Here is a 115,343-nt window from a genome sequence, read left to right on the forward strand (position 1 = left end):
ACTGAAACTAAAGCTCGTTTACGTCCTATTATGATGCACTTAGGCCTTGATTTTAGAGAGCAGAAAGAGTTTAGGGAGATTGGTATGCAAATGGCCGAAGCTATGAAAGGTAAGAGTTGGCTAGAAGTTATGAACATCATAATTGACGCAGTAAAACCCGCTGTAGAACAATACAAAGCTATTGCCTCTATAGCTCCTCAAAAATATCTGCAACTTGCTGAGTCTATGGTTATTCATGAACAATCTATTGTAGATTTTGCTGAATTAGAGATAGCTGGCGAACACTCAAAATCGATAGATGTAATAATCCAGCAACTACATAACAAGCCACTTTCAGCGCAATAAATTAACTATTAGTGACAAAAATAAGACATCAAAATTTTAAACTCCTTATTTTAACATTAACAAAGATTATGAGTTATTAAGTTCTCCAGCCATTGATACTTAGATGACTGCCAATATTGATGACCATAATAAATGCCGACTTTAACTTCTAATAAATGCTTAGGATCTTTTACTGTATTAAGTTGAAAAAGAGTAGGGTCGAGTTTATAAAAAATTTCGTTTGGTACAAGCATGACTGCATTGGAGTTCTTTATGACTTCTAATAAAGGATTGATATTTTGACTTCTTAATAAAGGCTGCTTAGCCCACTTACTTTCAAGTAATACTCGCATTGACAAAGAGTTAAATTCAGGAGCAATTAAGCCGACAGTTTTATTTTCTACTATTTGTTTTAAGCTGACTTTCTCATCTCGCTTAAAATTTCCATATCTTGATAAAGCGGAGAACTGACTTACTGCAATCTGTTTCTGATAAATACTCTTGCTAACATCTAGCGGATAATAATTAATGGCCAAATCAATATCTCCATTAATGAGTTGACTGCTAGATAGGGAATTATAGTTGTGAATCTCAATTTCTAGCGCTGGACTGTGTTTATTAATTTGTTCAAAAATTTTATGGCCATGAGTTTCAATAAGAAAACCGTTCATCGCTATTATAAATTTTCCTTTTAAACTCGCAGGGTTAAATAATTCATCCTCAAGCACTAATTGCAAATTAGTGAGAGCTTGCGGTAAAGAATTAGCTAACTTTTCACCACGCGGAGTTAAACTGAGTCCGCGGCTATGTCTTATAAATAATGGGTCATCAAACAAGTTTCTTATTTTTGCCAGTGATCGGCTGATAGCAGGTTGGCTAGCATTGAGCTTTTCTGCGGCAAGCTTAGTGTTTTTTTCTTGTAGCAGCATTGATAAGACTTTTAGCAAATTCAAATCATCGTGGTTAATATTCATATAACTCTTTCGCACTTTTATTTTAGCTATTAGTAAATATAACAAAATAAAAGTGATATATCTAAATTGATATATCTAGTATTAATCTGAGCCATTGGAATACTACTTTCAAGCAGGTAAACTGATAACAATTGAAGATAAATAACATTTGATGTATTTATAATTAGTTGCTTATTTATTGATTTTATTGATTTAATCGACTATTAAATTAATTAACTTACCAATTTATTAACCCATAGGATTATTTTATGAAAAAGTTAAGATTGTTATCTGCTGTTGTATTAGGTTTAGGTATCTCTAGCGTAGTGGCAGCTGCTGAATATGAAGCAAAAGTTCCTAAACAAATTACGACGCCTGACATTGTTGAAACACAAACGTTAGGTAAATTAACTTTTACTGACGGTATTCCTGATAAAGAAACTCAGATAAAAGCTCGTGAAGATTTATTTATGACACGTGCTAAAACGGCTTTTTTGAACGGTATTCCTGCTGCATCTACAGAAGCTATTTTTGAAGGGCTTCAAAATGCAGGGGTTAAAACCAACGCCATTGGGATCACAGAAAATAACTTAGATGCTCGCCAGCTTTGGTTGACACCTAACACTACTTCATATTACGCCTTTTCGCCGTTACTTGTAGAAGAGCCCACATTTATCGAAGTTCCTGCCGGTGTGCTTGGCTTTATTGATGATGCGTATATGCAATATGTTACTGATGTAGGCGCACTTGGCGAAGAACAAGGTAAAGGTGCAACCTATCTTATTGTACCCAAAGGTTGGAAGGGTAAGCTGCCAAAAGGTGATCACTTTATCCGTTACGCTAAAACAAAAACGAATTGGTTCCTTATTCGAGGTTTATCGATTAAAGGCATGACACCTGAGCAAGTTATCGCCAACATGAAAAAAACTAATATTTACACAGTGTCAGAAGGTAAAAATAAAGAAACTTTTACCAACTTGTCTGGTAAAGATATGAATACGATTCATGCTAATAATTACGAGTTCTATGAAGAAATGAATCGTCTGGTGCAGCGTGAAGATGTTGGCGCATTAGGAGATGACTTAACGGGGACATTGGCATCAATTGGCATTGTAAAAGGTAAAGAGTTCAGCCCAACTAATCGTGAAAAAGAGCTATTAGCTGAGTCTGCGGCAATAGCGAATGCGCAGGCTAGAACATTAGCTTTTTTTCCTACAGATCAAGGCATCTATAAATGGGGTGGAGATAATTTATGGGACTTCCCGTTTGGCCATAAAAATCATGACTTTAAAGTGAATGGCACTGTTATACAAGATGATCGTACTCGTTTCCATTACATTGCAACAGGTATTACACCTGCAATGGTAAACAAAGGTGGTATTGTTAAAACCGCTGCAGGTGATATTGATATGCTTGGCAAGGGCTCCGATTATATCCACACAGCACGTGATGAAAATGGCGATGCATTAACAGGTGACCATGTTTATGAGATTACCGTTCCAGCAGGTGAATTCTCTGGTGCTTTTTGGTCATTCATGCCTTACTCCGGACAAACTCGTTCAGGCTTAGAAACCGATAGTAAAAAGATAGGTATAAACAGCTTAAAAGAAGGGCTTGAAATAAATAAAGATGGATCAGTAACAATTATATTTAGTGCTATAAAACCCAAGCATACGGACAACTGGGTACAAACTGTGAAAGGTAAGTCTTTTAATATTTTGTTTCGTAATTATTCACCTCTTAAGTCTTGGTTTGATGGCTCTTGGGAATTAGGTAATTTTAAAAAGATTAACTAATAGCTCTTCATAAATAAAATCGTGACTTTCAATTTAAATGTCTGCTTTTACTAAGCAGACATTTTTTTGTGCACCGAATATGAATACTAGATGGTACACAGCAATTTTAATATTTTGACAGTATTTTTGCTGGCTATAGCATAGAAGTAAATTCCAAGATCGTAAATGTTTTTGATAAAATTCGGAGGTATTAGAAACAAGTCAGTAACAGACTATTTCTATATTTCTTTTAGCAAACCTAATTATAGGAACTGCTTAATAATTTTTTGTTTCATCCATTGATGTGCCAAGCTATTCGTCACCCGTTTATGTTCGATTAAATAAGTGCGATCTTTTCTAGATTTTTCAATAGCTTTCTACTACTTTTAAAGTAATTAAAAATTTTAATAATATTAATCTCTTTTCATGTTACAGGGAATTTATGATGAACGTTACTTCAAAACTAGCTATAGGAATGGGTTTTGTTTTTTGCAGTGCAGTAATGGCGGAAGAAAATGTTGCAAAAGGCGATAAGGATCTTGCTCAAGAAATTGCTAATCCTTTAACCACAATGATCATGGTACCCGTACAATTTGAATACAATGAAAATATTGGACCTGATGATGATGGCACGCGCAGCACAATATTCGTGCAACCGATTATCCCGTTTGAATTAACTGAAGATTGGAATTTAATCACCCGTACTATTGTGCCATTTATCCAGCAGGACGATATTTTTCCTGGAGCTGGCTCGCAAAGTGGTATTGGTGATATCTCTGAAAGTTTGTTTTTTTCACCTACAAAACCAACAGACAATGGTTGGATCACAGGTTACGGTCCTTATATTCAACTTGATAGTGCCACCGATGACTACCTTGGTTATGAAGAACATGGTCTTGGAGGATCATTTATCGCCTTAAAAGTTGATGGCTCTATAACTTACGGATTTTTAGCCAACCAAGTATATTCGGTAGAAGGGCATGTAGGCGGCACCTATAGTAATACTTTTATTCAACCATTCTTTGATTACACCACTGAAGGGGCAATGACGATAGAGCTCACCTCTGAAACCAATTACAACTGGAATAATGATGAATGGTCAATCCCGGTAACATTAACAGCATCGCAATTCTTTATGGTTGGCGACCAACCAATTCTAGTTGGTGGCGGCTTTAAATATTGGGTGGAATCAACAGCAGCCGATCCCGAAGGCTTATCGTTGAATCTAAACTTATACTTGTTGTTTCCAAAGTAGCACTTAAATAAAAGCTATTTATTAACCAATCAATAGTTCTGGTTTTATCCTTTCTTTCACCCGTTCGGGTGTGTATTAATTTTTATAATGCTATTACATTGGTGTAATAGCATTAGTATCAATTACCAAGAGATCAATATGAGAAGTGAATTACAAGAAGAGTTAAACATATTCCGAGAAACCGTTATTCGTTTTATTGAAAACGAAGTTGCACCCAACTATGAAGCTTGGGAAGAAGCAAAACAAATTCCAAAAGAGTTTTACCTAAAAATGGGTGAAGAAGGTTTACTTTGTTGTGATATCCCTGAAGAAGATGGCGGCTTTGGTGTGAGTGTTGATTTTAACATGCTGGTTGTTGAAGAAATTGCCAAAGCTGGTTATTTCTCATTAGCATGTAACTTAATTGTTCATTCAGATATTGCCGCGCACTATGTACTAAACCTAGGCACACAAGCACAAAAACAAAAATATTTATCGGGTATGATTTCTGGTGAATGCATTGGTGCTATCTGTATGACCGAGCCTGGTGTTGGTAGTGATTTACAGGCGATGAAAACCACAGCAACAAAAACTGCAACAGGTTGGAGCTTAAGTGGCTCAAAAACCTTTATAACTAATGGTCAAAATGCATCTTTATATATTGTTGCTGCGAAAACTAATTTAACTGTACCAGGTTCAAAAGGAACATCTTTATTTTTAGTTGATGGCGATAAAACTGGCTTTGAACGTGGTCAGAACCTTGACAAAATGGGCCAAGCCGCAGCAGATACTTCAGAATTGTTTTTTGATAACATAGAGCTTACTCAAGATGATTTACTTGGTGAACTAGATCGAGGTTTCTTAGGCTTAATGCATGAATTACCGCGTGAGCGTTTGGCTTGTGCTTGTATTGGTACTGCTCACGCCGAAGGCGCACTTGAGCTTGCTCTTGAGTATATAAAAGAGCGCCAAGCATTTGGTGCACCTTTAGCTAAACTGCAAGATATCCGTCAAAAAATTGCTGAAATGGCAACACAAACAGAATTGCATCGCATAATGATGGAGCATTATAAAGAGTTGTTAATTGACAAAAAACTAAGCACTGAAAAAGCCAGTATGGCCAAGTATTCGGCTTGTGAAATGGAAGGTAAAGTGATTGATATGGCGCTGCAAATGTTTGGTGGTTACGGCTATATGAAAGAATATCCAATTTCACGTTTTTACGTAGATGCACGTGTACAACGCATTTATGGCGGAACGTCTGAAATCATGAAAGAAATCATCGGTAAAGGTGTGATCGGAAAAATTTAAACTAATAACAAGATTATTAATAGAAAACCTCCCCATGAAAAAAGGCTGGCTAATTAAATTAGCCAGCCTTTTTTTACTTCATGGAAGAAGGAATGCAAACTTAACATGGATATTATAAAGTTGGCTCAACTATGAATTAAATTAGAATTTGTACGTAGCGCCAATACCTGGGCCGGTAACTTCCATATCGTAAACAAAACCATTGTCTTTATAATCAATATTCATCATTCGGTAAAAGTATTTTAGTGACCAGTTATCACTTAAATTATGATCAAGTGTGACAGAAACTAACGTATTCTCGCTAGGTTGGTCAGCAAAGCCGCCCACTTCTAATCGACCTTGCAAGGCAAACGTGTTATTTATTTTCCATTTTGCATGTACGCCAACAAAGGGGTCAATAAAATCATCACCAGTATTAATATTTCGTTTGACCACTTCATTATTGAGTTTAGTGCGTTTTGTCTTAAGTGTTACGTCTAAATTAAAGTAACGAGCACCTATATAACCATAAAGATCAAAATTGCTGCGTTCCATTAATCTATAACCAGCGGCTATATCGATAATTTCACCGCTAATATCAGTTTTAATCGAGGCTGATGACGCGTCTGCTGGAGGTGGTACAGCAACTTCTGCATTTTCAATGCTAAGTACTGTGACCTCACTGTACATAAACCAATTGTTTTTCTTTGCTGAAAAATTAAACATAGTGCCAAAGTCTAGCTCTTCAGCAAGATCAGAAAAACTTATGTCTATAGGTGATATAGACTCGAAAGGTACACCATTTAAATCTCCGTAAGCTCCCGATTTCCCTTCATTGGCCGCAGCCCAAATATATGGTGTAAATTCAAATTTCCAATCTTCAGCATAAGCGGTAAAAGGAGTCGAAAGAGCAATAGCCGTTAACATGGCTTTAGACATTTTAATCATTGAAAATCCCTGTTTATTCAATTTGTAAATTTCTTTTCTTAAAGGATACATCAAGTTAACAGATTTACCACTGTTGACAGCTTGATAACTGTATATAACTGCTAAGCCTCTAATAAATCATAAAACGGGCTTCTAAAATACGGCCAATCTCTCAATCATCCAGATTGTTGCTATACTGCCACATGCATAACTCACCGGTAATCTCAGTTGCTCTACCGTCAATGATTGATAAATTATTGATACCAACTTGAATCCGATAAACAGCGCAAAAACGAACAGTATTTGACCAACTTCAACGCCAATATTAAAGCTAAGTAATGCCAATGATTTTTCTGCGACAGGCAAGCCAATTTCACTAAGCACAGCGGCAAAACCAAAACCATGTAGCAAGCCAAAACTCGATGAAACAAGTACTGGGAAGCGTAGACTTAAGCTTTGTGTTCTATTTTTTGCGATCTCCCAAGCTAAAAATACAATGCTCAACGCTATTACAGCTTCAACTGGCTGAATAGGGATCACAAACAGGCCGGTAGCTGAAAGAAATAATGTAGCTGAATGAGCCACAGTAAATCCGGTAATGGTATACAGTAATTTTTTTCGTGTACCTGAAATGTAAACCAGACAAGCAACAAACAATAAATGATCTAAACCAATCAGTATATGTTCGATGCCTAATTCAATGTACGTTAAAGCGGTTTTAAATGCGGTTGTTGCAACTAAAGTATTGATTACAAAATTAGGCTTTTCAATATTAAGTATGGTTGTAATGGTTTGTTGCTGGCTATCGCTCACTCTTAATAATACATCACCAGTAGATCGCTCTATGCCATCAATGCGTAGCTCTAAGCCAACAACTCCTGATTGCCTTTGAAAACTAGCGTATTCAATATAGGCATTGTTGATAATGTGAGTTCTTTTCGGCGCTAATAATTTTGTATCGTCGGGGAAAGTCACAGCTAACACTTCTCGAACGCCATTTCGAATTGGAATTTTCCAAACCAGATCAAATTCAGTATCGTTGATTATGTTGATATTAACTGACGCAGGGCGCATGTCATCAGCAAAGATATTAAACGAAATTAATATCAACAAAGATAAAAGAACTCGTTTCATTCGGATTCCTTTTCGCTTGCACGCTCAATGGTATATCTTTGCATAAGTTTTTGTTCAAAGCTGGCTTTTGCTTCTTGCAAGTTTTGATATTGCCAGTCTTTTAAAACACTTTGTTTAACAGATTCAAAGGGTTTATCTGTAGCAAGTTGTTTTTGTTCAATAAATACAAAGTGCTGCCCTACAGTAGAAATAATAGGTCCAGACCATTTAGATAATGGGTAATCGTTAAGTTTTTCGCTGAAGCCATCACCAAATAATCGGTCTATTTGCACGGAATATTTTTGATTAATTTGCGCGGGTAGTAATGTAATTTCACTTTGTGGTGAAAGCCCTTGGTTAATCAATTTAAGTTGTTGATCTAGTTTTTTCTTTAGTTGTTCAGGTGTTCTATCAATTGATATGTGTACTTGCTGCAAACTATAAGTAGGTATGGTTCGATAGTTCGCTATATTTTGTTGATAGTAGGACTGTAATTCTTCCGTAGTAGGCTCTTTGGTTGTAACTAAATCTTCAATTAAAAAGTCCATTTTTTGGCGAAGGCGTCTATCAATAACTTTATCACCAATATCTAGACTCAGTGCACGAGCTTCACGCAAGTACATCTCATTTATGGCAAAGTGTTGAGCAGCATTTTCAAGTTCTTTTGGTTGAGGCTCTCTGTTCCAACGAGTTAAAAAGCTTTGCCTGATTTGTTCAATTCTTGCTTCGCTGACTTTGATGATATTTTCAGTCGTTGTATTACTATTTAAACGATCAAAAATAATAAAAAATACTATGGCGATAAACAGAAAGTGAATAAGCGGTTCAGTGATGATTTTTTTTAGCATATTGAAATTATTAGATTTATTATTATTTGAAGATAACAGGGTAATTAATTATTTAACAGAACAAGTGCTGTTGTTTCAAGAAAAACCTTGCTGATTATTAATCTGCAAGGCTTTTATACCCGTTTCATTAAGTTTGTGATCTTGTTGTGCGCAGGAAAAATACATCAGGGCAAGGCTCTCGATTGACCAATAGCTGGCTATTGGGATTGAGAGCAACGCCGTCTTGGAGTATTTTAACCAACACAAGTAGCAATAACTTGCTAAATTGGTATACCATTATTTAGGCGAATACCAAATAGGTGAGCTGTAGGCGCGCTCCTGGCCAACTAGTTCAGCCTCTTTTGGAATTTCAGCACCCATTCTTACTTTATCGTATACCACCCACCGCGGGGTTGGTATTTCGATCACTCTGGCATAATAAAATGCCGACTCATTTTTATCAAAATCAGGGTCAACCCATACGCTTGATAATTGGCTGTCACCGATGCTGTTACTCCAAGTTGCAGTTTCAAGATCTACTGTGTTACCAACAGGCTGTTTAGCCCGACCTGAGCTATCAATTTTACGGCCATCAGATACGGCAACGTCGTATACTTTTTCATGCAGTTCGCCTTTTGCATCCATCCAACCTTTGACGATCTGAATTCGATCAAGGTAAGCACTTTTAGGATCTCGCATCGCATAAAGCATAAACGATGGCGCCTTGTCTGATTTTTGTTTAACTAAGTCGCCACCCATAGGTACGCCTTTGGCATAACCAATTTTTGCAGGATCGCTGGCTTGTAAATCTTCTTGGTTATAATCCCAACCACCGAAAAACCGTACCGTCATGCGCGGACCAGTGGTACCGTAAGTTTCTTTACGCTCAATGGCATCAAATAGTGCTGCTCGGGTATTCTCGTGCGCCCATACGCCGGTGTAGCCTGAGGCAACCAGCATATAACCTTCTATTCGACCTAAGTCAGACGCGATAAACGGATGCGATATCCTATCTTTAGACGGCTCAACACTGGTTGATTTACCAAAGAAATTATCCTCATCTGCTGTTGCAAGGGAAGTATGGCTGTCTGTTGCGCCACCAAAACCAAACTTATACGGGTTGTAGCCTAGTTTTTTCTCTAATGCTAAACCCTGCTTTAATGCTTCACGAGCATATTCGCCCTTAAGCATCTCAGGTTTTTTCAACTGACTAATATCTAAATTACCAACATCCCAATTTTCATAGTCAGAAAACTCATCATCTGGTGATAAATAAGGGTGCGCTTCGCCATCGCCTTTAATTTGGGTAATTTCATAATGTGGTTCCCATTTAGCTCTTAGTTTTACGTATTCCTCGTCAACCGTGCCGCCAGCATAGGTTTTATCTGTGGGAAACATCCAACCATTAGATAAGTTACCATTATGAGAAAACGCAAACGCTCGACCGCCATGCTTGCTTTCGTATTCCTCTAACCATTTATATAAATCAAGTGGGTCAGTACTACCGGTTGGTGGTTGTGTTGTTGGTGGTTGCACTTTTAATGCTATATCGGCATTATCACGAATAATAACATTACGATGTAAATTGAATCCTTTTGGCACAGATGTCCACTCAAACCCAATAAACGCGGTAAATAATCCTGGTTCATTATGTTGCTCGGATGCATCAACAATGGTTTTCCATATATTACCGAATACTTCAGAACCCGGACTATAATCTTTAACCATTTGCTCAGGTATGGTCATTTGAGAAAAATTTTGAATCAAGTCAAATGCTGCTTCACCGGCGGCTTTACCGCCTTTTTTAAAACCCTCATGCCATTCTTTGCCTTTTGGAATTGCAACAATGTTTTCTGCACCATTTTGAATATCCGTGGCAATGCCCATTAAATCAGTATGATCAGTAACAATTAACCAATCCAGTGGCCTGGCGAGTTTTAATGGAATGCCCTTGGCAGAATTAATTTGCTCACCACGCGCTAAGCGATAGGCATCATCAATAGTTACAGTATTACCAAATAAACCAGCATCAAGTGACAATCCTGTATGCAAGTGAGAATCGCCCCAGTAAACGTTGTTTGGCTGGGTATTATTCGCACGAGGTGAAAATTTCATTACATCCTCTTCAGGAACTGCAGACTTTGTATCTGATGCCAATGCCATGCTCCCATTGAGGAGCAAACCTATTAAGGTAGTAAGCTTAATTACTTTGTTATATTTCATACTATTATCCCTGCTTTATATAAACTATTAAATTAAGGCTAGAACAATAATTTATTATTGCCAATTTTCACGGTTAATAAATAAAAATTACTGCAAAAAAATCATATGCTTACTGTGACTGTTTGATTAAGTGGGTTTAGTTAACCGCAATTATTACCGTTGGTAATAATAATCTTGCTTTAAAATCATTAGCAAAGAGGATCTGCTCCTAATTAAAATAGCGGCAATTGATGATTTATAAGAAGCTCCTGATATGAAAGAAGTGAAAACAATAACTAGTTCAATGTTGGCAGTACTTGCACTAACAAATGTAGCATTAAGTAGTTCTGCTAAAGCCGATGAATGGCAATTTGAAGCAACGCCGTATGTATGGGCTGCAGCGAATGAGGGATCTGCCGGCGCTTATGGCTTAGGTCCTAATGGTGATATTAATCCTCCACCTACAGATATCGATATAAATTTTCAAGATCTAATCGACAGTACTGATTTAGGTACCATGCTGAATTTTGCAGCTAAAAAAGATAGATGGCTGCTATTTACTGAGTTTACTTACCTTGAAGTCTCTGATCAGGCGACAAAGTCTTTCACTGGCCCTACGGGTAGCAGTAGTGCAGAAATTGACTTGGAAATAAGTGGTACCGTGTTAGACGTGGCTGGTGGCTACCAGTTCGTTGAACAAGATAGGTTTCAAATGTATGGCTATGCCGGGGTACGGTATATGGACCTAGATACTGATATTAGCATTGATGCACCTGGCGGTGTATTACCAAGTGAAATTACCATGGGTGATAGCTGGACAGATGGATTTGTTGGCGTTCATACGGCTTGGCAATTCAGTGATAACTTTAGTTTTAATACTCGTTTAGAGGTTGGCGGGTTAGGGGATGTTGACGAAGCTTATATGGCGCATATTGCGATTAATCATCAAGTCTCTGAAAACTGGCAAATAAAATACTTCTACCGTTATCAGAAAGTTGATTATAAAGGTGATGGTTTTATTTATGATATGGAAATTACTGGACCTGGTGTCGGTGTTACTTATACTTTTTAGACTTCAATTGTTTTACAGTAAAGCTTAAATAAAGCAGATTTTTCTGCTTTATTTAAGTTTGTGTTTGCACTTGTTGATTAAAAATTTCACCTATTGATAATTTTACCAGCGGAGCATTGCTAATCTCTTTAATAAATTCTTCTGAATAAATCATTTGTTTACTTTCTTCCTGCCACCACACCGCCCAAAACGGTAATGCCAAAAAACTGTGACAAAAGCTTATTGTATGATGCCACGATTCATTGTCTAAAATATCGGCCTTGTATTGGAAGTAGCCAGCCATAAATCGTTGTAGTGCGGCTCGACCAAAGAAATCTAATACGACAATTTCATCATGATTAAAGTGTTCTAACTGGTTATTTGGATTGAATGAACGAGTTATTAGCTCCTTGTCTGGGTGAACGCTCATTCGTTCATTCCATCGTGACCAACCAAGAAATGTTGCCGTGGTCGCTTTGGCTTTTAGCAATCTTGAATTTTCTTTTAATTCCACAACTAAGTAAATTAACGTTGCCAATACGGCAAAGCCGCCACAAATTTCTGCAATAGCGACCATTTCTTCTAAGTTCATATTTGAGCCTAATTGTGTGAATGTACAATAAGATTAGTTTAGTCGCTAAATAACAATATTGAAAAATGTTTTAATTAGACATTCACCATTATGCTTGAGGTGCATATTGCGTCATCAGGTTTTGTTATTGGAGTTATTAGTATTAAGGCTTTATTCTTGATTTTGTAAAATACATTGATAAACGAGGTTTTTATGAAAGCAATAAAACTAGTGATTATACCTTTGCTGGTACTACTGTCGGCTTGTAGCACAACCTATGAGGCTGACAGCGATTACAATAGTGCCTATAACTTTAAAGCAGTTGATAGCTTTTATGTTGTTGGTGATGAACAGTATAAAAATCCATATTTAAGTGATATGAATAGAGATCGCATTAACGACTCAATTTCAGCAGAACTGTCAAAACTTCATTTAGACGTACAAAATAAAACTTCGGCAGATGTTTTAATTAGTTATTTCGTGGTAACTAAAGAAAAAATTAAAGTCACTTCAACTCCGGTTACCTACAGCAGATATGGTACCTATGGACAATCACATATTAATACTCGCGATTATGTTGAAGGCACGATAATTATAGATGTGGTTGACAACAAATCTCAAAAGTCTATATGGCGAAGCTCAATTCAAAAATCTGTTAAAGAACTTGATACACCAGAAGAGCGTAGTCAAGAAATAGCAAAAGTGGTTAAAGCGTTGTTTGCAGGGTTTCCAACTCAGCAAATATAGAACTATCGATCACATTTAACATCTTCAAGCGCATTTATTGCGCTTGAAGTCGTTCTATTAGGGATTGCAAAAAATTCGAATCTTTGTGGCCAGAACACAATAGATTTTGTTTTTCACCTTTTCGGGCGATGGTTAATTGCTTCGAGATCTTTAGTATAAATAAAACAAGCAATTGAAATTACAAGAGTTATTTTAAATTGATTGTTGCTAATAAAATAAGCTGTACTATTCTAAAGTTAATAATAAGAAAATTAACCTTTGCATCCCTTTTCTTTTAATTTTTTTTCATTATTTCAGCAAAAGAGTTAAATTTGGAGCTTCAATGTTTAAGCTAGTACATATTAAAATTTACTGCATTTTTGTATCAATCTTTTTACTATCGTCATGTCATGACAACTCTGCAACAATAAGTGAAATCAACCCAATGAAGGCTGAAACTAAAGTTATTGTAACTAACGATAACTTTGTAACGGCAAAAACCGATAGGCAAATGCAAAAATACGTAAAGAGATTTTCTGCCTTTGGTAAATTTTTTCATAGCAGATGGATGTATGATTTAAACAATCAAGATACTAAGCATGTAAATTTAGATACGCTTTATTCCTATGCTATCGTTGATTTAACTACTCCCCTTGATATAACCATGCCAGAAACTCACGGAAAGTATCAATCATTAATGGTTGTTAATCAGAGTCATTCAATTACAGCTTATTATGCAGGTAAATACACCTTAACTAAAAGTGAAGTTGGTAGCCGATATGCTTTTCTTGTCATTCGAACTTTTATTGACCATACAGATAAAGAAAGTTTATTAATAGCTCATAAATTGCAAGATTCCGTGCTGTTGAAGCAAGAAAGTATCGGTGAATTTTCTGTGCCTGAATATGACGAGGAGAGCTTTGCAAAAGTTAATGAAAAAATACTACTAACAGAGCTGGATAAAGATCAATTACTAGAAGGTTATGGTCAAGCTAGTAAGGTTGACCCTGAAAAAAATAGATATTCTGCAGCTTTTTCTTGGGGAGGTTTACCACAAAAATATGCTATGTATATCTTCGGGAATATTAAAAATGATGATGGAGTAACCCCGCACTCTTTAACGGTAAATGATGTGCCTGTTGATGCCTTTTGGTCTATCAGTATATACAATAAACGCGGTTATTATGAAATAAGCGATAAGGCAGTTTACAGCATAAATAGTACAAGATTGAAAAAAAACGTCGATGGCAGTATTACTATAAACTTTGGTAACTCAGGAGCAATAAATAACTTAAACATTTTTAAAAAATGGCATTATGTCGTTAGATTATATAAACCCCAAGCGTCTCTGATAGATAAACAATGGCACTTTCCCTCAGCTGAAGAAATTAACTGAAATGAAAACGTATTAGAGATACAGCATCATGATTAAATTAACTTTTGCAAAATACAAAATTGATAGGTTTACCATTAATTGTCATGAATTAACGGTAGCAAGTGATGAAAAGTCGATAAAGTTGCCCGTTAAGGTATTTGAATTATTAAAACTGTTTATTTTAAATGCGGACAGTTTCGTACAAAGAAGCCACGCCATAGACGTTATTTGGGAAGGGAATGAAGGTGTTGGCAAACGAGGTTATACCAATGCTATGTGGCAGTTGCGTAAAGCCTTTGGCGACTTAGGCGCTGAAAATGAAGAGGTTTTCAAAACTTTACATAAAGTTGGGTATTTTTTAGTTATAACGCCAAAGCCTATCGCTTCAGACGCTGAGGTAGAAGCAGCACAACAACCAAATGCTAGTTTAAAGCCTTGGCAAAAAGGCTGGATGATAGCGTCGGTTGCCTCTTTACTTTTAATAGTAATTGCTGGTCTTAGTTATCTTTTATACACCCAAGAGGATAAATATCAATTTGCAGATCATGTGGCTTTACAAGTGACAGAGTTGCAGGGGATTGAAGAGCAGCCTGCGGTTTCTTACAACGAACGGTATCTAGCCTTTCGCTGGCAAGAGGACGAAAACGAATCTCAACTATATATTCAAGACTTATTTGATAATCATAAACCAATAAGAGCGTTGACTGGTGGTCAGGCTAAAAAATCGTCGCCAGTTTGGTCGGTCACTGGTGACACGGTTGCGTTTTTACTCTTGACCAAAAAAGGGGAATGTCAGGTACGTACGAAGCATATCTTTACCGAAAAAATTAAAATTTTAGATACCGGTTGCTTTTATCAACACCAACAAAGTGGCTTATCATGGTCTGACGATGGTCAGTTTCTCATTTATCCAAAAGTAATTAATGGTGAGGCACAGTTATTCAGCTTAAAATTAGTTAGTAATAAGTCTAAAAAACAAGCAAAGCCAGTTAGTTTTCCTAAAGCCAGTGAACAAGATGTTATGGGGTTATATTCTCAAGATAACAGCCAACTTGTATTTGTAAGAATTAAAGATAATAAAACCAGTCTAGTTAAATCAGAGGTGAACAAAAAAGATAAAATTCTTATTAGTGACCTTGAAGGTATTCTAGGTCTTGATTGGCATTACAGTACAAATTCTATTTATATGACCATTTTCAACAATGGTAATTATTCTACACAAAGGTATGGCTTAAAAGATCAGACGTTAGAAGAAATTGATTATATCGATTCATCCTCGGGCTTGAGCATTAGTCAATCGAATAATAAAGTATATTTTTCCAGGCATTTAGATCATGAATTTATAATCCAGGACTCATTATTGCAAGATAACCGAGAAGTAAGTCGGGTAAAATCTATCTATCGTAATTATTTTGGTCGTTATGTCCCCAACACTGGTGCCGTTCTGTTTGTTTCAGACCGCTCAGGAGAAATCGATTTATGGATAAAGTCTGTAAAAGGTAAAAAAAACTTAACCAACGGTATTGGTGAAGTGTTGAACTCAGCAGTGTCACCCAAAAGTGATAAGTTTGTAGTCAGTTTAAAAGCAGACGAAACTAATGAGTATCAACTTTACTTAGGCGACTTGCCCAACGGAATATTAACCCCGCTGAATACCGGCGAATTAGAGCCAAAAAATCCAACCTGGAATCGTAGCGGTGATGCAATTTATTTTTCGTCAAAAACAAAAGCTGGCTCTGGAATATTCACCATGAATATCTATAATTCAACGATCACCCAAGTTACCTTTGAAAATGATATATACGCAATTGAGGGCGATGATAATATGCTGTATATAACGAAAGAAGGTGAGGATGGAATTTGGCAGTTTAACCCTGAAACACAAAATTCAATTCGGATTATTGAAGGGTTACAGCAAGGCGATTTTGGAAACTTCTTTTGGGAAAATAACAGTATCTATTTTATCTACCGTGATGATGAAAGTGATATCTTATTGAATTATTTAGGTGAGGATACATTTAAAATCACTACCAAATTTCCCTCAGATACCATCCATAAAGGCTTTGGCATATCAACTGCAGATCAGCAAACATTTTTGCTAACACGTAACCGCGTATATGATGCAAATATCTATTCAACTGAAATTATAAAGCAGTAATTATATAAACCTATTTAGTTTCTTGTACATCATATGACTAAATATGTAGCTTTTCTTCTGAATAAAGGCCCTTTTTTATAGTATTTATGCTTTAACTACACGCATAGCTGAATGTTGTTTCTGGCTTTAAGTTATTGATGTGTATCGTATAAATAATAAAAGATAATTTAAAGATGAATAAAAGGTGAAAAAAAAAGATTTCGCAGATTAGCTCAGCTTAACTAATACCACAATTAAAGATAGCATCCATGGCGCTAAATTAGCTTTATAGCAATTTAGCGTTTTTTATTATTAAACACATGGTTTTTATGACGCTATCTAAATTACTTAAAAATGTCGCTCTACTATTTACCTACTTGCTCTATGCTTGTGTAGGTGTTGCATATGCGAGCCAGTCAATATGGCAAGACGTTTCGTCTTCACCAATTGAGCAAGATAACTTTGCCAGCAAGAAAGTATCGGTAAATCAGTCTCGCCTTCTTGAACTCAATATCAGCTTAATAAAAAACAAACTGCAACAAGCTCAGAAAAACATTACCCTGCCAATGCCTGATGGCAGCATGGTTGAATTTAGATTTACTGAATCTGATGTTTTACCAGTTTCGTTAGCCGCCAAATACCCTAATATAAAAACCTACCAGGGTGTGCAAGTTGACAATAAAAATAATTACGGCCGCTTTGATTATACTGAACAGGGCTTTCATGGCGTAATCAACTACAACAATAAAACCATTTATATCGACCCTGAACAAAATTTCAGACAAAACCTAAATAGCATAGAAAATGACAACAGCGTTACTAACCTAGAAAGCAAAAGAAAGGTTAACAAGCAGTATAAAAGTTACTATAAAAAAGATGTTGTATCGACAACGTCCGCTATTGAATCACAAGTATTGAAGGTCGCTAAAGCGCAACCTTTAATGGCGCAAAAGTCAAATGCCACGCAAGCGATAAACAAAGTATATCGCATTGCGTTTGCTGCTACCGGTGAGTACAGCCAGTTTCATGGAGGCAGTAAAGCCACGGTTTTATCAGCCATTACTACTTTGGTAAACCGCTTAAACCAAGTGTTTGAAGTTGAACTTGGCATTAAATTACAACTCGCTGAGCACAGCGATGACGTTATTTATTTAGACTCAGCTAGTGACCCATACGTAAACACCTACCAAGACGTATATAACAATCCTCAAGTATTACGGGAAACTCTTGGCATAAATAACTTTGATATTGGTCATGTGCTTAGTACAGGAGGTGGCGGCTTGGCCGTGGTCGCCGCAACGTGTGATAACGATGCTTATGTCGAAGATGAACAAGAATACTACCCAATAAAGGCGATGGGCGTAACCGGAAGTGAACGCCCTGTTAGTGATAGTTTTTATATTGACTTTGTTGCGCACGAGCTTGGTCACCAGCTTGGCGCTGAACACTCATTTAATGGTCAAAGTGGCTATTGCTCTGGTGGCAATCGTGTGTTTTTGTCTGCGTATGAGCCTGGCAGTGGTTCAACCATAATGTCCTATGCCGGACTTTGTGGTAGCGAGAGTCAAGCGATTGATGGCGAGAACTTACAAGCAAGTGCCGATGATTACTTTCATATCCATTCAATCGAACAAATGTCTGAATATTTAACTGCTGATCCATGGCAAATAGGCCAATCTTGTGGGAAAACCTTTGCAACCACAAATAACGCGCCTACAGTTGATGCTGGCCGTGACTATGTTATCCCAGCACAAACTCCATTTGAATTAACCGCCAGCGGCAGCGACAGTGATTTTGATGAACTTACCTTTACCTTTGAACAATTCGATTTAGGCAGCGCATCTAACAATATAGAGACGATGCAAGATGACGGATTGAAACCGTTATTTCGCTCAAACAAACCAAGCCACGAAGCAAGCAGAATATTCCCTAATATGGATAGTGTTTTATCGGGTAGTTTAGTGATAGGGGAAAGCTACGCCACTACTAACAGAGAGTTAAATTTTAAAGTAACAGTGCGTGATAACAAAGGTGGTATTGCCGTTGATGCGGTAAAATTACAAGTTTTGAAAAACTCTACGCCGTTTCAAATTTTGTCGCCAAATGCCAATGAGCTTTGGTTTAAAACTGCAACCAGTACTATTTCCTGGGATGTTGCCAATACTCAAAATGACGAAATAAACTGTCAATATGTAAACATTGATTTATCTGGCGATGGTGGTCAACACTTTAACACTCGTTTGGCGAGCAAGGTAGATAACAATGGTGAGTTTGATGTTGCAACGCCAAAAATTAACACCAGCACAGCCCGGGTAAAAATAAGCTGTGTAGATAATATCTTTTTTGCTGTCTCAGTAAACACTTTTGCCATCAATAACAACTTCTCTCCTGTTGCCAGCTCTGATCATTTTGAGGTGAGCTTTGAAAGCCAAAACCATCTCGATGTACTAAACAATGACACCGATGAAAACCTTAATGATGAACTAACCCTTGTTTCAATCACTTACCAAGGGCGGGGCGACGTTAGCATAAGCAGTAATCAAATTAGCTACACGCCTGCAGCTGGCTTTAGTGGCAGTGAAAGTTTGAGTTATCAAATTCACGATGAGCAAGGAAATATAGTAACGGCAAATGTGACCATCGATGTGTTAGCGCCAGATAGGAAAGGCGCTGGTGCGACTGGTCAAACTGGCTTCGTCATATTTATATTTTTTATCTTAATCATTCGCAAAAACTTTATTTTTACGACTTTTATCAACAATTTTAATAATAACAATAACCGACGGGCTTTAAATACATAGTTAATTCTAAGCATTAAAGTTGAAACTTTTGGAAACATTAAAGAGAACATTATGATTTTTAAATCAACCGCTATCGCAGTATTTGCTAGCAGTTTGCTGTCACCAGCAATCGCGCAGGCTAATAGTGGTGATACGTCAACCGCGGCCTCTGCACCGGCTATGCAAGGCACATTTGCCAAGCAGCCAGCACGAGGAGTTTATGCCATCACGCTTAAAGCTGATGCCGCAGGCTTACAACACCAAGATCCACAGACCAAAGCGAAACTTGCCAAAATAACGCAAGTTCAAAACGATGTTTTTGCCTTCGCTCAACGTTACGACAACAACGTCAAACTTGCATTGCGCACGCGCTTATTAAGCAATATGTTGACCATTGAGCTGAATGAAGATGCGGCCAATGCTTTGAAAACTCATGCCGATGTCGCTGTTGTATCTCTTATTTTCAGTTTAGATGAGCAAAGTAACCAGCAAATGGCGGCAAAGGATGATAGCGAAGGTTTTTCTGGCGGCGATTTTAACTCTAAGTACCCGTTTTTAAAAGTTAATGACGCCGGTGACAATGTCACTGTTGCCATCATCGGCCAAGGTGTTGATTACACTCATACCGCTTTAGGTGGTGAAAAAAACGATAAGCTCGATAATTACGGCGTCGCCTTTCAAAACGTCACCAACGCTTGGGAAGGTTTTCCCAATGATGTGGTTATTGGTGGTTTCGATTTTGTCTCAGAAAGTGGCGGTTATGATTACAACCCGCTTGAGTATCATTCAGATATCACCGATAGACGTTGGGACTCGCTAGAATTCAAAGCCGGATATGGCTCTGCTACGGCATTAGCCGTATTGCAAGCCGTACCTAATGCCAAAATATTGGCATACAAGGTGGAAGGTGTTTCCTATGAAGGCGATGTATTTAGAGATAACTACTTTGATGCGAAATTTGTCGCGGCATTAGAGTTAGCGATTGATCCTAATTTAGATGGCGATATTTCTGACCGTGCAGATATTATCCAGATCTCCAGATCTGTTGGTGGCTGGACCTTTGTCGATGATAATGATACGGGCCATTCTAATTCAAGCGTTGGTGTACAGTTTGTACGTGATATTGCCGCAACCGGTGCTTTAGTGATCACCGGTGCTGGTAATTTTGGCCAAAATGAGACTTATTACAATATTGCCTATCGAGGCATGGCCCCAGAGGCGCTAACCGTTGGTTTTGCCCATCGTGAAGATACCAGCTATGCGATTAATCCCAACAGTCCGGTCGGCCCAACCCGTGGTCCGGTGTCGGTATTAAAACCTGATGTAGTATCGGTAACCGATGAAATGATCGCACCGCGCGTGGCCAGTAATACCGGTTATGTTAATTTAGAAGACAATGACAGGCTAGCGCTGACTCGTACTACTGCCGCTGCAGCGAGTATTATGGATGCTCATCCGCAATTAACCGCAGCAGAAGTGAAAGCCTTGTTGGTTAATACCGGCATTAACAATATTGCTAACTCCCACGGTGTTGCCCAAGTTGGCGGCGGCTCGGTAAACCCGATAGCAGCAACAACATCACATGCATTGATGTATCAAAAGGGCAATTACCAGCCAAGCTTGAACTTCTCACAAGTAAAAGTGTTTGGCCAAAGCAGCTTCAGCAAAGAGGTGGTGATTAAAAACCTGTCTGATAAAACCCAACACTATAATGTTGTGATCAATAAAAATGGTGATAAAGTCAATAATAACGCTGTTGCGGTATCGTTCCCATCACAAATTACCCTGCCGCCTCTTACTGAAGTCAGCGTACCTGTCACAATTACCGTTGATGAAAATAAGTTGGCAGCAAATCCATTTGCACTCACACAGGACTTTCGTAGTGCAAATTGGGACAAATATGCGATCAACGGAAACATTACCCTAGAGCATGAAGTAAGCCCTGGAGCATCAATTCATATCCCTTGGTTAATTATGCCAAGTCGTGGTGGAATCTTTGCCGTTGATAACAGTTTTAACAAAGACTCCTGGACCAATATCCGCGCAAATGATAACGACTTTAGACCGCCACACGATGCTAATTGGCGAAATAAAGTGCCATATGCTGTTACTCAAGACTATAACCGTGTGGAAGTGGAGAACGTCACTAATGTAGCGCAAACTTTATATGCTATGCCGATAATTTATCATAGTGAAGATTATCGAATAGGTACCCCGCGCACTGGTAATATCATTAAAACCATTGCTGGCGATATCGTTGCTGAACAGCAATGTTTATCAGGCAACAAGCTAAGCCTGGCAATCACTTACTTTGATGAAATTCAACTGCCGACATCAAAACATTTTGACCGCTTTGCCGGAGTAATGACGTCTATTCAATTGTACAACAAAGAGTCAATTGAAATGGCTGACAACAAAGCAAGGTTTTTGGACGAGTTACAAAATACGGCCGGCCATTTAACCCGTTTAGATCTTCGTTTAAACGAACAACAGCAATTTGCTACTCAGTATGTTGACCAAAAATTACCTTACAACCCATGGAATCCAAGAACTCGCTACAAGTGGACTGAATTAGAAACGGTTGCGGTACCTGGTGGTGATACCATAGTGACCAATATTTGTACGGATAAACTGTTCCACGGTCCTATTAATGCTGAGACGTTTAACGACATCATCGGTCTGCAGTTTTCATCCGATCGGGATAACATCCCGGGCTACTATGATGACGTGTTAACCCATAACTTCAATTTAGGTGGGCACAGTGTTGTCAGTGAAATCGAAGATCAAGAAGAAGTTGTAAGCGTAGAATGTAGTGCCGGATTTATCAAAGATAATAACGACAATTGCATTAAAATTTATGACGAAGACACGATAGATGTCGACTTAGCCGAATGGGTCGCCTTGTCTGTAGGAGAGGATAAAGAAGAGTTCAAATTTCACTGTGGCTCTTATGATGAACAAGAAACTACAACGTGTACTGCTAGTCATTCAAAAACCTTTGAATTTGAATTTCGCTCGCCTAACCGTAACCCTGATGGCCTGATTTGTGACTTTTACAAAGAATCAACAACAGCGGTTTGTCACGCTAAGAACTTGGTTCGTGATAATGGTGATATTGAAGATAAATTGTTCTGGCGCGTGTCTTTTAATATCACTGGCTTAATCGCGCCGCCACCGGTTATTAGCGATAACTCATTTCTTACCGGTGTGGCAATTAAACTGAAAAATGCAGCCGTTGCCGATATTGATGCCAACTGGACTAACCAAATTACCTTGCAACCAGGTGAGCGCGCATTGGTGTCTTATCTTCGCGACAATGCCTGTGGCGGTACAATTCACAACCCAACGTCCAAAATTAATCCGGTGATATGTAGTGAAGGTGGTTATGTATTCGATCCAGTATCAGGCTTTAAACGCATTGCTCATAACAACTCAACTTATGTACGCGTGGCAAAAGGGCAAGAGTTTAGTGTGTCTGAAGATTCCCAAATTGGTGATGTAATTGGCACTGTGCGAACCACCAGCAAGTACATTAGAGAGACTTATGGTCGAGGTAGTGAGTACTACGACCTTTGGCTGCTCGACGGCGGTTTTGGCGCACCATTTCATTTATCATCGCAAGGGGTTTTATCGGTAAGAGACCCACAAATGCTTGATTTTGAAGACATTGCTTCCTATCAGTTAACAGTTTCAAGCCGTGGTGGTAATTATCAATCAGCAGCTGACACCATTAAGGTGAATGTGCGCAATGCCAATGATAATGCTCCGCAACTGCTCTCCGCCATAGGTGATATTACCATGGTTCAACATCAGGCAATTGAAAACATCAGCTTTGCTCATTATTTCTCCGATATCGACGGCATAGGCTTGGTGTTTAGCGCCAGCGAATTACCGCAAGGCTTGGACTTAGACAAGGCTGGCATATTAACTGGTACGCCTACGGTAAATGGTGAATTCAGCGCCAGTATTTTGGTTACCGACGGTGTTCATACCTTAGCCAGCGATATTCACTTTAATATCGCCAAAGATGAAAATTCAAACGGTGAAGATACAGAGCAAGAGTCTAAAGGCTCCTCAGGTGGTGCTGCAACCATGTTGCTATTTGCCGTTATCGCGCTAACCCGCCGTCGTTTAGTTAAGAGCATTCAGCAAGCTAAATAACGCTTGCTGTAAGGATATATTTTGAAATTTAATAAAAACAAGGTCATTTCATCAATGACTATGCTTGCCGCCGGTATTGTCACCAGTGTAAGCGTGAATGCCGCAGTATTTGGCAACGAAGATGGCCAGCCCCTTCATTGGGCAACTGCCAACAATGAAGGATCAGCGAAAGTGCTAGCCAATTTGGCCAAAGCAACTAGCAGCAATGCTAATGAATACTTTGTTATTTTAGAGGATGCGCCGTTAGCGACTTATGATGGTGCTAATAGCAACTACGCCGCAACCAATGTGTTTGCCAGTAAAGGTAGTAATGCCAGCGAAGGTGGCAAGTTAAATACCAAGAGTATGGCGTCTAAGCGCTATCGCGGCTATCTGGCGGCCAAGCAAACAGAAGCCAAGCTTCACGCGGAATTGCGCTTAAAGCGCCAAGTCAATGTGAAGCGTGATTACTCTATTGTTCTCAACGGCTTTGTTACCGAGTTATCGCCATCTGAGGCGAAATTGTTACTGCAACTTGATGGCATAAAAGCGGTAGAGCAGGTTGGTATCGACCAACTCGATACCGATAGTGGCCCAGCGTATTCTGGTGCCGATAAAGTGTGGAACGGCTCTGCCGATAATCAGATCCCAGGCCATAAGGGTGAAGGTGTCATTGTTGCCGTTATTGACAGTGGTATTGCCTCATACCTGGAGCCGGTTGAAGATATTTACGATACCGAGAACTTACCGCCATTTCATCCGTCATTTGCCGACGTTGGTGCCGATGGTTATAACCATACTAACCCGTTAGGTGAAGGGGTTTACCTGGGAGATTGTGCCGACCGTACAGTTGGTGGCAAATTTATTCCAGCGCAAGAGAACTGGTGTAACGATAAACTTATTGGTGTTGTTGGCGTTGGTGTATTTGGAAAAGATATCATCAATGAAACCATGGATGATGCCAGAACCGAAACCGGTCAAGATGCCAATGGCCATGGCACACATACTGCATCAACTGCAGCCGGTAATGTGGTCAGAAATATTCGCACCGAAGCTGAAAGAGATGGTCTTTTAGAACAAGTGTATGAAGAAACCTTTACTTACGAGCAAATTAGCGGTGTAGCACCGCATGCCAATATTATTTCCTATCAGGTATGTAACTCATATGGCAGCTGTAATCAAAGTTACACCATTACAGCCATTGAGCATGCGGTTGAAGCCGGTGCTGATGTTGCTAACTATTCCATCGGTGGTCCAGTAAAGTCACCTTGGTATCAAGTTACTTCGCTGGCATTTTTAGCAGCGCGTGAAGCGGGTATTTCCATTGCTACGTCGGCTGGTAACACTGGTTATAATGGCAGCTATACCATTGGAACACCGGCAAATGCCCCTTGGGTTACCGGGGTTGCGGCTAATACGCACAATCGTGCTTTTAATGACAAAGTGGCAACGCTATCTGGCGGCGCTGAAGATTTTGATATTGATCATTTTGTTGGCTCTGGCGCTACCGTTGGTTTAGCGGCCACTGAGGTAGTATTTGCCGAAGATGTAGAGCACACAGGAGAGGGAAGTCACAGCCATACTCATACCCATAGCAGCGATGATGAAGATGATTTTTATCACGAAAGCTATGATGAGCACACATATACAACTGATGAATATAATAGCCCAATTGCTTATGAACATACTCATGTGCATGACAATATGAATGCTGTAGATGTTTATGCCATTGCCGGAGCTTGTGGTCTTGATTCTATGCCTACAGAGAGGGTTAAAGATAAGGTCGTTATCTGTAACCGTGGTGGTCAATCTACTGAAGGCTTTTTAAGCCGCATGTCAAAGAGTTATGCGGTTGAGCAACTTGGCGCAGCCGGTATGATCTTAATCAATACCTCGGATACACGTTTTGATACGACCATGGATGATTTCCATGTATTGCCGGCAGTGCATTTAAAGCGCAAAGCAGGTAAAAAATTACTCGAATGGCTAGAGCAAGGTGAAGGCCATAAAGTAGCCATTAGTAATTCAAAACTAGTCGCAGATGATACCTTTGCCGGCATCATGGGAAATTTCTCATCTCGTGGACCGGATCCATATAGCCATGACTACCTGGTACCAGATCTTTCTTCTGCCGGCGTTAAAATATTGGCGGCAGGCTTAGGCGAAGGCATGGGCGATAAAAACAGGCCTGAGCAATTAAAGAGCGATAAAGATTTTGTTTATATGACGGGTACATCAATGTCGTCACCGCATGTTGCCGGTATGTTTGCCCTAATTAAAGGCGCGCATCCTAACTGGTCAGCAGCAGAGACGCAATCGGCACTGATGTTAACCTCCAGCACTGGCTTAAAAAATTATGGCGCGTTTGAAGACGGCGAGCAAACCTTCGAACCAGCGAATTTACATCAAACTGGTGCCGGTATGGCGCGCGTTGACCTGGCTATTGCTTCGGGTCTTATTATGCATGAAACCGAAAATGGTTACCTGACCGCCGACCCATTTGGCGATATTCCAGGAATGATAATCGATGATCCTGATGGCGGGCCACAAGAAGAAGTTGATCCGGGTGATTTACGCGATGCAACTCGTGAACCAATTGTCGATTGGCATGGTGAACCATCAAAAATCAATATTGCCAGCTTATCAAAAGGTGACTGTGAACTTGAATGTAGTTGGACCCGTACGTTTAAAGCCACCAAAGCTGCGAGTTGGGAACTGTCATACAGCTATCTGAGTGAAGGTTTTGAGCTTTCTAGTAACCGTGACGGTGAAAGTATAGATGTTGTTGTTGGTGAAGAATTCAGTGTTACCTTTTATGCAACTCTAACTGGTCAACTTGACGATGTTTGGGTTAACGGCCGTGTGCATATGAGCGCAACAGACAGCACAATACCGGAAGTATCATTACCGGTAGCGGTAGAATTTGATGCCGGTGATACACCGGAAAGCATTGAAATTAATGCCCACCGTAATCGTGGTTCAGTGAGTGTGGAAGATATTGTTACCGTTGGTACCGATGAATTAACGATCACCGCATCGAGTTTAACCAAAGCCGATATCTTTGATGGTAACGTACAAAGAGCCAAAAACCCAACACAAATCTACCAAGACGTGCGCCTGCCTGGAAAACCAGGCCTAGTGGCAATTCCGTTGAATATCCCGTGGGGTTCATCGCGTTTGGTGGTCGAAGTATTAGAGACGTCATCACCTGATTTAGATATTTATGTTGGTGAAGATTTTAATAGTGACGGTGTGATCCAGCAAAAAGAGTTAGATGCTGTTTATTTTTGGAGCAACGGCGCCGGCTCTAACGAAATGTTGGACTATCCAACCCCAAAAAATGGTCAGTATTGGGTCATGGTGCATAACTTTGGCGATCACTACAACAATTCACAACATGAAGGATTTGATCCATCAGCACTGGTGCTTGATAGCTTTAAACTGTCGGTCAGTGTTGTAGAAAGTGATGATGATAGCTTAAGCGTTAAAGCACCAAAAAGTGTTGCCCGTGGCGCCGAAGTACCGACAACGTTAAATTGGGACAAAGACATGGTTAAAGATGAGCGTTTTTACGGCTTACTCAATGTCGCCACTTCAAAACAACAACTAAATAACGTTGGTATCGTTAACATCACCCTGAACCGTGGTGAAGACGATGTAAAACTAAGCCTGTTATCAAATGATGCCGATACCGAACGTGCCGGCTTTGACATCACTATTGCCGAAAACAACTCCGGTCAAGATCGTCACTATAAAATGTCTATCGATTTAGTTACTGGCAGCATAGTTGAATCACTTACGCAGCAGTCGCAAGTGTCTGGTCAGGCAGCACAGTCTGCAGGGGATAATATCGACTTTAGCCAGGAAGGTGACACCTTAACATGGGAATATCTACACGTTAATGGCGCACCTGCGCAAACGGTGTCGTTAATTATTCATTACGCCGAAGTTGAGGGTTTAACCAATGTAACGCCAGCAGTTTATTCAGTGTTAAATGAACAAGATGAAGGCGAATACTCACATATGACAACAAAAGTTATGGTGCAGGGCCGTCCAGTGTTTGATTTATCAGCTACCGAGCAATATGTCGACCCAGGTACGATCGTTACCATTACAGCATCACTAATTGATGCGGTAATTGACAACCCTATGTTGAGCTATAACTGGGAACAAGTTGAAGGACCAAAAGCAGAGCTTAGCGTTAATGACAATGTGCTTAGTTTCACCGTACCGAACAATGCCGACGGTAAGCGTTTTCTATTTGAAATGACCGGTCACAACGGCGAGCGCTCGGCGGTAGCACAAACCATGGCGATAAGCGTTACCGGTGAAGACGTTGGTGAATCGGGCAGTTTTGGCTGGTTCTTCATGCTGTTGGCGATGCTCAGTGTTTGTACTCGTAACTGTACTAGTCAAAGTACTAGAAAATGTAGCAATAACTAATCATTAATAAAAATAATAGTTAGATCCTGATTAATCAGGATCTAACTGACAAAGTCGAGCACAAGATTCGACTTTTTGTGGGAGAGAATTTTGAAAAATATAAGCGCGATCGCAGCGAGTGTCAGAGCTGCGCTGTTATTAGGTGCGGTGACTAGTTTCACTGCCTATGCAGCTGAAGGTGACATAACGGTTAATACTGTTGCAAAAACTGAACTGGCAACCGAAGAAAGCACAGTAAATGAAGAAGAAATTGAACGAGTTGAAATTACCGGTTCACGCATTAAAGCAGTAGACATGGAAGGGGTTAGTCCGGTTACCATTATAAATGCCGAAGACATGGCGGCAAAAGGTTTTGCCACCGCATTTGATGCGTTAAAAGATTTAACCCAAAACACCGGTATTACCCAAGGAGCTGAAACTGCTGCTACCGGTGGTTTTACCCCAAATGCGCAAAGCGTAAACCTACGTGGCCTCGGCAATAACCAAACTTTAGTGTTAGTCAATGGTCGCCGCATGGCTGACTACCCGTCGCCGTATAACGGTAGTTCAAACTTTGTCAACTTATCGACCATCCCAATGGCGGCAATTGACAGAATTGAAGTAGTTACCGCTGGCGCATCTGCGGTATATGGCTCAGATGCCATCGCCGGGGTAATGAACATCATTACCAAAAAAGATGTGGAAGACACTACCTTTAGTGTGAAAGTAGGCACAACAACAGAAGGCGGTGGTGACGAAGGGCGTTTTCAATTAGTCAGCGGTATGGTTGGTGATAATTATAGCATCACTGGGTCGCTAGAATATCAAATGCAAGATCCTATTTTTTCATCAGACCGTTCGTTTATGGACTCAGTGGAAGATGGACCTGCTGGCCATCATTATTTAGATCGCGGCATTGTAACCGTTGATCAAATGGCGGTTTTAGGTTTTTACCCTGACGATGAAGAAACCGAAGATATTGATGAGAGTCGTAGTTGGTATCGTGATCCGACTGCTGCAAAATGTGACGCGTCTAAATCTGGCTATGAATACACTGATCGCATTATGGAAGAGGGCACCGACGATGAATTCAACTACGGAAACTACTGTGGTGTAGATTTATCCGGTACTCGTACCATTCGCAATGAACGTGAATCGGTATCTGCTTATATTAGCGGTATTTATGATTTAACCGATGAGATTGAAGTATATGCCGATGTTTTATATTCCCAGCAAGATGCATTCACTCAGGGCGGTTTTCATTATCTTAACACTCCAATTATCGAAGACAGACCTGATGGTTCAGGGAATATGGAGCCATTAGGTGAAGGTGGTCAATTTTACGACTATACCATTGAACAACGCTTGTTTGCCGAGCATGAGCTTGGCTTTAAAGACACTGATATTGAAGATAGTTCTTTATTAGTAAATTTTGGCATCAAAGGCATAGTGTTTGATGAATACGACTGGGATATTACTTTTAGTCGCAGTGAAAATGACAATACATCATCGTCAAATCAGCTCAAAGAAGAAGCCGTACTCGATACATTTTTAGGTAATGTAGGTGAAGTATGGGGCATATTTTACTATGACGGCTTAGGCAGTGCAGATTTATACGACCCAATAAGTAGCGATATGCGTGAAAATTTAATCGGTCGTCAAAAAACAGTAGCCGACTCTTATTCAAATACTGTAACCGGTGTTGTTACTGGACAGGCGTTTGAACTCCCTGCAGGTGATGCATATTTTGCCTTAGTAGCTGAATGGAACAAACAAGGCTATAGCATTAATCTAGATGATCGCATGCTTAATGATACTGGTAGAGGTTGGTGGAATCGAACTGATACTGAAGGTGGTGGCGATCGATCGCGCTATGCCGTTGGTGGCGAATTAGACTTACCTATCATTGAAGACATGAATCTAAAGCTTGCTGGCCGTTATGACCAATACGAAGATGACACCACAGCTGTTGGTGGCCGTTTTTCACCGCAGGTTGGGTTTACCTATAAACCTGTAGAAGATGTGCTACTGCGCGCTAACTGGGGAAAAAGTTTCCGCGCACCAGATATGCATCGCGTATTTGCTACAGACGGTGGTTATTACACAGTTGGTGTTGATTACTCGACCTGTGAAGATCAATATTACGACAACGCGCGTGATGGCACAGGTAAGTTGCCAGCTGATATAGAGCCTTTTGATCCAGAGCAGGCAAACTGTACTGCACAATCGATTAAAGGTAACTCGAAAGGTTCGAAAACCCTAAAAGAAGAAGAAGGCACCAACTACGGTGTTGGCTTTGTTTGGGATATTACCGATACCTTAAATGTTACTTTCGACTGGTACACCATAGAGCAAGAGCAAGTAGTTACCGGTGAAAGCGTTGCCGGCATTTTAAATACCGATTATTACTGTAAGGACAGAAGTAACGAAGAAGATTACCCATTCCCGGTAACTGAACGTCCTGATATTGTCCCTGGTAGTTCCCAATGTATTGAAAACTCGGCAAAAATAACCAGAGCTGACGGTGGCTTTGCCGGAGAGGTCATTGACAATGTAACCACATCGCATATCAATGCCGCGAAACAAACCATCGAAGGCGTAGATGCGAATGCCAAGTATTTATACGAAAGTAGCTTTGGTGATTGGCATTTCAATTTGGCCTGGACCCACACCTTAGATACCACAGTACAATTTGATGCACAATCGGAAGAAGTTCATACCCGTGATTTATGGTGGAATAAAAATGCCCGCTCAGTAATGAACGGCAGCGTTTCCTGGTTACAAGAAGATTTGGCGATTACCTTTAGTGGCCGCCGCATTGGCTCTATTCCTATTTTTAATCCGCCAGAAGAGTTTAGCGATGAAGATAGTTACTTTGAAGGACAAGTAGACAGGTTAGACCCGTACTACACCTTCAATTTAACTGCGGGTTATCAAATTAACGACAATATGAGAGTTAGCACCCAGGTGATTAATATCTTTAATCCACGCCCTCCAGAAGATGAAAGCCACACTATATGGCCGTATTACAACGGTAATGTGTATGGCGGTTCGTCTATTGGTCGCACAGTTTCTGTCGAATTTATCTATGTCTTATAGGCAATTAATTAAAAACAATATGGTTGGGCAATAATGCCCAACCAAATAAAAAACAGCGGTATGTTGACAAAAAATAACAACAAGACTTATCGCAAAAACACCTAGAAATAGGCTCTCACATAAAAGAGGAATGAATATGAAAAGCAATTTTGAGTTAACAAAATTACTTTATACTGGAGTTATTGCTACCAGTATGACACTGGCTGGCTGTGGCGGAGGTGGCGGTGGCGGATCTGATGTGGCAACACCAGACAATATGGCACCAACTGTATCTATTTTTGGTGCCGATCGAGGCACAGAGCGTAGCGATATTACTTTACAAGCGAATGCCGAAGATATTGATGGCACAATTGCGAGTTATGCTTGGACAGTAAGTGATACGGCAATCAATTTAACCGGAGCGAACAGTAAAGACGTTACCTTTACTACGCCAAGTGTTGAGCAAGAAACCACCTTCACCATGACTGTGACCGTTACCGATGATGATGGTGCACAGGCTACCAGAACACTCGATATTACCAGTGAACCCATTTATAACAGTTTAACCATTACTGGCAAGGTAGTGGATAAACCGCTTGAATACATTGATGTGGTGCTAAGCATTGGTGATTTGGAGTTTACTACTGACACCGGCAAAACCAATAGCACCGGCGATTACTTTATCGATATGGAAGTGGAAGAGCGCTACTTCGACCAATTAGTAAAAATTACAGCTACAGGTAATGCTGAAAAACATACTGGCGTTAAGTTAGTTTCAGTACTTGGCTCTTTTAATACATTGCAAGAAAAAGCAGGAAGAGATGAATACCTGGTTAAAGGTGAACATTTTGCAGTAAACGTTACTAATTTTTCAACGGCGCAGTATATTTTAGCTGAAGCACTTGAGCCTGATTCAAATATTAGCACGCAACAACAACTTAACGATGCCATCGCGAGTATAGAGTATCAAGACGTTGCGAATTTAGCCGCATCAATAAAGTTGATTGTTGATAATGAAGAATATAATTTACCTGCTGGCAGTAAAGATACGTTTGCCTTTGCCAGTAATAGCGAAGTTGTTGCAACATTTAACAATCAATTACCACAAGATGTATTAAATACAGCTTATGAAGATACAGTGCGCAATGAAGATTTAGTCGAATTTCCTGACTGGGATTTAGATGGAATTCCTGATCATGAAGATGACAATATTGACGGTGACAATGTCGCGGGTGATTTAGATAATGACTCGGGCAATGCCGACGGTATTATTGATTACTACCCAAAAGACCACCAGTTATACGCACCAACAGTGGGCATGATCAAAGACAAGTTTTATTTAAGCGAAACTAAATATTCTGATAATAAAGTTAACCATATTTATAATAGCTTAAACCAAAATATGTACGCTTTGAATATAGAACGCGATAAAAATGGTGAAGAGCGATTACCGTTAGATGACACCTCGGTATTAGAATTTACCAAACTTGCTTTTAGCAATATTTTGTCAATACAAGGTATTGAATACTTTACTAACGTAACCGACCTTGAGGTCAACGTTGCAGATATAGATGATATTAGCTACCTTGCGTCATTAACAAAATTAACCCGATTACATATCAACGGCGTGTCGGCAACCGATTTTAGCGCACTAGGCAGCTTAAAATCGTTAACTGACTTAAATGTCGCCAATACTACTGGCTTTGCGTTATCTACTCTTAGCAACGCTAATGCGTTAACAAAGTTAAATGTGAGTAATACCGCTATTAGCGAAATTACCGCGTTACAAGGCCTGACCAATGTACAAGAGTTAGATGCAAGTAATAACAGCATAACTGATGCCAGTTTGTTATCGGCACTAACCCAGCTTACTTCGTTAAACCTTGCGAACAATGCCATCAGTGTGTTACCTGATTTTTCTTTATTAACGAATATTACTCAGATCAGCCTTAACAATAATAAGCTTGGTAGTAACGGCAATAGCATTGACTCACTGCAATATTTAACTAATATCGGTAATTCATTAGATTTGTCCAATAATGAGATCAGCGACCCTGCACCTATTGCATCGCTTAGCCAACTAACTGAGTTAAACCTTGCTGCGAATAACATTAGTGACGCCAGCTCGTTGACCGCCTTATCTAATTTAACTAAATTGATCTTGTCTAATAACAATGCTACGAGCATAAATAGCAGCGAAGAAACGTTAGGTTACGCGGCAACTATGCAAGAGCTGTATTTAGCAAATAACAATTTTGCTACTATGCCTGATTTTTCCGCATTCAAAGCGTTACAGACATTGGACTTAGCGAAGAATGAATTAACCGAATTAACCAATTTCACCATGTTGATGAGCAATGTTACTGAAACGGAACCTACTCCTGCTCCAACCCTTGACAAGCTGAACCTAAGTTTCAACAGTTTAACCAGTGTAAACCCGCTAGATAGCTGGAGTTCGCTGCCTGTTGATCTTATTATCAGTAACAATCCAACTATAAGTTGTGATGCTGCCAGCAGTGTACTTATCGCTAACGCAGAAACGTTTGGCATTAATTTAAGCCTCGATGATCTAAATACTTATGATGAAGAAACCGGTGCGATTATTTCAGAGTGTATTGTAATAGAAGACCCTAGTATTCCTGAAACCATAAGTGAATTAAGCATGGATAGAATTGGCATGTTCAATATTACAGGTGAGCAATCTCGAGGAAGTAGTCACGGTAAAACCGGTAGAACATATAACGGCCAATGGGAAGCCGATCGTTGTTTATTTTCAGGTGATATGATTGCGCCAATTTGTTGGACAGGACTAAGTAACAGTAAGTATTGTGACGGTGTTGAGGGTGAATATATGTATACATGTAATACACAAGCAGCTTATTTTGAGCTTTACCCTCCATTGACCATAGATATGAAGTATGGTCGTCAAGCCGATGGTAAATTTGTCAGTAGCTTTGAAGGGCGTTCACTGTTGAATGTGCTCAGCATTCACCCTGATGAACGCACCATCACCTGTATCTTTGATGCTGAAATTCAACAAAGTACTTGTACATTAACCAGTCCTTTAGTACAAGGTCCAGCAATTACCTGGCAACAGGATCATACCTTTAAAGTTGCACCACAGTGTCGCGGTATTGAAGGTGGTCATGTTGCACGATGCACACCAGCAGCGGACATTATAGTAAATGATGCTGCACCTGATGAAGATAACGCTTTCAGCTTTGATTTAGATTTATCTACATTTACTTTTATTGATCGAGAGGTTGAAGAGGAAGAAGAATGTGATAGATCTGTTGAGCTTTGTCGGGGGTAATGAACTAAATTGATGCAAACACATTAATTAAAAATCCTTTACTAATAAATAAAACCTGATATTTAATCCGTTAAATGTCAGGTTTTTTATTATCCGTCTCTTCTTGCGTAAATGGCTTGCTAATAAACCTATCAACCAGAGGGGCTCTATCACCTTCAACATAGTTTGTTTTAATTTAATCCCGTGCATTATAGAAACCTTGTTTATATTGCAAAGTTTAAATTAACAACCATTCCATTTTAGATTATCAACCTCTGAATTATTCGAAAGTAAATCGTATAGCTAATTAAATATAAAACGACTTTTAAGCTGTTAGTGGCGGAATGCTAGTAGCGGATTATCGATGACATCACTTAGCTGTTTTTTCAGCACGAACCTATATCATTCAACCATTTACAACATTATGAATGGGCAAATACTTCTGGACTTATTTTTACCATCAACCACTCTACCGTTCGTTATTACTTAATCAATCTTTAGTTATATTTTTGCCCTAAATAAATTCTAAATCGCTAAAGTTTTTCTTGATAATTCAATAAGTAGCTAAATATAACGGAACTTTTTGAGCTCTCTTTGTTGTTGTAATGTGTTGTTATTTAAAGGAAAAGATAATTAGTAAATGTTTTTAAATAAATTAACGTTAAAGATACGAGGGGTTCTTGATTGTTTTGTGTTTCAGCTTTCTTTATTTATATGTTCACAGTATTTAAAAGCCTAAATGTAAGAGCATTTAAGCTCACTGTTTAAGGCAACCAATGATAAAAATTAAAATGTTGCCTGTATTAACTAGTTAAAACCAATAGGAAGATTTATGTCTCAAAATTTAAAGTTTAATAAAAGCTTGTTAGCAGTTGTTGTTTCTTCTGCATTATTAACAGCTTGTGGTGGCGATGATACCACTGTAGAGCCAGCAGAAGTTTCGGTAGAAACACCAGAAGTTGTTGTTGAAACTCCTGATGTTTTCGTTGAAACACCTGCCGTATCAGTAGAGCCTGTATCTGTTATTGTAGAAGCTCCTGATGCAATCATGGCAACTGTTGCTGGTAATGTGGTACAAAGTAAATCGCGTGCAAATGTTGCAGGTTTAACCGTTACATTACATGCCGCTGGTGAAACACACACTACGACTACTAATACAAATGGCGGATATTTCTTTGAAAATGTAAGCCCAAATTCTGCTTATGTTGTGGTTGTTTCAGACTCACAAGGTAACTACGCTAACGCTTATGCACAAGGTGCAATGTCGTCAAGTGTAGTTAACTTAAATTTACCAGCTATTGCTGTAAGTAACACGGTAACAACAACCGTTACTATTGATGATCTAGCCGGTGACAACGTTACTGGTTTAACATTATACATCCCTGGTAGCAGCTTAAACCAGTTAGCCGCTAAATCAGAAAGCTATATGGGTAACATCCCTGATATTATCGCCACTGAAAACAATGGCGTTTACAGCTTCTCAGTACCAGATAATAATTCAAGCTTTGATGTTGTTGTTGCTGATTTAGGCAATAATGAAATATTTGCCACTGAAATGTCTGGCGAAAAAGTAAAAGTTGCTAATTTAACAGCCGGCAAAAATACCACAGTTGATGTTATTGATAGAAATTCAGAAGCATCTTTTAGCGCGACTTTAAATTTTGTTGACTCACAAGGCAATGCTTACCTAGATTTACCAAGCAATGCTAATTTTGCCCTTACCGGTGGTACAACTTCACAAGTTAGTATTACTGACGGTATGGCAAGTTTTTCAATTTCAGAAGCTGAATTAAGAGCTGGTGGTTTAATGGTTCTTGGTCAAGAAATTTATTTTAGCCCTGCTGATTTTGATGAAAATGACAATATTTCGTTAAATATTGTTGTTGATGTAGCCAAAGGCGAAGAAATTAAAGACGCTGCTGCTGCTGAGTTAGACGACCTGGTTGAAGAATTAGGCGAGTTTGATGTACAAGTTTTAAAATCTGAATTAGTTGCTGGTGAGCAATTTAAAGTCGTTGTAAAGTTTTCGCACCCTGCTGAAGTTATTGGTGATGCAAAGTACGATTATAAAACAGTTGACTTGGAAGGCGATACAATAAATATCAATGCCCTAGCGATGCACTCAAGCATACCTTATTCTCAAGGTTATAAGTTTGATCATCAATTAAAAGGTATGGATGGATATTCAAGTGGCACTGTAGAGATCCCAATGGGGATAAATACTTGGTGGAACTCTGATTATAGTGGTTATAAGGATGGTACTACTTTTACTGGTGGTTATTATGACCAAGCTGGTAATGTCTACAGTTTTGATGAAATTAAAGGCGTTGATGGCGTATTTAATACCGAAGATGATACTTGGGGACCAGATAACCTCCAAGGCACAGCAGATGATATTCCAAGTATGGCATCATATTTAGGTGCTGATGGCATTATTTACACTACTGCGTCATTAAGTGGTAAAGATGCTAAACTTGGTACCGCTGATGATACAGCTGGCCCTGATGGAAATCCGTTAACCACTGAAGACAATACCGCTCTTAATTTAAAGTATGTGAATTCTGAAGGTGTTATTAAAACAATGGCAGACTTCCTCGGCGCCGATGGTATTGGTGGCACAGTAGATGATTACCCACATTCTAGCGGTAAGCACTATGTTTGGAAGGTTGCTTATAATTCATGGTCAGGAGTTAATTTAGGTGATCGTTTTGGTGGTGATGGACTACCTGGTGGCGGTGATGATTGGACTTCATACGGGTTCCCTATTAGTGGTGAACCAGATGTTTCTACTGAATTCTATCAGATAAATGACCCTGACTGGAAGGTAATGATTGATGACCCGGACTATACTGAGAACTCTTTAGTATTTAAAGGCAACATCAACCAAGTAAACGATAATGCTTGGGAAGAATCTAAAGAATCTTACTTGTCTTATTTCTATAAATACGACTGGGCAAATAAAAATATGACCAGTGCGTCATACTGGAAACCAACGTTCCATAAAAATATGCACACAGCAAAACTAAGCCAAGATGCAGAAGGAAATTGGAATCAAGTAAACTACTGGGGTAAAGTTTATGAACAGCTAGTTGATGAGCTTGGTGCGCCAGTTTATGAAACAGATGAAGAGGGTAATCTTGACTTGAATTCATATGGTATCGCAGTACCTATGATGGATGATGGCACTGATGTTCCAATGACCTATGTTTTAGAGAATGTTAATAGCTATAAAATGGATATTGGCCACTACTCAGGTTACTGGAAAAACACCTCAGTTTCAGCGACAAGCGCAACATTATTTTCTACAGATGATAATGTATCTTATACATGGAATGATGATAGAACGGTATTAACAATTATAGGCTCAGGCGATGCCATTGCTACCAATGCAACTTATGATTTCAAAATAATCGCAAAAAGTAGTGTGTCTGGTGAGTTTTATACTTTAGAAGATGAATTGGTTGGTGCGTTTTCAGCATCGCCTTCATTAGCTGACCTTATGATTGAAAATACTAACAGCATTGATGATATGGCTGAATGGGGAAGATCAGTTCAACTTGATTTAAATAGCGGGCTTTGGGCTGAATCTGCAGTTAATAGTGAAGAATCTAAAGCTTCTATATCTAGTAGTGTGTCTGAATACATAGCTGGTTATCAAAAATCTGTATTCCCATTACCAGGCTCTCAAATTAACCGAGGCTCAGGCAATGGTGATAACTACAGTTTCTTGCATTTTGAAAATGACTTCTTACCGAATAGCTATCGTAAAGTTGATGGCGGTGAAGAAGGTGTAGACACATGGACACCAATGGTGCGCCCTGACTTTATGCCTGCTGCGATGAAAAAAGCCGGAGAACAATGGATTATTTCACCGTTTAAATTGGATGGTACTATTCGATTAGTTTCATATTCATATAAAACGACAGTTGAAGCCGAAGAAACGACAACGAAAGCAAACCCTAATGACTATGAAAAGAAATTAGAACCTGCTGAAATTGAAGTTAGAGAGCTTTCAGAAGTTGTGAAAACACTAGATGTTATTGCCGGCGGTATGTTTTCTGTTGGTGATTTGAATATTGATGAATCAATTATGCAAGTACCTGCTGAAAAAGCCTATGTTACTGGTATATCGCACAGTACTCGCAATAATTATTCTAGAAATCCGATGATCAAAGACGGTACGTTAACAGCAATTCAAAGTGTTTATGGTGATGACGTTGAATCAATTGTATTTAACACTATCCCTGAAGCTAAAGGGGTTCAATATATGTATAAGATCCCTGCATTTGGTGATGACTTTACAGATAACAGCCCGACTAGCCCTACTTATGGGTATCGTGATAATTTAGAAAAATATTCATCATTCACTTTAGAATTTGATGTAATGATTAACGGTAAGCGTGTTACAGAAACTAGAACATTCCCTGTACATTAATCGTTTAATTTAAAAACTTTAAAAAAGCTCCTTTAGGAGCTTTTTTTGTTTTTCTTTTCAGCAATTTTTGTAAGTAAAAAATGTAAACTAAACTTAACAAAATATTCTTTGGTTAACATAGCTATAATTGTATTAAATCAATTAATGTTTCCAACTAAAATTCATTTATAATATAGTTTGTTGAGAGCATAAAAATATATTTAAATCATCTAACTATTCAAATTTGTAGATTACCAATTTATTTATATTTAACAAAATTATCTTAAGGGCAATATTTCATAATGATTGAAGTACCACATCGAAAATATCAGGTTGGCCGTTGGCAAGTCGATTGCGCCCGCATGACGATTTCTTCAGCTGAAAAAACTGAGCAATTATCTGCCAAGGTCTTTGAAATTTTAAAGCTGTTTATTATTTCAAAAGAGCATATCGTTAGTAAAGATAAAGCCATAGAGGTTATCTGGCTTGGTAACGAAGGCGTTGGTAAAACTGGGTTTACTAATGCGGTTTGGCAATTACGAAAAGCGTTTACTGACTTAGGTGCTGAGCCTGATGAAGTATTTGCTACCATTCAAAAAGTTGGTTATCAAATGTTGGCCGATATTGAAGGGATTGAAGAAAACAGTGTAAATAATGAGTTTGTTAGCCGTTACTCTAAAGCAGCAAAATATGGGGCCGTTGCCGTCATTATTGTCGTACTAGTCGCTATTTTAATTCGTTTCATGTCACCAACAATACAGGTAGAAAAAGTTACTCAACATGCAACTCATATAACCAATTATGAAGGGATTGAAAAACAGCCCAACATTAGCCCAGATGGTGCTTTTATGGCATTTCAATGGCGACCATTAGGAAAAACACAACAAATTTATATCAAAAACTTGCAAAATTCAGAAGCGCCGTTGAGAAAGTTAACCACTGAAGGAAATAGAGAAATATCGCCAGTTTGGTCACCAACAGGTACTGAAATCGCTTATCAAAAAATATTAGAAAATAAAGAGTGTGTGATTAGCATTTATAGTTTAATTTCTAATGAAAATAGAACTGTAGTTAATGGCTGTAAAGCTGCATCGAACACTAACCCATTAGCTTGGAGCAAGGATGGTAAAACTCTAGTTTACAATAAAGTATTGGATAACAGGGTGGCTATATTTAGTTATGATTTAGCCAGCAATAGCGAAAAACAAGTGAGCTTCCCGAAAGAAAACCATCAGGATTTATCGGTAACCTTTGTTGAAAACGATGAAAAGCTAGTCATTGTTCGCAGTTATATAGAATCTTCTGAGCTTGTGGTTATTAGTGATTATAAACAACAAAATGTTAGTGAGAATTCATTTTTACAACTTGAAGCGAGAATGTTGAGTATTGCTTGGGATGAGCGTAATAAAAAATTATTCGTCATCAAACCTGAAAATGGCCTTTATGTTCTAGTGTCTATCGATTTACAAAATAACCAGCAACAACTTATTGATGAAACAGCAACACCAGGCACGTTAGCTGTCAACAATAAAACCCATGAATTATTTTTTACCAGACATTATTCAAAAGAGCATGTCGAAGAACTTGCTATTGATTCCGGTAAGCTAATAAGAAGGGTTGCCTCCTCATCACGTGATTTGTATGGCCACTATGTAAGCAGTGACAACAGCATTTTATTTGTTTCTAATCGATCTGGTAATTGGGAAGTATGGCAACGAAACCAATATGTATCTACACAACGTACTGACAACATAGGCACTGTTTCTATTCCCGCCGTATCTAATAATGGAAGTTGGTTTGCCATGCGTGTTGATCCTACAGGAGAAAAACAGCCTTATTTATACATTTCTAAAATAGACGGCAGTGAGGTTATTAAAGAAGATAATCTAGGTATGCCAATACAAAATCCTAGTTGGTCAGTTGATGAACAGAGTTTGTATTTTTCTGGCTTTAAAGACGGAAAGTGGGGCATTTTTAAATATCACATGTCAACCCAAAAAGTAGAACAAATTACTCATTCAGGCGAAGTGTTTGCACAAGAGGGGAACGATGGAGATTTGTACGTATCTAGGTTTGATCTTAACGGCATTTGGAAGTTTGAACTTAAAAGCAATACGTTTACCCAAATTACAAAAGATTTCAGAAGTAAAGATTTTGCCAGCTTTTATGTCAAAGAAGATCACCTTTACTTTTTAAAAAGAACAGAAACACAAGATTTGCTGATGAAGGTCAACAAAGACCAAAGCGTAGAAGTTGTACTACAGTTTGATGTGCTTTCTATACGACCTTATCAAGGCATTTCTTCCGGGGCAGATGGAAGCGTAATTATCACTCGCCATGGGGTACTAGATGCTGATATCTATTCGCTACCGCTGTAAACGAGTTTTTCATTTGCGTTAACCTTTACCACACTGAAGCCTACTCAGGCTTCAGTGCAATAACTACTTTTCCAATAATCTGTGGCTTACTGTTTTAACCGCCTTGGTTAACGCCGTAGTTATTCGTTTTAGCCAGTCTAAATGATCAGATAAATAATGGACTTGGTATGACCTGTTCGATTGCATAACCATCATTTAACTTTCCTGACCGTATCCCTAGCTTTCTCACTAAATCTACCCCTTTGACTGGTTATAACTTTATCTGGCTGCTGTGTGTAAGTTGCTGATTTTTAAGTTAATAGATATTTTATAGATGACTTAAAGTGCACTATTTGAGTTTGCCTTGATTGCTCTTCATGTTAATTACGTTTAATTATATGCAGCAATTAAGTCGTTTGTCTGCCTTTGTTATTTTTATATCAGTGGCATCAACAAACTGAAAAATTCTCATTGAACACAGGTATCAATATGGCGTTTATAAAAAACTATAATAAAATAATTTACGGTGGCTGTTTACTAACAGCAAGCATCCTTAGCGGCTGTGGTGGCGGTGGTGGTAGTGATGGAGAATCTAAAGCTCCAGATCTAGTTAACCAGGCACCAACCGTTGAAATTGTCGGTAGCAATCGTGCAACCGAAAGGGAGCTGGCCACGTTTAGCGCCGATGCAAATGATATTGATGGTAAAATTGCCAGTTATCAATGGAGTGTCGACACCGATACCGTTGAGTTAATTGCTGCTGACAGTGCCGAGTTAAGTTTTATCGCTCCCAGCATTAGCGAAAAAATGTCTTTTACCGTATCTTTAACGGTAACAGATAATGATGGTTTAACCGCTTCATCGTCTGCAGAGTTTACAGCCCTTCCGATCAAAAAAGAGCTGTTATTTTTCGGCCAGGTTATCGATGAAGAAGTGGTTAACGCCGACGTTACCTTTGAAATTGGCGATGAAAGTTTTAACACCATCGCCACCGCCATAGGCCATTATGATCTTGAAGTTATTGTTGATGAGCGTAACTTTGATGAATTGATCAAAATTACTGCACTTGGCACCATACCGGCGCAAGCAAAAGTAAAACTGGTGTCTTTGTTAGCCAGCTTTAATACGGTTTATCAACAACAAAGTTCACTTAACTTTATCACCATCACTGAAAACTTTGGCGTTAATGTTACTAATTTATCTACCGCCCAGTATTTTGTTGCTCAGCAATTAAATGATAATAAGCCTATTACTGACGAAGCTACCTACAACGAAATTTATCCTAACCTTTACGATACCAGTCGCGATGACATATTGGAGATTGCTGCTGTGATCAAAGCGGTAGTTGATGTGCGTGGTGACTTCGAACAATTTACACTAGCAGATGACGTTACAGATACGTTTGCACTATTAACAGACCCTATCGCATACACGAATGTGTTAAATATGTTGGATCCCGAAAGTGAATTGTATGACGAAACTGTTCGCTCAATTGTTGCCAGCCCTGATATTAGCGAATTTCCTGACACCGATAACGATTCTGTGTTTGATATTTTTGACCAGGATATTGATGGTGACGGTTACTTAAACATCATTAAAGATAAAAATGGTCGAGATATTGAAGATATCGACACGAGTGATTTGTATTTTGATCATCACCCTTATGATGCAAGCCAATACTTACCGTTTGTATCGCAATTAACGCTTAAAGATTTTGATGAAGAAAATGCCAGAAACCATGACAATGCTCTGCTTGGTTGTTTACATGCTATGGCTCGTCGAAATGAAGACATTATGAATAATTATGAGATGCCAACGTCGAATCAGGCTCCGTTAAATGTGCCTGTTACTGAGTTTACCAGCTTAGATTGTGCTGAATATAGTAAATATGGCGACATTGGCCCAGCGCTGAAATACTTTGTCAATGTTACCTCGGTAGATTTTACTAATGCCTCTGATATATCTGGACTTGACCAGCTGCAAAACTTACCTATTAGTAAGCTAACGCTTGCGGCCAATTCAAGTACTGCTGCACTGGCTGATTCGAACAAAACCTATGATTTTTCATTTTTAATGAGTATGGCAGGTTTAACTGAATTAAATTTAGCTAATACTACCTTTAAAAATGTTGATCACCTTAAAAATAGCACACAATTGGCAAAATTAAATCTAAGTGGCACTGCCGTTACCAATATTACCGCGCTTACTGGGTTTACCGAATTAACAGAAGTTAACGTTGCTAAAACCTTGGTAATCGATTTATCGCCACTGAACGATTCTATTGGGCTTACCTCATTAATTGCCAGTTACAGTAAGGTTGTTACTTTACCCAATTTTTTCAATATGCCGCAATTAGCTGAGCTCGACATTGATAATAACCAAATAGTTAATATTGACTCACTTGCCGCATTATCAAACTTTACCAAGCTTGATTTAAGCAACAACAGTATTGTTAATATCGACTCACTTGCAGCAATGACAAAATTAACCGAACTTGACGCTAGCAATAATAATATTGTCGATATCGACTCTTTATCAGCATTAATAATGTTAACCGAACTTGACGCCAGCAATAATAATATTGTTGATATTACGCCGCTACAAGATCTGATTGAATTAACCGATTTAAATTTAAGTGATAACAATATCGCTGGCAGTATCGACAGTTTAAGCAAGCTAACCGCATTAACGAGCTTGTCATTAGATAATAATCAAATTGATAATATTGCCGGTGTTACTGAGATGACGCTATTAACAAAATTGCACTTAGCCAATAATGAATTACTAGGCAGTACTGTAATAAACCCATTAGCGGCTTTGGAGAGTCTTAACCTATTAGACCTTAGCGATAACGCTATTCGCTCAGTAGATACATTTTTAAACTGGCAGGTGTTACCGGGCGAGCTGGATTTAAGAAATAATCAACTATTGTGCGAATTTCAAGTTGCCATAGATGATAGAGCAATTGCTGATGGTACTACACTTTATATAGGTGATGACGACGCCGAAGTGCAATGTATCGTACCAAAAGAGATTGATATCAAGAGGGTTGAAATAGGCTTTGGCGGTGACTCAGGTGAGCCAGCGCAAACACCTTTAACTGTATTAGGCTTAAGCACTCAGGTTGCCGGAATTTCAGCGAACGGCTCTAGCTCTTTGGGGGTTGAAGATGGGATTGCTTGTATCTCAAAACACGTGGGTGATAGGATGTATCCGATCTGTTTTGAATCGAATCACGCGTTAACCAACGATACTAGAATTAGTTGTAAAGCTGAGGCTAACTCTTTACAGGCACAATGTCAGCCTGAAGATACTGTCAAATATGGTACCACAACAGTCTGGCCAGGCGTTGCCTTTACCTTTGATTTTGAGCAGCGAGTACTGCCGGGTAATAAATTTGCCGCCACCTTTGAAGACCGAGTATTATTACAGTTGTTAAAATCTAACAAGGGTGATCAATCCTATGACATTAGCTGTTCGGCAGTTAGTGATGGCTTATCTACCTGTATTATGTCGTCTGATGAGGAAAATCATCCAAATTCCACGTTTACTGGTACTCTTAGTTGGCAACAACCCCATAATAAGCCATACATGCCACGCTGTTCAGGGAATGCCGGCGATACCATTGCTGTCTGTTACCCCGCCTATGGCACTGTTATTCCTCGAGACGATGGAAATGTAGATAAAACGGCCACCCCGTTTACCATAGATTTACTGGATATTACCTACAGACCACTCAATAATGCTAGCTGCGATGATGGAGATTTATGTGGAGGCTTCTAATCTAAACTAGTTAACTGACCCGCAGTTTAATGCTGCAAAAATCTATTGAGCCACCAAAGCAACAAGCCTTGGTGGCTTTTTTACATCAGGGATGATGGAATGCCAACTAAACATGGATGTTTATAAAGTTGGCTCACATCAGGGATGATGGAATGCAAATCGCCAGGGATGGCATTAGATTTGTAACTTCAGGGATGATGGAATGCCAACTAAACATGGATGTTTATAAAGTTGGCTCACTTCAAGGATGATGGAATGCAAATCGCCAAGGATGGCAAAAAATTGACTCACTTCAAGGATGATGGAATGCAAATCGCCATGGGCCGTTCTTTCACGTCCATGTGATCACGGCATATACAACTTCCATGTTGAAAACGGCAATAGATTTGTAACTTCAGGGATGACCATTTTGATCACATCCTCGGCAACTGCTCCATGCAATGCTCTAATATACAACGTCCATGTTGAAAATGTGAAAATGGCATACATTACATCCTGTAAAAAATGGAATGCCGTTTTTTTTTCAAGGTAGTTGTCGCTCCTTCCTGAACTCGTTTCAGGATCTGATTGCTTTAATAAGATCCTTAAACGAGTTCAGGAAATGGTAGCAACTGTAAGTTAATCCTTCACCGAACAGAGCCAAATCCTTAACACTCATCCCCTTATTTTCCTGCGGTTCTAATAATTATCCGTGCACCAATTCCGTTCAATTATGTCTATAACTTAGCATTATGACATAGCTCAAATGAGTTCCAGTCGACATCTATTATCACGCCTTATTAATAACAATGTTTGGTTGGACAATGTTATCAATAATTGCCTTGATTTAGCTCACGTGGTCAAAAGTTTTATTGTTTGATTATAAATTGATTTGGCTTTTTTCTTGTTGTAACTCATTGAAATTGTTCATAATAATTTTAATGATAATAAAAAGATAAATAAACAACCGAAAATAAAGAGGTTCTAAAGCTCGTTCAATTGCTTAATAAAAATGCTTACCGTATGTTGCAGCGTAAATATATTCAACGCTAAGAATAATCAATAATTATTGCGTTGCAACACACGAAAGTTAAAAAGGAAGTCGTTTTAATGGTTTTAAAATCATCACTCCTGACCTTACTGATTGGTTCCGCTTTTAGTACTACTGCACTGGCAGATACTACAGGCAGTTACTTAATTCATCCGGTAGAGAATTATCAAGAATCGAACAGCGCTGAATTAGCTGAATCTGTAGCCGAGTATAGAATACTGTTAAAGCAGCCTGGCGCTATAGACACCTCGTACGCAAAGAACGGTGTTAACCGTAAAGAGGCAATTAATCAAGTCTCATTGCAACAGCAACAATTGTTTGCCGACATCACAACCCTAGACTCTTCAGCATACATTACTGATCGTATTCGCCTTATTGCTAATATGCTACATGTAGTAATGGCTAAGGATACTGCTGATAAACTCGCGGCTCATAAACATATTCACAGTATTATCGCTACCGATGGGAATATTGCAGCCCAAAGCGAGATGCTGGCAAAAGGTTTGCAGGCGAAAGACGAGAACCCTTATCCGCTGTTAAAAATTAACGACGCGAAAGGCGCGCCAGTAGTAGCTATTATCGGCAGCGGTGTTGACTATACCCATAAATCATTGGGCGGTAATGGTGATTATGGTCAGGCCTATGACAATATGGTTAACAGCTGGGAAGGCTTTCCTAATGATGTGGTTATTGGAGGTTTCGATTTTGCTTCAGAAAGTGGCACTTATGATTACAACCCACTGGAGTATCCTAACGATTTTTTAACTTATGTAGGTGGCACAGGAACCATGGCTGCTTCGTTGATAAGACAAGCGGCGCCCGATGCTAAAATACTGGCCTATAAAGTCGAAGGTATCGGCTTTGCTGGATATCATATAGGGCAAAATCCTAATAATATTCTTAAAGCTCTGGAAATGTCGATAGATCCAAACCTGGATGGTGATTTATCAGACAGCGCAGATGTGGTGATTTTAGACACTGCAGCTTCGTCATTCGGTTTTTATCGTGAATTTGAAACCGGCATCGATGGGAACAATGTCCAAGTTAAAATGTTGCGTTCGCTTGCTGCCGCTGGTATGCAGGTTGTTTTACCGTCAGGTGATGCCAGTGCTTTCTATGAATATCATTTTGACTCTGATGATAATGTTATCGTCGATGAAGAGGGTCTGCCAAAACGCTTTACTGTTTATCATCACAGTTATTTTAATGTCGCATCACGTGCAATAGCACCCGAAGCCATTACTGTTGGTACGGCGTACATTGAAAATGATCAATATCATGTCGATAAAGCAACAAGTATTGGGCCTACCCGCGGTGACTCTGTATTAAAACCGGATATATTATCGGTAAACCGCGAAGTATTTGGTGCGATCGCAGCTTCTGGCTCTGCCCAAGGCAGGTTGGCAACCAGTAATTTTTTAATGGCGGCGAAAGTAGCAGCAACGGCCACGTCAATTATGCAAAGTCACCCTGAACTTACCCCAAGCGAAGTAAAATCATTAATTGTTAATACCGGTAATATCAACACCATTAACGAGTGGGGCGTTGCCCAAATTGGTGGTGGTACCATTCAACCATTATCGGCAAACTCTTCCTATGCGCTGATGATAGATAATGATAATCACCAACCTAGTTTAAACCTAGGGTTTCTAGATGTTAGCGGACAGCGTAGTGTCAGCCGTAATATTAAGATAAAAAATATATCTGATAGCGAGCAACTCTATCATTCAGAAATTATCATTAATGGCACAAAACAATCAAATGACGCGATAAGCATTGATTTTCCAGAGACGATTATATTAGCCGCCGGTGAAGAGAAAATTGTTGCCGTAACATTTCGTATTGATGCTGCCAAGTTAGAGCGTGACATCATCACCAAAGGCACTGACTTCACCATTGATAATTGGGACCGACTGGCATTTCAAGGGTATTTACAACTTAACCACAGCATAAATAGTGCCGCTAATATTCGCATGCCGTGGTTGGTAATGCCGCAAGTAAGTGATGATATTGAGGTTGATAAAGACTCATTTGATTTCGCTTTTCATTATTCAGAATATGTATCCAAGCTGCGCGATATTGATTACACGCCATTGCCGCACAGCAATGTAATTGAAGGTGCACTTAAATACGGCGCAAATTTTGAAGAACACATTTTAGATCTTGTTAATAACAGTGATTATCCGCAAACATTATACGCGATGCCGATTATTTATCGGGCTGATCGAAAACCACTTTCTTTAGCAACAAACTACGGACATATTCCACAAACGATTGCTGGTGGTGTTTATCCAGAGGCAAGCTGTGAGTCAGGCCAAAAACTTAGTATGGCCGTTACTATGTTTGACAATATTGATGTGCCTGTTGCGAATCATTTTGAGCGTGGTTTGAACTTGGTTGCAATTAAGCTATATACAATGCAAGCGGTAGAGGACGCAAATTATGATAATTACGTGTTGGTAAACTCTAGCTCGCCGGATCACCAACTTACTGAACTATCTACTCGCTTAAATAGTGAAAACAGCTTTAGTACCCACTACATCGATTTAAGCATGCCGTTTGATCGGTTCAGACCTACAGCACGCATTAAGCGAACTAGTCTGCCAATGATATTCAGCCCGAATCGTAAAACGGTGATCAACAGCATTTGTACTAATGACTTATACCATGGCGCAATTAATGAACAAACTCTTGCTGAGCCTCTGGCGATGATTGTTTCTACCGACAGACAAGCAATACCAGGACCATGGGATGCGCCGTTAATGCATAATTTTACCCTTGGCGGTTTGGTAACAAATAAGGTAAATGAGGATGCCATCGATCCGGCTGAATTAGAATGTGGCAATAACCAAATTAAAGACCTCAACAAAAACTGTATAAATTACTATCCAGAAGACGTTGTTGACACCTATCTATATGAGTATTTGGAAGCTTTTGGCATGCGTAAAGGCGACCTTGCACCAGTATGTTATGTCAATGGTAATGTTAACTTTGAATGTGTAGTCGAGCATGAGTTGTTTGTTGAAGCGATTGAATTTGATTCACCATTAATTGCCAACGGCGAATTAATTTGTGACTTTCAGGCTAAAAGTGTTACCGCAAATTGTATCGCTGAGGAGATTAAAAACTCAACTGAGATCGCTGAAAATGATAAGTGGCAATATGAAATCACCGTAAAGCTTGATACCTTGCTTATTCCTCCTGTATTTGATGGCTCTCCAGGTACCTCGTCTTTTACCGGTACTATGTTTAAGTTTGCGCATATCAACAGCGCCGAGCAAACAACATTTGACTGGCAAGATAGCATTACATTGCAGCCGAACACCCGAGTTAAAACATCAACTTTGTTTTCTTCTGAATGTGCCGTTGTAAATGTACAAATCCGTAAGTGTTCAGAAGGTGCTGCTGTTTTTAACCCACAAACCGGTTATTTTGCTATTGCTGGCAGTAACTCAGTGTTACCGGTTATTAAAGCAGGTCAGTCATTCTCTGTTGCTGAAAATGCACCTATTGGCGAAACGTTTGGGCAAGTTCAATTATCGGGTACTACCCTAATTCACGGTCTTATAACTACCGAAGCCGAATTTAGCCTGATTGGTGACAGTGCTGGCGCACCTTTCCAGCTGTCTAGTGATGGCGTGTTATCAATTCGCGATCCTAGTCGCATAGATTACGAAACACAGCAACATTACCCAGTGTTAGTAAGCGTTAAAGTGGGTAAAAGTCACGGTATAACGGTGCAAATTGATGTGTTTATTACCAATTCAAACGACAATGCCCCGCAGCAAGTTTCCGCGATAGAAGAGTTTATTGCTGAGCAAGGACTAGCCATAGAGCCGAAGGATTTATCTGTATATTTCACCGATGTTGATGGTATAGGCCTTAAATACAAGGCTAACGATTTACCGCAAGGCCTGATTTTAAATAGTGCTGGCCTGTTAACTGGTACACCGCTTGTTAATGGTGAATTTACAGCGCAGATCACCGTTAATGACGGTCAAAACTTCTACCAGGCCGATATGGTATTTAACATCGCTGCATCAAGTACTGATTCAGGTACTGATTCAACTAATGAAAATAGCTCATCCGGCGGCACGTTTTATATGTCGCTGTTGTTAGTACTATTTTGTTGTCGCCGTTTTAGATAATTATGTGTCGGAAAGAGCCAGACTCTTTCCGTAAGGAATTTTTTGTGAAATTTAACTTAAGTAAAATAATTTCGGCCTGTTCACTGGTACTTGCCAGTACCGGCGTGAGCGCTGAAACTAAACAGCTTGAACACGCTTACCAATTGGGTAGGTTTGTAGAAGATAATGCTGTAAAAATACCGTTTAGAACGCTAAATAATAGCGAAGTTAGTTCATCAACTCTTGATATTGACAAACTTGTTCGTAAACATTTAAGTAATGAATATTTCATTATCTTACAAGACCAACCTCTGGCCAGTTATCGTGGTGGGGTCAATAACCTTGCACCGACGAATGTTCTTGCCAGTAAAGGCAGCAATACTACTAGCCAGGGAAAATTAGATACCAAAAGTTTGGCCTCTAAAAAATATAAAAACTATTTGGCCAATAAGCAAAATGAAACCCAATTTCACCTTAATTTGCGTTTACAACGCGATGTTGAAATTGGCTCGACTTACCAAACGGCACTAAATGGTTTTACTGCAACATTATCGCCTTCAGAAGCCATATTAGTGAGTCAGCTGCCAAACGTTATTGCCGTGGGCAAAGCGGGTATTGCTGAAATTCAAACAGACAGTGGCCCAGGTTACTCTGGGGCAAAAAACGTATGGCAAGGCACCGAGACAGCAGGCGGAAATAAAGGCGAGGGTATGGTCATCGGTATCATTGACTCTGGCATAGGTTCGTTTTTAGAGCCGGTAGTAGATATTACTGATCTTAGTAATTTGCCACCATTTCATCCATCTTTTGCCGATAAAGTAGATGAAGACGGCGATGGTGAGATTGATTATGACCATGTTAATCCTATGCCTAATGCTGAATCTAGCTCTGGCTATTATGGTGACTGTGTCGATAGCCCTGGCTGGTGTAATGATAAGTTAATTGGCGTCGTGCCATTTGGCCACTTGAAAAAAGTTCTTACTTTTGTCAGGGATGAAGAAAATACCTTCATGCGAGTACGTGATTTGCAACGTTCAGAAACCGGTCAGGATTCAAACGGCCATGGTACTCATGTGGCGTCAACTGCGGCGGGTAACGTGGTTCGAAATATAAAAACTGAAGGAGTACTAGGTGGCTTTCTACCAGAAGTGTATCAACACGATTTTGTGTATGAGCAAATTTCTGGCGTTGCCCCACACGCAAATATTATTGCTTATAAAGCCTGTGACTCTGGTGGTTACTGTTATCAACAATATGCCATTGATGCCATCGAACATGCGATAGAAGTTGGTGTCGATGTTATCAATTATTCTGTTGGCAGTACGCCAGCGTCACCATGGTATGACTGGGTGTCACTGGCGTATTTAAATGCTCGTGAAGCAGGTGTCAGTGTTGCTGCATCAGCAGGAAATAATGGCGCTAGTGGTAAAGGCACCATGCGTACCCCAGGTAATGCTCCTTGGTTAATGGGGGTTGCCGCGGTAACTCATGACCGAGCGTTCGATAAAAAACAAGTAACCTTATCGGGCGGGGCTGTTGATTTTGAACTAGAAACTAACGTTCTTATCGGTGAAAGTGCAACTCAAGGTTTGCCAGCTACTGATGTTGTATATGCTGCTGATGTTGAGTCTGCAGAAGCCGTAGATGATTTTGAAATGGCCGGCTCTTGTGGCATCGATTCAATTCCAGCAGAAGCCGTTGCCGGAAAAGTTGTGATCTGTAACCGTGGCGGTGTTTCTCTAGATGGCCCGTTAAGTCGTGCAGTAAAAAGTCATAACTTGTCGCTAGTTGGCGCAGCTGGGATGATATTAATCAACACCAATGATTCAGGAACTAATCTTGCTTCTGATTTTCATACCATTCCATCGGCGCATCTTGATAAAAAAGACGGAAAATTATTACTTGACTGGTTAGATGAAGGTGAAGGGCATCAGGTTGCTATCAGTGCATCGCACTTAGTAAGCAGTCAAACATTTGAAGAGCATGAAGATTTCAGTGGCATCATCACCGGCTTTTCATCGCAAGGTCCCGATCGTTTTAGCGGTGATTATCTGGTACCAGATATAGCAGCACCTGGTCAGGATATTCTTGCTGGTGGCTTAGGTCATAACATGAAGGAATTTACTCTTAATTTAAAAAACACTACTGATCAAGATTTTAGGTATATTTCCGGTACGTCGATGGCGTCACCGCATGTTGCGGGTATGATGTTATTAATAAAAGCTGAGCGCCCAGAGTGGAACCCGGCCGAGTTGCAATCAGCGTTAATGCTTACGGCTGGCACCTACGCTAAATTTGTCGGCCCGGTGGAGCAGAAAAAGCAAACATTTACTCCGGCAGCATTGCATTCATCAGGGGCTGGTATTGCTCGAGTTGATTTAGCCATTGAAACGGGTTTGGTGTTGAACGAAACCTCTGCAGGGTATTTAGCCGCGGATCCCTTTGGTGATATTGCCTTTTTACAAATGCCGACAGAGCCAGGTGAGGCTGAACAAGGCGAAGATGAAAATATTCGTAATGTTCGTGACCTTATTAAGGAGCTGCCAGCCGGCTGGCACGGTAAACCAGGTAAAATGAACATTGCCAGTATGTCAAAAGGCGCCTGTATTGGTGAGTGTCAATGGACTCGTACATTAACGGCGACCAAAGATGCTGATTGGACCGTATCTTATAGTTACACCACAGAAGGCATGACGCTAACCAGTGATCTTGATGGCCAGACTATTTCATTAACCGCAGGTGAAGAATTTGATATTACCGTAACCGCCAGTGTTAACGAAGAGCTTGATAGCTCATGGTCTGATGGTCGTGTGCATTTAACCCCGTCAAACCCAAGTATTCCGGCGGTATCTATGCCGGTTACCGTAAACTTTGTTGCCGGTAGTGCGCCAGAATTGGTGGAAATAAATACTAATCGTAATGTTGGCAGCGTAATTGTTGATGATGTTGTGTCTATTGGTACCAGCGATTTAACGGTGATGACTTCAAATTTAGAAGCAGGCATTGAATATAATGTGTCATTAAAGCGCTCGAATTTACCCGATTACCTCAGAGAAGAAACCGATGTTTCGGCATACTTTATGCCAATTAACTTGCCTGCTGGCACTGATCGTGTGGTGGTAGAAATTCTTGAAACATCATCACCTGACATCGATGTGTACATGGGCAAGGACTTCAATGCAAACGGCTATGCTGATCGTCAGGAGTGGAATCGAATTCACTTATGGGCTGCTACGCCAGTAGCGCTTGAAAAGCTAGATTATGCCTTACCGTCACATGGCGATTACTGGTTGATGCTGCATAACTATGGTAATCAGTTTAATAACGAAGAACGAGATGAGTTTGATCCACAGCAAGCAAGTAAGATTGATAACATCAAGTTTGTGGTTAGTGTTGTTAAAGATGAGTTTGAAGCCGATGAAGATGACAAGGATGATGCGTTAAAAGCGAAAGCACCGAAAGATAATTATCCACATTCTGATATTCCAGTGACTATCTCTTGGAATAAAGAGATGCGTGAAAAAACACATTATTACGGTGCTATGGTTCTGGGGAGCTCGGAAGAACTGATTGGTAATTTAGGTTGGGTCAACATTGACTTGTACCGTGATCAAGATGATGTGAAATTACGCTTATTAGATAAAAGCGCAGGTTTAGCGTCGTACAACATCCACTTTATGGCAAATACCTCAGACATTGAGCAAACTTACCAAATGACGATGGAACTTGTTGACGGGGCTACATTTGAAAGTATGCAAATTAGTGCTGACCCTGAAAACAATGCCGATGGCACCAAAGGTCAAGACTTTACTTATAACCAGGAAGATAACACGTTTACCTGGGAGTATAAGCAAGGCGCTAATGCAGGCGCTGAAACTGTCACTGTTGTATTTGATTACACCAACGTTGAAGGCTATAGCGACATAACGCCTTATGTCACATCACAACTCAATGAAGAAGAAGAGCCTCAGCTGGCGTTAGCAGCACCTGAGATGGTAAAAGGCGCGCCAATTTTCACCGTTGCAGCATCTGATTCATTGGTCGAGGAAGGTCAGCTAGTTACCTTAACTTCAACATTAGTTGATGGGGTTATCGATGGCGCGCCAATCACCTATGACTGGCAGCAAACCTCTGGCCCCGTTGTGAGTGTTACCAATAACGAAACCAGCATCAGCTTTAATGTTGTCAAAACCAAAGAAGCCATCACCTTTCGTTTAATTGGTAACAATTCTGAACGAGATTCAAAACCAATTGAAACGTCTGTTTATGTAGAACAAGAAGAGCAAGGCTCTGGTGGTAGTACTGGTATGGCCTGGTTTGCACTTGCCTTGATGACCCTATTTATCCGTCGTCAACAAGCACAGAAATAATTTAATAATAATAAAAGAAATGATCACGCAGCTAGTTTTGGTTGGCTGCGTAATTGAATAAATACTTAATAATTTGGGATATAATTGTGAGAAAAATTAATATATTAACCTCAAGCATTCGCGCCGCATTTGTTATTGGTGTCGTTGGGAGTTTTAACGTTGCTGCATTTGAACAAGACGAAGTAGCAAGCGTAGAAGTTGAGCAAGTCGTAGAAAACGAATCAACAGAAACTGTTGATACAGAAGAAATTGAAGTGGTTGAAGTTACCGGTTCACACATCAAGGCAAATGCCCTTGAAGGTGTTAGCCCGGTTACTGTGATCACTGCTGATGAGATGCTTAAAAAAGGCTTTTCAACGGCCTATGATGCATTAAAAGATTTAACGCAAAACACCGGTGTAGTGCAAGGTGCAGAAATGGCCGCGCAAGGTGGCTTTACGCCTAATGCACAATCATTAAACCTACGTGGTTTAGGTAATAACCAAACGTTAGTATTAGTTAATGGCCGCCGTGTTGCTGACTACCCTGCGCCATATAATGGTGCGTCAAACTTTGTTAACTTATCATCTATTCCTGCTGCGGCAATTTCTAGAATGGAAATTTTAACCTCAGGTGCATCAGCTATTTATGGTTCAGATGCAATTGCTGGTGTAGTTAACATTATTACTAAAAAAGATGTTGAAGATACTACGTTTAGTGCTCGAATTGGTACTACTACGGAAGGCGGCGGCGATGAAGGCCGCTTCCAATTAGTTACCGGCTCTGTTGGTGATGATTACAGCGTAACTTTGGCATTAGAATATCAAAAGCAAGATCCAATATTTTCTGCCGATCGCGACTTTATGGACTCAGTAGATGATGGCCCATTAGAGCGAACCGCACTGGATCGCGGTATTGTGATTGTTGATGACATGGCGCAGCGTGGTTTTTACCCAGATGATGAAGAAACTGAAGACGTTGATGAAAGCGTAAAATGGTATCGTGATCCAACCGAGCCACGCTGTTTAGCATCAGGCTCAGGTTATGAATACACTGAGCGTGTTACTGTTGCTGATGATGAAGATGATGATGATTTCGTTTGGGGTAACTATTGTGGTGTTGATCTTTCAGGCACAAAATCACTACGCAACGAACGTGAAACTGTATCGCTATACTTAAGTGGAGAGTATAACTTAACGGATGATACCAGTGCTTATGCTGATGTAATGTATTCACAACAGGATGCATTTGTGCGCGGCGGTTTCCACTTTGTTAATACCAAAATTTTAGAGCTTTTACCTGAAGGTGAAGAAGGCAATATGGCCATTCTAGAAGAAGGGGTTATTCCTGGTGATTTCGAAGGTGCAAGCCAATATGACTGGCGTACTGAGCAACGTTTATTTGCTCAACATGAACTAGGTTATAGAGACAGTACCATTGAAGATTCTGCTTTACAGGTAAATGCGGGTTTTAAAGGCGTAATTTTTGATGATTACGATTGGGAATTAGCCTTTAGTCGCAGTGAAAATACCAATGACAGATACGCTACTCTTTTAAAAGAAGAAGCAGTAAGAGCTATGTATAAAGGTGGCTACAACACCCATACTTATTGGTATGAAGAACAAGGTATAGAGCACTACGATGGTATAAACACTATTGATTTATACGCACCAGTTACCCAGGATATGCGCAATGCGTTACTTGGTACACAACTAACGGCTGCTGATTCATACTCGAATACAGTAACGGGTATTATTTCAGGTCCGGTAATGGAATTACCAGCTGGTGATATGTATTTTGCTTTGGTTACCGAATGGAACCAGCAAGGCTATGATATTGAACTTGACGAGAGAACCCTTAATGATGATGGTAATGGCTGGGATGGCGTTACTGGTACTGAAGGTGGCGGTGATCGTGAGCGTTACGCGGTTGGTCTGGAGTTACAATTCCCAATCATTGATACGTTAAGCGCGCAACTAGCGGGTCGTTATGATGAGTATGAAGATGAGACAAGTGACGTTGGTGGTCGCTTTACTCCGCAAGTAGGTATGGAATATCGTCCAACCGGTGATTTATTATTCCGCGGTAACTGGGGTAAGAGCTTTAGAGCGCCAGACATGCATCGTGTATTTGCAACTGACGGTGGCTATTACACCACTGCATACGATTACTCTACGTGTGAAGACGCTTATTACGAGCAATACAAAGATGATGATGGCGATTGGGATACACCTGTAGAAGAAATGGAAGCCTACGATCCGGCTAAATCACCGTGTATGGCACAATCGGCTAAAGGTAACAGTAAAGGCTCTAAAACTCTTAAAGAAGAAGAGGGTACAACATACGGTCTTGGTTTTGTTTGGGATATTACAGAAACATTAAATGTAACTGCTGATTGGTATGTAGTAGAAATTGAACAATCTGTAGTAAGTGAATCAATGTCGGGTATTTTACTTAATGATTACTACTGTAAAGTTCGTCAAACTGAAGATGAAGATGCAGATAACTATTACCCATTTGACGCGCAAGAGCGAGAAGATTACACCCCAGGTAGCCCACAATGTATTTCAAATGCTGAAAACATTACTCGTAAAGATGGCGGTATCGCTGGTCCACAAATTGAGTCAGTAACGACTAGCCATGTTAACTTGGCAAAAACTACAGTAGAAGGTATCGATGCAAAAGCTGCTTATCAATATTCGAGCAGTTTTGGTGATTGGTACTTCAACTTAGCTTGGACCCATACGCTTGATTCAACTTATCAAGCAGATGAAGAGAGTGAAGAAATTCATACTCGTGATAAGTGGTGGAATAAGTCAGCTCGCTCGGTTATGAATGGCTCTGTTACCTGGGTTGAAAGTGACTTATCAGTAACCTTAAGTGGTCGCAGAATTGGCTCTATTCCGATTTCTAATCCACCAAAAGAATTTAGTGATGAAGATAGTTACTATCACGAAAGCGTGCAGCGTTTAGACCCGTACTATACCTTTAATCTTACTTCTGCATATTTCGTCAGTGACGATTTTAAAGTATCAGCACAGGTTCAAAACGTATTAAACGAACAACCACCTGAAGATGTAACTGCTTACTCATGGCCATTCTACAATGGTGCATACGGCGGGGCAGCTGTAGGTCGTACGGTTTCAGCTGAAATGACTTACGTGTTCTAATAAAAAGGTTAACGCCTAGCCTGTTTTAACGGCTAAATTTAAAAACCAGCTACATTAGTAGCTGGTTTTTTAGTTTTTGGGGGATGAGGGGAGGTGAATTATCGCTATCAAAAAGCGTTTGCGCTATTTATATTACCTTTCAGTACGGCTAATGATTTGTGAGGTTTTATCTATCAGTAATTGTTTTAGCCATTGGTGAGCACTGCTATTATGAGTAATACTGTGGTCGTTTAAATAAGTAGGCACAGCATATTTTTCATCGTTAAATAAATATACTTTTTTAAAGTCATTACTAAAAAGTGACTGATCCATTAAATAATGCGCACCAATTAGTAAATAATCATTTTTTTTCATCGTTTGTGCCAGCAAGCCTAATTGTCCTCCCCTAAATGCCACTTGTCTTGTGAGTTGGTTATCTTCAATAAATTTCAATGCTGGGTTTTGTATGTCTGATCCAGTATGAGAGTCTAGGCTAAAATCAACAAATTTATACTTTAGGCAATCTTCAACGGTAATGTTCTTACACTTCATTAGTGGATGATTTTTACTTGCAAAAATTGCCGGGTAAGCATTGCCTAAAAATGTGGAATTAAATTGATCGCCCGGTGTTGGTTTAACATAAATGGAAAAATCTAGTGTACCCGCTGCCAGATGTTTAGATTGATCAACAGAAGATGGCTGTTGTGAAATGATAATATTTGGCGCTTGCTTTGCGATAATATCTAATACCGGCAACATTAATGAATAACTCATCAAGCTGGGAATTGATATTATAAATGATTGTTGGCAACTAGCCGCATTGAAATCTTCTTCTTCTAACAAATCGTGAATTTGGCTTAATAATAAGTTAAGTGGTTGCTTTAACTGCAACGCTCTTTTTGTTGGCCGTAATCCATTAGCTTCTCTAATAAATAACGGATCATTGAATATAGCTCGTAACTTTTGTAGAGCTCTACTGATGGCCGGTTGAGAGACAAAAAGCTTTTCTGCGGTGCGACTAACGTTATTCTCTTCAAGTAATACTAATAGTGTGACCAATAGGTTTAAATCAATTCTTGCCAGTTGTTGTGATATTGAGCGCATAAAGTTTCTGTCTATAAAAAAGGATATACACTTAAGTTATAGCACATATTAAAATTTGTAATTTGTAGTTATATGTCTTTGTCGATAATATTCACTCATCAAGTTGCTGAGTGAACTTTGACCACTTGTAGGTTGAAATATCAGCAATGTTAAAAAAGTTTATTTAATTCAGATGTTTATTGGCGAAACCTAAAACCTAAGTCTATAAATATATTAGGAATTAATTTAATTGAGATTAATTTAGTATTAACGACTTAAGGTGTAAAAATGAAGAAGTTAGTTTTATCAACATTGGCAATTGCTGCAACATTATCAACATCAGTGTTTGCAAATGATTTAAGGGTTACTCGCGACAACTTTGTCCAAGCTGAAACCAGTAAGTATTATGCGGTTACGTTAATGAAAGCCGGTGGCGTAAATAAGTTTAAACATTATTTAGTACCACCAGAAACAGAATCACAGCCAATTGTTCGTATGAACCGCGACACTCTTTATAGTACTGCTGTTCTTGATGCTTCTAAAGGTGGCACCATCACTATTCCTGAAGTAGGCGATAGATATGTGTCAGTGCACTTTGTTGATGAAAACCATATTAGCTACGACATGTTTTACGGCCCAGGTACCTATAAAGTACCTACAAGTACAAACTTTATGTTTGTTAATGTGCGATTTGGTTTGCGCGACATTAATGACAAGAATGAAATTGCTGAAATTAACAAGTTACAAAAATCTGTTGTACTAAAAATGGGCAGCGCTAACGAGTATGTACCGTTTAATCCAGACCTTAAAGCCTTAGCTGCTGGTACTGAAGTGATTAAAGAAGAGTTATTACTTGACGTGCAAAAGTTACAACTTGCCGACTCTGCTTATATGTTTGGTACACCAGATTACACCAAACCTGAATATCATCTAATGGGCGTGGCTTATGGATGGGGTGGTGCAAGTTATAAAGATAATATTTATCAGTACTCAAGGTTTATTGAGTCTGAAGAGTGTCATGCAACGACATTCCCTGACCCGAAAAACGACGGTGGTTTCTGGTCAATGACGGTATATAACTCTGCCGGGTTTATGTACAACGATAAAGCCACAATCAACTCGAACATTGCTGTTGCAAATAAAGATGGCACGTTTACCGTACATTTTGGTTGTGATGGTAAAGCGAATAACATCCCAACAAAAGGCCACGATGGCTCATGGAATGTGTTAGTTCGTCATTACACGCCAAGTGCTCGTGTTAAAGACTTGAACATTGATCCTTCAAAAACGATTGCACCCGTTAAGTAATAGTTAGTTATTACCTCAAAGCCATGCCATTAAATCGGCGTGGCTTTTATGATAATAATTACTGTTTACCAACAAACTACGCTTGAGTTTTTAAGCAGTAAATAAAGATACATTATTTTAATAATTTAGCCAGTTGTAATGGACTTGGTATAAATTTAAAGGAAGATCCATGAATCAAACACTTGATACCATATTGCAATTAAAGCAGCAGCTGCAAAAGTCTGTTATTGGACAGGAACATATGGTTGAAACACTATTAGTGTCGTTATTAACCAATGGTAATGTGTTGCTAGAAGGTTTACCCGGTACGGCAAAAACTCGTTCAATTAAAGCGCTCTCGCAAGCGCTTAGTGTTGATCTTGGGCGAGTACAATTTACCCCAGATTTATTACCGTCAGATGTTACTGGTACTGAAATTTATCAAGATATTGATGGCAAACCAACGTTAACCTTTCAGCAAGGGCCGGTATTTAATAATTTGTTGTTAGCCGATGAGATAAATCGCTCACCAGCGAAAGTTCAGGCTGCTCTTTTAGAGGCGATGGAAGAAAGGCAAATAACTGTAGCGGGTAAAACCTATAAGTTGCCTGAGTTATTTATGGTACTTGCCACGCAAAACCCTGTAGAGCAAGAGGGGACTTATCCATTGCCAGAAGCGCAAATGGACAGGTTCATGATGAAAATCAACCTTGATTACCCGAAGTTTGCTGATGAAGCGAAAATAATTAAATTAGTTCGCGGTGAAGAAAAACCAGTAACTGAAAAAGTTGTGCCAATTGACCCACAATGTATTTTCGATGCTCGAACGCAAATACAAGACATTCATTGTAGTGATGCTGTACTTGATTACATGGTTGCCATCGTTATCGCCACTCGAGAGCCTGAGAATTATTCTGAATCTCCATTAGCTAAATGGGTTAGCGTTGGCTCAAGCCCACGAGCAAGTATTGCATTAGATAAATGTGCGCGTTCAATGGCTTGGCTTAATGGTAAAGACTTTGTTGACCCAGATGATGTTCGTCAAGTTGTTCATGGCGTATTAAGGCATCGGTTAATTTTAAGTTACGATGCATTGGCCGATGGTATTAGCGCCGACCAAGTCATTGATGAAATTTTGAAGCAAGTCGCTGTCGCATAAGAGGCACTGATGAAAGCTACTAATACAACTGCTGCATTACATGACGATCCCGATATATATACCAGTTTGGATGCACTGCGACGCCTGCAATTTAAAGCACAAGGGTTTTCGTTTACACCAAAGCAACCTGTTAATAGCATCCTTGCGGGTAAAAATGCCTCAAAATTACGTGGTCGCGGTCTAAACTTTGAAGAAATGCGCCAATACCATATTGGTGACGATATTCGCACCATGGATTGGAAGGTAACAATTCGCACCGGTAAACCGCACGTAAAGGTTTATACCGAAGAGCGTGAACGTAATGTCTTGCTATTGGTGGACCAAAGACAAAGTATGTTCTTTGGCAGTAAAGGTAAAATGAAGTCTGTTATTGCTGCTGAAATTGCCGCACTGATTGCTTGGAAAGTCATTGATAGTACCGATAGAGTGGGTGGCGTAATTTTTAATGACAACAATGCTGTAAGCATGGGACCAAAGCGAAGCAGAAACCAGGTTATCCAATTAATGGCTGAAATTACCCGTCAAAATCATCTACTTAAAAGTGGTGAAGTTGGTAAAGAACATCACTTATCACTTGAGCATATGCTTGAACAAGTAACACGCATTGTTGGCCATGACGCCTTGGTTATTTTTATAACTGATGGCTATGGTTGGAACCAAAAATGCAGTGAATACATTAAAACACTGAGCCAACACAATGAAATCATTTTTTGTCATGTAAGCGATCCTCTTGAGCATCAATTGGCAACTATGTCACAAATGGTGATAAGTGATGGTGACATGCAAATTGAGGTGTCGTCAAAAACGCCACAATTACAGCAAAAATTTCAACAAGATGTGATCGAAAAATTAGATTTGTTTGCCAAAGTTGCCAGTAAGTATCGAATTCCTGTATTGCCCTTTGACACCTTAACTGCAACTGAAAAGCAACTGCGAAAAGCACTTGGCTTATAACTCTGATCAGATTTTTAGTAAATATAACGATATTGAAACCAATAATTTATGGCTGAAGCACTTACAAACACAATAACTCCTAATAATAGCAATCCTTTGCTAAAAGACTTTAGTGAGATATCTGCCCCTGTTGATATTAATTGGTGGCCGCAGACTCTTGGCTGGCAAATAATTTTACTGATTTTTATTTGCTACTTACTTTATAGAATTTATTTAGTATTTAAACGCTATGTGAGTAATGCTTATCGTCGTGGTGCGTTGTTGCAACTTGCCCAACTTGGCAATGAAAAAGAAGATATAAAATTGATCCCGCAGTTACTTAGAAGCACCGCTCTGTATGCATATGAGCGAAAGGTTATAAGCCCGCTACTCGGTGCAAACTGGGAGCAATGGTTAGATTCACAATGTAAAAATGCCAAGTTTCATAGTCAATTTTCAGGCGTGCTAAATAACTTAGCCTATTCACCTGAAGTTGATTTAGAACCACAACAACTCATTGCTTTTAAACAACAAGTCGCGCACTGGATAGCTAATCATAGAGGTATGTATGATTGAATTTGCATACCCTTGGGCTTTTGTCTTACTAGCTTTACCTTTTATAGTTTATTTAGTGGCGCCTGCTTACAAAGAACAACGAGACTCGTTGCAAGTTCCTTATTTTAAAAGGTTGGTAGAGGTTTCTGGAGAGCAACCTCGCGCCGGTGCTGTGCTATTAAAACGACGTACAATACAAAAAGTATTGCTAGTGATTGGTTGGATTGCACTTATTGTTGCCATTGCTAAGCCTGAATATGTTGGCGAGCCAATTGAACAGAAAAAATCAGCTCGTGAAATTATGGTGGCTTTAGATTTATCTGGCTCTATGTCTGAACAAGACTTTACTGATCAAACTGGTAATAAAGTTGATCGCTTGGTTGCTTCAAAAATTGTAATGAAAGAGTTTGCCAGTCAGCGTCAAGGCGATCGTTTAGGTTTAATATTATTTGCAGACGCGGCTTACCTACAAGCGCCTTTTACCGATGACATTTCTACCTGGCAAAATTTACTTGATGATACGCAATTAGGGTATGCAGGGTTTGCTACCGCATTTGGCGATGCCATTGGTTTAGCAATAGCAACGTTTGAGCAAGAAAAGAGCAAGCAGCGGATATTGATTTTACTTACTGATGGCGACGATACCGGCTCTAAAATGACACCAATAAAAGCAGCTGAAATTGCAGCCAAACATGATATTAAAATTTACACCATAGCGGTAGGCGACCCAAGTAGCAAAGGTGTTTATAAAATGGACTTACCAACGTTGGAAAAAGTCGCTGAAATCACCAATGGAGCAAGTTTTGAAGCACAAAATAAAGCTCAACTACAATTGGCATACGAAACTATAAATAACCTAGAAAAACAGCAATACGAAACATTGTCATATCGACCACGCACCAGTGTTCACCATTGGGCGTTTGCTGTTTATTTCATTGCTAACTTGTTGGTAGTGTTAATATTTTTAACTGCACAGTTAATAAAGCAAAAAACAGTGAAAAACCTTCCTGTTAATGAACGCAATGATGTAAGCAATAAAGTGAGCAAGGGAGAAGCACATGGGTGATTTTATCTTCTCTATTTGGGATGGTTTGGCGTTATCACAACTATCAAACTTTCACTTTTTAAGGCCACTTTGGCTTTTATCAGCCATACCTTTATTTATTTTTTATCGATTACTAGTAACTAAAGATGATTTATTTACTCAATGGCGCGGTTATATGTCAGATAAAGTTATTGCCAACCTTGCACAAACAGAGTCAAACAAGCGTTTGTTCACGCCTAAAAAGTTGTTTGCTATTTTTGCTGTTATTGCAACATTAGTGATGGCGGGACCAAGTTGGAAACAACAACAAACGCCATTTTTTGTTGATGAGTCAGTGTTAATTATTGCCTTAGATGTTTCAGAGTCTATGCAGTCAAGTGACTTGCAGCCCTCTAGGTTATTACGGGCAAAGCAAAAAATTAATGAATTACTCGACATGCGAGGGGATGCAAAAACAGCATTGGTTGTTTACGCCGGCAGTGCTCATATTGCTATGCCAATTACGCAGGATAGGAAGATGATCGCTCATTTTCTTGATGTGCTAGATACTAATATAATGCCTGCAAGAGAAAAACTTGAACAATCACTTATTGCGCCAATTGAGCGACTGTTAGCACAGACAAAATCACCATCAACAGTGCTGCTTGTTACCGACAGCACGGCTAATAATACAGCCACAACATTTAAAGAATTCTTTAGCAAACAAGCACACCAAATGGTGGTATGGGCAATCGCAGAAAACCCAGACAGCGGCCTTGCGAGCAGTGCTGGCTTATCTGGTGTGCAACTTGATCAATTAGAAAGCTTAGCCGATGCAGGAAACGGCACTATGGTGGCATTTACTCATAGCTCTGATGATGTCAAACAAGTAAGCCGTTCAATTAAAAATAATATGTTTTTAGGCGATGATAATTCGCAGCCTTGGTACGACTCAGGTTATTTATTGTTGTTTATATTATTGGTTTTACAAGCGACTTGGTTTAGACGTGGGTGGACAATGCAATGGTAAATATTCAACAAACAAGGCATTTTCAAGGTGCAACCGATAAACCTAAAGTAACACTTGCAGGCACTTTAACTAAATTGCGAGCTAAGCGTAAGCAAATTTTTACTGCCGTTATCCTTGTATTATCAATTAGCATTTACTTGCAGCCACAAAGTTTTATCAATCTTTGGTTAACAAGGGATCAGCAAGCTAAAATTTACTTTGAACGTGGTGAATTTGAAAAGGCTGCATTAACATTTGCAAGCCAAAAATGGGTTGCACATAGCTATTATTTAAATGGCAACTTTGAGCAAGCAGCCTCTGTATATGCTCAATTTGATGATGTCGATTCCATATTTTCAAAGGCAAACGCTAATGCTCACAAAGGTAAGTTTGAGCTGGCTATAGAGCAGTTTGAACAAGTATTGAAGTTGCAGGAAGATCATGCAGGAGCCATGAATAACATGGCTTTATTGCAAAAAATAATGAAGTCGATGACCAAAAAACCAAGCGCTAGCGATGACGAACTATCAAATGAAAACCAAGTTTTACGTAAACAAAAAGGTGACATAGAAGATAAAAAGGACGAGCCTAAAGCTAAGTCCGTTTCAGATGAACTGTGGTTAGAACAAGTGCAGAAAAACCCTGGTAAATTTTTGCAAAAGAAATTTCAACAGGAGCATATAAATGCGAGCAAATAATATTGCCATACAGAGATCAAATAACATAGCTTCGCTATTATTAATAGTTTTAGCATTTTTATGTTTTGTTTCCACGCCTACATTTGCAGAAACCGTTGAAAGCCTGATTGACAAGCAAGAGCTATCACTGACAATGTCATTGCAAACAGAGGGAACAATAATACCTAATCAATCGGTTACCTTTGAAATAGAGGTTATGAGTGCCCAGCCTTTTGCCGACAATATGACTTTATCGTACGTTGATATTACCGATGCTATCGTTATACCGCCAAGTGAAAATACAACACTAGATATTAAAACTATTGATGGTAAAGACTGGTTTGTGCAACAAAAGAAACTTGTTGTTTATACAATGCAAAATGGCGAATTTGTAGTACCGCCTGTTTCAGTTGATGTATCAATAAATTTTAAAAATAAACAAAAGGTTAAAGGGCAATTAAAAACCAAGTCGCAACAGTTTATCGTAGATAAATCGCCAGCGTCACTTAACGGGCAAGAATACTTGGTAAGCTCGAACCTTGTGCTAACTGAACAACAAAAAGATGCCAGTGAAACTAAGTTAGAAGTTGGCAATGCAGTAACCTTAACCTATAAACTAACTGCTGATAACATGCATGCATTGCTGTTACCTGATTTTAACATACCAGCACTGCCGGGCATTAAGCTGTATACAAAACCGATTGTAAAAAAAGACGACGTTGATAGGTTGTCTAAGTTACAACAGGCAATTGCAAGCCAAGAAGTTACCTTTATATTTCAACAAGAAGGCCGCTACGTTATACCTGAGCAAAAAATTACTTGGTGGAATATTAAAACCAAACAGCCTCAACAAGCAATAATTGCAAAACAAGAGTTTGTAGTGGGTGATGGTGGTGGTTTAATTACTGAGAACTCACAGAGTAACACTGATGCAGAATTAGGCTCTACAAATAACTATCCGGTATTGCAGTGGTTATATATTATTGTGCTCATTGTGTTTGGGATTTTTATTTTAAGGGCAATTTACCAGCATAAACAGGCACTAATGCAATCGTTTAAAACATCAGATAAAGCTCAGCGTAACAAACTAAAACAACTATATTTAAAGCATATTGAAGAGCAGAATTATCAAGCAGCGATAATGACGCTATATCAAGTTATTAATGTTATTCCAGATAATGGCAGTGCCAATGCTAGTGCGCTTGCTCAGCAGCTAGAAAAAAGCCCTCAACAACAAGCGTTATTGGTTAAACTACAGCGACTTGCGTTTGCTTTTGAGATCAAAAATAATTTATCTATTTCAACCGAGGAAGCAAAAAATATTTTTAATACCTTAGTTAAAACAAAGAAAATTAGTTTGGCATTTTCACGGTTTAAATTCTCCATGGATCTTAATAACGAACAATGATTTAGTGACTTACTATATTATGCTTTTAGTGAGTTATTCGTTTTAATTATAATGCTTAATGAGTTTTATACATTTGTTTTGATTGGGATTTTAGCTAAACTATAGGTATCAACTTATTTACATTTAACCATTTATTAAAAGGAAGTACAGATGAATAAAATAGTTTTAACAGCAGTACTAAGCTTAAACATTTTAGCATTTTCAGCGTCTGCTGGAGACATGGCTACCAATTTAGATCAGTTTTTTAGTAAAAGTGGTACCGTAGCAACAGAAGAAAACTACCCTACGTTAGAAACATCGCGTCAGTTATTGAAAACTCAAGATCAAGTGGGTGTAAACCAATTGCTTCATAAACGCGAATTAACACCAACAGACCAACAGCCCGTTGTTCGCATGAACCGCGATACTTACTATACATTTGCAGTAGTAGATACTTCTAAAGGTGCTTATATTACAATGCCTGAAGTTCCTGAAGGCACATACATGTCTGTTCAACCAGTAACTGAAGATCATCGTATTCAAGCCATGGTTTATGGCTCTGGTAACTTTAATTTATCTACGCATGATGGTAACTATCTTCACCTGGTTATTCGTTTAGATTCAACGCTACCAAAAGCAGAAGCTCATAAATACCAAGATCTTATGAAAATAACGGCTAAGTCTAGTATTCCATTTACATCAAAACCAGTAAATAAAGAGTCATTTCATAAAGTCGAAGCCGATTTAAAAGCACAAATGCCAGCATTGTTTAAAGCCGAAGGTGCAGAAGCTTTATATGGTATGTTTACTGATCCTCGTGATTCTTCAAAAGAAATGTTTACTGAAAAAAAATATGCGATAGGCGCAGCAATAGGTTGGGGTGGTGCACAACTTAAAGACAATGTTTACGAAGTATCTGGAAACTATGCTGCAGATAAGTGTTATCAAGCAACGTTTGAAGATCCTAAAAACAGAGCGTTTTGGTCTTTCACTGTTTACGACAAAAATGGCTTTATGTTTAACGACCTTGCTAGCTTGAGTTCAAATTCTGCGACAGCAAATAAAGACGGTACTTATACTATGAGTTTTGGTTGTGGTGATGATGCAATTAACAACATTAAAACCAAAAACGAAACTGGTATGTTTAACTTAGGTATTCGTCACTATATGCCTTCTGACAAAGTTATAAATGGCTATCGTTTATTACCATTACTAAAAGCTAAGTAAGATTATCTTTTAAAGATAAAAAGGCCTTTTACAGGTTATAATAAAAAGAGATCTAACTTTAGATCTCTTTTTATTTTGTTTCTAAAAACTCTTCAGCAACGCTTCTATCATTCACTAATGCTAACAACTGGCTGCGAATTACTTCATTAATATGTTGCTGTTTATAGTCTTCTTCAGAAATACTTAACGCAATAGGTATGGCTACCGATACTGCTTGACCGAGCAATATAGATAAAAACACGTTCACGATATATATTTTCCAGTTTACCTTCTGCCATATCACTTCTTCATCATCACCTTTAATAAAATCAACCGTTTGTTCTAAACGTTTACCAAAGTTTTGATAAAACATGCTGTTGGCACTGTGGAGTTCACGGTTCATCATTTCTTGAATAGCAATACTGGTAAAGTACTGCTGAGTTGACCCCCATTGCTGCAGGGTATTACAAAATTGATAGAAGCGCTCAAAAGCAGAGGCGTCTTCATATTGCTGAAATAAATCATCTATCATTTGGGCAAAGCTTTGTTCTAAATGCTCAGTTACCGCTAAATATAAACCCTCTTTAGATTTAAAATGATACAAAATAGTTGAGTTTTTTACGCCTACTTTCTCTCTAATTTTACTTAGCGAAGCGCCTTGAAAGCCAAGCTTTGAAAATTGCTCAGCCGCAGCATTAATTAGCTGTTGCTTAGTCCAGTCGACATTTCCTTTGCCGTGTTCTGTTTTTACCGGTCTTGCCATCTCTTATCACCTAAAGTTGTGAATAAATAACCTAACATTTCTAAAAAATATTAAAAAGTAAATATCTAGTGTTAACAGTAATTTATTGGCTGTTTATGTGCATACCCGTGCTATCTAAATAGAAACTTTCCAAATAGCTATTGATCGTTTAAACATTATACGATAGTTTATGTACCAATCGATACATAAAATAATACTTAAAGTGAACATCAACAGGTTAACTATGAATACAAACACCATAAAAGGGCAGATGCCAACAACAGCCATTGAAGATTTAAAAGAACTGGCCTCAAGAGCTGAATTTAAAAAACTGCTTTATGTGCCTTCTTTAAATTGGGTTTTAATAATAAGCTGCTTGTTAAGTTTAATGGCTTGGCTGTATCTTTCTAATGAATGGTTAGCGGGCAATTTATCGGCGTGGTGGTTAACGTTATTAAGTACTTACACCTTTTTTATCTTTATATTAACCGTTCATGAAGCCTCTCATTTAGTACTGTCAAGAAACCGATGGGTAAATGATATTCTAGGTACGTTGCTTACGGTTATACCGTATCCGCAATTACCTATCGTGCAATTTAGACATCAACATCTTACTCATCATCGCGACACGTGCGGTGTGGAAGACCCTGATGATTACTTATATCAAGGTGCTTGGCTTACAAGGATGTTAAAAGTATTTACTCATGATTTTTACTGGTGTTATTGGAGCTTTTCTAATCGTGACTCTGCATCCAGAAGCACCACTGTGATAAATCTATTTTCTATGACAATTTATATTTCTGTACTTGTGCTAGGTTTTACTTCAGCTTATTGGTATGAGTTTTTGATGTTGTATGTTATTCCGCAGCGTATTGGTTTTTTTGTGGCTATTTTAATGTTTGCCTATGTTCAGCACCCACCTGAAAAGTGCAGTGTAAAAGAGCAAAGCCCTTTTATGACTACAGCGATAATGCGTGGCTTTGACAGTCCTTTTGCGAAAGTTTACTTTGGTCAGAACAGACATCTAATCCACCATTTATACCCTAACATGCCGATATATCGAAATTGGCAAGCGTGGCAACTAGGTAAAGATATATTCGAACGCCAAAACCTAGCAAATATAGGCATTGATGCTGAAAAATTTACTCAATTAAATGCGCAAAACCAGGAGCAACATAAACAAGCTAAGCATAATCAAGAGCAGCAATCACACTTATATGTAACCATTGCTAATATTGAACAAGTTGCCCAAGGCATTAACTGTTATACATTTGAACCTAGCGAAAATGGACAAAATTTACCTGAGTTTGAACCCGGCGCACATATCGACGTTGAAGTAAAAGATGGCCTTGTTCGTCAGTATTCACTTTGTAATGATTATCAACAAAATGATTGTTATCAAATAGCGGTGCAATGTGAAGAAAATGGCCGTGGCGGTTCAAAATTATTGCATGAAATGTTTAAGGTGGGACAAGTGGTTAAAATTAGTAAGCCACGGAATTTATTTGCGCTAAAGCCAGCCTCAAACGTATTACTGTTTGCTGGCGGTATAGGTATTACCCCTATGTTAGCAATGGCTTGGAAGTTACATCATCAAGGCACACCATTTGAGTTACATTATTGTTTTGCCAATACTGATAAATGGGCATTTAAACAACAGTGGAGCACAATGCCATTTGCCAACAACATTAATGTTTATATTGATGAGGATAACAACAGTGCAGCGTTAAATGCCGAACAATTATTATCAAGTGATGCCTCTGCGAATGTTTATGTATGTGGTCCAGAAGGCTTTATGAATTATATTGAAAATAGTGCTAAAAAAGTTGGTTTGGCCAAAGAGCAGTTTAATAAAGAAAGCTTTAGTGGTGCAGAGCAGGGTGATGTTAATTCAAACAAAGAATTTACCTTAAAAGTTACCGGGCATAAGCAAGAGTTTTTAGTCCCTAAAGACAAGTCGATTATTCAAGTGCTTAAAGAAAATAATATATTTGTGCCTATGTCTTGTGAAAATGGCGTGTGTGGAACATGCAAATGTAAAGTGAAATCAGGCGAAGTAGAGCATAAAGATTTGGTTTTAAATGAGAGAGAGCATTTTGAGAAAAAGTTATTTACGCCTTGTGTAACTAGGGCTAAAACAGACGTATTAGAAATTAGTCTTTAATAAACACTAGGGTCAGAGTCAGGTTTGAAATAACCTGACTCTGACCCTAGGTTAATTTTAAGAAAATCAATTGAACTGCTCAAGTATCTTCTGTTTTAACCATTGATGAGCCAAACTATTGGTTACCCGCTTATGTTCGATTAAATAAGTGGGGACCTTATTATCATCAGCCAAATCAAACGTATGAACTGGCGCAATTGTATTACTTAAATTCGAAACCCTTAATAAATGTTCTGGGCCAATATACAAAGAATCAGTTGTTGCCAGCAGTTCTGTTATTAACAGCAATTGATTACTTTTAAATACTAACTTTTCTATGTATTTGGGCTCATTTAATATTGCATGGATGGTCGAAGTGATCTTAGTTTGCGTGTTGTCACCATGATTCATCGCAATAAAATTATATTGTAAACAATCTTCATAGCTGATGTTTTTCTTAACCTCACCTTTGCTTTCGCATAAAAGTGGATGATGCTTACCGGAAAATATCGCTAAAGAAAATTTTTCACAAGGTGTTACGGTAAAATTTGCATCATTGTTATCAGCAAAGTGGATAGCAAAATCAATATCATTGTTTTCTAACATGTTATAAGGATCAACAAGAGCGGGGTGCTCGGTAATTCTTATTTTAGGTGCTTGTTCAGCCAATATTTGTAGTAATGGTAATAACACTGAGTGGTTCATTGCTGCAGGTACAGATACCGAGAAAGACATGTCACAAGTAATAGGATCAAATTTATCCTCCTGCATAAAGCTATTTAATGAGGCGAGTAAAGTTGGAAGCTGTTTTTGTAATTGCTCGCCCTTAATCGTTATATGCATTTTATTTGCTGAGCGAAATAGCAGTTCATCATTAAATAAATCTCGTAAGCGCTTTAGGGTTTTACTCATTGCAGATTGTGTTAAAAACAGCACCTCTGCCGCTTTACTGACATTCTTTTCTTTTAATAGCACGCTTAACGCGATCAACAAATTAAGATCAATGCGATTGAGTTGTTTTTCGGTTGAATTATCCATATGAATTTAAATCATACCCTGTGTGAAAATAAAGCATTCGATTTCATGATAGGTGCTTGTTAATATTACTGCAAGTTTAAAGCGGCTAGCAAACATGAATTTTCATTTCTTATTGCTCAATGCTTAAAGTGTTCACTGTAAATATAGAAAGTAAGTTATTGTTTTATTTGCAAAAATAATAAGTTTATCTATAGTTAAATTGCATGTGTTTTAATTTTAAATTTGTTTGGAGCTTTACCTTGAAAAAATCATTTAAAACCTCATTAATCGCTTTCGCTTTAACATCTGTTTTAGCTGCATGTTCACAAACTACTGACACATCGACAGTGACAATGGCAGCAGCAACTAGTCAATTTATTGAAGTAACTGATGCTAATTTTGCCCATGCAGAAACTGCGCGTAATTATAGAAACTGGGTAGCACTTGGTGCTAATAAACAAATCACTCACATGAGAAATTTACCGCCTAGGGGCAAAGATGCTCCTACAGTTCAAATGAATGATGATACTTTATATTCTGTTGTAATTGCTGAAGCTGAAAATGGTCACATTAAATTTTCAATACCAAAAACAGATGTATATCTAGCGGTTCAAGTGGTAACAGAAGGTGGCCATGGTCAACAATATGTGGTTGGTGAAGGAGACTATGATCTTCCTGTTGAAACTGATTTTGCCTTTTTAATATACCGTACAGGTGTGGAAAAGGGGATAGAAGCGGCTCGAGCAGCTCAGGATAAAATTAGCGATGATACCTTTAAATTTAACACTTATAGCGTTCAAAACTATAATTATGATGAAGTTGAAGAGTGGGTTTCTAAACTAACTGCTGAAACACAAGGTGCTGTGTTTACTTATACATTCCCAAGAACATCCGATGGAATAACTGATCGTCATCAGTGGAACTTAGAGAATGCTAATGGTTGGGGTGGCTCATCTCCCGAAGTTAACGTAGCAAACCTTTATTCTAACTCTGTAATGTTAGATGGTAGCAAATGTTTATCGACTACTTTTGAAGATCCTGAGTCGAAATATTTTACCTCAATCACACCTTATGATAGCGCACGCTATTTAATGCCTGGTGTTAAACATGTATCTTCAAATACTTGGACTGTGAATAGCGATAAAACGGTAACTGTCTCGTTTAACTGTGGTGCTGATGCGGTAAATAATATTGACACTAAAGGCTTAGATTTTTCATTTACGATGCGCTACTACGGTGTCAGCCAAAAAGTAATCGATGGAAAAATTAATCCCGAGAAAACGGTTAAATAATTAAAATTGTATAAAAATAATAGCTTATCAGTAACGATAAGCTATTTTTACTTCAGGGATGAAGGAATGTCAATTTGCCAAGGATGGCTTAACATTGACTCAGTTCAGGGATGAAGGAATGTCAATTTGCCAAGGATGGCTTAACATTGACTCAGTTCAGGGATGAAGGAATGTCAATTTGCCAAGGATGGCTTAACATTGACTCAGTTCAGGGATGAAGGAATGTCAATTTGCCATGGATGGTTTAACATTGACTCAGTTCAGGGATGAAGGAATGTCAATTTGCCATGAATGGTTCAAAATAAACTCATTTAGCAAAGTATTTAAAGCAAAACCTTTATTCATTTTAATAATAATGCAATATGCACAAGGGTAATAATTGTAATTATATATTATCATTGGTATTAATTTACCTATTAACATAAACTTTTCCCATCATTTAGATACACAACTTTTTAGATTTTATTCAAGGAATTGCGTTATGAATACATTTAGTAAAAAACTTACTGTTATTGCCTTAGCAACAATGACTTTAGCCTGTACGGCCTCTGCAGATATGACACCTCAACATGCTCCTAAATATGCAGCTGACGTCCCAGCAGCTCTTGTTACCCCTAACACTGTTCACACCAAATATGCAGGCGAGCTAACGTTTGTTGATGGATTCCCAACCGATGAAACCTTAGAAAAATCATATGATTTCTTAGATACTTCTCGCGCCGTGCAATTGTTTGAGTCTGGTATGGCAACCGCATCTATGTACGCCATGTTACATGGTCATGTTGCAATTGGTATGGAGCCAAATAAATCAGTAGGTATTACAGAGCAATTAATGGATGCAAAATCTCTTTGGTTAACACCAAATACCACAACACCATATATTACCACCGAAGTGGATGTTAAAAATGGTCCTGTGGTTATTGAAATTGGCTCACCAGTGATTGCGATTATTGATGATGCTTACTTTAAGTATGTCGGTGATGTTGGCTTAGGTAACGCTGCTGACCGTGGTAAAGGTGGCAAATATTTAGTTGTTGGTGAAGACTATAAAGGTGATATCCCAGAAGGCTACATCGTAATGAAAACTAGCACTTATCGTCATTGGTTGATTCTTCGTGCCGCACAAATGCCTGGTGAAAGCTTAGAGCAAACACTAACGAAATTTAAAAATGGCTTTAAAATGTATCCACTATCTGAGGCGGCAAGCCCAGAGCCAAATGAGTTTGTTAATTTATCAGGTAAAAAATACAACACCATTCATGCCACTGATGCCTCATTCTATAATGAGTTAAATGAAGTGATTCAATATGAACCAGCCAATTCTGGTGACCCAGAGTTACTAGGTTTAGCACGTGCTATTGGTATAGAAAAAGGTAAAGAGTTTAAGCCTGATGCTCGCATGCAAGGTATTTTATCTGAAGCAGCAGCCCTTGGTAATGCTGCCGGCCGTGCTGTAATGTACAAGCCGCGTAACCCTGATGTGTACTTCTACCCAGATCGTCAATGGTACTCACCATTAGCCGCTGGTAGCCATGAGTTTTTAGATGCCAACGGTGCTCGCGCATTAGATGACCGTGTAGGTTTTCACTTCTATGCAACTGGTATCACACCATTTATGGTCAAACCACAAGTAGGTGCTGGTTCAGTGTATGAAATTGCTGCAACGGATAATACTGGCAAAATGCTTGATGGCGGTACAACTTACTCAGTAACAATGCCTGGACCAATTCCAGCGAAAAACTTCTGGTCGTTCATGGTATATGACAACCACACGCGTTCAATTTTAGAGACCGACCAAAAAACAGGTGGTGTAGACTCTATGTTAGAAGGTATGAAAGTAGCAGATGACGGTAGTGTAACTATCTTCTTTGGCCCAAAAGCACCAGCTGGCCAAGAGAATAACTGGGTTCAAACCATGCCAGGTAAAGGTTACAACGTATTACTACGTTTATACGGCCCACTAGAGCCATGGTTTGATAAAACTTGGAAACCGGGCGATTTTATTCCGGTTAAGTAAATAAACTCTAGGGTCAGGGTCACGTTAATTAAAAACACTTCTTCGGAAGTGTTTTTTTTTGCCCCGTAATGCTGGCAAAACTCTATTCTGACTCTCGTTAACCAATGATTTATGGCAATAACGTTATGTCGTAAGAAATTTTCATATGAATTGAAATCATATGCTTTTGGAAAATTACGCGTTCGTTTTCATGAGGTGTGTTTGTTAATATTACTGCAAGTTTAGAGCAGGGCATGAAACAGTTTACTGGTATTCAATGTTCAATGTTCAATATTAAAACCTAATTTTATTATTTATTTACTAATAGTTAGCTATCTGATTTTATAGACTAATTTATATATATAGCCTAATTTAACTTTTAATAAAGGAAATTACCCATGAAGAAAATATTACTCGCTTCATTACTAACTTTATCCGCGGCAGCTATGCCTGCGATGGCAGAATCATTCAATGATACAAACGATATTCTTAATCGTTCAGCACAAATTGAAAATTTGCAATATAAAATAATGGTACAACGTGCTACTCAAACAGCAATCCATTATATGCCAGCTGTTACACAAACCGATTTTCTTAAAGCTACGCGACGTAATTTTGAAGGAGGCGGCTACAACGATGTCGTGTATGTTAATAAACCATTTGGCTCTGATAAAGGTTTTTTAACTGCTAATGATACAACCGCATATGCATGGGGTACTCTTACTTCAAAAAACGGTCCTATTGTTATCGAAGTGCCTGCCGCGACAGATAAGTTGAACTATTTTGGTTCAGTTGTTAGCCAATGGGAAGTGCCAATTACCGACGTAGGCTACAAGGGCGCTGATAAAGGTAAAGGCGGTAAGTATGTATTTCTACCACCTGGCTATGACAACAAACTTGGTAGTAAAAGCGATTTAGAAAAAAAAGGTTACCTTGTATTTGAAACTGATACTTACCTTTACGGTTTTTCATTCCGCCCATCATTAACAAATGGTGCTACGGATAAAGATGCTGGTGATTATGCGCAAACAATTAAAATGTACAACTTAGCTGATGCCGCGAATCCTCCAAAGACTGATTATTTAGATGCTACTAATGTTGCATATGACTCTTTGCCGTATTACAACGAAACATTCTTCCAAGACGTTAATGAAGTTATTCAAGAGAATCCAATTCGTACTCAAGACAAAGCCATGGCATCGTTACTGAAAGATTTAGGCATTGTTAAAGGTAAGAAGTTTGCTCCAACCGAGCAACAAAAGAAAGCGATGAACGAAGGTTTGCTAATGGCTTATGCACACATGCAGTCTAAGTTTGTCGAGCCAGATCAAACCGTCAGTGCATTGTGGAGAGATAAAGATGGTAAAGCATTGTCTCAGTGGTCATTTTGGAACTTCGGCCCTCAAGCTCAACTAGGTTTTCCATTTATTGACGAAAACGAAGTGTTAGTTGACAAGCGTGCTGCTTCATACTTCTACGTAACTTACTTACCTAAACAGTTGGGCGGCTCTACATTTTACCTAACTGGCCTACGTGACTCAAACGGTGAGATGCTAGACGGCAAAGCTACTTATAAACTTAATGTGCCTGCTGATACTCCCGCGGAAGATTTTTGGTCAGCTATTGTGTACAGCATGGAAACTAAAAACTTTGTTAGAAATGTAGACCGCGTAGGTTTGTCTTCACGTAATGCCGATGAAATGATAAAAAATTCTGATGGCTCTTATGATCTGTATTTTGGTCCAAAAGCACCAAAAGGCCAAGAAGCAAACTGGGTACCAACGGGTGGTGAAGACTACTTCTTATTATTCCGTTTATACCGTCCAACGTCTAAAACGTTTTTCAAGAATTGGATGTTAAACGATATGGTTAAGATCAGTGACTAGTTCATACACTTAATAAATAACACGAGAAATCAACATAATTAATTATGTTGATTTTTTTTATTTACCTTTACGGAACAATGTTAAAAACCTATATAATTTATTGAAAAATATAAATAATAAACTTCCTTGTTAAATGCCATTTTTATATTAAGGTTTAAGGAGAGTGTGCAATTTAAATTACCCATCATTATATTTATTAATAATGCTTTATGCGTCTTGGTAATAATTGTGATTGATTTAAATTATTGGCAGTAATGTTTCTATTAACATAAACTTTACCCATCATTTAGATACACACTTTTTTAGATTTTATTCAAGGATATGCGTTATGAATACTTTTAGTAAAAAACTTACTGTTATTGCTTTGGCAACCATGACTTTCATCGGAACTGTAAATGCAGCAGAGCCGACTTATGCTGCTAAAGTACCTAATTCAATTATCACCCCTAACACTGTTGATTCTAAATATTTAGGGCAATTAAATTACACTGACGGCGCACCAACTGCTACAACTCATGAAAAAGCGAGAGACTTTGTCGATACGGCTGATGCAGTTCGAGTATTTCTATCCGGTATTCCAGTTGCTTCTATTCAAGGATTATTAGCCGGTCACGTTAGTATTGGTATGGAGCCTAATCGTACTATTGGTATTTCTGAAGGACTTCTTAACGCAAAGAGTATTTGGCTAACGGCAAATACAACTACACCTTATGTTTCAGGGGAAGTAGATGTTAAAAATGGACCTGTGGTACTTGAAGTCGGAACGCCTATTTTAGGTTTAATTGATAATGCAGCTTTTAAATTTACATCTCGTGTCGGGGTAACTCATCCTGAAGATCAAGGTAAGGGGGGTAAATATTTTATCTACCATAGCTCTTATAAAGGAGAGTTACCTGAAGGCTACATTCATGTTGAAACAAATGGTTATCGCCATTGGTTACTTTTCCGTATCATCACCTCACCTAAGACCATGAAGGCTGATATACAAAAGATGAAAGATACGATGAAGCTTTACCCTTATGATAGTGAAAGTCGTACTAATTTTGTAGATTTTAGCAGTGTTCAATACAACACAGTTCATGCTATGGATGAAACTTTCTTCGATGAAATAAATGCTCTTATCCAGCATGAACCATCAGAAGTATTTGATCCAGAATGGTTGTCACTTGCCAAGCGTTTAGGTATTGAAAAAGGTAAAGAGTTCAATCCTGATGAACGCATGAAAGGTATCCTAAAAGAAGCCTCAAAAATTGCTACTGCCGAAGCTAGAAGTACTTACTTCCATCCATCAGAAGCCGTTACGACTTATGACGATCGCAAATGGTTTACGCCACTAATTAATGGGCACTTGTTCGTAGATAATGACCATGGTGTGATAAATGCGGATGACCGTGCAATGTTCCACTTTATGGCAACAGGTATCACACCAGACATGGTGACTAAAACACCTGGTCAAGGCTCTGATTACCGCCTAGCTACTCGTGATGTTAATAGCACACTATTAGATGGAAATAAGCATTATACGGTTACATTACCCGCGAACATTCCTGTGAGTAAGTTCTGGTCCTTCATGGTTTATGACAACCAAACACGTTCTATGCTTGAAACCGATCAAGTAGGAGCAGGTATTGACGGTCTTAGTAAAGCTGTGAAAAAGAATAATGATGGTACTGTCACTATTCACTTCGCACCAAAAGCACCAAAAGGTGCTGAAGGTAACTGGGTACAAACTAGAGAAAATAAAGGTTATAACGTTATTTTCCGTGTATATGGTCCAACTGAAACTTGGTTAGACGGATCTTGGAAACCAGGTGATTTTATTCCGGTTAAATAGTTAAAAACTAGGGTCAGGGTTAAGTTAATTGCCTCTGACTTTTTATTATTTACACCTTAATAAAAACACTTCTTTGGAAGTGTTTTTTTGCATCTGATTGATGCTGGTTTTACATCAATATCATTAAGTTTAATCACATTGTATTTTAACTAGATATTAATATTAACCTTATGTTTTTATGATGTTTTATTGATTTTAATTTGTGTTTTATTATTCTTTGGCTATTTTTAATAATGATAATAAAAATTTTCTCCTGTGAATAAAACAGTAAAATCTGTCTTGTGCATCATTGGTTCGCTTTGTTATGCATACTGAGCATAATACTTTATGAGAATAAATAATTATCCAAACGTTAATTAGATGTATATCATTTAATGGAATTAATTAATCAAGGATTAAACAAATGAACAAATTAGTTTTAGCAACAGCCATTAGCGCTAGCCTTTTCACATTTTCAGCAATGGCTGGAACTACAGTATCAACTTCACAAGAGTTTTTTGCAGACGATGGAACCGTTGTAACTACAGATAACTATGCAACATTTGAAACATCTCGACAATTAATTAAAAACCAAGAGCTTGCTGGGATAAATAAGCTTTTGCATAAACGCCAATTAACACCAACAGATAATCAACCTGTTGTACGTATGAATCGCGATACTTATTATTCTATGGCGGTAGTTGATGTATCTAAAGGTGCTTATATCAGCATGCCTGAGATCCCTGAAGGTAAATATATGTCTGTACAGCCTGTGACTGAAGATCACCGTATTCAAGCGATGATGTATGGCGCTGGTACCTTTAATTTAACCACGCATACTGGTACTCATATGTACTTAATCATTCGTTTAGATTCAACGTTTACAGAAGCTGAAGCTAAAGAATATCAAGATCAAATGATGATTAAAGCTAAGTCAAATAATAAGTTTACATCTGTTCAAGTAAATGAAGCATCGTTTACTAAAACTGAAAATGCCTTAAAAGCACAAACTCCAACTATTATGAAACGAGATGGTGCAGATGCAACTTATGGTATGTTTACCGATCCTCGTGATTCATCAAAAGAAATGTTTACTAAAGAAAAATATTCTGTTGGTGCAGCTCTAGGCTGGGGTGGTGCTCAGCTTGCTGATAACATTTATGAAATCTCAGGAAACTATCCAATGGAACAGTGTCATCAAGCGACGTTTGCAGATCCAGAAAACAACGCATTTTGGTCATTTACTGTTTATGACAAAAAAGGTTTTATGTTTAATGATGTTGCACACGTAAGTTCAAATACAGCGAAACCTAATAAAGATGGCACGTTCACTCTTAGCTTTGGTTGTGGCAGCGATGCACCAAACAACATTGATACTGAAAATGACTCAGGGGTATTTAACCTTGCAGTACGTCACTATATTCCATCTGATAAAGTTAAAAATGATGGTTACCGTTTATTAAACTACGTAGAAGCTAAGTAATTTATCTTTAAACAAAAAATAGAATAATAAAAGTGAAGGTCTGTATAGGCCTTCATTTTTTTTAGCTTGAAGAAGGAAGTATGAAACTTTGAAACAAATAACTTTGCTACTTTTATCTATACTCGTTTGTGAACCAGCTAACGCATCTAACTTAAAGAGTGATGAAATGTGCCAGCAGTACATCACGGGTTTGGTAACTGATATTCACCTTGCCGAAACTGTAGGGCTGCAAGCGTTACGAGTCGCAGTTAATCGCATTGCCGATACACATCCACAATACCATGAAATGGCTAATCAAGTAGCATTTGGTAAGGCTTTAGATGATGATGGACATCGCCGAGTAGGTCAGCATATCAATTATATGTGCACTCAAGATGGGACCGAGTTGATTGATCTTACCTATAAAATATTATTGACCGAATCTATCAGGCTCAAAAAATAGACGAGACACTAAAAATAGTGGCACTACTAACAAGCCTTGAAAAGATCCTTTTATATCCATTCCAACCTAAATGAAGATTTAAGCGTATCCAAACTGCCAATGAGCTAGCGGTAAGCGAGTCATATTTTCGAAAAATATTTAATGATGCAATGGGCCAGACTGTTCATCAATTTACTTTAAACACGCGCTTAAATAGAGCGAGAGAGCTGCTAATTCATAGCAGTTTTAGCATAAGCCAGCTCGCTGAAGTTCTTGGTTTTAGCAGCCAAAGTCACCTTACTACACAGTTCAGCAAGCTTTATCGAGTCTCTCCGGCACAATTTCGTAAAAAAATTAAATATTAAACGACAATGTATAAAGCCATGATTTGTATTAAATGTCTGTTTTCATTTGAATTTTCAATTAAGTGAACTATGTTTATTAATGATAATAAAAATTATATTCAGGTCATTAAGTGAAATCCAATCTGCGCATGACCTAGATGGTGCCTCATAACCCTTACGTATAATGCATAATGAAAATAAGCAATTATCCAAACATAAATTGAATGTATATCATTTAATGAAATTAATTAATCGAGGAAACTCAAATGGCTAAATTTTCTAAAAAAGCAACTGCGCTAGCTATCACGACTGTTTTAGTTACAACATTTCTTTTACCAACTTCATCAATGGCAAAAGAACAACCTACAAAAGGGTTTAATGAAACAATACCGACTGAAATAATGACACCTAATTCGGTAGAAACGAGCATCGGTGAATTAAAATTTTACGATGGTATTCCTACCGATGAAACCTTACAAAAAGTATATGACAACTTAGACTTTATTCGAGGGGTTGATGTCTTTTTAAACTTTATTCCAGCAACATCTGTTGAAGGCATCCGTTTAGGAATGAAGAGTGTAGGTGTTGACGATTCTAATGAAGTATTAGTTTTTGATAACTTAATGGATTCTACTCCATTATTTTTAACAGGTAATACTGATACTGTTTATGCTGCAGCCATGCTTGATCTAGAAAGAGATGGCGTTACCGTCGTAGAAATCCCAGCAGGAGCTGGCCCTGGTACGGTCAACGATGCGTTTTTCCGTTTTGTTGTTGATATGGGCGCGCCAGGACCTGATGCAAAAAAAGGTGGTACTTATATTATTTTACCACCCGATTACAAGGGCGACTTAAAACCAACATTAAATGGCATGCAACACCGAGGTAAAGATACCCGTGCAACTGTGATGGTTGGTGATAAAGAAACTAAAGTCTGGATAGCACAATCAACCAGTTACAATAACTGGCTAATTTTACGTGGCTTCTTAAAAGACGGCAAGCCTGAACATGCATCCAATATGTGGCGTACCGGTTTAAAAATATACCCACTTAAAGATGCTAAAAATCCAAAAGAAATGAAATTTACCAATGGCTCTGGCAAATTCTTTAATACCGTTCATGCGAACGATTATAAGTTTTATGAAGAGCTCTGGCATGTACTAGAAAAAGAACCGGTTTCATTTTTAGATCCTGAATTACGTGGTCAAGCAGCCGCTATTGGTTTACAAAAAGGCAAGCCATTTAAGCCTGACGCTAGAATGAAAGCAATTTTACAAGATGCAGTAGCTGTAGGTAATGCAACGGCACGCAGCATAGCTTTTAAGACACGTGATGAATCAGCTTATTTCTTTGAGGGCAAGCAATGGTTTACTGGTTTTATTGGCCGTGATTACCAATGGTTAAAAGATGGCGGTGAGGGCGGCCGTAATATGGATGCTCGTACGTTATTCTTCTACATTGCCACCGTAAATACACCTGCAATGGCATTACAAATACCTGGTATTGGCTCTAATTATGCGATGACAACCGGTGATAACAATGGTGAGATTCTATTTGGTGAAAAAACCTATCAAGTGACACTGCCGGCTGATGCACCAGCAAAAGACTTTTGGTCAATGGTGGCTTACGATCCCCAAACACGTTCGGAATTGCAAGTGCCTGGTGGTTCAAAGTACCCAAGTAAAAATAATAAGCGAGATGATTTAGTTTATAACGAAGATGGCTCGGTAACTTTATATTTTGGCCCGCAACTACCAAAGGGGAAACCGCAAGAGAATTTCACTGAGACAACTCCAGGTAAAGCATGGTTTGCCATGTTACGTTTATATGGACCATTACAACCATGGTTTGATAAAACATGGGCGCCTAGTGATTTTACAATTGTAAAATAACGCAGTAGAGCATAGATCAGGCATGTCTAATAATTGATATGTCTGATTTTTTATTAAGGGAGATAAAAATGAAAAAGATAATTTACATAACAATGCTAGGTGCGTTGAGCTTCAGTGCTTTGAGTTTTAATGCTCTGTCAGCAGAAAAACAATCTACCGATGAAGTCGCCAAAGAACTGGCTAACCCAACCTCTGCATTGGCAAGTTTACACTTTAAGTTTCAAACAAAAGCTTTTACTGGTGATTTACCAAACGCCGATGACCAACAAAGTAATTCTATTTTATTTCAACCTTCTATGCCATTCCCGTTAGATAGTGGTGCGAAAATCCTTTTTAGACCGGCAATACCTTTTTATATAGATACCCCTGTGTTTATGGGAACAGACTTTAGTGATGAAAGTGGTATTGGTGACTCAAGTATTGATTTAATGTATTCACCTAAAGCAAAAGATGGTGTATCTCATGCCTTTGGCGCCTATATAACATTACCTACAGGTGATGAAAAAGTAGGGCAAGGTGAAACAACTACACTAGGGCCTGAGTATTATTATGTAAAAATGGCCCAAGATAGCGCTGTTGGAATATTAGCATTCCATCACTGGGATATTGCTGGTGATATTAAAGTTAGTCAATCAACCTCACAAGTATTTCTCGTTGCCTTGCCTGGTGGCGGCTGGAACTATGGTACTCAACCAACCTTCACTTATGACTGGGAAAATGAACAATGGACGGTACCGTTAAATTTTAATGTAGGCAGAACCGTTCAGTGGAATGAACGACCTTGGAAATTAAGCGTTGAACTTGATTACTATGTTGAGAAAAATGAGGACTTTGGCCCTGACTGGATGTTAACGTTTAGAATTTCGCCAGTGGTTGAAAATGTTATGGCAAGTTGGTTTTAGGTAAATACAGCAAAACTAAAACAAGCTCAATTATGAAAATGCCAATCTATTTAGATTGGCATTTTTGTTTATAATTTGAAATTGAGTAAACCTCTACCTGTATATTAAAATATTCACCCAAAAGGGTAGTGTTTCATTTGTGACAAATTAATTAAATTTGTTAACCCTTTTTTATTTCAGGCCAAGAGACTTTATGTCCAGTCATCGATTGAATTATTATAGAAACATGTTTTTATCCGCTGCGATATTTAACTTTTTTGCAGGAGCTACGATCTTGTTTATGTTTTCTGAATTCTATGCATTCATCGGTGGTGAAAATATCCAAGCATCCGCTTTGCTTGAAGCATTTAGAATATTAGTGGCTTTATTGGTATTGCTTTTTGGTTTCGTTTATTTCTATATCAGCCAAAACATCCAAACAGAACATGCTAGAGCTCTAGCAACTGTCAGCCTAATAGGTAAGCTAATATTTTTCGGTGTGTTCAGTTCTTTTGCTTTTGCAGACCAATTGCCTATGGGAATGGCTGGTTTGGTATTACTAGATCTCGTTTATTCATTATTATTTTTAGAATATGTTCGTTATACAAAAGGTTAATGGTCATAACTTAATTAAGTCATTCATTAATAAGCACTACTCAATTCAACCATAATCTTATATGAGAAAATCATGAACATTATTTTACTAGGTGCAACTGGCACAACAGGACAGCTTGTATTAGAGCAGTTAACAAAAAAAAATATAAAGCCGATACTCGTTGGTCGAAGTAAGGAAAAACTCACTGTACTTTCGAGTCAGTATGATAATTTACCTATTCATATCGCTGACGCACAAAATTTTGATGATTTAGCTGATATTGTAAATGAGGGGGATCTGCTTATTTCTACGGTTGGACCTTTTAATGAGTTAGGAAGAATACCTGTGAAAGTTGCCATTGAAAAGGGCGCTCATTATATTGATTCTAACGGTGAACCAACTTTTATTACTCATGTTTATAATGAGTATAAAGATCAACTAAAAAATAGTAACTCTTTGATTATGACAAGTAGTGGGTTTGATTACGTACCTGGTCAGTTTCTTGGTGCTAAGTTGGCCAATGAACTTGATGAAAATGTGTCAACAATCAGTATTTTCTATAGTAATCAACAAGGTGGGTTTGCGAATCTGACAACAGGCACGATTTCATCTTTATTCGGTGCCCTTACAGAAAAAGGGGTGTTTTATAACGATAACAAGCATTACGAACACTTTTTAGGTGCAAAATCGCATACCATAAAGACTAATGGGAAAATAGTTAAAGGCATCTCTGTAGCTGGTACAGAAGGCTATGAATTACCGACTCTTTATCCGCATTTATCTAATGTTAATGTTTATCTTGGTTGGTTTGGTAAATTTGGCGCTATGATCACTGGCTTCAATAAACTCCAACATAAGCTATTGAAAAACCAAACTTATTTGAAGTTTACAAAGAAAGTGCTATCTGCCATTAAAGTGCCGCAAAGAACATGCCCTAAAATTACCGCAAAGGATGAGGATCCTTCTCTCGTTATCGCCCAAGCTTATGATAAAGATGGAAAGTTAATACAAGAATACAATCTTACAGGCCATAATATGTATTACTACACCGGTGAAATCATGGCTTGGATGGCGAGTAAAATAAAAGCAGGCGAAATCAATGAGTATGGGGTTATCGGACCGGTAAGAGCTTTCGGCATTGATGAATTAGAAAAAGCTCATGCAGACATTGGCTTTTACATAAACAAATAGTCAGTTAGTTATCACACTTTTAGGTGGCTATTTTAGAATTTATAGGGTCAGATTCAAGTTATTAACCTGACTCTGACCCTAGTTTATCTGCCTTTAGGCTAAGGCTGATGCTCTTGTTACTACTTTGTTGTACCAAGTGATGGTATTGCAATGTGTTGCTGGTATTTCTATTTTTACCCAACTGGCAAAATCAATAACACAAAATGCGGTAATATCGGCAACAGAGAAGTATTCTCCTGCAATGTATTCGTTTTGTGTTAAAAGTTGCTCTAAGCGATTTAAAAACTCTAGAAAGCTTGATTTACCTCTAGGGATTAATTCACTTATCGCTTGCACATTTTCTCTGCCGGCAATTGCTCTGTTGGCAAAGTTTGGTGCTGAATTTCTTAAAATATCTGCTAATGGTAATAAACCATCAAATTCTATTTGACGGTTTTTGGACTCAATTAATGCTTTGCTTTTTGCATCATGGCCAAATAATGGATTTTCTGGTTGGATGTCTTCAAAGTAACGACAAATAGCCATAGTTTCATCAATACATGTGCCATCTTCTAGTTCAAGAACAGGTAACAAACCACGTGGATTTTTACTTAAAAAGTCAGCTTGTAGATTTTCACCCTTGATAATATCAACTTGTATGGATTCAAGTTCAATGCCTTTTTCGGCTAAGAACATTCTTACTCGTCTGGCATTAGGTGCTTGGGTATTTTCATATAATTTCATATTAAGCCTGCTTTTAATTTTAGGGTCAGAGTCAGGATTTAGTGTAAAAACCTGACTCTGACCCTAGTTTAATTAGTCTAAGTGTTTGTAGATCCAAATGCGGTTTTTATACATGTAGGACATTAATTTTGCGTAGGTTTCTGGCATTAGACGTTTTATGCGCCAGCCCCAGGTTGCGTCGCTTTGTGGCATTACATACAGTTTATTTGACTTAATTGCTGAAAATGTTTTACGGACAATATCGGCGCTGGTAATTTTTGACTCTTTAAGTTGTTGCTGTAAGTTACGTTCGAACGCTGTTTTACCTGTAATCGATTCGCCTAAGTTGGTTTTAAATACGGTAGGGCAAAGTACTGTGACACCAATATTATTTGGTGATAACTCTACTTTTAGGGTTTCTGAAAGAGATACAACACCTGCTTTAGCAACGTTATAGTTGGCCATTTCTGCAGCGGCCAAAGTACCAGCACTTGAGGCTGTATTGATAATATGACCGGAGTTTTGTTTTTTCATCATCGGTATGAAAGCACGGCAACCGTAGATCACACTCCATAAATCTATGTCGATAACTCGTTCCCAATCATTACCTTCAATTTCTTCTATTTTTCCTGCGCCGGCTATACCTGCATTGTTAAATAATAAATCAATACCCTGCCAGTTTTGCTCTATTTGTTCAGCGGCAGAAAATATTGCTTCTACATCGGTAACATTCAATTCTATGGCGATTACTTCTTTCGCACCAAGGCTTTCGAGCTCTGTTTTTGTCTCTGATAAGCGTTCGCTGTTAATATCTGCAATTGCTAAGCGCCAGTTGTGTTTAGCAAGTTGATGGCATATTTCTAAACCTAAACCACTGGCCGCGCCAGTAACAAATGCTCGCTTTTGTGAAAATTTTTGATTAAACATTTTATTTCCTGAGATAGATATTCAGTACTAACTAAATAAGGTTGGTGGAAGCGTTGTAGAATTTCTCTCTGCTGCTTGGTTATGGTTAATTATCCACGAAGGTCATTTTGGTAAAATCACCCAAAAGTATGAAAATTAATCACCTGGTAAAAAAATTGACATCTTTGTATTTGAAGTTCTTAATGCTATTAAAAAATATTTAGTGATTATATTGTGAAAAAAAAGGTAAGGTCTAGTTTCCTAGAACTTACCTTTTAGAGGTTTATACTGGATGCTTACCTAGAAACGGTAAGTACCCTGTACTGATACTGTACGAGGAGCATCGGTATAACCCATGTAACCACCAGCAACTAGAGGTACATCAAGACCGGCTGAAAACGTAGTTTCATCAGTTAAGTTTTTACCAATTAGTGCTAATTCCCAAGTTTCTTCAATAGATGCTAAGGCAATGCGAGCGTTTACTTTTGTGTGCGCTTCTTGCATTACATTTGGATCTAAATCTGTGTCTAGGAATACGTCATCCATGTAGTTAACATTTAACTGTAGAAATAACTCCATGTTAGTGCCAATTTCTGTGATGTAATCAAGGAATAATGATGATGACAATTCAGGAGCAAATGGTGTTGTTTCATCCGTTAAATCACAAATTTCCATGCCTGTAGCTTGAACTTCAGCAGAACAAGGACCATTAGCGTAATCTTCGTAATATGAATCTAAGTACGAGAATGAACCACTCAGCGTTAAGTTATCTGTTAATAAGAATGAACCATCAACTTCAATACCTTGTGACACAGACTCTGCAGCATTACCAACTTCAAAGGCAAAACCGTTCCATGTTGTTACTTGTAAGTCTTCAAAGTTTGTATGGAATACTGCCATGTTTAAACGAGCACGGCCATCAAGTAAATCTGACTTGAAACCAATTTCTAAACCAAGAGCTTTCTCTTCTTCAAACTCGTTGTTTTCATCAGTTGCATCGGCATTAGCGTTAAAGCCACCAGATTTAAAGCCTTGTTCAGCACCACCGTAAACCATGAAGTTATCATTTACATCGTATTGGAACTTAACAGATGGAATGAACTGATTTTCATCACGGCTACCACCACCTTCAGGATCTGTTACAGCTACACCTAGTAAAGTCGCAGTAACAAAACCGTTAAGCTCTGGAGAAGGGTATGCGCTTGCTGGTGGAGTAATGTTTTGTGCACTACTGTAAAATGATGAATCTAAAGTTGCATTCATACTACGACGTACAACGTCTTTGGTTTCTTCTGTATAACGACCACCGGCAATAATTCTAAAGTCATCGGTAAAGTTGTAAGTACCTTGGAAAAATGCAGATAAAGAATCTGTTTCTTGTTTAAAGTTTGTTGTACGAGTAAAACCGTTTGGTGTAATACCAACATCAACTAACGATAATCCTTCAGGAAAAGCAGGGTTAATTGCTTGTGCCGGAACACCAGCAAAAGCCGCCATTAATGCAGGGTTAATTTGAGTGGTATCAACATGAGAATAGAAGTCAAAATCTAATTCATTTTCTTGATAATAAATACCAGTAATGTAATCAAACTTATTATTACCTGACGTTGCGTAACGAATTTCTTGAGATACTTGTGAAAAATCTTCAACATCATTGGTATTGATAAATGTTACCGGCATGAAGTCAACATCTTGCAATAATTCAGAGTCATATGCAGAGTAACCAGTAACAAATGTTAACGTACCATCACCTAACGAATAGTCGATATTTATTGCAACATTGTCTGTTTCAACTTCACGCATTTCAGGGTTTAGTACTTGATCGGTTGAGGTTTTGTAGTCGTCTTTGTCTGCATTGAATTGATCGTCCAGTGCAGGAGCTACCATACCAGCAACAAAATTAGCTAAACCACCTAATGGTGCTAAACCAGTTATTTGTGCAGTAGTACCTTTGGTAGAAAATTCAGAATGCTCTACTTTCATGTGCACATCTAAATTAGCAGAAGGTGCCCAATGTGCAGATAAACGCATGATGTCTTCTTCTGAAGACATTTCGTCACGGTTGGTGTAGGTATTCTCCATATAGCCATCAGTTTCTGATGTTTTAACTGCTAAACGAACACCAAATTCGTCTGTAAGACCTGTTGCTAATACAGCCGTTAAGCCTTGTGTACCGTATTCTGGCTCTATATCTACAGTAACTTTACCTTCAAAATCACCACCAGCTTCAGCTTTAGCGGTAGTCGTGTTTATAGTACCGGCAATTGTATTTTTACCAAAAAGTACGCCTTGTGGACCACGTAATACTTCAGCACGTTCAAGATCTAAAAAGCCGCCTCGGAACTGTTTACCACGGCCCATATATATGCCATCAACAAACATACCAACAGATTGCTCAAACGCACGGTTAATACCAGAGCCAACACCACGCATATAGATGTTAGTGTTAATTGCACCTTCAGAAATCGTTAGGTTAGGGATGTAACCTGACATTTCTGATAAATCATCAATACCGGCTTTTTCAATTTTATCACCGTTAATCGCAGTGATAGACATAGGTACGTCTTGAATACTTTCAGTACGCTTGGTTGCCGTAACTTGAATAACTTCAAGTTTACCACTATCTGAGCTTGCAGCCCCTTGCGCCATTACATGACCTGATAACATCATTGATGCACCAATTGCTAAGGCCAATTTACTTTTGTTCATTCGTGTTGTGTTTGTTACTTTCATTTTTAGCGCTCCTAAGATACTAATAACATGTTGTTTTTATTGTTGTTATAGTTTTAAACTTCAAATTTAAAATCAAAATATTTCTACTTTTCGAGGTAAATCGAAAAGCCAAAATGTGTTTTAAGTGTTACGTTTGTTTCAATTTGTAACTGCGTTAGGGTAAAAAAATGGACGTTCTTAAATGAATAAAAACGTCCGCGGTGGTGTAGTGTTACAGGCGTTCGAAAATATTCACGAATCCTGCACTACCTAAACCGCCGTTATGCTGTAAAGCGATACGAGCACCATCAACTTGTCTGTTACCCGATTGACCGCGAAGTTGTTGTACCAACTCGGTTATTTGGGCTAGACCTGTTGCGCCTAATGGATGTCCTTTTGCTAATAAACCACCCGATGGACCAACAACATATTTGCCGCCATAGGTGTTTTGACCGTCCATGATAAACTTCTCTATGTCAGCGTCTTGGCACAAACCAAGCGCTGAATAGGTAAGAATTTCGTTACTGGTGAAACAGTCATGAAGTTCGATAACATCGATATCTTCAGGACCTACACCTGCATCAGCGTAAGCTAAATCTGCAGCTTGTTTGCTTAATGCTCTAAAAGTGATATCTAATGGGTGCGAGGTAAAGTAATCAGCTTTATCACTGCAGTTTCCACTGCCTTTTAATACCACTTTAATGTCTAAATTGTGCTTTTTAGCGAACTCTTCACTACATACAATTACTGAAGCTGCGCCACAACTTGGTGGACAAGCAAACAGCTTGCGTAAACCACGATAAATTGGTGGTTTTTCTAAAATCTCAGCCGTAGTAAGTGGTGTTCGATAAATTGCATTAGGGTTGTGCTCTGCGTGTACACGAGATTTAATGGCAATTTGCGCCATCGCTTCTTCGCTAATACCGTACTCGTTCATCACAATTTCAGCTTGGCAACCAAACATCATTACCGCTGGTGGCATTTGACGCTCTTCTGCAGTTGCACCAACCAAATCTGCTAATGCATCAGTATGTCGTTGCAAAGGGCTGGTTCTATCTGGGAAAGCCATTTCGATAGCACCAGGAGTCATTTGCTCAAAACCAAGTGCCATTACACATTCACTTATGCCGTATTTAATTGCTTGTGCGGCAAGAGAGAAGGCAGTTGAGCCACTGGCACAGTTATTATTTACGTTGGTAATTGGAATCCCGGTGATGCCTACGCCATATAAAGCCGCTTGTCCTGCACAGCTGTCGCCATAAACATATGATGCAAATGCTTGGTCAATATCGTTGTAGGTTAAAGTTGAGTCTTGTAATGCTGCAAATGCTGCATCACGGCCCATAATTTCATAACCGTCACTTTTTCCTGGTTTTTTAAATGGCACCATGCCAACACCACAAATTACTACTGTTCTAGTCATTTTTAAATCCTAGTTAACTGCGCGGGCTTTATCGCCCCAATACTGTTTACGAATGTCGGCTTTAAGTACTTTGCCAACCGGGCTACGAGGTAAGTCGCTAACGAAATCAATAGACTTAGGCGTTTTAACACTGCCCAGCTCTTGCTTAACTATTGTTGCTAATTCAACGTCAGTTAATTCATGGCCAGGTTTTAATTGCACAACGGCCTTAACTGCCTCGCCCCATTTTTCATCAGGAATACCAATAACCGCACAATCTTGTACTGCACTATGAGCTGAAATTATTTGTTCAATTTCATTTGGGAATACGTTAAAACCACCGGTAATGATCATGTCTTTTTTGCGATCAACAATGGTGATATAACCATCATCATCCATCACACCAACGTCGCCAGTATGTAACCAACCGTTAATTTGTGCCTCAGCAGTTGCAGCTTCATTTTTGTAGTAGCCAGGATTAACTAAGTTACCTTTAACGCAAATTTCACCTGCTTGGCCTTTAGGTAATTTATTACCGTCATCATCCATGATCGCTACTTGGTTCATTACACAAGGGCGACCAACAGAGGCTAAGCGAGAGTCAATAATATTGCCTTTACTGTCCATGTAGTCCCATGGCGCTTTTGCGCAAATTGCCGCAGGTGCTTCAGATTGACCAAACGCTTCAGTCATTACCGGACCAAAAACCTTTATTGCTTCTTTTAATTTAGTAAGTGAAGTAGGGGCAGCACCAACCAAGAAATGTTGCAGTGATGAATAGTCATATTTACCAACGTTTTCATGAGCTAACATCATGTACATTACGGTTGGCGGTAAGAAGAAGTGAGTGATTTTTTGTTGCTCAATCACCTGCATAATACCTTCAGGATCGGCAGCAGCCATCATTACGTTTTTACCACCACGGGCAAAGTGCAGGGCACCAATAAGACCCGCAGAATGAGTCATTGGAGCAACTACTAAATGACAAGTGTTGTCATAGTAATTAAAGTGGCTATAGAAGTTAGTAAACATAGCTTCAATCGCTTTGTGTGACATGATCACACCTTTCGATTTACCTGTTGTACCACCGGTTGGGAAAATAGCAGCAACGTCATCGTTTTGCTCATCACCCATTTGATGAAAATCATCAGCGTCAACCAACCAAGACTCTAGGTTTTCACCTTCAATATCAGTTTTATCAATACAAACAATTTCTTTTAAATTTGGCGTACCTGCAATAATTGCACGAGCTTCTTTTTCATAATTTGAATGATAAAGTAATAAATCACCGTCAAAACGAGTTAAAAGGTCAATGTTAATGTCTATTGGGTTTCTAGGGTTAATTGGTAACCAAACCGACTCAGCACGAAATGCACCTAATAATACCTCAAAGGCAACATTTGAATTTGGCGCTAAAATACCAACCTTGCTACCCTTAACATAACCACGCTTATGTAATGCAGAAGCAACTTTATGCGAAACGCTACTTGCTTGGCTGTAAGTTGACTCACTGCTATCAGCGAGATCATGAAAGGCGACGTTATCTGGATATAACGCAGCACCTTGATCAAAAAAATCGATTACACGCATGTAATTTTCCTCTAAAAAAAGCTATTTAATCGCTAAACTAAATAGCTTTTATAATTTATCTTTAAAACTCTTCGATTTTCATATCGCAGAAACCAAAGCCTTCTAGCGCGCCATATAATTCATGATGACCTACAGCTTTACACGGTGATTGGAAACCAACATTGTTAGGGCCTTTGTTGATCAATTGCTTAGCGATAAAGGCTTGTACTAGACCGGTTTGGATATAAGCACTGTGGCCAATAATCGTTACGCAAATTTGCGATTTAGGACCTACGCCGTAAACGCGGTCAACTAAGCGGTGAATAGTACGGTTTTCACGAGGAGGCATACCAGGAGTAATGCCTGCAGCCATTGCATCTAGCTGTGCTTCTTGCTCTTCAACCGGTAAGTCTTTTAAGTTCTCTTCATAATGTGCAGCCAATGCCATAACGCCTTGCATTAATGGACGGTTAGTAAAACCGGTTAATGAACTTGCACTATTTACACGAGTGTCATTTGCATACCATAGAGGAATGCTGCCACCGCCCCAAGGTAGTGCCATGATAGAAGAGTTAAAACCTGGGATGGTAACTTCATGGGCATGTTTCATTGGGTCGACAATTTCAACTAACTCGTTATTTTCTAACCAGTATTGTTTGTTCCTAGCCATATCCATTACAGTTTGAGTAGAGCCTACTGTTGGTACGCCAGTTGGAATACATGCAGCATTGATTGAATCAATCGTTGGGTTTTCTAAACAAAACTCAGCAGCAATGTTGCCTACGGCGTGCATGTAAGCAGTAGAAGGCGCTAATAATAAACCTTTCTCAGCGTAAGCTTCTGAGAACGTATCACGCATCTCAATCATCCACTGTTGTTCACCTGTGGTGTCAAGGTAATGACAGTCTGCATTTAAACAAGCTTCAACAACAGCAGTGCCGAAACGAGAAAATGGACCAACGGTGTTACAAACAACTTTTGCCCCTTTAAAGAATTCTGTTAATGCTTCAACAGAATGTTCTACAACAGCAATTTCATAATTAGCTGTTTCAATGCCTGGAACTTTTGCCATCGCATCTTCTAGCTTTTGTTTGTTACGGCCAGCGGCAACAAATGGAATTTGATATTCGCGTAAAAATTCACATACTAAGCGGCCGGTATAACCACTTGCGCCATATACGATTACTGGTTTCTTGTTCATTGTGTTTCCTTAAATTCTTTTGTTTCTATGTTTACTAAAACGGTGACTTTATTTAGATTTATAAACCGTTTTTATCTTTATAAGCTTTGCTTAGCCATGTTGCGGCTTTTAGACCTAACATGTTGTTTTCACCATCGGCAATTTGCGAAGCGCGAGCGTCGCGGAATAATTTTTCTAGAGGGTATTCACGGGTTAAACCATTACCACCAAATAGTTGAACTGCTTCAGAGCACACTTCTACACAAGTATCAGTAACAAAGGTTTTTGAAGTTGCTGATGCTATTAAATGAGGACCATTTGGGCCATAGTTGTAATCAAATACACGTTTTGCCATAGCTCTACATGCTTCTACTTTTTGATGCATTTTAAATAAACGAGCGCGAACAGTTTGATGGTTGATCAACTCTGTTCCACCTTGTTTACGTTCATGAACATATGCAAGAGCATGATCAAGTGCAGCACGGGCAACACCAGTAAAAGAAATACCCATTTCCATGTTGGCAAAGGTTAATGCGCCAAAAAATGATGGGAAACCTTGTTCGGCATTAGCAACCATGTATTTAAGTGGAACACGTGCTTCATCAAAGTATATTTCGCCCTGACACAGTGAGCGCATGCCCATTTTATCGAGCGGCTTACCTTTAGTAACACCGTCAATATCAAATGGTACTAATATAGCAACGTATTTATGACTGCCATCTTCGTTGTAGATACCGTTACCATCATCAAATGAGCAATATAGCAGTGCTGATTGAGCAATTGGAGCTCCAGAAACCCACGCAGAAGTTTGGCCGGTAATGACTATTTCATCACCTTCAACGCGTGCGATTAAATTTCCTCTACTTTGTTTTTCACCTGGATGAGCTTCGGTTTTTTCAAGGTCAACCATGTCACAACCGCGTTCAGGTTGAGTTGCAGCCCAACAACCACGTAAATGTCCAAAGCGTTCAATTAGTTCAGAATCACCTGATCCAAAAGCAACAAAAGCAGGGAACTTACTTACTAAGTAGCCCATAGCAAGGCCAGAATCACCCCATGCAAGTTCTTCAAATATGATAGGAATAATGCGCGCTTTTTCTTCATTGCTCATTCCCGCAATTGCGCCTAAATCTAATAAACCAGACTCTTCAATTTTTTCTAAAAATTCCCAAATAGGCGAATCTTCAGCAATAGCAGCTTCATGGTCCATTTTATCTAACTGTTCAGCGATTGGACGCATTACTTCTGCAGCAAAACGGTGAGCCATATCTTGAATGGCTAACTCTTCTTCACTCATTGCACCTTCAAGGCCAGTAAGACCTAATTTAGGTAATGGTACTTCATCAAATTCAAACATATTATCTCTTCCATCAATCATGGTTTGTTTCTATGCATTGACAGTAATACGTAAGGTTTTTTTTCAATATCACCCTAACGGGTGAAAATTAAATAAGTACAATTGCTCTAATTAAATGCATTTATATACAGTGGCTTACGAAGATAATGAGTTTTTTGTATTCGTTTTATTTTGAACTTTTTTGAAGAGAGATTTATATCGCCCCTGAAGGAAATAAAGCTCATCGGCATTGTCGATGAGCTTTATAATTAACAGGTTGTTGCTTGTAGCTTTAATCAATAATTCCCATACCAGCTAATAAACCACCATCAATTTGATGAGCAGAGCCATTCATAAATGACGCTTTATCTGAGGCTAAAAAGGTAACGAAATTGGCTATTTCTTGTGGTGTTGCCCCTCGTCCTAATGGCGTCATAGCACCAAAAGCATCTTGCTCTTCTTGTGCAAAACCAACTTCTGTCATTTCAGTTACTACGTAGCCTGGACAAATTGCTAGAGAGCGAATTCCTTTACGAGAGTATTCTAAAGCTGTGCTTTTTGTTAAGCCAACAACGCCGTGCTTAGCTGCAACGTATGGTGAAATTGTACTCATACCTACTAAACCATCTACAGATGCTGTATTAATAATTACGCCGCTGCCATTTTTTAACATTGCAGGGATTGCTGCTTTAGTACAAAAGAACACACCGTTTAGGTTAATGTCGATTACTTTTTGCCACATATCAGTAGATGTATCTTCAATTAAACCTCTATCACCGGCAATACCAGCATTATTGAAAATCACATCTAGCTGACCAAATTTAGCTACTGTTTTATCAACCATGTTTTGACATTCTTCCATGCTAGCAACGTTAGTTTTGACTACTAATGCTGTACCACCATTATCTGTGATTAGCTTTGCCGTCTCTTCAGTGCCGGGCATATTAATATCTGCTAGTGCTACATTTGCACCTTGTTTTGCAAACTCTAATGCTGTTGCTCTACCAATACCTGCAGAAGCGCCGGTAATTATTACTGTTTTGTTTTCAAACTGGCTCATGTTTCAATCTCTTCCTGTTGTCGTTGTGAAATTTAAATATTATTTAATTGTTGTTTTTATTTGATAACTAAACAGGTTAAAGAAGTTGTTTTTTGAAAGCACTCATCCTTTCGGGTGAATTCATTATTTTAATAAAAGAAAGGAAACAATTACATTTTGATATAAATTAAATCATGCCTTATGCATATTCTTGCAGTATAGTTAAGAAGTAATATAATTTGGGCGCATAAGATGAAGATATTAGAACAAAAATTGTCACGCATAGATTTAAATTTATTAGTGTCGTTAAGTGTTTTACTTAAAGAGCGACATGTTGGCAGATCTGCTGAAATTCTCTTTATAACTCAACCAGCTATGAGTCGAACCTTACAACGATTAAGAGATCTGTTTGATGACCAATTATTTTATCGAACATCAGTTGGTATTAGTCCGACCGCGAAAGCATTAGAGCTTGAACGCATTTTGCCTGAAACCTTAGAAAGCTTAAATAATATTCTCTCAAGTGAAGAATTTGACCCACTTACTTGTGAACAGGGCTTTTCTATTTCCATTCCTTCTATGCTTAGTCACAACATTATATTGCCTCTATTTAACTTATTGCATACCGAAGCGCCGAATATAGAATTAACCGAAAGTACCGCTAAATCTAACCCGTTTGATTTACTTGAAGCAGGAACACTAGATTTTGCCATCCATGTTGCTAAAGATATCCCAGCGAGATTTAACGCGATGTCCCTTGGCATAGCTAAACCGGCTATTTTTGCTCGTAAAGGACATCCTTTAACAAGCCAAAAAGAAGTAAGTTTAATTGATTGTATGAAATATGATTTTGTTGCCTTAAACGTTGAAAATAATCAAAGTGCTAAGTTTACTGGTCCTGTAGAAATCATGTTGGCAAAAAAAGGTGTAAGTAAAGAACCTTTATATAAAACTAGCCAGTTGCAGATGTTGCTAGAGATAATGCAAAACAGTGATTGTTTATTTATAGGTCCAAGTTTATTAATACAAAACCCTGATTTAATTGATCGATTTAAAACAGTGTATGAATTCAACTTACCGAAAAAAGATCTGATCGAGTTTTTCTTACTTGAACATAAACGCTCAGAAAATAGTAAAGCTCATCAATGGTTTAAGGGGAAGCTTTTGAATCAAATTGAAAAATTAACTTAGTATTACTCTATTTTTCCAAGTACAAGTCAGCTTGTATTTAATCAGGTATTAAAATAATTTTATGCAAAAATTTCTTATTCCGATCAAGCCAAATAACTTTATCAGTAGAGTGCAGTTACTGGCAAAAATAAATAAAAGCGTTTCAAAGCACAGCCAAATGGCTTTTGTTAAAGCGCCAGGAGGTTATGGTAAAACTTATCTAATGACAGACTTTGCTGACGAGATTATTCAAAGTGGTGGCAAGGTAGTTTGGTTTACCTTCAGCGTTGATGATAATACTGCAGAGTACTTTTTTGTTAGCTTATTAAATGAATTAAAGAAGCAAGCAATTATAGCTGAAAATATATTTTATGATGAAAATATTTCTTTTCTACGTTTTATAAATAGGTTGTTTGAACAACTAGACACATTTAATGAAGATCTATATTTTTTGTTTGACGATGTTCATTGCATAAACAACTCTGTTGTTATCGATTTTTTACAACAAGTTTCATTACATTCGCCACGTAATATCAAAGCCATACTAGCAAGTCGATTTGATCCACCTTTTAATATTGCCAAAGCTTTATTAGCTAATACTGTAATTAAAGTTAATCAGGCCGATTTAAGCTTTAGTTCGGATGAAGTTAAAGAAATATCAAAGCAATCTAGTTTAAATAATTTAACTGAAAATGAAATAGACTTAGTTTTAGAACGTACTGGTGGTTGGCCTGCAATTGTATCAACAAGTGTTTCTGTTGATGATTGGCGAGTAAAATCTCCTAACTGGGATGATGAATTTAGTAACGCAAACGTAAATTTAGCCGAGTATTTTTATCAAGAGATATTGGCGTCTTTATCTTCAGAAGAAAAGGATGACCTAATATCATTAACAATAAGTGAATACTTGTGTAATGATTTAATTGAAGCGTTAATTCTTAAAAAGGATTTTTTTGCGAAAATAAGTGATGTCATTCCATTAATCAGATTAAATGATCCACTGTTAGCAAAAAGTTTGCAGTGGTTTTCTATACATCCTCTAATGCGTGAATACCTAAAATCACAGCTCGTCGAAAGTAAAACTATAGATTTAATAGTATTAGAAGAAAGAGCTGCCAAGTGGTTTTTAGGGCAAAAGGTATATATAGAGGCCACCGAACATTATGTTAAAGCCAAATTATATGATGAAGCTGTAAATTTAATTACCAATTATGGTATTGATATCCTTTCTAGTGGAAATTTCCCTCGTTTTAAAAGTTTAATTAAACAATTTCCTTATGATGTAGTTATGTCAAACCCTTACGTTCTTGTTTTGGTCGGTTGGTCATATGCCCTAAGTTATCAGCATAGAAATGCCAAAAATGTCATCGATATGATGGAAAAAATGGTACTGAAAAATCCACAGCTTAATGAAAGTTTTAATAGCCTGATCATAGCGTTAAAATGTGCAATAGGTTTATTTTCAGATCATTTATTAGAGCATGAAACAGATGTTAGAAGTGAATTAGCAAATAGTCCTTTAAACATACCTTATGCTGAGAATTCTTTACGCGCTGAACTAAGTTTAATTTGTTTACATACTAACGATTTTGAAACACTTAGATCGTTAGTAAATGAAGGACATTTTTTCACAGAAGATGGGAGCTTATTTTATAGCACACTTATTATCCGCTTTACTGAGGCTATGATGGAATTTAGCCTTGCAAATTTTGATAAGTGTATTGCAGTTTGTGATGATATAGATAAGTTTATTTCTACTAAGGCACATGACAGTCAACTGCACTTTGTCGTTCATACTATTCGAGGCATGAGTGCGTATGTTACCGGCGATTTAGAGTCAGCAAGAGCATGTTTTTTGAAGTCTGACAATATAATTAGCTACATTGCCGACCCAACAATATTAATTTGGTATTACCCGTTAAAGCTGCAAATACTTACCGACTTAGGCGAGCAAGAACAAAAAGAAGTATGCATAGAACAATTTATGGAGCTGATGAAATCGAGAAATTTAACCTTGACCAAAATACCTCTAATTTATGAAGTTATTGAACATAACTTAGAGCTTGGCAATCGTGATGATGCGTTAGGCTTATATCAATCGTTTAAAGAAGAATTTAGCGGTATCGGTCAGCAAAGCTCTCATCTCTTATTTAATGAAGCATTGATTGACGCATTGGTGTTAACTGATAAAGCTCAATTTTCCCAAGTGAAAGAAATTTTGCACGGTCAAATAAAGTATTTTGAAGATAACGGCCGCACTGTTCAGCAGGTAAGAACGTTAATATTTTTGGTTAATACTTATATAAAAACTGAAGAAGTGTCGTTAGCAAAAGTAACGTTAAAAAAAGTTATTGCCATTGCTAGTAGTAAGCAATTAATACAATTTTTTGCGCGTTTAAGCTCTGTTGCTATTGGTTATTTACAAGATTGGTCAGCTACAGAGCTATCGCCATTAAGAAAAGAGTTTTTAATAACAATATGTGAACGTTTTGAAGGTAAAGATAGCGATCAAACCTTTAATGCACACAGTTTTGAGCAACTGACGGTAAAAGAGCAAAATGTAATGGAATTACTCGGCCAAGGCTATTCCAATCAGCAAATTGCAGATGAGTTGTATTTATCTATTAATACGGTGAAGTCACACTTAAAAGTAGCCTATAAAAAACTTGGTGTGAGTAATCGAATTCAAGCGGTGAAGCTATTCACTAAAATTAATTTTAGCGGTTGATGAACATATAAGAATTTTAATACCGTCATCTCGTGCGAGCCAAAGCGAGACACGAGATCTCCTGACGCACACAGAAACTCTAAAAAGAAATAAAATCAACTTTTTTAATGCACACTATTCCTGCCGGAGGTCCCCGATGTCGCTCGAGCTCCTCGAGGATGACGGTGCTATTTTTTTAAACTGTCTACGGTAACTAATCGGCGGTAATCCGGTATATTTGCTAAATACTTTTGAAAATGAACTTCTGTCTTTATATCCTACTTTATCAATAATTTGTTCTAATGAAAGTTCACTGTGTTCAAGTAAATACTTGGCACTGTTTATACGTAAATTTTTAATATACTTTATCGGCGAAGTAGCAAGCACGTCATTAAATTGTCGAGTGATAGTTCGCTCTGTTGTAGCAAGCTCTTTTGCCATTTGTTTTAGGGTGAAGGTGTTACTTAGATTTTGATCTATCCAGTCTTGGGCCTTTTGTAATAGGCGATTGTTATGCTCTCTGGCAACGTTTAATAGCTGTTCTGGTGACACATGGACTTTACGAGTATCAATTAACATCGCCTTAGAGGTTTGCTGCACTATGGTTTCAGTAGTGAACTTTTTTAGTAAGTTAAGGCCTAGTTGGAAGTGCGATGTTGCCGCTCCGGCAGTTATTACTCTTTCTTGTTCGATAATAAGTTCAGCAAAGCTCAGATCAATATTTGGGTAGTACTTTTTAAATAAGTGTTCTAACCACCAAATACTGGTGCAAGTTTTATCATCTAATAATCCAGATTCTGCCAGGAAAAACGTTGATGTGCAATTAGCAGTAACAATCGCGCCATGCTGGTGTTGTACATTTAACCATTGGTACATCGCTTGTTGACGTTTTAATGTTTCCTTAAACTGTTTAGCCCCTTCATATAAGATCCCGGGAATAAAAATCACATCAAAATTTAGGTTGTCACTCGTTGCATCTGACATTATTTCCACTGACATAGGCAGGCCATTGCTTGTGGTAATCTCATTTTTGTCAAAAGTGATTAATTGCCAATTAAAAAAAGGTACATCACTGTCTGATTGTTTTTTAATGTGTGCATTAGCAACCACTAGTACATCTACCAGGCCATGCAGGCTTGAGCCATAGCAGCCGTCTAGGGCGACAATTGCAAACTTAATCATATGTCTTAAATAACCATAAAGTTGTCATAAAGGACGATATTAGTTCTAAATCCGATAAATTACAATTGGGTTATAAATAAATAATTGGATCTTTTTATGGCTTTACCAGAATCATTTATCGATAAACTTTCAATTCCTGTTGTGTCAGCGCCGATGTTTTTAGCTTCTAACCCAAAAATGGTGGTTGCTAATTGTATTAACGGTGTCGTTGGAACATTCCCTGCCGCAAATCAAAGAACTACAGCAGGGCTAGAGGAATGGCTAATTGAAATTAAAGCTGAATTAGCAGCGTATGAGGCTAGCACAGGTAAAGTTGCCGCCCCTTTTGGTGTTAATTTAATCGTTCATAAATCGAATGCTCGATTAGAACAAGATTTAGCAATGTTGGTTAAACATCAAGTGCCGCTTGTGATCACATCTCTTGGTGCTATTTCTACAGTTGTTGATGCTATTCATAGTTATGACGGGGTAGTGTTTCATGATGTTGTTAATGCCAGACATGGTAAAAAAGCACAACAAGCAGGCGTTGATGGTTTAATCGCAGTTACAACAGGCGCAGGCGGGCATGCAGGAACGTTGCATCCATTTGCGCTTATCCAAGAGTTAAAAAAATTCTTTACCGGCACATTACTACTTTCTGGCGGTATTTCAACCGGTGCTGAAATTGCTGCGGCCAAATGTTTAGGTGTTGATTTGGTTTACATGGGCACTCGTTTTTTGGCAACACAAGAATGCCAGGTGAGTAACGAGTATAAGCAAATGCTGATTGAATCTAGTGCAAGCGATATTATTTACACCAATGCCATATCAGGCATTCCAGCAAATTTTTTAACATCAAGCGTAGAGCAAGCTGGTTTTGATTTAAACAACCTGCCAACACCAGATGGCTTTGATATTGGCGCTGAAATGGATGAGGTTAATGATAACCCTGACGATGCCAAACCATGGAAAGATATATGGTCAGCGGGGCACGGCGTAAGTGCAATAGACAGTGTATTGCCAATATCTAATTTAATTGAACAATTGCAGCATGAATATCAGCAAGCAACCACACAACTTTAACATTTATCTATTAATTACCTTTTAAAGCAGAGAACTATTATGAGTAACTTCCCACAGCGCATAAGCGACAACCTATATGACGATTTATTTTTACCTGAAGAAACTATTAAGGTAAGAGCTAAAGTTAGAGAGTTTGCCGATAGAGTCATTCGTCCTATAGCCCATAAAATTAATACTGAAGCTGAAGATGTAAGTAAATTTCCTTGGCAGTTAGTTAAACAAATGGGTGATGAAGGCTTACTCGCTATACCATTTGCCAAAGAGCATGGTGGTGCAGGTTTAGAATATCCAACATTAGCTACCATGGTGTTACTTGAAGAAATTGCGTATGTAAGTTCAGGCATTGCCGCAGCTATTATTGATGTGCCGTTAATTTTATTTGGTCATACGCTTAAGCATGCTAAACCTGCCGTTCAACAAAAACTTTTTCCTAAAGTCATTAGTGGTGAGTTAATTGGTGCCTTTGCTACTAGCGAACCGGCAGCAAGCACAGATTTAAGTGTTCGAGCATTACAAACTGTAGCAACGAAAGTAGAAGGCGGTTACCGCATAAATGGCCGTAAACGTTGGATCACCAACTCACCTGTTGCTCAGCAAATGTTCGTGCTGTGTAAAATGGATGAGTCGATGAGTATGTTTCTTATCGATATGAGTTCAAAAGGGGCAAGTGTAGGTGAACCGGATAAGAAAATGGGTAATCATATTCAGTTAACTGCTGATGTGTATTTTGATGATGTGTTTGTACCCGATGAAAACTTAGTTGGTGAAGAGGGCAAAGGCTTGAAATCGGCACTAACCTCATTAACTCTTGGCCGTGTAGGTATTGGCGCGTGTGGAGTAGGGATGGCACAAGCTGGTTTTGACTTTGCCGTTGATTATATGAAGAAGCGTGAAATTTTTGGGAAACCAATTTCGCAATTTCAATACTGGCAGTTTAAATTTGCTGGTTATGCAACAGAGCTGGAAAATGCACGTAATCTTTATATAAAAGCTGCGTTAATTGAAGATAAAAAGCGACCTAATGTGCAAGGTATGTGTGCTATGGCAAAACTCATTGGTAGTGCTTTACCGGGTGACTTGGTTCGTGACGCTATTCAAGTTTGTGGTGGCTATGGCTTTGTTAAAGAACTAGCCGCTACAGGGCAACAATTCCCGTTAGAGTCTATTTATCGAGATTGTAAAATTGGTGAAATATATGAAGGTGCAAACGAAGTGCAACGATTGGTAATAGCTCGTGGTATTTTTGGCAAGTAAATCGGTTTATAACTTGTGTGCATAATATTTATGCCTATATTACATTGGTTGATAAAATTAATGATTGTTAAAATACGCCTACTTTCTTGTGAACTCAGCAATAAACTTGTCATGAGGTTTATCGCTAACAAGTAAAGTATTTTTTAACAAAGTAAAATTTTTAGCAATATCAGAAGTAGTGCTCTGATATTGCTTTTTTTTTGCTCAAGGAAGAGCTATATGCAGAAAATACATGGATGTATAATTTTCTGTTTTGCTCAGGGAAGAGCTATATGCAGAAAATACATGGATGTATAATTTTCTGCTTTGCACATGGAAGTGCTTATCCTCCCGAACCATGGATGGGGAAAAGGGAGGGGTTGCTCAGGGAAGAGCTTATCCTCCCGAGCCAAAGCGAGACACGGGACCTCCCTTATTCATAACGTGCTTTAAAACAATATTTACACCCACTCAAAGATTGTATAAATCAGAACATCATGAATTTAAAACGTAAAAAAGGGCTTTCGAAAAAGCCCTTAGAGTTAATGTTTATTATATAACGCTATTTTGCTACTGAAACCGGCTGATTAACTTTTACACTTAAAAAACCTGCCGTGATAATTGTGTCGCCAACATTCAAGCCTTTAGTGATGATTACGTTACTGGCATCTACAGCTCCTAGGTCGACATAAGATTTTTCGGCAACGTTGGCTTCATTGACAATAAGAACGTACCTACCCGCTTGATCCTGCTGTACTGCAGACATTGGAATTTTTATAACATGTATCTTTTCAATGTCTCGGCCAATTATGTATACATTTTGGCCGGCAACCAATAAACCATCAGGGTTTGGAAAAACTACACGGTAACTTATGTAACCACTTTCTTCAGATGCTTCAGTACCAATGTAATCGAGTAGTCCTTCATGTTCATAAACATCGCCATTTGGTAACTCAATATGAATACTACGTACTTCTTCAGGTGCTTTATCTTTTAATACAAGCATATTTTGGAAATGTTCTTTGTGATCTATTAATACATAGACCTCAATTTTATCATTAGCGATAACTTCAATTATATTTCCTTTTAATGGACCTATAATTTCACCAATATTGATATCATTTAAACCAACCACGCCATCAATAGGAGAAACAATCTTTGCTTGTTTTAAACGAAGTTCGGTTTTTAATAATTCAGATTGTGCGGTAAGTAATTCAACTTTAGCTATATCTGTGTCAGCCTTGATTTTATCAGCATCTAATTCGCTGATCACTTTTTCTTCAACTAAGCGTTGTGAGGCCTTAAATGTTTTCTCTGCTAAATCAAGTTCAATTTGAGCTCTGGCAACATCCGCTTTATTTGTTGCTAGTTTAGCTAAAATTGGCTCAGGATCTATCTCTATTAATACATCGCCACGCTTAACGACAGAGCCTTCTTTGAAGTTATTTTTAATGACTATACCTCTGACTTGGCTAGATAATTCCGCTTTATCAAGAATTTGGGTTTTACCAGGCCAGCGATTGCTCACCCCATGTTCGATTAGTGCAATTTCTTGAACTTCAACTTCGGGAGCAGCTATCTTGGAGGCTACTTGTTCTGCGGGCTCTGAACAGCCGATTAATAGTAAAAAAGCAAAAGATGGAACAACGAACTTCATTACGCTCATGTTTAACTCCTAGAGTGTGAGGTAAGACCAATTAAAAGAATAACTTAACTCATTACACTGTAGTTAACTTATCTGGAACTGGCTAATATTTAATTGTCTAAATTTAATTTCTAGATGCATTTTATTCTCATCGGATCAGTTGAGGTAATGATTTTTTTGAATAATATTTATAACTATAAAGCATAATGGTTATTATTATATATCCTACTGTTTTATATGTTGTTTTTATACTTCACCCTAAAGGGTGGTTACTAAAGGTTGATTATTAATTACACTGTGTATTATTGATGCCTAAATAAAAGTATTGCTTTTATTCTATTTATTGAGGATTTAAGGTGAAGAAGTTATTAGCGAGTAGTTATAGTGGCAGCCTAAGTTTTTTGCAGCCAGCCATTGAACAGTATACAGCAGACTTTCATTTGAAACTTGCATCCGTAGGTATTGATTTAAGTGATTATGTTAATGCTTATAAACGAATACCACAGCAACAGTGCTCTAAATATATTGATGCTCTTGTTAAAGAAACTTGTCCAGCTATTTCAATTAAAGCATGTAAGCATTTAAATCCTGCACTATTGAATTCATTTGGAACTGGGCTTTTGTATAGCAGTTCGTTACGAGACTTTTGCCAACGTTACATTAATGGCTTTGCTTTTATTACTAACTTGGTAGATGTTGATTTTGTTGAACAAGACAGTGAAAGTTACCTTGTTATCACTGATACGGTTGATTTTAACCAAGTAAATTCAAATTTCTATTCAGATATTTTCTCGGCTCTAACGTTAAGTTTACTTAAATTAACTGTTGGTCCAAATTCGATGGTCAAAAAAGTATGTTTAACCTGGACTCCACCAAAAGACATAATTCAAGATTATGTTGATTTCTTTGGGGATAACGTTGAGTTTTCAGCAGACGAAACTATGGTTGTTTTTGATAACGAACAACTAGATGTTGAATTTATTTGGGCAAATGAAACATTAGCTGCTCAAGCAGATAAAACGGTTAAAGAGTTTATTGAACGTAGTTACTCGTTTGATCTTACTTCTAAAGTAACGAATGTAATCGCAAAATTATTACCACAAGGTAAGTGCAGTAAACTTATTATTGCTGATATATGTGGTATGTCTGAAAGTACGTTACAAAATAAATTAAATGTTGAAGGCACCAGCTTTCAAAAAATTGTCGATAATTTACGTAAAAAATTAGCGATACGTTATTTAAAAGACAAAGATCTAACGCTTGAACAAATATCGTATAAGTTAGGCTATTACAGTTGTAGTAATTTTTCTAGGGCGTTTAAATCTTGGTTTGCCTTAACTCCTGTTGAATATAAAAAGCTGGATAAAGATTTCTCTATAGCTAGTTAATGCGAGAAACGAGAAACGACAATTCTAACTCCTTCCTGAACTCGTTTCTCAATCATCTACGCAGCCTTTTCATCTTTTTTCGGCACTTGATTTGCTAAATGCTTTTCTTTATTAGCAACTAGGTCAATAGCATCAAAATCATCTACGTTGATCACGTCTTTACGTTGTTGCTCTGTAACCGTTAATAATTCAGCTTCTTCTTTAGTAATTAAAGAGTTAGCTAATGCACTTTCAGCAAGCTCATCTAAATTGATAATAGCGTGGCGTTTCCCCGTAGCAGCATTAATTTTATCGACTATAGCTTCGGCTTTTATGATATTTTCAAGTGCTAATTCTAATTTACCCATTAAATTACCATCGGTTTTATTTAAGTATTGGCCTTGGCCTAAACGTGTTCGCGCCGCATTAGGGTGTTGCAATAATTGCGACACTTTATGATCTAACACATCACTTGGCTTTTTAAGCGATGGACCAAACGGCATCACCAAGTATTTAAATACTTTACCGATAACGCGGTTAGGGAAGTTTTCGCTTAACTCTTTAATCGCTAATTCACATTTGTATAAGCTATCTTCAATAGCCCACATCATCAATGCTTGGTCTTCTTTCTGGCGACCTTCATCGTTAAAGCGCTTTAATGTTGCCGAGGCTAAGTACAAGTAACTTAATACATCACCCAAACGAGCAGAGATACGCTCACGGCGTTTTAGATCACCGCCAAGCACTGCCATCGATAAATCTGATAATAACGCTAAATTCGAGCTAAAACGGGTCATAATTTGGTAATAACGATGAGTTTTATCCTTATAAGGTGCACTAACCAAATGAGCACCAGATAATGAGAACCATACGGAACGAACCATGTTTGAAATAGTAAAGCCCATATGGCCAAACAAGGCTTGGTCGAAATCTTCTGTTGCTTGTTCAAAGTTTGGGTTTGCTGCAGCTTCAAGCTCTGCTAATACATATGGGTGACAGCGAATTGCCCCTTGACCATAGATGATCATATTACGAGTGAGTATATTTGCACCCTCTACAGTAATGGCAATTGGTGCCCCTTGATAACCACGGGCTAGGTAGTTATTTGGCCCCATACAAACACCTTTACCGCCATGGATATCCATGGCGTCACTAATACAATCTCGCATTTTTTCAGTTAAGTGATATTTACAAATGGCTGATACCACGGAAGGTTTTTCACCTAAATCAACGGCTCCGGTACTCATAGTAGTAACAGCATCCATTAAATAGGCATTACCACCAATACGAGCTAGAGCTTCTTCAACGCCTTCCATTTTACCAATTGGTAATTTAAATTGACGACGAATATGGCTATAAGCACCCGTTGCTAAGGCAAGTGTTTTAGCGCCACCAGCTGAAGTTGAAGGTAAGGTAATTGCACGTCCAACAGATAAGCATTCAACCAACATACGCCAGCCTTGGCCTGCCATGTCTTTACCACCAATAATGAAATCTAAAGGTACAAAAATATCGTTACCCTGAGTAGGACCATTTTGAAATGGAACATTCAAAGGAAAGTGGCGGCGACCGGTAATTACACCGTCAATATCGGTAGGAATTAAGGCACAGGTGATACCTAAATCTTTTTCTTCGCCAATTAGTTGATCAGGATCGTATAACTTAAATGCTAAACCCAAAATTGTCGCGACCGGAGCTAGGGTAATATAACGTTTATCCCAAGTTAAGCGCATGCCTAGTACTTCTTTGCCTTCAAATTCACCTTTACAAATAATACCAAAATCTGGGATAGCACCGGCATCTGAGCCTGCTTCAGGACTCGTTAAGGCGAAACATGGAATTTCTTCACCAGTAGCAAGACGGGGCAGGTAATGATCTTGCTGCTCTTTAGTACCATAATGTTGTAGTAGTTCACCTGGGCCTAAAGAGTTTGGTACGCCAACAGTACTTGATAATACCACTGAAACACCGCTTAATTTTTGTAATACTCGAGATTGTGCATAAGCACTGAATTCTAACCCGCCATATTCTTTTTTAATGATCATCGCAAAGAATTTATTATCTTTTAAATACTGCCAAACAAGGGGAGGTAGGTCGGCTAATTCATGGGTAATTTCCCAGTCATCACACATACTACACACTTCTTCTACCGGGCCATCTAAAAAGGCCTGCTCTTCTAGGGTTAAGCGAGGTTGTGGGAATTTATGCAGCTTTGTCCAGTCAGGGTCACCTTTAAATAATTCAGCTTCAAACCAGGTGGTTCCTGCATTCAATGCTTCTTTTTCTGTCGTGGACATTTCAGGCATAATTTTTTGAAATGCTTTAAGTAGTCTTTCACTAATTAAACTCTTTCGTATGCTTTTAATATTTAACGGCGCTGCGATAGCAATAAATACTATCCAACTAAAAGCGCCAACAAGGCCAAAGATGCTGCCAACAAACATCAATAAAATATAGCTGCTTGTAAAAACACTTAATGATGCTCTGGTATAGGCTAAATAACCTGTGATTAAGATAAATGCTGATAAACCGATTAATACTTCCACAATAACTCCAAAAAGGTAAGAGGTCAGACCACTATTTAATTTAAGCATAATTACATTTTATTGCAAGATCAAATAGTTTATTTACATTACTTATGTATAAGTATAATTTAGTCTCCCAATTGATCTAATTTTTGCTGAAACTTTTAATAAATAATCGTTATACTATTTATTAAGTTACCCCTAGGAATGATAAAGGCGATTACATGTGCGAACTATTGGCAATGAGTGCCAACGTACCAACAGATATTTGTTTTAGTTTTGCTGGCTTAATGCAAAGAGGCGGAAATACTGGCCCACATAAGGATGGATGGGGTATTACTTTTTATGAAGGTAAGGGCTGTCGTACATTTAAAGATCCTAAACCAAGCTTCGATTCTGAAATTGCTAAACTGGTAACTAACTATCCAATAAAAAGTGTAGCGGTAGTTTGTCATATAAGGCAAGCCAACGCTGGGCCGGTAAGCTTGGAAAATACCCACCCTTTTACTCGTGAGTTATGGGGAAGAAATTTCACTTATGCCCATAACGGTCAACTTGCCAATCATAAACAAATACTAAAAACCCATAAGCTATTATCTATCGGTATCACCGATAGCGAGCAAGCATTTGTATGGATATTAGAACAATTACGTATTAAGTTTGGTGATAACAGGCCTGGATCTGAAGCGCTTTATAATTATTTAGCCAGTTTATGTGAGCTTATTGATGCCTTAGGTGTATTTAATTTAATTTTAAGTGATGGTGAATTTATCTTTGCTTATTGTTCAAATAACTTGCATTGGATCACTCGACGAGCCCCCTTTGGCCCTGCAAAGTTAATCGATACCGATGTTGCTATTGATTTTAAAAAAGAGACAACAGAGCACGATGTAGTAACTGTTATAGCTACGCAACCCCTCACTGCTGATGAAACATGGTCGAAACTTCACGCAGGTGATTGGTTAGCTTTTGAATATGGTGAAATAGCCTATCAAGGTAATAGGCTGGGCTAGGATTATTTCTCTTTTGAAATCTCAGTAGAGTCAGAGTCGGTGTTTCCTGACTCTATTGATACTAACTCTGCTTGAAATTGCTGAAAATCACTTTCTATCTGATGCAATTTAACCATTAAATAATTCAACCTAGGGGCAAACCAAGCATAGGTAACTTGCTTAGTATTAGGTTTTTTACGTCTTAGTTTTATCGCATCAATCACGCCAAAAGGTAACATTAACTCCTCTTCACCAATGTATTCGTAATTATAGGTACTGATACCACCAGAGGTACTTAGCGCCTGAAAATGAAAGTTTTTAACGCCATTGATCAGGTTTAATCGAGATTGCAGGTGATAACTTAATTTACTCTGTAAGCCATCAACCCATTCGCCTTTCATTGGCTTTTTCTTCTTTTTCATGTTGTAAGCGGTTTTATTGGCGTGATCAAATTGCCAATGATAATACTTATCTTTACCTGTTCCTTCTCGATCAGACTTATAAGTAAGCGGAGTCACTTGCCCATTAACAATTTTATTGGTGGTTATTTCTCTTCGATGATCAGAAAAAATTAACCATTCGATATCAGTTTTGTAATTAAAATCAAAACTACCATCGGGAAGATTTTTTAATGTTCGTTCGGCTTTGCCGACGATGTCACCATCATGAACAATATTGTATTTTGCGGTAAAATCAGGAATTGAACTTACAGGGGATGCTGGTTCTGCAGCCATTGATGAATGGGAAAAACATGCTAGAAATAAGCCATGTAATAGGGGAGATAATAACTTACTGTTCATAATAATACCAAGTCCATTAATTATCTGATCATTTTGACCGGTTAAAACGAATAACTACGGCGTTATAAAATCTTTAAGTAGAATAACTACTTATAAAATTTTATGCCTTGTATTTATCCATTTTTCCTCACTCAAAAATAGGTCACATAATCAATGGAATTGGTATAACCCTTTGTTTCCATTAACTATGCAGTAAAAAATTTTAGAGTGATAAACAGTAAGTTAGTTCAATAAAAAGTTATACTTGCTATTCATCACTCGCATAGCCATTCTCAGGCAATGCTTGATTATCAAGTTTGGCACAATCTTCGCTCATTGTTAAGCGCTGCTCGCAAAACCATTTAACCACTAGTGGATAAATTCGATGTTCTTGTTCATGAACTCTTGCAGCAAGGTCATCAGCACTGTCACCGGTAAATACAGGCACTTTGGCTTGTAAAATAACCGGTCCACCGTCAAGCTCTTCAGTAACAAAATGAACGCTCACACCATGTTCTTCATCACCGGCATCAATAGCACGTTGATGGGTATTTAAACCTTGGTACTTCGGTAATAAAGAAGGGTGGATGTTTAACAATCTACCTTGAAAGTGTTGTACAAACTCAGCGGTTAAAATTCTCATGAAACCTGCTAGAACGACTAGATCTGGTTTAAAGATATCTATTTCTTTAATAAGCTGGGCATCGTATGCATCACGGGTTGCAAATTCTTTGTGAGAAAGAACACGTGTTGCTATATCAGAGTTCTGTGCACGGGTTAAGCCATATACGTCAGCTTTGTTAGATAAAACACCAACAACGTTACCGTTAATAGATTGTTTCTTGCAGGCATCAATGATGGCCTGCAAGTTTGTGCCACTACCCGAGATAAGAACTACAATTCTTTTCTCGGTATTGTTAACAGATGACATCTTAGTTAATTACCACTTGTTCTTCGTCATCGCTTGCTGTTTGAATTTCACCTAAGTGCCAAGCATTTTCACCGTGCGCTTTAAGAATTTCCAAACTTTGCTCAACTTTATCAGCAGGAACAACAATCATCATACCAACACCACAGTTAAAGGTACGGTACATTTCATGAGTAGTAATGTTGCCTTTTTCTTGTAACCAGTTGAAAATTTCAGGCCATTGCCAGCTGTTACCGTTTACCACCGCTTTTGTGTTGGCTGGTAATACACGAGGAATATTTTCCCAGAAACCGCCACCAGTAATGTGTGAAAGGGCATTTGCTTTAACTTCTTTCAGCATTGCTAAAGTAGACTTAACATAAATTTTTGTTGGTTCTAATAAATGATCGGCAATTGAACGTTCACCTAACATTTCGCTGGTATCAGTGTTATTCACTTCTAATACTTTACGAATTAAAGAGAAACCATTTGAGTGAGGGCCTGAAGATGCAAGCGCAATAAGTTGATCGCCAGCAGCAACATTGTCACCAGTGATTAACTCTGCTTTTTCAGCAACACCAGTACAGAAACCAGCAATATCATAGTCGCCTTCATGGTACATACCAGGCATTTCAGCGGTTTCACCACCAACTAATGCACAACCAGATTGCACACAACCTTCAGCAATGCCGGCAACAACATCTGCTGCAACTTGTACGTCAAGTTTTGCAGTTGCGTAGTAATCTAAGAAATATAAAGGCTCAGCACCAAGTACTAGCAAATCGTTTACACACATAGCAACTAAATCAATACCTACTGTGTCATGCTTCTTTAAATCGATAGCTAAGCGTAGTTTAGTGCCTACACCGTCAGTACCAGAAATTAACACCGGCTCTTTATAGCCTGTTGGTATTTGACAAACTGCGCCAAAACCACCTAAGCCACCCATAACCTCTGGTCGAGTAGTTCTTTTAACTGCAGTTTTGATTTTTTCAACTAGTGCATTACCTGCGTCGATATCAACACCTGCGTCTTTATAGCTTAACGATTGTTTTTGCTCGCTCACTTGGGAACCCTTAAAATGTAAGTTTGTAATATTAAAGATGTAAAAATTGCGCATATTCTACCAGTGCTGACGCCGATATAAAATCTTTGTGAGAAAATATTTTTTTTCTTGGTTAAATACTTAATCTTTATGATAATATTTGCGTATGAAAACAATGAAATTATCTACTAATAAAGCCGTTAGCGCTTTTTTATTACTTATTGCCATGGCATTCCCTGTGTTTGCAATAGAAGTAAACGATTTATATCAAGCACAAGTGTTGGTTGATAACACGTCTACGGGTAAACAAAAAGCGGCTAAGCAGGCATTCAAGCAAGTACTTGTTAAGCTTGCTGGGGAAAAATTTGTTCGCTCAAATGAACAAATTAAAAAGGCCTTGGCTAAACCTAATAATTATTTAAGCCAGTTCAGTTATGAACAAGTCGAAAATGAAACATTTTTACTTGCTCGTTTTGAACAGGATAAAATTAATCAGTTGTTACAAAAATCTAAAGCTAGTGTTTGGGGAAAATATCGTCCACTGATGACCATATGGATGGTTGAAGAAGATGGTATCGTGCGTAATGTTGTTGATGATTCAACATTTGAATTGAAAACACTGATCACCGATACGGCGAACAATCGTGGTTTGCCTGTTAATTTCCCGTTAATGGATTTAACTGATTCAATGAATATTTCGGTAAGTGATATTTGGGGAAGGTTTCCTGACACTTTACAGCAGGCATCGAGTCGTTATTTAGCTGAAGCTGTTGTGGTTATTCGAGTATCAAATAGTACCTTACTTGAAGAACCTGATATTACCACTTGTGGGCGTGTATGTAAGAAATGGCAGTACTCAGCTGACTGGCAATATATCAGTCAGGGCGAAGTCATTGAAAATAAAGTTAATGGTGATGATAAAAATCAAGTGATTGCTTTAGCGATAAATGATTTAGCCGAGCATTTACACAACAATAGTGCTTACGTATTTAGTACAGAACAGCAAGGTCAGTTGGATATTGAAATTGCCAATGTTAATTCAATGCAAGCGTTTGTTTCTGTAAGTGAGTTTTTAACTAATTTAACCTTAGTATCTGATGTTAAGCTTATCAGTGTATTTGGCGAGAAAATGTTATTTAGACTGAATATTTTAGCAAATGCTGAGGCAATAAAACAAAGCTTGAAGCTTGAACAAAAACTGAGTGAAAATCACGACCCATTAGCTATTATTAATGAAGATGCGGTTATTAGTTTTATGTGGAAGGGTTAATGTCGAATACTGAGCAATTACCTTTAGCCGTTCATTTACCCGATGATGAAACTTTTGATAGTTTTTATGCGGTAAATAGTGGTGCCGTGATCGGACAGTTAAAAGCGTTTATTCAAACTCCTGTAACTACAACCAATGGCTTTTATTTATTTGGTCAAGCAGCTGTAGGAAAATCTCACTTATTACACGCTAGTTGTGCTTACGCTGCAGACATGGGCTTAACCTCTTTATGTTTATCGTTTTCAGAAATCAAGCAGTTATCTGTTGAAGTGTTAGCAAACCTTGAGAGCTTTGACTTAATTTGTCTAGATGATTTACACCTAATTGCTGGAGATGAACAATGGCAACAAGGTATTTTTGATTTATATAATCGTGTCATCGAAAACAATAAAAAACTGATCATAGCTGGTAACAATAGTGCCAATAGCTTACTTATTACCTTACCTGATCTAGTTTCACGTATCACTTGGGGCTTTACTGAACAGTTAAAGCCATTAGCAGATGTTGATAAGATATTGGCAATGCAACTTCGCTCTAAATTGCGTGGTATTGAAATGAATGAAGAAACGGCTAAATTTTTACTAAACCGCTTATCACGTAATATGAATAATTTGGTGGAAAGCTTGGATGTTCTAGATAAAGCCTCCATTAAAGCGCAACGTAAAATTACCATTCCTTTTATTAAAGAAACGTTGTTCTAATAGTTCTGCAGCTGTAGGTGGTCAATAAACATAGATCAGTTTTACCACATTGGAGACGGCTTAAAATATCAGAAAAAATACAACGTCATCCTCGAGGAGTTCAAGCGACATCGGGGACCTCCTTCAGTTATAGCGTACATATAATAATTTGATTTTATTACTTTTTAGAACCTCAGTATGCGTCGGGAGGTCCCGCGTCTCGCTTTGGCTCGCAGGATGACGGCGTTCTTTTAATTTATGAAACCTTCCGCTTTGTGGCACTACCTGAAATGGCTTTGCTACGAACTGTTGCTGATTTTGTTCCGAGAAAATATTTCTCAGGCAGTTTATTAACAATTAATTAAAGAGAAGTCATTTCAACTTGATGGATATATGCTTGGTACTTATGGCGAATATTGCGTACATACGTAACTGGTTCATTGCCTCGAACATAACCATAGCGAGCTTTAGACGAATATTCTCGTTTAGAT

Annotated in this window: 72 protein-coding genes (2 of these 72 cut by a window edge); 48 read left to right on the forward strand and 24 right to left on the reverse strand. The window is 38.4% G+C overall.

Going from position 1 to position 115,343, the window contains the following annotated elements:
* Window positions 1-345, forward strand: partial view of a hypothetical protein gene (locus RGQ13_RS07530; RefSeq protein ID WP_348392940.1) — the 3' portion only. 141 nt of this gene lie to the left of the window's left edge; 345 of the gene's 486 nt are visible here — the last part of the coding sequence; the start codon falls outside the window, past its left edge; its stop codon occupies window positions 343-345.
* A 56-nt stretch (window positions 346-401) separates the two neighbouring features.
* Here the strand turns inward: RGQ13_RS07530 and RGQ13_RS07535 are convergent, their stop codons facing one another.
* Window positions 402-1,298 carry a LysR family transcriptional regulator gene (locus RGQ13_RS07535; protein ID WP_348392941.1) on the reverse strand — a complete coding sequence of 299 codons (897 nt, stop codon included), beginning with the start codon at window positions 1,296-1,298 and terminating at the stop codon, window positions 402-404.
* A gap of 248 nt (window positions 1,299-1,546) precedes the next feature.
* Between RGQ13_RS07535 and RGQ13_RS07540 the strand changes: the two genes are divergently transcribed.
* From RGQ13_RS07540 to RGQ13_RS07550, 3 genes are all read left to right on the forward strand, one after another.
* Window positions 1,547-3,073: a DUF1214 domain-containing protein gene (locus RGQ13_RS07540; RefSeq protein WP_348392942.1), complete on the forward strand. Its 1,527-nt coding sequence runs from the start codon at window positions 1,547-1,549 to the stop codon at window positions 3,071-3,073.
* A 421-nt stretch (window positions 3,074-3,494) separates the two neighbouring features.
* Complete coding sequence (locus RGQ13_RS07545) at window positions 3,495-4,307, forward strand: transporter (RefSeq protein ID WP_348392943.1); 813 nt, start codon at window positions 3,495-3,497, stop codon at window positions 4,305-4,307.
* 138 nt (window positions 4,308-4,445) lie between these two features.
* Window positions 4,446-5,597: an acyl-CoA dehydrogenase family protein gene (locus RGQ13_RS07550; protein ID WP_348392944.1), complete on the forward strand. Its 1,152-nt coding sequence runs from the start codon at window positions 4,446-4,448 to the stop codon at window positions 5,595-5,597.
* A gap of 141 nt (window positions 5,598-5,738) precedes the next feature.
* On the opposite strand, the gene RGQ13_RS07555 is transcribed toward RGQ13_RS07550, so the two are convergent.
* The 4 genes from RGQ13_RS07555 to RGQ13_RS07570 form a co-directional block, all read right to left on the reverse strand.
* A complete protein-coding gene (locus tag RGQ13_RS07555; RefSeq protein ID WP_348392945.1) occupies window positions 5,739-6,524 on the reverse strand; it encodes a hypothetical protein in 786 nt (261 codons plus the stop codon).
* 132 nt (window positions 6,525-6,656) lie between these two features.
* Window positions 6,657-7,637, reverse strand: a complete 981-nt coding sequence (locus RGQ13_RS07560) for a HupE/UreJ family protein (RefSeq protein WP_348392946.1) — start codon at window positions 7,635-7,637, stop codon at window positions 6,657-6,659.
* The gene (locus tag RGQ13_RS07565; protein ID WP_348392947.1) at window positions 7,634-8,464 is read right to left on the reverse strand and encodes a peptidylprolyl isomerase; all 831 of its coding nucleotides are present in this window, start codon (window positions 8,462-8,464) and stop codon (window positions 7,634-7,636) included. Before RGQ13_RS07565 ends, RGQ13_RS07560 begins: the two co-directional genes overlap by 4 nt.
* Before the next feature lie 276 nt (window positions 8,465-8,740).
* Complete coding sequence (locus RGQ13_RS07570) at window positions 8,741-10,666, reverse strand: DUF3604 domain-containing protein (RefSeq protein WP_348392948.1); 1,926 nt, start codon at window positions 10,664-10,666, stop codon at window positions 8,741-8,743.
* Window positions 10,667-10,919: 253 nt separating this feature from the next.
* Here RGQ13_RS07570 and RGQ13_RS07575 point away from each other — a divergent pair, with 253 nt between their 5' ends.
* Window positions 10,920-11,717, forward strand: coding sequence for a hypothetical protein (locus RGQ13_RS07575; RefSeq protein ID WP_348392949.1), 798 nt, complete (start codon window positions 10,920-10,922; stop codon window positions 11,715-11,717).
* A gap of 52 nt (window positions 11,718-11,769) precedes the next feature.
* Here the strand turns inward: RGQ13_RS07575 and RGQ13_RS07580 are convergent, their stop codons facing one another.
* Entirely contained in the window at window positions 11,770-12,288 is a 519-nt protein-coding gene (locus RGQ13_RS07580) for a hypothetical protein (protein WP_348392950.1), read from the reverse strand.
* Between the two features lie 192 nt (window positions 12,289-12,480).
* On the opposite strand from RGQ13_RS07580, the gene RGQ13_RS07585 reads away from it, so the two are divergent.
* From RGQ13_RS07585 to RGQ13_RS07650, 14 genes are all read left to right on the forward strand, one after another.
* Window positions 12,481-13,014 (forward strand): DUF4136 domain-containing protein, encoded by a 534-nt coding sequence (locus tag RGQ13_RS07585; RefSeq protein ID WP_348392951.1) that lies wholly within the window; start codon window positions 12,481-12,483, stop codon window positions 13,012-13,014.
* Between the two features lie 322 nt (window positions 13,015-13,336).
* Window positions 13,337-14,389 carry a DUF1214 domain-containing protein gene (locus RGQ13_RS07590; RefSeq protein ID WP_348392952.1) on the forward strand — a complete coding sequence of 351 codons (1,053 nt, stop codon included), beginning with the start codon at window positions 13,337-13,339 and terminating at the stop codon, window positions 14,387-14,389.
* A gap of 28 nt (window positions 14,390-14,417) precedes the next feature.
* Window positions 14,418-16,526 (forward strand): winged helix-turn-helix domain-containing protein, encoded by a 2,109-nt coding sequence (locus RGQ13_RS07595; protein ID WP_348392953.1) that lies wholly within the window; start codon window positions 14,418-14,420, stop codon window positions 16,524-16,526.
* Window positions 16,527-16,834: 308 nt separating this feature from the next.
* Window positions 16,835-19,306, forward strand: a complete 2,472-nt coding sequence (locus RGQ13_RS07600) for a reprolysin-like metallopeptidase (RefSeq protein WP_348392954.1) — start codon at window positions 16,835-16,837, stop codon at window positions 19,304-19,306.
* Between the two features lie 51 nt (window positions 19,307-19,357).
* On the forward strand, window positions 19,358-23,446 hold the full coding sequence (locus RGQ13_RS07605) for a S8 family serine peptidase (protein WP_348392955.1): 4,089 nt from the start codon (window positions 19,358-19,360) through the stop codon (window positions 23,444-23,446).
* Between the two features lie 21 nt (window positions 23,447-23,467).
* Window positions 23,468-27,868 (forward strand): S8 family serine peptidase, encoded by a 4,401-nt coding sequence (locus RGQ13_RS07610; protein WP_348392956.1) that lies wholly within the window; start codon window positions 23,468-23,470, stop codon window positions 27,866-27,868.
* 90 nt (window positions 27,869-27,958) lie between these two features.
* Window positions 27,959-30,946, forward strand: coding sequence for a TonB-dependent receptor domain-containing protein (locus RGQ13_RS07615; RefSeq protein ID WP_348392957.1), 2,988 nt, complete (start codon window positions 27,959-27,961; stop codon window positions 30,944-30,946).
* A 136-nt stretch (window positions 30,947-31,082) separates the two neighbouring features.
* Complete coding sequence (locus RGQ13_RS07620) at window positions 31,083-34,238, forward strand: leucine-rich repeat domain-containing protein (RefSeq protein WP_348392958.1); 3,156 nt, start codon at window positions 31,083-31,085, stop codon at window positions 34,236-34,238.
* Window positions 34,239-35,049: 811 nt separating this feature from the next.
* The gene (locus tag RGQ13_RS07625) at window positions 35,050-38,652 is read left to right on the forward strand and encodes a hypothetical protein (protein ID WP_348392959.1); all 3,603 of its coding nucleotides are present in this window, start codon (window positions 35,050-35,052) and stop codon (window positions 38,650-38,652) included.
* Between the two features lie 281 nt (window positions 38,653-38,933).
* Window positions 38,934-41,009 (forward strand): winged helix-turn-helix domain-containing protein, encoded by a 2,076-nt coding sequence (locus RGQ13_RS07630; protein ID WP_348392960.1) that lies wholly within the window; start codon window positions 38,934-38,936, stop codon window positions 41,007-41,009.
* Between the two features lie 468 nt (window positions 41,010-41,477).
* A complete protein-coding gene (locus RGQ13_RS07635; protein WP_348392961.1) occupies window positions 41,478-44,771 on the forward strand; it encodes a leucine-rich repeat domain-containing protein in 3,294 nt (1,097 codons plus the stop codon).
* 1,089 nt (window positions 44,772-45,860) lie between these two features.
* A complete protein-coding gene (locus RGQ13_RS07640) occupies window positions 45,861-49,949 on the forward strand; it encodes a putative Ig domain-containing protein (protein ID WP_348392962.1) in 4,089 nt (1,362 codons plus the stop codon).
* 44 nt (window positions 49,950-49,993) lie between these two features.
* A complete protein-coding gene (locus tag RGQ13_RS07645; protein ID WP_348392963.1) occupies window positions 49,994-54,298 on the forward strand; it encodes a S8 family serine peptidase in 4,305 nt (1,434 codons plus the stop codon).
* An 86-nt stretch (window positions 54,299-54,384) separates the two neighbouring features.
* A complete protein-coding gene (locus RGQ13_RS07650; RefSeq protein ID WP_348392964.1) occupies window positions 54,385-57,447 on the forward strand; it encodes a TonB-dependent receptor domain-containing protein in 3,063 nt (1,020 codons plus the stop codon).
* A gap of 132 nt (window positions 57,448-57,579) precedes the next feature.
* Here RGQ13_RS07650 and RGQ13_RS07655 read toward each other — a convergent pair whose 3' ends face one another.
* Window positions 57,580-58,530, reverse strand: a complete 951-nt coding sequence (locus RGQ13_RS07655) for a LysR family transcriptional regulator (RefSeq protein WP_348392965.1) — start codon at window positions 58,528-58,530, stop codon at window positions 57,580-57,582.
* A gap of 267 nt (window positions 58,531-58,797) precedes the next feature.
* Between RGQ13_RS07655 and RGQ13_RS07660 the strand changes: the two genes are divergently transcribed.
* The 9 genes from RGQ13_RS07660 (at window position 58,798) to RGQ13_RS07700 (ending at window position 67,767) form a co-directional block, all read left to right on the forward strand.
* Window positions 58,798-59,817: a DUF1254 domain-containing protein gene (locus RGQ13_RS07660; RefSeq protein WP_348392966.1), complete on the forward strand. Its 1,020-nt coding sequence runs from the start codon at window positions 58,798-58,800 to the stop codon at window positions 59,815-59,817.
* 169 nt (window positions 59,818-59,986) lie between these two features.
* The gene (locus tag RGQ13_RS07665; RefSeq protein ID WP_348392967.1) at window positions 59,987-60,955 is read left to right on the forward strand and encodes an AAA family ATPase; all 969 of its coding nucleotides are present in this window, start codon (window positions 59,987-59,989) and stop codon (window positions 60,953-60,955) included.
* Between the two features lie 9 nt (window positions 60,956-60,964).
* Window positions 60,965-61,909 carry a DUF58 domain-containing protein gene (locus RGQ13_RS07670; RefSeq protein WP_348392968.1) on the forward strand — a complete coding sequence of 315 codons (945 nt, stop codon included), beginning with the start codon at window positions 60,965-60,967 and terminating at the stop codon, window positions 61,907-61,909.
* 48 nt (window positions 61,910-61,957) lie between these two features.
* The gene (locus RGQ13_RS07675; protein ID WP_348392969.1) at window positions 61,958-62,464 is read left to right on the forward strand and encodes a DUF4381 domain-containing protein; all 507 of its coding nucleotides are present in this window, start codon (window positions 61,958-61,960) and stop codon (window positions 62,462-62,464) included.
* Complete coding sequence (locus tag RGQ13_RS07680) at window positions 62,457-63,509, forward strand: VWA domain-containing protein (RefSeq protein WP_348392970.1); 1,053 nt, start codon at window positions 62,457-62,459, stop codon at window positions 63,507-63,509. Before RGQ13_RS07675 ends, RGQ13_RS07680 begins: the two co-directional genes overlap by 8 nt.
* Window positions 63,502-64,497 (forward strand): vWA domain-containing protein, encoded by a 996-nt coding sequence (locus tag RGQ13_RS07685; protein ID WP_348392971.1) that lies wholly within the window; start codon window positions 63,502-63,504, stop codon window positions 64,495-64,497. The genes RGQ13_RS07680 and RGQ13_RS07685 overlap by 8 nt, the downstream gene beginning before the upstream one ends.
* Window positions 64,491-65,174: a tetratricopeptide repeat protein gene (locus tag RGQ13_RS07690; protein ID WP_348392972.1), complete on the forward strand. Its 684-nt coding sequence runs from the start codon at window positions 64,491-64,493 to the stop codon at window positions 65,172-65,174. The genes RGQ13_RS07685 and RGQ13_RS07690 overlap by 7 nt, the downstream gene beginning before the upstream one ends.
* On the forward strand, window positions 65,161-66,561 hold the full coding sequence (locus RGQ13_RS07695) for a hypothetical protein (RefSeq protein WP_348392973.1): 1,401 nt from the start codon (window positions 65,161-65,163) through the stop codon (window positions 66,559-66,561). The genes RGQ13_RS07690 and RGQ13_RS07695 overlap by 14 nt, the downstream gene beginning before the upstream one ends.
* Window positions 66,562-66,711: 150 nt before the next feature.
* Entirely contained in the window at window positions 66,712-67,767 is a 1,056-nt protein-coding gene (locus RGQ13_RS07700) for a DUF1254 domain-containing protein (RefSeq protein ID WP_348392974.1), read from the forward strand.
* A 70-nt stretch (window positions 67,768-67,837) separates the two neighbouring features.
* On the opposite strand, the gene RGQ13_RS07705 is transcribed toward RGQ13_RS07700, so the two are convergent.
* The gene (locus RGQ13_RS07705) at window positions 67,838-68,509 is read right to left on the reverse strand and encodes a TetR/AcrR family transcriptional regulator (protein WP_348392975.1); all 672 of its coding nucleotides are present in this window, start codon (window positions 68,507-68,509) and stop codon (window positions 67,838-67,840) included.
* Window positions 68,510-68,732: 223 nt separating this feature from the next.
* Between RGQ13_RS07705 and RGQ13_RS07710 the strand changes: the two genes are divergently transcribed.
* Entirely contained in the window at window positions 68,733-70,652 is a 1,920-nt protein-coding gene (locus RGQ13_RS07710; protein WP_348392976.1) for a fatty acid desaturase, read from the forward strand.
* A 66-nt stretch (window positions 70,653-70,718) separates the two neighbouring features.
* On the opposite strand, the gene RGQ13_RS07715 is transcribed toward RGQ13_RS07710, so the two are convergent.
* On the reverse strand, window positions 70,719-71,669 hold the full coding sequence (locus RGQ13_RS07715; protein ID WP_348392977.1) for a LysR family transcriptional regulator: 951 nt from the start codon (window positions 71,667-71,669) through the stop codon (window positions 70,719-70,721).
* Window positions 71,670-71,908: 239 nt separating this feature from the next.
* Here RGQ13_RS07715 and RGQ13_RS07720 point away from each other — a divergent pair, with 239 nt between their 5' ends.
* The 11 genes from RGQ13_RS07720 (at window position 71,909) to RGQ13_RS07765 (ending at window position 85,442) form a co-directional block, all read left to right on the forward strand.
* Window positions 71,909-72,940, forward strand: a complete 1,032-nt coding sequence (locus RGQ13_RS07720) for a DUF1254 domain-containing protein (protein ID WP_348392978.1) — start codon at window positions 71,909-71,911, stop codon at window positions 72,938-72,940.
* Window positions 72,941-73,421: 481 nt separating this feature from the next.
* Window positions 73,422-74,957 (forward strand): DUF1254 domain-containing protein, encoded by a 1,536-nt coding sequence (locus RGQ13_RS07725; protein WP_348392979.1) that lies wholly within the window; start codon window positions 73,422-73,424, stop codon window positions 74,955-74,957.
* A 377-nt stretch (window positions 74,958-75,334) separates the two neighbouring features.
* On the forward strand, window positions 75,335-76,822 hold the full coding sequence (locus tag RGQ13_RS07730; RefSeq protein ID WP_348392980.1) for a DUF1214 domain-containing protein: 1,488 nt from the start codon (window positions 75,335-75,337) through the stop codon (window positions 76,820-76,822).
* Between the two features lie 328 nt (window positions 76,823-77,150).
* The gene (locus tag RGQ13_RS07735) at window positions 77,151-78,656 is read left to right on the forward strand and encodes a DUF1254 domain-containing protein (RefSeq protein ID WP_348392981.1); all 1,506 of its coding nucleotides are present in this window, start codon (window positions 77,151-77,153) and stop codon (window positions 78,654-78,656) included.
* Between the two features lie 403 nt (window positions 78,657-79,059).
* Complete coding sequence (locus RGQ13_RS07740) at window positions 79,060-80,118, forward strand: DUF1254 domain-containing protein (protein ID WP_348392982.1); 1,059 nt, start codon at window positions 79,060-79,062, stop codon at window positions 80,116-80,118.
* Between the two features lie 88 nt (window positions 80,119-80,206).
* A complete protein-coding gene (locus RGQ13_RS07745) occupies window positions 80,207-80,560 on the forward strand; it encodes a hypothetical protein (RefSeq protein WP_348392983.1) in 354 nt (117 codons plus the stop codon).
* A gap of 86 nt (window positions 80,561-80,646) precedes the next feature.
* Window positions 80,647-80,904, forward strand: coding sequence for a helix-turn-helix transcriptional regulator (locus tag RGQ13_RS20145; RefSeq protein ID WP_405054194.1), 258 nt, complete (start codon window positions 80,647-80,649; stop codon window positions 80,902-80,904).
* Between the two features lie 245 nt (window positions 80,905-81,149).
* Window positions 81,150-82,775, forward strand: coding sequence for a DUF1254 domain-containing protein (locus tag RGQ13_RS07750; protein ID WP_348392984.1), 1,626 nt, complete (start codon window positions 81,150-81,152; stop codon window positions 82,773-82,775).
* A gap of 68 nt (window positions 82,776-82,843) precedes the next feature.
* On the forward strand, window positions 82,844-83,677 hold the full coding sequence (locus tag RGQ13_RS07755; protein ID WP_348392985.1) for a hypothetical protein: 834 nt from the start codon (window positions 82,844-82,846) through the stop codon (window positions 83,675-83,677).
* A 193-nt stretch (window positions 83,678-83,870) separates the two neighbouring features.
* A complete protein-coding gene (locus RGQ13_RS07760; protein WP_348392986.1) occupies window positions 83,871-84,272 on the forward strand; it encodes a hypothetical protein in 402 nt (133 codons plus the stop codon).
* A 72-nt stretch (window positions 84,273-84,344) separates the two neighbouring features.
* On the forward strand, window positions 84,345-85,442 hold the full coding sequence (locus RGQ13_RS07765) for a saccharopine dehydrogenase NADP-binding domain-containing protein (RefSeq protein ID WP_348392987.1): 1,098 nt from the start codon (window positions 84,345-84,347) through the stop codon (window positions 85,440-85,442).
* A gap of 93 nt (window positions 85,443-85,535) precedes the next feature.
* Here the strand turns inward: RGQ13_RS07765 and RGQ13_RS07770 are convergent, their stop codons facing one another.
* The 8 genes from RGQ13_RS07770 to RGQ13_RS07805 all read right to left on the reverse strand — a co-directional run bounded on the left by RGQ13_RS07770 (window position 85,536) and on the right by RGQ13_RS07805 (window position 96,309).
* A complete protein-coding gene (locus RGQ13_RS07770) occupies window positions 85,536-86,165 on the reverse strand; it encodes a glutathione S-transferase family protein (protein ID WP_348392988.1) in 630 nt (209 codons plus the stop codon).
* A gap of 72 nt (window positions 86,166-86,237) precedes the next feature.
* A complete protein-coding gene (locus tag RGQ13_RS07775) occupies window positions 86,238-87,071 on the reverse strand; it encodes an SDR family NAD(P)-dependent oxidoreductase (RefSeq protein WP_348392989.1) in 834 nt (277 codons plus the stop codon).
* Between the two features lie 279 nt (window positions 87,072-87,350).
* Window positions 87,351-89,783, reverse strand: a complete 2,433-nt coding sequence (locus RGQ13_RS07780; protein WP_348392990.1) for a TonB-dependent receptor — start codon at window positions 89,781-89,783, stop codon at window positions 87,351-87,353.
* Window positions 89,784-89,994: 211 nt separating this feature from the next.
* Window positions 89,995-91,185, reverse strand: coding sequence for a thiolase C-terminal domain-containing protein (locus tag RGQ13_RS07785; RefSeq protein ID WP_348392991.1), 1,191 nt, complete (start codon window positions 91,183-91,185; stop codon window positions 89,995-89,997).
* A gap of 9 nt (window positions 91,186-91,194) precedes the next feature.
* Window positions 91,195-92,754 carry a class I adenylate-forming enzyme family protein gene (locus RGQ13_RS07790; protein WP_348392992.1) on the reverse strand — a complete coding sequence of 520 codons (1,560 nt, stop codon included), beginning with the start codon at window positions 92,752-92,754 and terminating at the stop codon, window positions 91,195-91,197.
* A 61-nt stretch (window positions 92,755-92,815) separates the two neighbouring features.
* The gene (locus RGQ13_RS07795) at window positions 92,816-93,934 is read right to left on the reverse strand and encodes a saccharopine dehydrogenase family protein (protein WP_348392993.1); all 1,119 of its coding nucleotides are present in this window, start codon (window positions 93,932-93,934) and stop codon (window positions 92,816-92,818) included.
* A 58-nt stretch (window positions 93,935-93,992) separates the two neighbouring features.
* A complete protein-coding gene (locus tag RGQ13_RS07800; protein ID WP_348392994.1) occupies window positions 93,993-95,270 on the reverse strand; it encodes an acyl-CoA dehydrogenase family protein in 1,278 nt (425 codons plus the stop codon).
* A gap of 271 nt (window positions 95,271-95,541) precedes the next feature.
* On the reverse strand, window positions 95,542-96,309 hold the full coding sequence (locus tag RGQ13_RS07805) for an SDR family NAD(P)-dependent oxidoreductase (protein ID WP_348392995.1): 768 nt from the start codon (window positions 96,307-96,309) through the stop codon (window positions 95,542-95,544).
* A 231-nt stretch (window positions 96,310-96,540) separates the two neighbouring features.
* Here RGQ13_RS07805 and RGQ13_RS07810 point away from each other — a divergent pair, with 231 nt between their 5' ends.
* Both RGQ13_RS07810 and RGQ13_RS07815 read left to right on the forward strand, forming a co-directional pair.
* Entirely contained in the window at window positions 96,541-97,479 is a 939-nt protein-coding gene (locus RGQ13_RS07810; RefSeq protein ID WP_348392996.1) for a LysR family transcriptional regulator, read from the forward strand.
* A gap of 61 nt (window positions 97,480-97,540) precedes the next feature.
* Window positions 97,541-100,186, forward strand: coding sequence for a LuxR C-terminal-related transcriptional regulator (locus RGQ13_RS07815; protein WP_348392997.1), 2,646 nt, complete (start codon window positions 97,541-97,543; stop codon window positions 100,184-100,186).
* 114 nt (window positions 100,187-100,300) lie between these two features.
* Here RGQ13_RS07815 and RGQ13_RS07820 read toward each other — a convergent pair whose 3' ends face one another.
* Window positions 100,301-101,347, reverse strand: a complete 1,047-nt coding sequence (locus RGQ13_RS07820; RefSeq protein WP_348392998.1) for a GlxA family transcriptional regulator — start codon at window positions 101,345-101,347, stop codon at window positions 100,301-100,303.
* Window positions 101,348-101,443: 96 nt separating this feature from the next.
* Here RGQ13_RS07820 and RGQ13_RS07825 point away from each other — a divergent pair, with 96 nt between their 5' ends.
* Together RGQ13_RS07825 and RGQ13_RS07830 are read left to right on the forward strand one after the other, a co-directional pair.
* Window positions 101,444-102,409: an NAD(P)H-dependent flavin oxidoreductase gene (locus RGQ13_RS07825; protein ID WP_348392999.1), complete on the forward strand. Its 966-nt coding sequence runs from the start codon at window positions 101,444-101,446 to the stop codon at window positions 102,407-102,409.
* 39 nt (window positions 102,410-102,448) lie between these two features.
* A complete protein-coding gene (locus RGQ13_RS07830; protein ID WP_348393000.1) occupies window positions 102,449-103,663 on the forward strand; it encodes an acyl-CoA dehydrogenase family protein in 1,215 nt (404 codons plus the stop codon).
* 541 nt (window positions 103,664-104,204) lie between these two features.
* Here RGQ13_RS07830 and RGQ13_RS07835 read toward each other — a convergent pair.
* Entirely contained in the window at window positions 104,205-105,308 is a 1,104-nt protein-coding gene (locus RGQ13_RS07835; RefSeq protein ID WP_348393001.1) for an efflux RND transporter periplasmic adaptor subunit, read from the reverse strand.
* A gap of 335 nt (window positions 105,309-105,643) precedes the next feature.
* Between RGQ13_RS07835 and RGQ13_RS07840 the strand changes: the two genes are divergently transcribed.
* On the forward strand, window positions 105,644-106,675 hold the full coding sequence (locus tag RGQ13_RS07840; protein ID WP_348393002.1) for an AraC family transcriptional regulator: 1,032 nt from the start codon (window positions 105,644-105,646) through the stop codon (window positions 106,673-106,675).
* A gap of 56 nt (window positions 106,676-106,731) precedes the next feature.
* Here the strand turns inward: RGQ13_RS07840 and fadE are convergent, their stop codons facing one another.
* Window positions 106,732-109,200 carry an acyl-CoA dehydrogenase FadE gene (fadE, locus tag RGQ13_RS07845; RefSeq protein ID WP_348393003.1) on the reverse strand — a complete coding sequence of 823 codons (2,469 nt, stop codon included), beginning with the start codon at window positions 109,198-109,200 and terminating at the stop codon, window positions 106,732-106,734.
* A gap of 203 nt (window positions 109,201-109,403) precedes the next feature.
* Between fadE and RGQ13_RS07850 the strand changes: the two genes are divergently transcribed.
* The gene (locus RGQ13_RS07850) at window positions 109,404-110,192 is read left to right on the forward strand and encodes a class II glutamine amidotransferase (protein ID WP_348393004.1); all 789 of its coding nucleotides are present in this window, start codon (window positions 109,404-109,406) and stop codon (window positions 110,190-110,192) included.
* A gap of 2 nt (window positions 110,193-110,194) precedes the next feature.
* On the opposite strand, the gene RGQ13_RS07855 is transcribed toward RGQ13_RS07850, so the two are convergent.
* The 3 genes from RGQ13_RS07855 to purM all read right to left on the reverse strand — a co-directional run bounded on the left by RGQ13_RS07855 (window position 110,195) and on the right by purM (window position 112,923).
* Entirely contained in the window at window positions 110,195-110,971 is a 777-nt protein-coding gene (locus RGQ13_RS07855; RefSeq protein ID WP_348393005.1) for a DUF3108 domain-containing protein, read from the reverse strand.
* Between the two features lie 247 nt (window positions 110,972-111,218).
* A complete protein-coding gene (gene purN / locus RGQ13_RS07860; protein WP_348393006.1) occupies window positions 111,219-111,881 on the reverse strand; it encodes a phosphoribosylglycinamide formyltransferase in 663 nt (220 codons plus the stop codon).
* 1 nt (window position 111,882) lies between these two features.
* The gene (gene purM / locus RGQ13_RS07865) at window positions 111,883-112,923 is read right to left on the reverse strand and encodes a phosphoribosylformylglycinamidine cyclo-ligase (protein WP_348393007.1); all 1,041 of its coding nucleotides are present in this window, start codon (window positions 112,921-112,923) and stop codon (window positions 111,883-111,885) included.
* Between the two features lie 145 nt (window positions 112,924-113,068).
* On the opposite strand from purM, the gene RGQ13_RS07870 reads away from it, so the two are divergent.
* Together RGQ13_RS07870 and hda are read left to right on the forward strand one after the other, a co-directional pair.
* Window positions 113,069-114,172 carry a DUF2066 domain-containing protein gene (locus RGQ13_RS07870; RefSeq protein ID WP_348393008.1) on the forward strand — a complete coding sequence of 368 codons (1,104 nt, stop codon included), beginning with the start codon at window positions 113,069-113,071 and terminating at the stop codon, window positions 114,170-114,172.
* Window positions 114,172-114,873 (forward strand): DnaA regulatory inactivator Hda, encoded by a 702-nt coding sequence (gene hda / locus RGQ13_RS07875; protein WP_348393009.1) that lies wholly within the window; start codon window positions 114,172-114,174, stop codon window positions 114,871-114,873. Before RGQ13_RS07870 ends, hda begins: the two co-directional genes overlap by 1 nt.
* A gap of 340 nt (window positions 114,874-115,213) precedes the next feature.
* On the opposite strand, the gene RGQ13_RS07880 is transcribed toward hda, so the two are convergent.
* Window positions 115,214-115,343, reverse strand: partial view of an MltF family protein gene (locus tag RGQ13_RS07880; RefSeq protein ID WP_348393010.1) — the end only. 1,931 nt of this gene lie beyond the right edge of the window; 130 of the gene's 2,061 nt are visible here — the last part of the coding sequence; its start codon lies off the right edge, out of view; its stop codon occupies window positions 115,214-115,216.

Origin of the sequence: Thalassotalea psychrophila (assembly GCF_031583595.1) — a bacterium.
GTDB lineage: Bacteria > Pseudomonadota > Gammaproteobacteria > Enterobacterales > Alteromonadaceae > Thalassotalea_A > Thalassotalea_A psychrophila.

Bases quoted from the DNA above. Each gene is read 5' to 3' on its own strand.
- RGQ13_RS07655 (WP_348392965.1), bottom strand. From the start codon at position 58,530: ATGCGCTCAATATCACAACAACTGGCAAGAATTGATTTAAACCTATTG.
- RGQ13_RS07570 (WP_348392948.1), bottom strand. From the start codon at position 10,666: ATGAAATATAACAAAGTAATTAAGCTTACTACCTTAATAGGTTTGCTC.
- RGQ13_RS07855 (WP_348393005.1), bottom strand. From the start codon at position 110,971: ATGAACAGTAAGTTATTATCTCCCCTATTACATGGCTTATTTCTAGCA.
- RGQ13_RS07590 (WP_348392952.1), top strand. From the start codon at position 13,337: ATGTTTAAGCTAGTACATATTAAAATTTACTGCATTTTTGTATCAATC.
- RGQ13_RS07775 (WP_348392989.1), bottom strand. From the start codon at position 87,071: ATGTTTAATCAAAAATTTTCACAAAAGCGAGCATTTGTTACTGGCGCG.
- RGQ13_RS07670 (WP_348392968.1), top strand. From the start codon at position 60,965: ATGAAAGCTACTAATACAACTGCTGCATTACATGACGATCCCGATATA.
- RGQ13_RS07755 (WP_348392985.1), top strand. From the start codon at position 82,844: ATGAAAAAGATAATTTACATAACAATGCTAGGTGCGTTGAGCTTCAGT.
- RGQ13_RS07760 (WP_348392986.1), top strand. From the start codon at position 83,871: ATGTCCAGTCATCGATTGAATTATTATAGAAACATGTTTTTATCCGCT.
- RGQ13_RS07680 (WP_348392970.1), top strand. From the start codon at position 62,457: ATGATTGAATTTGCATACCCTTGGGCTTTTGTCTTACTAGCTTTACCT.
- RGQ13_RS07715 (WP_348392977.1), bottom strand. From the start codon at position 71,669: ATGGATAATTCAACCGAAAAACAACTCAATCGCATTGATCTTAATTTG.
- RGQ13_RS07665 (WP_348392967.1), top strand. From the start codon at position 59,987: ATGAATCAAACACTTGATACCATATTGCAATTAAAGCAGCAGCTGCAA.
- RGQ13_RS07815 (WP_348392997.1), top strand. From the start codon at position 97,541: ATGCAAAAATTTCTTATTCCGATCAAGCCAAATAACTTTATCAGTAGA.
- RGQ13_RS07550 (WP_348392944.1), top strand. From the start codon at position 4,446: ATGAGAAGTGAATTACAAGAAGAGTTAAACATATTCCGAGAAACCGTT.
- hda (WP_348393009.1), top strand. From the start codon at position 114,172: ATGTCGAATACTGAGCAATTACCTTTAGCCGTTCATTTACCCGATGAT.
- RGQ13_RS07595 (WP_348392953.1), top strand. From the start codon at position 14,418: ATGATTAAATTAACTTTTGCAAAATACAAAATTGATAGGTTTACCATT.
- RGQ13_RS07555 (WP_348392945.1), bottom strand. From the start codon at position 6,524: ATGATTAAAATGTCTAAAGCCATGTTAACGGCTATTGCTCTTTCGACT.
- RGQ13_RS07625 (WP_348392959.1), top strand. From the start codon at position 35,050: ATGTCTCAAAATTTAAAGTTTAATAAAAGCTTGTTAGCAGTTGTTGTT.
- RGQ13_RS07690 (WP_348392972.1), top strand. From the start codon at position 64,491: ATGGTAAATATTCAACAAACAAGGCATTTTCAAGGTGCAACCGATAAA.
- RGQ13_RS07805 (WP_348392995.1), bottom strand. From the start codon at position 96,309: ATGAGCCAGTTTGAAAACAAAACAGTAATAATTACCGGCGCTTCTGCA.
- RGQ13_RS07705 (WP_348392975.1), bottom strand. From the start codon at position 68,509: ATGGCAAGACCGGTAAAAACAGAACACGGCAAAGGAAATGTCGACTGG.
- RGQ13_RS07870 (WP_348393008.1), top strand. From the start codon at position 113,069: ATGAAAACAATGAAATTATCTACTAATAAAGCCGTTAGCGCTTTTTTA.
- RGQ13_RS07735 (WP_348392981.1), top strand. From the start codon at position 77,151: ATGAATACTTTTAGTAAAAAACTTACTGTTATTGCTTTGGCAACCATG.
- RGQ13_RS07575 (WP_348392949.1), top strand. From the start codon at position 10,920: ATGAAAGAAGTGAAAACAATAACTAGTTCAATGTTGGCAGTACTTGCA.
- RGQ13_RS07695 (WP_348392973.1), top strand. From the start codon at position 65,161: ATGCGAGCAAATAATATTGCCATACAGAGATCAAATAACATAGCTTCG.
- RGQ13_RS07765 (WP_348392987.1), top strand. From the start codon at position 84,345: ATGAACATTATTTTACTAGGTGCAACTGGCACAACAGGACAGCTTGTA.
- RGQ13_RS07585 (WP_348392951.1), top strand. From the start codon at position 12,481: ATGAAAGCAATAAAACTAGTGATTATACCTTTGCTGGTACTACTGTCG.
- RGQ13_RS07560 (WP_348392946.1), bottom strand. From the start codon at position 7,637: ATGAAACGAGTTCTTTTATCTTTGTTGATATTAATTTCGTTTAATATC.
- RGQ13_RS07785 (WP_348392991.1), bottom strand. From the start codon at position 91,185: ATGACTAGAACAGTAGTAATTTGTGGTGTTGGCATGGTGCCATTTAAA.
- RGQ13_RS07565 (WP_348392947.1), bottom strand. From the start codon at position 8,464: ATGCTAAAAAAAATCATCACTGAACCGCTTATTCACTTTCTGTTTATC.
- purN (WP_348393006.1), bottom strand. From the start codon at position 111,881: ATGTCATCTGTTAACAATACCGAGAAAAGAATTGTAGTTCTTATCTCG.
- RGQ13_RS07730 (WP_348392980.1), top strand. From the start codon at position 75,335: ATGAAGAAAATATTACTCGCTTCATTACTAACTTTATCCGCGGCAGCT.
- RGQ13_RS07685 (WP_348392971.1), top strand. From the start codon at position 63,502: ATGGGTGATTTTATCTTCTCTATTTGGGATGGTTTGGCGTTATCACAA.
- RGQ13_RS07825 (WP_348392999.1), top strand. From the start codon at position 101,444: ATGGCTTTACCAGAATCATTTATCGATAAACTTTCAATTCCTGTTGTG.
- RGQ13_RS07620 (WP_348392958.1), top strand. From the start codon at position 31,083: ATGAAAAGCAATTTTGAGTTAACAAAATTACTTTATACTGGAGTTATT.
- RGQ13_RS07750 (WP_348392984.1), top strand. From the start codon at position 81,150: ATGGCTAAATTTTCTAAAAAAGCAACTGCGCTAGCTATCACGACTGTT.
- RGQ13_RS07725 (WP_348392979.1), top strand. From the start codon at position 73,422: ATGAATACATTTAGTAAAAAACTTACTGTTATTGCCTTAGCAACAATG.
- RGQ13_RS07545 (WP_348392943.1), top strand. From the start codon at position 3,495: ATGATGAACGTTACTTCAAAACTAGCTATAGGAATGGGTTTTGTTTTT.
- RGQ13_RS07675 (WP_348392969.1), top strand. From the start codon at position 61,958: ATGGCTGAAGCACTTACAAACACAATAACTCCTAATAATAGCAATCCT.
- RGQ13_RS07850 (WP_348393004.1), top strand. From the start codon at position 109,404: ATGTGCGAACTATTGGCAATGAGTGCCAACGTACCAACAGATATTTGT.
- RGQ13_RS07600 (WP_348392954.1), top strand. From the start codon at position 16,835: ATGACGCTATCTAAATTACTTAAAAATGTCGCTCTACTATTTACCTAC.
- RGQ13_RS07800 (WP_348392994.1), bottom strand. From the start codon at position 95,270: ATGTTTGAATTTGATGAAGTACCATTACCTAAATTAGGTCTTACTGGC.
- RGQ13_RS07830 (WP_348393000.1), top strand. From the start codon at position 102,449: ATGAGTAACTTCCCACAGCGCATAAGCGACAACCTATATGACGATTTA.
- RGQ13_RS07795 (WP_348392993.1), bottom strand. From the start codon at position 93,934: ATGAACAAGAAACCAGTAATCGTATATGGCGCAAGTGGTTATACCGGC.
- RGQ13_RS07540 (WP_348392942.1), top strand. From the start codon at position 1,547: ATGAAAAAGTTAAGATTGTTATCTGCTGTTGTATTAGGTTTAGGTATC.
- RGQ13_RS07660 (WP_348392966.1), top strand. From the start codon at position 58,798: ATGAAGAAGTTAGTTTTATCAACATTGGCAATTGCTGCAACATTATCA.
- RGQ13_RS07820 (WP_348392998.1), bottom strand. From the start codon at position 101,347: ATGATTAAGTTTGCAATTGTCGCCCTAGACGGCTGCTATGGCTCAAGC.
- RGQ13_RS07605 (WP_348392955.1), top strand. From the start codon at position 19,358: ATGATTTTTAAATCAACCGCTATCGCAGTATTTGCTAGCAGTTTGCTG.
- RGQ13_RS07790 (WP_348392992.1), bottom strand. From the start codon at position 92,754: ATGCGTGTAATCGATTTTTTTGATCAAGGTGCTGCGTTATATCCAGAT.
- RGQ13_RS07710 (WP_348392976.1), top strand. From the start codon at position 68,733: ATGAATACAAACACCATAAAAGGGCAGATGCCAACAACAGCCATTGAA.
- RGQ13_RS07640 (WP_348392962.1), top strand. From the start codon at position 45,861: ATGGTTTTAAAATCATCACTCCTGACCTTACTGATTGGTTCCGCTTTT.
- RGQ13_RS07635 (WP_348392961.1), top strand. From the start codon at position 41,478: ATGGCGTTTATAAAAAACTATAATAAAATAATTTACGGTGGCTGTTTA.
- RGQ13_RS07535 (WP_348392941.1), bottom strand. From the start codon at position 1,298: ATGAATATTAACCACGATGATTTGAATTTGCTAAAAGTCTTATCAATG.
- RGQ13_RS07740 (WP_348392982.1), top strand. From the start codon at position 79,060: ATGAACAAATTAGTTTTAGCAACAGCCATTAGCGCTAGCCTTTTCACA.
- RGQ13_RS07770 (WP_348392988.1), bottom strand. From the start codon at position 86,165: ATGAAATTATATGAAAATACCCAAGCACCTAATGCCAGACGAGTAAGA.
- RGQ13_RS07630 (WP_348392960.1), top strand. From the start codon at position 38,934: ATGATTGAAGTACCACATCGAAAATATCAGGTTGGCCGTTGGCAAGTC.
- RGQ13_RS07835 (WP_348393001.1), bottom strand. From the start codon at position 105,308: ATGAGCGTAATGAAGTTCGTTGTTCCATCTTTTGCTTTTTTACTATTA.
- RGQ13_RS07810 (WP_348392996.1), top strand. From the start codon at position 96,541: ATGAAGATATTAGAACAAAAATTGTCACGCATAGATTTAAATTTATTA.
- RGQ13_RS07580 (WP_348392950.1), bottom strand. From the start codon at position 12,288: ATGAACTTAGAAGAAATGGTCGCTATTGCAGAAATTTGTGGCGGCTTT.
- RGQ13_RS07780 (WP_348392990.1), bottom strand. From the start codon at position 89,783: ATGAAAGTAACAAACACAACACGAATGAACAAAAGTAAATTGGCCTTA.
- RGQ13_RS07700 (WP_348392974.1), top strand. From the start codon at position 66,712: ATGAATAAAATAGTTTTAACAGCAGTACTAAGCTTAAACATTTTAGCA.